Raw genomic sequence first — 108,276 nt, forward strand, 5'->3', positions numbered from 1 at the left:
CAAGTGGTCTTGCGCCACTCCGGATCGGCCTTGATCGGCGACTGCACGCCACTGAACGCGACGTCCTCCGGCAGCACCACCGGCAGTTGGTCTTCCGGCACCGGCACCGCTTCGCACCTGGGACAATAGATCACCGGGATCGGGCAGCCCCAGTAGCGCTGACGGCTGACGCCCCAGTCGCGCAGGCGGAAATTCACCCGGCGCTGGCCACGCTCCTCGGCCTCGAAACGCTTGGCCAGCGCATCCAGCGCCTGCTGGAAATCGAGCCCGTCGTACTCGCCCGAGTTGACCAGGATGCCGCGTTCGGTGAACGCGCACTGCTGCATGATGCGCTGCTCGAAATCCTCGATCACCTGCACCGCCGACTTGGTGTCGTAGGCGTCGGTGTGGCCACCGCCCAGCGCCGCCCCCATCGAGTCCGCGCCGGCGCCGCTGGACAGGTCGTGGCCGATCTCGCGCACCGCGTCGAGCACGCTGCGATCGACCACCACCATCTTGATTGGCAGGCTGTAGCGCTTGGCGAATTCCCAGTCGCGCTGGTCATGCCCGGGCACCGCCATCACCGCGCCGGTGCCGTAGTTCATCAACACGAAGTTCGCCACATACACCGGCAGGCCTTCGCCGGTGATCGGGTGCACCGCGCGCAGGCCGGTGTCCATGCCGCGCTTTTCCTGGGTTTCCAGTTCCGCTTCGGACACCCCGCCCTGGCGCAGGCCGGCGATGAAGTCGGCCAGCAGGGGGCGCGCCAGCGCTGCGTACTGGGCCAGCGGATGCTCGGCGGCGATCGACAAAAAGGTCACCCCCATCAGCGTGTCCGGGCGGGTGGTGAATACCTTGATCGGCTCGACCGGCGCCTGGTCGTCATAGACGTCGAAGCGGATCTCCAGCCCCTCGCTGCGACCGAGCCAGTTGCGCTGCATGGTCTTCACCGCGTCGGGCCAGCCCGGCAGCGTGTCCAGGCCGTCCAGCAATTCCTGCGCGTAGTCGGTGATCTTCAGGAACCACTGCGGGATCTCGCGCTTCTCCACGATGGCGCCGGAGCGCCAGCCGCGGCCGTCGACCACCTGCTCGTTGGCCAGCACGGTCTGGTCGACCGGATCCCAGTTCACCACCGCGTTCTTGCGGTAGGCCATGCCCTTCTTCAGCAGCCGGGTGAACATCAGCTGTTCCCAGCGGTAATAGTCCGGGCGGCAGGTGGCGAACTCGCGGCTCCAGTCGATCGCGTAGCCCAGCGACTTCAGCTGGCTGCGCATGTGATCGATGTTGGCGTAGGTCCATTTCGCCGGCGCGGTGTGGTTCTTGATTGCGGCGTTCTCCGCCGGCAGGCCGAACGCATCCCAACCCATCGGCTGCAGCACGTTCTTGCCCTGCATGCGCTGGTAGCGGCTGATCACGTCGCCGATGGTGTAGTTGCGCACGTGGCCCATGTGCAGCGCACCGGACGGATACGGCAGCATCGACAGGCAGTAGAACTTCGGCCGCGGGTCGTCCTCGCCCACCTCGTACGCGCGCTGCGCCGTCCAGTACTGCTGGGCGGCCGCCTCGACGGCCTGCGGGCGATAACCGCCTTCTTCGTGCTCGGGGGTGGTCGGGGCTTGGGTGTCCTGCATGATCACGATGCCATATGCGGTTGATGCGAGCCGGCAAGGACCGGCTTGAGTGAACTGGTCAGACTAGCCCAGCGCGGCCCGGGCGCCAAGCGGTGAACGCTAGCTCTGCGGGCAAGTGGCTGCCTGTCCCGCGCCCAGCGCGCGGCCGGCCGCCGCGATCTGGGCGGCGATGCGCGCGATGGCGCGCTGATGCCCCTGCACCAGCGCGGGATAGCCCTGCCCCACCGGCTCGCTGACCTGGCTGGTGCACGACAGCGTGGCGGGAGCCGTGCCGTGCAGCAGGCGCACGCTCCAGGCGCCCTCGATCAGCGCCTGCCCGCCCGGCTGCGAATCGAACCGGCGCAGGTCCAGCTTGATCCGCAACATCGGCTTTTCATTGCCCGGCAGGCCGCTGACGTCCTGACTGCGCAGCTCACGCGCCAGGTCGGCCGACAAGGCACTGCGCACCTCGTCGCCCAGCGGTGCGATCCAGCGTTCGCTGCCGAGCACGGCCATGCCCTGCCCGCCCTCGCGCACCACCAGTTGCGGCTGGTCGACCTGGGCCGGAATGCCGACCGGCAGCAGTTCGAACGGCAGCGCGGCCGCATCGGTGGCGGCGGCACCCGCATCCGCCGGCGCCACCAGCGTGTAGTAGTGCAGCGGGGCCGAGGCGCAGGCCGCCAGCAGCAGGCTCGCCGCCAGCGTCACTGAAACCTGCTTTGCGCGACGAATCATGGCTTGCTCCCTTGCACCGGCGGCGCAGCCGGCGTGGTGGTTTTGAGGTCGGCCGGCGCAGCGTCCGGGCGTCGACCGCGGATCAGCGCTTCCGGATGGCCGCCGAGATAGTCGGTCAGCACGCGCAGCGAACGGGCCATGCGCTGCACCTGCTCCAGCGTGGCGCCGAGGTTCTGCTGCAGCGGCGAATCGCCGGCCAGTGCATCGTTCGCCGTGCCCATGGTCTGCTGCACGCCATGCAAGGTGTCCTTGACCGCCGGCAGCGTCTGGCCGTTGACCTGCTTGATCGTGGCATTGAGCCCGGCCAGGGTCTGGTCCAGGTTGTGCCCGATGCTGTCGAACGGAATCTTGTCGAGCTTGTCGACGATCTCGGCCAGCTGCTCCTGCAGCTTGTCGAAACTGCCCGGCACGGTCGGGATGGTCAGCGGTTTCGCGCTCGCGTCGAACGCCACCTTCGGCGTCTTCGGCACGAAGTCCAGCGCCACGTACAGCTGGCCGGTGAGCAGGTTGCCGGTGCGCGCCTGCGCCCGCAGGCCATGTTCGACCAGACGCCCGATCATCTGCGACAAATCCGGATTCTCGCCATTCGCCTTGGCCAACGCCTCCAGCTTGTCATACGCCGCGCCCAGGCGCTGCGGATAGATCAGCGCACCCACCACCACCGGGAAACGCTGCTTCTGTTCGTCGTAATCCAGCCGCACCGACACCACCTTGCCGATGTTGATGCCGAGGAACTCCACCGGCGCATCCACCGCCAGACCACGTACCGATTGCTCGAAGCGCATGCGGATGTAGTGTGGCGTGCCGTCCGGCGGCGCCATCGCGGTGCTCTGGTCGCCGAACAACTTGAAGGCGTCGTCCTCTGCTGCCGGGCTGCTGTCATGCGGTCCGGGCGGATCCTGGAACGCCACGCCGCCGGCCAGCACGGTGGCCAGCGACTGCATGTTGAGGCTCAGCCCGTTCGCGCCCAGCGACACGTCCACGCCGCTGGCATTCCAGAAGCGCGAGGAGTGGGTGACGAACCGGTCGTTCGGACCATCGACGAAAATCTGCAGCGACACGCCCTTGCCGTCCTTGTCCAGCTGGTAGGACACCACCCGGCCGACCTGGATGCGCCGGTAATACACCGGCGAACCGATGTCGAGCGAGCCCAGGTCATCGCTGTGCAGCACGAAGCTGCGACCCGGCGCGCCGTGCGTCACCGGCGGCGGTATCTCCAGCCCCTTGAACTCGTCCTGGTATTTCGTCGAATCACCCACGTCGGCGCCGATGAACGCACCGGACAGCAGGGTACCGATGCCGGACACCCCACCCAGCCCGATCCGCGGACGCACCACCCAGAAGCGCGTACCGCTGGTGGCGAAAGCCTCGGCGCTCTTCTCCAGCGCCACGTTGACCAGCACGTGGCTGCGGTCGCCGCTGAGATGGATCTTGCTGACCCGGCCGATCACCACGTTCTTGTACTTCACCGGGGTCTTGCCGGCTTCCAGTCCCTCGGCGCTCTGCAGGCTGATCACGATATGCGGCCCGGCCTGCAGCCAGTTGCTGACCACCAGCGACAGCCCGATCGCCGCTGCCAGCGCCGGCACCAGCCAGATCAGCGAGGCGTTGAAGCGGCGTCGCCTGACCACCGGCCGCGGCAATGCGCCCTCGTTGGGGAGCTCGTTCGGCTGGCCCGTATCGGCTTGCTTGTCGTCAGTCATCTGAATCCTTGCCGTCCCAGATCAGGCGGGGGTCAAAACTCATCGAGGCGAACATGGTCAGCACCACGGTCAGGCCAAAGAAGATCACGCCGGGCAATGGTTCCACCAGGCTCAACACGCTGAAGCGCACCAGCGCCGTCAGCAGCGCCACCACGAACACGTCCAGCATCGACCAGTAGCCGATCAGCTCGACCAGCCGGTACAGCTTCGCACGCTGCGGCCGTGCCCACGTGCTGCCTTGCTGGCTGCTCAGCAGCAACGTGCCCAGCGCGAGGAACTTCAGCACCGGCACCACGATGCTGGCGGTGAACACGACGACCGCCAGGTACGGCGAGCCGGCGCGCCACAACTCCACCACGCCGCTGATGATGGTGTTGTCGTCCACGTCCTGGAGGCTGGCGGTGCGCATGATCGGCAGCACGTTGGCCGGGACGTACATGAAGAACGCGGCGATCAGCAGTGCCCAGGTGCGCGCGTAGCTGTTCGGCTTGCGTCGATGCAGCGTGGCACCACAGCGCGGGCAGGCCATCGCATCGTCGACGCCGTCGCCGTCCAGCTGCGCGTCGCCGCGCACGTTGCGGCAAACCAGCCCGCATACCGTGCATGCAATCAGGCCCAGCTCGGCGGCGCGCGGCAAGGCACTCATGCGGCCGCCTCCAGATCCTCATCCCACAGCTGGCGCAGGTCCACCCCGGCAAAAATGGTGATCAACAGGGTCAGCGCGGCATAGGCGTAGATGCCCGGGTCGGCACTGACTTCGAAATAGGTATGCGCCTTGACGATCGCCACCAGCGCGCCCATCACGAACACCTCACTCATCGTCCACGGGCCGAGGTGATGCAGGGTCACCATCAGCGGACGGAACCCCGGTGCACGGCGGCCGGCGCGGGCAAACCACAGCAGCCAGCCCAGCATGCTCATTTTCAGCAAGGGGAAGAAGAACAGCGTGGCGGCGACCAGCACCGAGACCACCTGCGCCTGCTCCCGCCACATCGCGATGATCATGCCCCACAGAGTGGTACTGCTGTACTGGCTGCCCAGGCCGAGGGTAACGATCGGCCACATGTTGGCCTGCACGAACACGATCCCGGCGGTCAGGATCAGCGCCAGCATCGCGTTGACGCTGAGCATGTGATGGCGCTCCAGCTCGGCCGCGCACAGCGCGCAGCGCGCCACCTCGCCACGCTCCAGCACGCGCCGACGGTAGACCGTGTCGCAGTGCTCGCAGATCAGCAGCGTTTCCGGTGAATCCTTGTGCATGCGCCCGATGCCTTGCTTCGGCGTGAGAATCCGTGGATTCTCGCAAATCCGACGTGAACGCGCTGGTTGATATGTGGCGTTCGAACCCTGATCTGAATCGACATCCGCCGAGCTGGAGTTTTCCGTGACTGATGCCGCCGCCGTTTCCCATGTCTTCGACGTGGACCAGCAGACCTTCGAGGCCGAGGTGCTGCAGGCCTCGCTGAGCACGCCGATCCTGGTCGACTTCTGGGCCAGCTGGTGCGAGCCGTGCAAGACGCTGGGCCCGATGCTGGAAAAACTCGCCGCCGAATTCAACGGCGCGTTCCGGCTGGGCAAGGTCGACGTGGACAGCCAGCAGGAGCTCGCCGGCATGTTCGGCATCAAGAGCATTCCCACCGTGATGCTGGTCAAGGATGGCCAGGTGCTCGATGGCTTTGCCGGCGCCCTGCCCGAGGGCCAGCTGCGTGAGTTCCTGCTGCGCCACGTGCAGCCGCTGGAAGCACCGGCCGTCGCCGACGCAGCAGCAGCCGAAGCGCCCGCCGAGGCGGTGAACCGACTGCAGCAGGCCATCGCGGCCGAGCCGGACAAAGCAGGGCTGAAGCTGGACCTGGCCGTGGCGCTGCTGCAGAACGGCCAGATCGAGGCTGCCGCGGCCGAGCTGGCCGCGTTGCCGGTGAATCTCGCCACCGACGCCCGCGCGGTGCGTTTGCGCAGCGAACTGGAACTGGTGCACGCGCTGAAGGATGCACCCGCGCTGGCCGAACTGCAGCAGCGCGTGCAGGCCAACCCGGAAGACTGGGAGGCCCACGATCAACTCGGCGTGCGACTGCTGCGGGAAGGCGATGCCGCCGGCGGCCTGGAACAGTTCCTGCTGATCCTGCAGAAAGCGCGCGACTGGAACGAAGGCCAGGGCAAGAAGCGCCTGCTCGCCGCGTTCGCCACCCTGGACGATGCCGAACTGGTCGGCCGCTATCGGCGACGCATGGCGTCGATGTTGTTCTGATCTGTTCGCACTCCCTCCCCTGCTTGCAGGGGAGGGCTGGGGGGTGCTCTTGATCTGAGTCTTTCAAATCAAAAGCACCCCGACACCTGAAGGACTCCCTTCGGTCGCCAACCTCCCCCTGCCTGCCCCTTCGGGACAAGCAGGGGGAGGAGCAAAGCGGCCAACGTCACGCCACAGCCGAATCCGTACGCTACCGTATGCTCATGTAAGATCCCGTCATTACTCCCGCTTTTGACGACTCCCCATGCGCGCCTCCACCTTCCGCCGCCTGCTCAACCTGTGGCCACCGTTCCTGTTCAACGCTATCCGCCTGCAGTCGCTGAGCGACGATTACAGCGAGGCGAAGGTGGTGCTGCGGCTGCGGCTGTGGAACCGCAACTACGTGAAGAGCCAGTTTGGCGGCAACCTGTTCGCCATGGTCGATCCGTTCTGGATGCTGCTGGCGATGCATCAGCTGGGCAACGACTACTACGTGTGGGACAAGGCTGGCACGATCGATTTCGTGGCGCCCGGCTATGAAGACGTCTATGCCCACTTCAAGCTGGAACCGGCCGTGGTCGACGAACTGCGCACAGCGGCAGCTGGCGGCGAGAAGGTATTGCGCTGGTTCGAGACCGAAGTGACTACCGCCTCCGGCAAGCTCATCGCCGTCGTGCGCAAGCAGATCTACGTGCGGCTGAAGCCGAAGGCTCGATAGTCATCGCGGGCGAACTTCCCGGGCGGCAGTTCACTCATCACGCCTGCTCGAAGCGCGCAATCTCGTCCAGCTGCCGCGAGGCGTTGCGCAGGTTGCGTCCGCTCATGTCATCGACGATGCGCTGCAGGAACGGCGAGCGGATCGGTCGCCCGGCTAACCGACGCGCCAGCCACACGCTGATGCCGATGCCGACCAGCCCCACCGCGATGTTGGCCCAGATCCAGCCCGCACCTGCCGCGTACAGATCCACGCCGGTGAAATCCATCACCGCCACCAGCGGCACCAGCAACCACAGGCACCACCACGGCAGGCCCAACGCCAGCGTGCTGTAGACCCGGAACCGCCGCAGTTGCGCCAGCCTGCGCTGCAATACCAGCACGGGCGCGTCGAACAAATGGATTCGCGCCAGCAGGAACCACTGGGTGGCACCCGACCAGATCCCGGCGATGCCGTAAACGTGCAGCAGCAGTCCGATCACCAGCAGATGCGGGGTATGCCGCTGCGCCACCCAGAACGAGGCGACCCAGACCACGAAGGCAGTCCAGCCCGCCACTTCCAGACCCAGCCACCACAGCGTGCGACGCATCGAGGCCCGCGACTTCTCCATGCGCCGGTCGTGAAAGTCCTGGCGCAGCAACTCCTCCATGCCCTGCTGGCGAATCTCCATGCGTGCCCAGGCCTGTTTCAGTTCATCGAGTTCCATGGTCATGCTCCGGTGGTTTCCGCAGCGGTCATCTGGCCGCGCAGTTTCTGTTTGATGCGACTGATCTTGGTCGCCACGTTGGTTTCGCTGAGGCCGAGAATCGCGGCCATTTCGCCGTAGTTGCGGTCCTCCAGGTACAGCACGATCAGCGCGCGATTGAGCGGATCGAGCTGGCCGATGAAGGCGTACAGCGCAGTCAGCCGCTCATCCTGTTCGGCAATCGGCTCGCCGCCTGCCACGGTTTCCAGGTGATGCGTGTCCAGCGACTCGAAACGCCCGGACTCCGACCAACGCTCGCGCCGGGCCTGCGAAATCGCCACATTCAGCGCGATGCGGTACATCCAGGTGGAAAACTTCGCCCGCGTCTCGTCATAGCCGCCGAACGAACGCCACAGTTGCGCGCTGATCTCCTGCACCAGGTCGTCGCGATCGGCCGCCGTGCGGCTGTACAGGCCAGCCACCTTGAAGACGATCCTGCGATGCTCGTGCAGCAGCGACTCGAAGCGTTGCTGATGTTGTCTGGCAGTCATGGACGTCGTTTCCCCTCCGTTCCAGCCATGATTCGCAGGGTACGGAAAAAAATCACGGCAGGCCGTCCGTCGCATGCGACATCGCTGTGTGCAAGCACCAGCTCACGCGCATGGCCGTCGAAGGCCATGGTTCGCCGCCGTGACGCGCGGGGATTTCGCCGGGCTGGCGGCATCCCCCTGTCGGCGATGCACCAGGCGCTCCGTCCTACCGATAGCCGGCCTCAATCAAATCCAACTCGCGCACCAGCTTTCGCGAAGTCTCATCGGAAATCTGGAAATGACGCGCCAAACTGAAGATCTCGTTGCGTTCGGCCTGCAAGGCGGCCAGGCGCAACACGCGTTCGGCCTGATCCGCCTTGCGCAGCTGGCCAGCCTCGCGATCGGAGATGGCCTCGCCAGTCAACCGGCGCTGATAGCTCCCGGTGAGGCGGGCCGCGGCCTGCGTGTAGATCGCGACATCGGCGGCAGCGGCATGTTCCACCAGCTCATGCTGGGCCTTCTCGATCGCGGCGATGGCCCGGGTGGCAGCCACATGGCGCGCATGATCCTCCTCCCGCTGTGTCGCCGGCTCCGCCGGCAACTGCAGCCCCTTCAGCAACGGCGGCAGGGCAATGCTCGCCAGCAGCAAGGTCACCAGGATCACCGAAGCGGCCAGGAACACAACCAACTCACGCGCTGGAAACAGCGTCTGGTCCGGCATCAGCAATGGCAGGGTCAGCACGCCGGCCAGGGTGATCGCACCACGCACGCCGGCCAGCGTGGTCGCCACGATCAATTGCCAATGCGGCTTGTCCACCGACTCGCCGCGTCGGCGCGCCCAGAATCGCGGCAGCCACAGCGACACCCATACCCAACTGAAGCGCAGCGCGATCAGACAGAGATTGATCGCCAGCGCGTAGACCAGCAGCCACCACGGATTGCGGTGGCCACTCTGCTCGACCGAGGCGATCGCCGCCTGCAGGATGCCCGGCAACTGCTCGCCCAGCAGCACGAACACGACACCGTTCAAGGCCAGCTGCACGGTGTTCCACACCGCTGCACGCTGCACCCGCGTGGTGGCCAGCGCGCGACCGCTCAGCTCCACGTAGCTCATCGTGATCCCCGCCGCCACCGCGGCCAGGATGCCTGAGGCGTGCGCATGTTCGGCCAGCAGGTAGGCGCCGAACGGAATCAGCAGGCTGATCAGGATCGGCGTACCGCTTTCCTCGCCGAACTTTCGCGACAGCCAGCGCTGCACGAAGCTGACCGATGCGGTGACCAGCACGCCGATGCCCATGCCCACCACCGCCAGCCACAGGAAGGTCAGCGACGCCGACGCCAGCGAGAACACCCCGGTCACCGCGGCGGCGACGGCGAACTGGAAACAGACCAGGCCGGTCGCGTCGTTGAGCAGCGACTCGCCTTCCAGGATATGCATCAGGCGCTTGGGAATCGACACGCGCGCGGCGATCGAGGACACCGCCACCGGATCGGTCGGCGACACTACCGCGGCCAGCGCAAACGCCACCGCCAGCGGCATGGTCGGGATCATCCAGTGGATCAGAAAGCCGGCGCCGACCACGGTGAACACCACCAGCCCCAGAGCCAGTTCGAGGATCTGCCCGCGATCGCGCAGCAAGCCGTCCTTGGGAATGCGCCAGCCATCGAGAAACAGCAGCGGCGGCAGGAACAGCAGGAAGAACGTCTTCGGTTCCAGCGTCACGCCATGCTTGAGCAAGCCGGCGATGCCGGCGCCCATGCTGATCTGCACCAGCGGCAGCGGCAAGGCCAGCGGCAGTACACGCACCAGGTATCCGCTGGCGACCACTGCCAGCAACATCGCCAGGACCAGTTCAATTGAATTCACGCCGCATTCCCGATAAGCCGCTGTCGTTCCATCGCCGATCGGTGATACCGACCCACAGTGACGATGCCATGGTGCTGTCGCCGCCGACTGCGTATGTCGCAGCGTAACCGCGACCAGCGTAACCGGATCGGAACCGGTTCCCGTGACACCGCTGCCCCGTCCTGCCCGGCTGGATCAGCGCTGCCGGATGCAACCATTTGGCAGTCGCAACGGAGCACGCGCTGCCGAGGCCTGGGAACGAATGGCGCGGGAGTGCGCGCCAACGCCTGCGGCCGGCACGCCTGCGACAGAAGGGCCGATCGTCAGCGCTTTTTCCCGAGCGCCCGCACGACCTGCTGCAGCCACGCCATCGCGTCGAGTTGCTGCCATAGCTCCAGCGTCTCCTGACGATAGATCCACGCCTCCTCGTCGCCGCCCACGGCAATGCCCCGGCGATCCTGCCGCGGCGGCCTGGGCTCGGTCTTGAGCAGCCATGCCGCGGGTTTCGGGTAGGCCGCCACGGCATCGCGCAGCGCGCCCAGCGCCGCGCCGCCCTGACCGGCGGCGAACAGCGCCAGGGCACGGTTGTATTGCATGGCGGCGAAATCGTCGGGGTAGCGCTCGGTGAGTGTCAGCGCCTCGGCAACGCGACCGGTGTGCAGGTAGGCGCGCACCAGCGCGTGGCGAAAGCCCTGGTTGTCGCCGGGATTGAGTTCGCATACCAGCCATTCCAGCCTGGCCATTTGCGCCGCATCGGGCGACTGCCCGGCATCGATGGCGATGCGTTCGCCAAGCAGGTGCAGCGCCGGTCGGTTCTGCAACCAGCCCCACTCGAGCCGCTTGCCCGCGGCGTGATTCGCACGCAGCACTTCGCGCAGCAGCTGCTCGGCGCGATCCAGCACGGATCGCGCGAGGTTCACGGTGAAGACGCCCATGCCCAGCTCGCCGATGGCCGCGACGATGGTGTCGAGCACCTCGAATGCGTTCCACAGCTGCGGCTGCCGGCGCAGTTCGGGCAACCACTGCGCGATGTCGCCGCTGCCGCTCGCGCCGAAGACCAGGGAGTGGCTGTTGCCGCCGGCTTGCTGCTCCCATGCGCGCAGCGACCTGGCCAGGGCCGGTGTCGGCTCGAGCGGCCCGGCATCCTCGCCGGTCGGCTCCAGGGTATAGGCCGAAGCGATCGGTGGCGCCTTCTGCAGCAGCGCCGCCAGCTCGCGCAGTTCGGGCTGGCTGTCGAGCGCCATCTGTTGCATGGCTTGTTCGCCGTGGACGGCGATCTCGCGCATGAAGGCGACCAGGTCTTCCAGCTCCGGATCACGCATGGCGGCCAGGCGATGGGCCCAGAAGCGTGCGCGTTCGCGTGCCTCGGCATGGCGCCCTTCGGACATCAGCAGGGTGACTTCCAGATGCGACAACGAAGGCGATTGCGGGTCGCTGCGCTGTGCCTCGGCGAAGATCCGCCATGCGCCGGCATGGTCGCCGTTGTCGGAGGTCATTGAAGCCTGGCGCTGCAGGGCCGCCGAGCGCAGGCGACGATCCCCCACGGCAATCGCCCGGGCAAGCAGCTGTGCCTTCTTGCGCGGCCGCTGCAGCCTGGTATAGGCATCGAGCAAGGCATCAAACAGGGCTTCCCGACCGGCATGGAAGTCGGCGTCGACGGCGAACCAGGGTTCGAGCAGGGCACAGGCCTCCTTGGCCTGGTTCGCCCCGATCATCTCCATCGCGGCATGGCACACCATGTCCGGCGCAATCCGGCTACCAGCCAGCTCGCTCCAGCGCCGACGCGGCAGGCACTCCAGCAGCACCGGAAGGAAGTTGACCTGCCTCATCGGCAGCTCGTGTTCCAGCGCCAGGCAGCATTTCTTGTATTTCTGCCCCGAGCCGCATGGACAGCCGGCATTGCGTTCGGTGGCAGGCAAGGCGGGCATCCCGTAGCGCAGCGCCGGCTGCGGGGTCTGCCGCCATACCGAGCGCGCCACGGCGAGCGCCATCGGCCAGCTGAAGACGTCGTCGCGCGCGTACATGACTTTCAAGGCATCGACATAACGCGGGTAATCGACGCCGCGGGCGATCATGCCGACGCATTGGTGCCACAGCGCATCGAGCGCGTTCGGAAATTCGGGAGGCAGGTCTGGGGTATCCATGCCGCCATTGTCGCCATTCAGACCGGTTCGTTGCCAGCCATTGACAGGACAGTGGGCCATCCGGTGTCGCGGGGCGCCGCGCGAGCAGCAACAGATCACGGAAAGCCCGTGCCCGGGGCGATACGCCGCGTCTTGAACGTCGCCTTCCTTCGAGCCCGGCTCGCTGCACGTTCTCCTTGCGGGGCATGCAACCGCCAGCCTTTGTATTGCGTATGTATAGGTACCCTTTTGCCCGCCCGAGTTACCCCATGACAAACACGGCCTTGACCATCGGCGCTCCCGGCGCGATCGGCCCGGTGCTGGCCCGGCGGCTCGCCGGCGCGGCCGAGATGATCGGGCACAACCGCGGGGTGAACCCGGTAGCCATCATCGGCGAAGGCCGGGACCGCGCGACGGTGATTGACCCGCTGCGCAAGCGCTGAGGCTGCCATGCACCGCAAACCGCAGCTGCCGAGCAAGACCTGCCCCGCGTGCCAGCGCCCGTTCGCGTGGTGCAAGAAGTGGCAGCGCGTATGGGACCAGGTGCGTTTTTGCAGCGAACGCTGCCGCCGACAGAAGGCCCCGGAGTTCAAACCATGACCTGCCTGCGACTGATCCTGGGCGACCAGTTGAACGCAGGTCACAGCTGGTTCCGCAGCGTGGACGAGCGGGTGGTCTACGTGCTGATGGAAGTGCGCAGCGAAACCGACTACGTGCGCCATCACGCGCAGAAGGTGCTGGGCATCTTTGCCGCCATGCGCAGCCTCGGCGAGGCGCTGGCCAAGGCCGGGCACCGGGTGGAATACCTGCGCATCGGCGACACCCGCAACCGGCACAGCTTCGCCGCCAACCTGCCGTGGCTGATCACGCAGTTCGGCGCCACGCGGCTGGAACGGATGGAAGCGGACGAGTGGCGGGTGGAGCAGGCGCTGCTGGAAGCGTTCGGGGCCAGCGGCCTGCCCAACGCGGTGGTGAGCGCCGAGCACTTTCTGCTGGAGCGCGACGAGGCGGCCAAGCGCTTCGAGAAGAAGGTGCCGCGGATGGAGTTCTTCTACCGCGACCTGCGCCGTCGCCACCAGATCCTGCTGGAACCGGACGGCGAACCGCGCGGCGGGCGCTGGAATTTCGATGCGGAGAACCGCGCCAAGTGGCCGGGCGATCCGCCGGCACCGGCATGGCCGTGGCAGAAGCACGATCTGCGCGCGCTGTGGGAGGAAGTCGAGGCGGCCGGCGTGCAGACGATGGGCGAGCCGTCGGCCGAGGCGTTCGGCTGGCCGCTCACGCGGCGCGAGGCGCAGGCGTGGCTGAAGGATTTCATCGCGCAGCGGCTGGTGCATTTCGGCCAGTTCCAGGACGCGATCAGCGAGCGCTCGAAAACGCTGTTCCACGCCGGGCTGTCGTTCGCGCTGAACCTCAAGATGCTGCATCCGCGCGAGGTGATCGAGGCGGCGGTGGAAGCGTTCGAGCGCGGCGAGGCGGACCTGGCCGCCACCGAGGGCTTCGTGCGACAGATCCTCGGCTGGCGCGAGTACGTGCGCGGCATCTACTGGGCACGCATGCCCGGCTACGCCAAGCTCAATGCGCTCGATGCCACGCGCCCGCTGCCGGCGTGGTACTGGACCGCCGACACGAAGATGGCCTGCCTGCGTGCGGCGATCGGCCAGTCGCTGGCGCTGGGTTACGCGCACCACATCCAGCGGCTGATGCTTACCGGCAACTTCGCCCTGCTCGCCGGCTGCGATCCCGATGAAGTCGATGCCTGGTACCTGGGTATCTATGTGGACGCGTTCGAGTGGGTGGAAATGCCCAACACGCGCGGCATGAGCCAGTTCGCCGACGGCGGCATCGTGGGCAGCAAGCCGTACAGCGGATCGGCGGCCTACGTGAATCGTCAGTCCGACCACTGCAAGGGCTGCCATTACACGCACACAAGGCGCCACGGCGAACGCGCCTGCCCGTTCAACAGCCTGTACTGGCACTTCCACGCGCGGCAACAGCGGACCTTCGGACGCAACCCGCGGCTGGGCATGACGTACCGGAGCTGGGAGAAGATGGACCCCGCCGAACGCACGGCGACGCTGGCGCAGGCGGAGCGGTATCTGGCGCGGATGGATGCGTTGTAGAGCTCGTGACGGGACTGGTGGTATCGGCGATCAGCAAGGGGCGTGTTGATCGCATCCTCATCCCTGCCCCCCGGAAGAAGCTGCCGACAGGCAGACGGGGGCGCAGGCGGGGGAAGTCAAAAGGCCTTGGGAACCGGCTTGCTCCTGCCCCGACCAACCCCGAAACCTCGGGAACGGTCGAAACGGCAATGGCCTAGATCCGTGCCGCCGGATACAACCAGCGCGCGTGGCTTCGCGTGAGCAGCTCCGGCACCGCGGAACTTTCGTTCCACAGCGCGGCGCACTGCCGGCAGCGCATGAGGAAGCTGGGAACAGCCGGATTTGCCGCCAGCCGCTCGAAGCGGTCGTAGGGTGCGTGATAACCGGATTGGCAGTCGCTACAGAGCATGCGGTTCTGGACAAATCATGGAGAGGGCGATTGTGCCCGAGTCGGCGGCACCCAGCGGGCCTCAACCAGAGCATGACGACGGATCGAAAATGAGACGGAAGAAGTTGATCGGTTGCCAGCCTGTTAGTGGATGCTCCGGGTGCGGGCCAGGGTGACCCGCCGCCCTACCCGGGGCCTCTGTGCGGTGGTGAGCCGGGGCGACCGACCCCGCAGCGAAGCGAGAGCTCGTCGCTCTTCCCGAAGAACAAGGAAAGAGCCCGCCAAGCAGGCGGGCTCTTCATCTCAGCAAGGCATTCGATGCCTCACCCCAACAACACCCGATTCAACCTCTGCACGAAGGCCGACGGATCCGGCAACTGCGCACCGGCCGCAATCTCCGCCTGCTCCAGCAACAGCGTGGCCAGATCCCTGGCCTTCGCCTCGTCCGCCTCCGCCTCGACGCGCTTCAGCAACGCGTGCTGCGGATTGATCTCCAGCGTCGGCTTGTTTTCGGGCATGTCGTGGCCCGCTTCGCGCAGCAGGCGGGCGAGGTGCGGCGCCATTTCGTAATCGGCCAGCGCCAGGCACGACGGTGAATCGGTAAGGCGGGCGGAGACGCGTACGTCGCCGACGCGGTCGCCGAGCAGGTCCTTGAGCTTCTTGACCAACGGCTCGGCCTCCTTCGCGGCTTCCTCCTGCTTCTTCTTGTCCGCCTCGTCCAGCGGCAGTTCGCCCTTGGCGACGTTCTGCAGCTTCTTGCCGCTGTATTCGCTCAGGGAGCCGAGCATCCACTCGTCGATGCGGTCGGACATCAGCAGTACTTCGGTGCCCTTGGCCTTGAATGCCTCCAGCTGCGGGCTGCCGATGGCGGCGGCGTAGCTGTCGGCGGTGATGAACCAGATGGTGTCCTGGCCCACCGGCATGCGGCCGATGTAGTCGTCGAACGAGACGGTCTGCGCGCCGCCCTCGCCCTTCGTTGAAGCAAAACGCAGCAGCCTGGCGATGCGCTCGCGGTTGTTGGCGTCTTCGCTGATGCCTTCCTTGAGCGTGTTGCCGAACGCCTTGCAGAAGGTGGCGAACTTTTCCGGCTCGTCTTTCGCCAGCTTCTCGATCAGGTCGAGCACGCGCTTCACGCAGGCGGACTTGATCCGATCGAGCTGCCGGTTCTGCTGCAGGATTTCGCGGCTCACGTTGAGCGGCAGGTCGTCGGCATCGACCACGCCGCGCACAAAGCGCAGGTAGTTCGGCAGCAGCTCCTCGGCCGCGTCCATGATGAAGACGCGCTTGATATAAAGCTTGAGCCCCTTGCGCTCGTCGCGGCCGCCCATCATCAGGTCGAACGGCGGCTGTGACGGCAGGTACAGCAAGGTGGTGAAACTCTGGCTGCCCTCGACGCGGTTGTGCGTCCACGCCAGCGCGTCGTTGAAGTCGTGGCCCAGCGACTTGTAGAAGCTCTGGTAGTCGTCGTCGCTGATCTCCGATTTCGGCTTGGTCCACAGCGCCGAGGCGGCGTTGATGGTTTCGAATTCGTCGGTCGGCTTGCCGTCCTTCTCCACCGGCATGCGGATCGGGAAGGCAACGTGGTCGGAATACCTGGTGATCAGCGAACGGAGCTGCCAGCGCTTGAGGAACTCGTCCTCGTCGGCCTTCAGGTGCAGGATGACGGACGTGCCGCGCTCGGCCTGCTCGACCTGTTCCAGCGAATACTCGCCCTTGCCGTCGCTCTCCCACTTCACGCCGTCGCTCGCCGGCGCATCCGCGCGGCGGGTGATCACGGTGACCTTGTCGGCCACTACGAAGGCGGAATAGAAGCCCACGCCGAACTGACCGATCAGGCGCGCGTCGGCTTTCTGCTCGCCCGACATCGCTTCGAGGAAGCGCCTGGTGCCGGAGCTGGCGATGGTGCCGATGTTGGCTACCACCTCGTCGCGGTTCATGCCGACGCCGTTGTCGCGGATGGTGACGGTGCGCGCGTCCGGATCCCAGCTGACGTCGATGTGCAGCTCGCTGTCGCCGGCGGAAAGTTCCGGCTTGGCGATCGACTCGAAGCGCAGCTTGTCGCAGGCGTCGGAGGCATTGGAGATCAGCTCGCGCAGGAAGATTTCCTTGTGCGAGTACAGCGAGTGCGTGACCAGGTGCAGCACCTGGGCGACTTCGGCTTCGAACTTGCGGGTTTCGGCGGGTGCGTTCATGCGTGGATGTTCCGTTGATGCGTGGACGATGAAGGATGTATCCCTCCCCCTGCTCGCAGGGGGAGGTCAGGAGGGGGTTCGCTTTTGATCTTAGCCTTTAAGACAGGATCAAGAGCGACCCCACCCCGACCCTCCCCTGCTTTGCAGGGGAGGGAGCAATACTGTGGTCAGCCGCCGTTCTGCAGTGCCGCGATGCGCACGTCCAGCGGCGGATGGCTCATGAACAGTTTCTTGAAACCGTCGGCCAGCGGACCGGAGATGCCGAACGCGGCGATGGTGTTCGGCAAGGTGCTTTCGCCGTGGTTGGCCTGCAACCGCTGCAGCGCGGAGATCATCGCACCGCGACCGGCGAATTGCGCACCCGCGGCATCGGCGCGGAATTCGCGCCAGCGCGAGAACGCGGCCACGATCATCGAGGCGAACAGGCCGAACACCAGCTGCAGCACCATCACCACCACGAAGTAGCCGATGCCGCCGCCACCGCGGTTGTCGTCGCGCCCGCCGGACATCCAGCTGTCGACCAGCCGGCCCACGATGCGGGCGGCCAGGATCACCAGCGTGTTCAGCACGCCCTGGATCAGGGTCAGCGTGACCATGTCGCCGTTGGCCACGTGGCCGATCTCGTGGCCGAGCACGGCGGTGACCTGCTCGCGATCCATCTGCTGCAGCAGGCCGGAGCTGACCGCCACCAGCGCGCTGTTCCGCGTCATGCCGGTGGCGAAGGCGTTCATTTCCGGCGCGTCGTAGATCGCCACCTCGGGCATGCCGATGCCGGCGTTCTGCGCGTGGCGGCGCACGGTGTCGACCAGCCAGCGTTCGGTCTCGTTCTGCGGCTGGGCGATCACCCGCGCGCCGGTGGACCACTTGGCGATCATCTTGGACATCGCCAGCGAAATGAAGGCGCCGCCCATGCCGAACACGGCGGCGTAAGCCAGCAGGCCGCCCATGCCGCCGTAGCCGCGGGCGGCCGCCATCTGGTCGATGCCGAACAGGCGGCAGACGATGCTCAGCAGGAGCAGGACGGCAAGGTTGGTGCCGATGAATAACGCAATGCGACGCATGGCTGTCTCTCGTGATGGCAGTCATGAAAGGGACTGGGGTGGCTGATGAATTCGGGGCGGCAGCGGTGGCTTTCAAGGGTTTCGCGCGGCCTCTAAGATGCCCTGATGAGCTACCGCGGCCGCTTCGCCCCCTCGCCCACCGGACACCTGCATTTCGGCTCGCTGGTCGCCGCGGTAGGCAGCTGGCTGTGCGCCCGACATGCCGGTGGACAGTGGCTGGTGCGGGTCGAGGACATCGACCCGCCGCGCGAGGTGGCCGGTTCGGCCGCCAGCATCCTGGCGGCGCTGCCGGCGTTCGGCCTGCTGGCGGATGCACCACCGCTGTTCCAGTCGCTGCGACTGGAGGCGTATGCCGCGGCGCTCGAACCACTGCGCGATGCCGACCTGCTGTTCCCCTGCTGGTGCAGCCGCAGCGAGCTGGCCCGCGGCGACGGGATCCATCGTGATGGCCACTGCGTGGCCACGCCGCAAGCCGGTCAGCCGCCTGCCTGGCGCCTGCGTGTGCCGGACCTCGACATCCGCTTCGAGGACGCGCTGCAAGGTCCGCAGCGGCAGAACCTGCGCGAGGACGTGGGTGACTTCGTGCTGCGCCGGGCCGATGGCCTGTACAGCTACCAGTTGGCCTGCGTGGTGGACGACGCGGCCCAGGGCATTACCGAGGTGGTGCGCGGACTGGACCTGCTCGATTCCACCGCACGGCAGGTCTGGCTGCAGCGCTGCCTGGGACTGCCCACCCCGGCGTATCGCCACCTGCCGCTGGTGCTGGCTGGAGACGGCAGCAAGCTGTCCAAGTCCCATCATGCGTTGCCGATCGATCCCGTCGATCCCCTGCCGGCATTGCGAGCCGCATTGACCTTCCTGCGGCTGTCGGTGCCCGACGCGGCGGCCAGCGCGGAGCAGATGCTGGAACAGGCACTGGCACACTTCGACCCCGCGCATTTGCCGCATTGCAGCGGTCACTCTGTGGTCTGAACGGCTATAACTAGGGCGCGCGTAAACACCAGCAAGCTGCGGCTGAAACATGCGCCGTGCATGCTTCCACGCGAACGGCATTCGCCCCACCCGAACAGGAGATTCAAGGACATGACTCAGCGTACGGCATTGGTCACAGGCGGCACCGGCGGCATCGGCAGCGCGATCGTTCGCCATCTCGCCAGACAGGGACATCGGGTGGCCAGCAACTTCCGTGACCCGGACAAGGCCGAAGCCTGGCGCCAGGCGATGGCCGCCGAGGGCATCGAGGTGTGCCTGGTGGCCGGTGACGTCACCGACCCGGACGCCTGTGCAGCGATGGTGCGCGCGATCGAGGCGAAGTGCGGCCCGGTCGAAATCCTGGTCAACAACGCCGGCATCACCCGCGACACCACCTTCCACAAGATGACTTACCAGCAGTGGACGGACGTGATCAACACCAACCTCAACGCCTGCTTCAACGTCACCCGCGCGGTGATCGACGGCATGCGCGCGCGCAAGTGGGGCCGCATCGTGCAGATCAGCTCGATCAACGGTCAGAAGGGCCAGTACGGCCAGGCCAACTACGCCGCGGCCAAGGCCGGCATGCACGGCTTCACCATCTCGCTGGCGCAGGAGAACGCGAAGTTCGGCATCACCGTCAACACCGTCTCGCCGGGCTATGTGGCCACCGACATGGTGATGGCCGTGCCGGAGGACGTGCGCGCGAAGATCGAGGCGCAGATCCCGATCGGCCGCCTCGGCAGGCCGGACGAGATCGCCCATGCCGTGGCCTTCCTCACCGGCGAGGAAACCTGCTGGATGACCGGCGCCAACCTGGCGATCAACGGCGGGCAGTACATGGGCTGGTGAAAGAGCAGGAGTGAGGGAAGAGGAGTAAGCAACGAGAGAGAGCGGAAGAGCGGCTTGCCGGCCTTCTCTCACTTCTCACTCCTCTCCACTCACTTCTCGCTCTTCCAGGCATTTTTCCAGCACTTTCCCCACCGCCGCAAAGGCGAACGCACCGGTGATGTGCGTGGCGGCACCCAGCCCGCCGCCGCAGGCCAGGTTCATCGAATCGCCACCCGGCGGCCGGGTGCCGCAGACCGTGCCGTCCGGCTGCGGGTATTGCACATTCTGCAGTGAATAGACGGCTGAAACGCCGAAGTAGCGGCTGGCGTTGCGCGGGAAGTTGAAGTCCGCGCGGAGCTTCTTGCGGATCAGGCTGAACATGGCGTCGTGCTCGGTGCGCGACAGGTCGCGCACGCGGATCTGGGTGGGGTCGGTGCGGCCGCCGGCCGAACCCACGCTGATGATCGGCAGCTTGCGCCGACGGCACCAGGCGATGGTTTCCAGCTTCACCCGGAAGGCATCGCAGGCATCCAGCACCACGTCGTAGCCGCGGTCGAGCAGTTCGTCCAGCGTGGCGGTGGTGAGGAAGCGCTCGATCGCTTCCAGCCGGATCGTCGGGTTGATCGCATGCGCGCGCGCCGCCATCACGCCCACCTTGGACTTGCCGTATTGACCATCCAGCGCGTGCAACTGGCGATTGGTGTTGGACACGCAGATCTCGTCGGCGTCGATCAGGGTGAGCCGGCCCACCCCGCTGCGCGCCAGCGCCTCGACCGCCCACGAGCCCACGCCGCCGATGCCGATCACGCAGACATGCGCCTGCGCGAACCGGGCCACGCTGCCGGCGCCATACAGACGCTCCACGCCCGCGAAGCGTTCGTCCTGGAAGTTCGTCTCGCTCATCGCGTGCCGCCGATATCCGGGGTGGTTTGTAGGGCAATCACGGGCAAGCCTCGCTGGTGGCAATCACGCATTTTATCGCGACGGCGACCGGGCTGCGCCGGCGCAGGTTATTCTTCGGCCTCTCTTCACTTCCGGAACCCTGACGATGCGCGTAGCCCTGATGATTCTGCTTGGCCTGGTGATTGGCGTGATCGGCACGGCCAACGTGATGAATGCACTGAGCGCGCGCAACCCGATGCCCAAGGCCGTGATGGAAACCATGGGTTATCACATCGGCGAACTGAAGAACGCGATCAAGGCGAAGCAGTGCGCGCCAGCCAGGGTCCAGCACCACCTGGCCCGGCTGGCGTCCACCGCCAGCGACATCACGCCAGTGTTCGGCATCGGCGAGAAGACTTTTGTAGACGACGCCACGAAATTGCAGGAACAACTGCAGCAGGCGGCGCAAGCTGCACCAGCGACTTGCGAAGCGCTGGCGGCCGCGATCAAGCCGGTGGGCGAAACCTGCAAGAGCTGCCACCAGCAATATCGCTGAGGGATCGAGAGCACCCCACCCCACCCCAGCCCTCCCCTGCGCCCGAAGGAAGTCCCTTGTGGGTCAGAGGGGAGGGAGAAAGTTGTCAGAAGCGGATCTTGCCGCGCAGCATCTGGCCGTACATCACCCAGTCACCCGCCAGGCTGTACAGCGGGTGCTTGAAGGTCGCCGGCCGGTTCTTCTCGAACACGTAGTGGCCGATCCAGGCGAAGCCGTAGCCGAACAGCGGCGCCAGCCACAACCAGCGCGGCTGCCCGCTGACCAGCACCAGCCCGACCACCGCAAGCACCAGGCTGCTGCCGATGAAATGCAGGCGGCGGCAAGTACGGTTGCGGTGCTCGTTCAGGTAGAACGGATAGAAGTCGCTGAAGCTGGTGAAATCGGACATGGAGCCACTCCGCCGTGATGATCCGATTCTGCCACGCAGACAGGTCATGCGCCGCCGGGCGAGGGTGCCCGCTCTAAGAATCCACGCCCGCCTATTCCGGTAGCGGGATGAACTCCTGGTCGTCGCCGGGCACGCTCGGGAAACGCCCATCGCGCCAGTCGGCCTTGGCCTGCTCGATCCGCTCGCGGCTGCTGGCCACGAAGTTCCACCACAAGTGGCGCTCGCCATCCAGTGGCGCACCGCCGAACAGGATCAGCCGGCTCGCTTCGCTTGCGCGCAGCAGGGGCGGCTCGTCGCCCGCCTGCACGGCCATCTGACGAGCACCGATCTCCAGCTCGCCCCAGCGGATCCCACCCTCGATCACATGCACGCCGCGCTCGGCGTGTTCGCTCGGCAAGGCCAGTTCGGCGCCGGCGCGCAGATTAATTTCCAGCATGAACATCGGCGCGAACACCTTCACCGGCGACTGCCGGCCATAAGCGTTGCCGGCGATCAACACGCCCTCGACACCCGGCAGGCTGATACGTGGCAAGGCCTCCCGACCGTGATGATGGAATTCCGGCGCGACCTCGGCATCGGCCTGTGGCAACGCAATCCAGACCTGGATGCCGTGCAACGACTGGCCAGCCTCGCGCGCTTCCGGCGGCGTGCGCTCGGAGTGCGTGATGCCGTGTCCGGAAGTCATCCAGTTCACCTCGCCGGGGCGAATGTCGGCCAGGCTGCCCAGGCTGTCGCGATGACGGATCGTGCCATCAAACAGCCAGGTCACCGTGGCCAGCCCGATATGCGGGTGCGGGCGCACGTCCATGCCCTTGCCGGCGGGAAAGTTCACCGGCCCCATGTGATCGAAGAACACGAACGGCCCGACATGGCGCGCCTGCAGCACCGGCAGCATGCGGCGCACGACAAAGCCGTCGCCGAGATCGTGTTCCCTGGCGTTGGCAATCAACTGGGGACGGCTTTCCATCGTGTTTTCCTTTACCAGGCCCTTTGATATTGCACCGGCGCGGTGATCCTCGCACCCAGTTCCTGCGCGGCACGGCGCGGGAAGTACGGATCGCGCAGGCTCTCGCGGGCGATCAACACCAGGTCTGCCTCGCCGCTGGCAACAATACTGTCGGCCTGCTCCGGCTCGGTGATCAGCCCCACCGCACCGGTGGCGATGGCGGCTTCGCGGCGGATCTGCGCGGCGAACGGCACCTGGTAGCCCGGTCCCAGCGGAATCTTCACGTGCGGCAGCAAGCCGCCGCTGGAAACGTCGATCAGGTCCACGCCCAGCGGCTTCACCTGGCGTGCCAGTTCGACACTCTGCGCGATGTCCCAGCCACCTTCAGCGGCCCAGTCGGTGGCCGAGATGCGCAGCCACAGCGGCAGCTCGGCGGGCCATACCTCGCGCACGGCAGCCACTACTTCACGAGTCAGACGGGTGCGGTTTTCGAAGCTGCCACCGTAACGATCGTCACGCTGGTTGCTCAACGGCGACAGGAACTGGTGCAGCAGATAACCATGCGCCGCATGCACCTCGACCAGCTCGAAACCGGCTTCCAGCGCGCGTTGCGCCGCGGCGCGGAAATCCGCGATCACCGCCTGGAGACCGGCCTCGTCCAGCGCTTGCGGGATGTTCCAGCCGGCATCGAAGGGCAGGGCGGAGGGCGCCACGACAGACCAGTCGCCCTGCCCGGCCGGCACCGGGCCATGCCCGTCCCACGGGCGCAGCGTGCTGGCCTTGCGTCCGGCATGGGCAAGCTGGACGCCGGCGATCGCGCCGTGCTCGCGGATGAAGCGGGTGATTGGCTGCCAGGCATGCAACTGCGCCTGGTTCCACAACCCGGTGTCCTGCGGCGAAATGCGCCCCTGCGCCGATACCGCGGAGGCCTCGGCAATCACCACCGCCGCGCCACCCACCGCGCGACTGCCCAGATGCACCAGATGCCAATCGTTGGGGACGCCATCCGTCGCCGAGTATTCGCACATCGGCGACACCACCAACCGGTTGCGCAAGGTCAGGCCACGTTGCTGGAACGGATCGAACAGGTTCATCGTGAAATCCATCGAATGGGAGACGTCCACATTCGGGCAGCATGGCGTGTAATCAACCCGTCGTGCGCGTTCGCCCGGTGAACAGCGTGTCTTCCGTGGCAAACCATTCGGCCATGCGCGCGGCAATCGGCACCGGCGTCTTCATCCAGCCGAAGTGATCGGCGGGCAGGCCGGCCATGTCTTCGCGACTGATCACCTCGATCTGCCGGATACCCGGGCCCAGCTTGCCCAGCAGCCAGTCCAGCGACGCCGGTGGGCCAAGCCAGTCTTCCTTCAGGCGCAGCGCCAGCACTGGCAATGACAGGGCGGCAAGTTCGGCCTCGAAGTCCTGGTGCATGCCGGTGGCGGCATAGCGCCCACGGCGGCCGCTGCGTGCCCAGTCGTCGATCACCCCGCGCGCCTCGTTGCCACCGAAGCCGATCCGCCGCCCCGGCAGATAGCCAACCAGTCCGGCCAGCAGCGGCGCCAGCGCATAACCCAGGCCGATCAGCCAGCCATGCCGGAAGCGGCGCCAATACGGCGAACCGCTGGCCACCAGCAACAAGCCGGCAAAGGTCGAAGGGTGCAGGCTGGCGTAGAGCATCGCCAGCTGGCCGCCGAGGCTGTGGCCACCGAGCCAGCGGCGCGCAGCAGGCCAGCATGCGGTAACTTCCGCCATGCCGGCGGGAAGGTCATCGCACAGCAGCTGCCGGTAACCCCAGTCGCACTGGCGACCGGCGCGACGATCGCTGGAACCGATGCCGCGCCATTCGTGCAGCACGACTGCGACGCCACGTTCGGCCAGCGCCTGTGCCAGCGGCAGATAGTGGCGCGCCGGAATGCCCATCGCCGGCAGCCAGTACAGCAGCCGGTGCCAGCTGCCGCGCGGCACCACCGCCAGCAGCTCGAAGCGCGCACCATCGGCAGCGATTACCGGGATCACCCGCGGTTCGGCCGCGGCGCTATCGTCAACAGAAGGGTCGGCCATGCCCACAGGCTAACCAATCATCGCGCCGACCACAAAAAAGGGCCGGCTTGCGCCGGCCCTTTCAAACTGATTCCGCCACCGCGATCAAACGGGGGTGACGTCTTCGGCCTGCAGACCCTTCTGGCCGTCGACGACCTTGAAGCTCACTTTCTGGCCTTCCTGCAGGCTCTTGAATCCCGAGCCGGTGATGGCGCGGAAATGCACGAACACATCAGGGCCATTATCGCGGCTGATAAAGCCGAAACCCTTGGCGTCGTTGAACCACTTGACGGTACCTACTTCACGATCCGACATGACTCACTCCGATCCTAATCCAGACGCTGAGACAAACCGGCCCCAACGGGCCGACGGTTTTACTGAGCATGCAGGGTCTGGTGCAACAGTCGGATTCAGGAAATCCCTACCGGGCACTCTTGTCGCCAAGCAGACGCAGCGGCCCAAGCATAACGGATTTTTTGCCGTGAAGTGATTTGTCAAGCGGAGCGGCCGGGGGTTATTTTTGAAGGGAAAACCGGACATCCCTGCCCGATTTCCCTGTCATGACGATCAACCCGTCCGGGGACGCTTTCCCGGCCCTGCAGTCATTGCGTCGGTCCGCCCGGGATAATCCAATAAAGGTCGCGAAAAGTGACGGCCCGTGGTCACCGGCCATTCGAATCGGAAGCGCGGCATCGCCATTCCGTCGCAAGGCTGCTTGGCCGCCAGAAAACTCACCGGAACACCCGTCTGCGAGCAACCACCAGGGAACCCTGCCTCGCGGCGCCGGACGAAATGGCGTTCGGCCAATCAGCCCATCTCCGTCAGCGGCAGAAAATTCAGGTTTTGTTGACTGGCAACGCGCTCTAGTGGGTGGGTCCGGCCGGCTTCGACCCAGCACTGCCACGGGCGAGCCCGCCATCAATAACCCCGAGGAGATCGACGATGCCCAACTTGCCCCACCCGATCCTGGCCGTTGCGCTCGGAGGCCTGCTGCTGGCGGGCTGCGCCCAGCACCCCGCCACCAAGTCAGCCCGGCCAGCCGGAACGACCGGCACGACGTCACCGTCGTCATCCGCGGTGCGGCGCCAGCACACCTCCGGCGCCAGCAGCCCGACCAACCGGCAAGCCGAATCGACGGACAGCACCGGCATCGCCGCCTGCGACGACTACCTGTCGAGCTACCTGGCCTGCCACCGCGCAGCGCAGATCTATCCGCCGGAACAACTGCAGTCGCGTTACGAAGCCATGCGCAGCAGCCTGCTGAAGGATGCGCAGAATCCGGACATTCGTCCGCAGCTCACGGCCCGGTGCAACTCGTTGGCCAGTCAGTTGCGCCAGGTGCTGGACGGAAAGTCATGCGCCCCCGCTCCGGCACCGGCACCGGCCCGAAGCACGCCATGAGTCGGCGCGGTATGCCACCACGTTGAGCCGAAGGCGCGCTAGTCGCCCCGCCATTTCGCGCGCAACTGCCGGGCCAGCGACGCCGGCCGGGTCGTGCCCAGCTTGATCTGCCCGGTGCCGTGCCACTGCGCCGTCTGCTTGATCGCACTGGCCACGGCCCCCACCAGCGCCGGCTCGACCTGGACGTCCGGCTCGAGAAACAGCGCCTTGACCTCGAAGATGCCGGCATCGCGGTGCGCCTTCGCGTCCAGCCGGCCGACCAGCCGACCGCGATGCAGGATCGGCAGCACGAAGTAGCCGTAGCGCCGTTTCGCTGCCGGTGTGTAGCACTCGATGGTGTATTCGAAGTCGAACATCGCCAGCGCGCGGCTGCGGTCCCAGACCAGCGGATCGAACGGCGACAGCAGCGTGGTAAGCGTGGCACGCAGTTTTCCGGCCCGCGCCTTGTCCAGCAGCGCGGCATGCTCGCGGTGAACATAGCCGGGGCTCTTCCAGCCTTCGACCGCTACCTCCAGCAATTCGCCGGTCGCCAGCAACGGCGCCAGCTCGTGATCGCTGACCTTCGGCTTGAGCCGAAAGTAGTCGGCAATCCACGTCGCCGGCGTCACCCCCAGAGCGCGCACGCTTTCAACAATGAAGTGCTGGCGCTGCTGCGCTGCCGAGAAAGCTAATGCCGCATCGAAGGGTGGATCAAGCCGGGCCAGCACCCGCTCGGCCAGATCGTAGACCCGCTGGAACTTTTCGCGCCGCACTACCATCAGCTCGCCCAGCGCGAACCAGGCCTCCAGCCTGCGCTTTTCCGGTTTCCACTCCCACCAGCCCGACTGGGCGGCGGCTTCGCGGCGCGCAAAATCCGCGGCACGCACCGCACCGGAGGCACGGATGCCGGCCAGCAAGGCATCCATGTCGGCCCGGTGTTCACGATGCATGCGTTCGGCGCTGCGCTGCGCCCAATGATGGCCGCGATGATTCTGGCCGCCCCGATGCCAGGCGATATCGGCGGCACTGACGAAGCAGGCCTCATGCGCCCAGCATTCGGCCAGTTGCCCTTGCGCCAGCGCCTCGTCCAGCCAAGCGCTTGTGTAGTTGCCCAGGCGCGAATGCAGGACGAAGTAGGGGCTGCGGGCCACCACGTGGATGGTGTCGATCTGCAGCATGCGCATGCGTTCGATCGCGGCCACCACATCGGCGGGAGTCGCGCGACGACGCGGTCGCTGCAACAGGCCCTGGGCCGCCAGTTGCATGGCCCTGGCTTGCGCGAGCTTCAGCATGTCGGGGCTGGCTGAAGCGTTGCCCAACGGGAAATTCCCTTCACGGCTTCATGACAGAAATCTTGCGTCGGCATTGACAAAGGCCCTGCTAGCTTGCGCCGAGTTGGATCGAAGCGGGCCGCACTCATGAGTGCCCTCATGCCCGTCCTGTGGATCATTCTGGCATGGAGTTCTGATGATGAAATATCGCAAACCGTTATTGACTGCCCTCGCCGCGTCGGCGTTGATGCTCGCCGGCCAGGTGATCGGCCAGGAGGTTCCGGCAACCACGCCGGCCGACCAGACCACGGCCACCATGGCCACGCCGCAGGGCGAACTCACGGTGAAGTCGGGCATGCCCACGCCCCCGCCCGCCGGCCCGGCACCGGCGTTCGAGCAACTCTCCGGCGGCGCCAGATACATCACCGAAGATCAGGCGGCGGCCTATCCGTTGCTGGCCAACGATTTCATTTACGCGGACCACAATCGCGACGGCCGCATCAGCAAGGATGAGTACAAACGCTGGACAGCGCAGCAATAATCCGCGCCCGCGTGCGCACCGGTCGATGCTTCGACCGGTGCGTTTTCGCGCCTGCGCGTTCGTCATCCACCGTCCACGCGGGCTCCGCTAGACTGCGCCACCTCATTCAGGAATTCGCCGCACATGAAGCCATTGACAGCGGTCGCTGCCGTGACCTTGTGTGGATTCTGCCTGGTCGCGCCGCTGCGCGCGCAGAATCCGGACCCTACCGACATCCGCGGCTGCACTGCCATCGAAAGCGATGCGCAGCGGCTGGCCTGCTATGACCACGCGACCGGACGGGTCAATCTTCCGGTGGCGCAGAAGCGTTCCGACGCGAGCACGAGCGCACCGGAGGTCTTCCACCGCGACGACCGGCTGGCTTCTGCCGACAAGCCAGGCAACAGCGAGGTGGCCAAGCCGCTTTCCCTGCTCGACAGCCGCTGGGAGCTGTCGCCGGAGAGCAAGCTCGGCACCTTCAACCTCCGCGGTTACAACCCGGTCTACGTGATGCCGGTGTTCCTCACCAGCAACCAGAACGAGCGGCCGCGCAGCCCCAATGCCGACAATACGGTCACTGGCGCCGGCGAGCAGCTGGAAAACGTCGAGGCGAAATTCCAGCTCAGCCTGAAGGCGAAGGTGTGGCAGGGCGTGTTCGGCGACACGGGCGACCTGTGGGTGGGTTATACCCAGTCATCGCGCTGGCAGGTCTACAACTCCAGGTTGTCGCGACCGTTCCGCGAGACCAACTACGAACCCGAAGCGATGCTGGTCTTCGGCACCCACTACAACCTGTTCGGCTGGAACGGACGTCTGTTGAGCATCGGCGTCAACCATCAGTCGAATGGCCGCGGCGATCCGCTGTCGCGCGGCTGGAACCGGGTGATCGCCAACGTCGGTTTCGAGCGCGATGGCTGGACCGTGATGCTGCGCCCGTGGTGGCGCATTCCGGAGCCGCGCAGCACCGACGACAACCCCGACATCAGCAACTACATGGGCCGCGGCGAAGTGCAGATCGTGCACGAATGGAATGGCCAGGAATTCGGCATGTTGCTGCGGCACTCCCTGCGTGGCGGCAGCCAAAGCCATGGCGCCGCGCGCTTCAGCTGGAGCTTTCCGGTGGCCGGCAACCTGCGCGGCTACATGGAAGTTTTCAAGGGCTACGGCGAAAGCCTGATCGACTACAACCACAACGCCACCTACCTTGGCGTCGGCGTTTCCCTGCTCGACTGGTACTGATCGAAACGCTGGTGGCGGCCTCAGCGCCACCATCGCGTCTTCGAACCGGTGAGGATCTTCAGCATCTGCCCCGAAGCCAGCGGCATGCGTCCCAGCGGTCCCAAGGCGATGTCGCGCAGCCGCGCAAGGCCATCGTGCTCGGACTGGAACAGCGGCGTCAGCCAGCGGCTGAGCTGCTGGTAGACGGCCACATGCGCGCGTCGGCGCCGCGCATAGTCACGCAGGGCAAGATCCAGCGACGGGCTTTCCGCCAGCGTGTCCGCCAGCGTCGCCGCATCGAGCAAGGCCATGTTGACACCCTGCCCGAGCTGCGGGCTCATCGCATGGGCGGCATCGCCGATGAACACCAGTTCCCCCTGCACGGGATGCCGCAACAAGACGTCGCGGTAGCGGGCCCGCCGCAGTTGTTCGGGTGACGCGATGCCGGCCAGCAAGGGCAATGCCTCGGGCCACAGGCTGGCAACCCGCTGCCGCAGCCGCTCCAGCGCGGTCGCGTCGAAGGCGTCCACCTGCGCTCCGGGCAAGCTGAAGAAGAAGGTCAGCCAGCGTCCCGCGCGATCCGCACAGCGTCCCACCGGCAACAGGCCGACCATCTCGCGCGCGCCGGCGTAGCGTTGGTGCAAGGTATCGCCATGCGGCCAGTGTTCGGCGGGCAACAGGCACCACACGGCACCCCAGGGATAGAGCGGATGCCGGCGCACCAGCGCCGGAGTACCCTCGCGCAGTACCGAGTGCGCGCCATCAGCGGCGATGACCAGATCGAACGGACCATGCGTGCGCCCCTCGCTGTCGCTCAGCCGGCCGCCTTCGACGGCGGTGATCCGCACCCCGGTGTGGATCTGCCCGGCATCGGCCCAGGCGTCGCGCAGCACGGTAAACAGGCTGCCGCGAGTCATCCCCAGCCCGAAACAATCCGCCGCGCGATCGGCATAGCGCATGTCCATCACGCGGCGGCCACGCTCGTTGCAACCGTAGAGCCGCTCGATGCGCTGGCCGTGCGCCAAGGCCGGTTCGTGCAGTCCCAGCCGTGCCAGCACAGCCAGGCCGATGGGCTGCAGCAAAAAGCCGGCACCCACCGGCCCCGGCTCGGCGGCCTGCTCGAATACGCTCAGGCGATGTCCCTGGCGCGCCAGAAACAGCGCCGCGGCCTGGCCAGCGGTGCCGTAACCGACAATCGCAATGCGCAAGCCTCCCTGCATACGCTCATTCCCGGTTGACTGCAGCAGCGGAGGCTGCTGCAGTGCTCACTCAGTGGTGATGACCGCCAGCGCCGTGCACGTGGCCATGCTGCAGCTCTTCGGCCGTGGCATCGCGCACGTCGGTCACTTCGATGGCGAAATGCAGGGTCTTGCCGGCCAGCGGATGATTGGCGTCGATGAACACCACGCCATTCTCGACCTTGGTCACGGTGACGTTGATCTGCCCTTCCGGTCCGTTGCCCTGGAACTGCATGCCGGGCTGGATGTCCTCCACGCCCTGGAACGCCTCGCGCGGAACCTCCTGCATCATTTCGGCATGGTGCACGCCGTAGCCTTCTTCCGGCGTCACCTCGGCGTCGAACTTGTCGCCCACCACGCGACCTTCCATCTGCTTTTCGAGACCGGGCACGATGTGACCCTTGCCGTGCAGGTAGGTCAGCGGTTCGCGACCGGCGGAGCTGTCGATGACCTGACCGTCATCGTCGGTCAGCGTGTAATGGAAGGCGGCTACGGAGTTCTGGGCGATCTGCATGGGCTTCTCGGGTTGGGTTCTCGTTCGTCGGCCAGGATGCCGACACCAATCGGACAGTTTAGCAGAGCCCGCGAAGCGCTCCTGCACGGCGCGCGGGGATTGGCGATACTGGCCGCATGAGTCGATCGCCCCTCCGCCATGCGAGCCAGCTCGCGATCCGCCTGCTGTTTTGCGCCGGATGGCTGCTGCTGTGTCTCGACGCGATGGCCACGACACAGGGCGCCGACAGCCGTGCCGAGCTGGCGACACGGATCAACGCGCAGATCAGCCAGCCGCGCTTCGCTGCGGCTCAATGGGGTGTGGCCGTGGTGTCACTGGACAGCGGCCGCAGCCTGTACGCCCATGATGCGGACCGGCTGCTGCAACCGGCCTCCACCGCCAAGCTGTTCACCGCGGCACTCGCGCTGGCCACACTGGGGCCCGACTACCGGATCCCCACGCGCCTGCTGGCCGGCGGCCACCTCGTGCGCGGCCGCCTCAACGGCCCGTTGATCCTGTACGGCATGGGCGACCCCACGCTGGGCACGTCGAGCAGCCCGGATTGGGCGGAACAACTGGCCAGCCAGGCCGCCGCTCGCGGCCTGAAGTTCGTGCAGGGCGACCTGCTCGCCGACGACAGCTACTTCGCCAGCCCGGCGTTCGGCAACGGCTGGGAGGCCGGCGACCTGCAAAGCTGGTTCGCGGTACCCACCTCCGCGCTGAGCGTGCAGGAGAACATCGCCATGCTCGCGGTGAGCCCCACCGTCGCTGGCCAACCTGCGCGACTGGCATTTTCCGACGATGACGCAGGCACCCGGATCGACAACCGGCTGCTGACCACGACCGCGCACACGCCGAGCGACATCAATCTCTACCGCGCGCCGGGAACAGCGGTACTGCATGCCTTCGGCACGATCGCCGCCGATGCGCCGGCACAGCATTTCAGGCTGGCGATGGTCGATCCTGCGCTGGTCGCTGGCGCACGCTTGCGGCAGGCACTGAAGCGGCATGGCATCCGCGTCACCGGCAAGCTGCGCGCGATTCATTGGCCGCAACGCGAGACGGCGCGAATCGCACATCCGGGCCTGCTCGGCGAGGTGCAGTCACCACCGCTGCGGGACATCGTGCAGCGCGGCCTGAAGCGTTCGCAGAACCTGTACATGCAGAACCTGTTGCTGGCCGTGGGCGCAGCACAACCGGTCAGCTCGACGGGCTTTCGCAGCAGCGAAAACCGCGCACTCGATGCCCTGGGGCAACTGCTGCGGCAAATCGGGGTGCCAGCGTCGAGCAGCCTGATCGAGGAAGGCGCCGGGCTTTCACGGCGCGACCTGGTGACGCCGAACGCGATGGTCCGCCTGCTCGGCTACCTGGCCGCCCAGCCTTACGCGGAAATGATGCGCGAGGCGCTGCCACGGGCGGGAGTGGACGGCACCCTGATCAGGCGCATGAAGGGAACCGCGGCCGAAAACAATGTGCAGGCCAAGACCGGCAGCATGAGTCTGGTGCATTGCCTGGCGGGCTACGTCACCACGGCGACCGGCGAGCGACTGGCGTTCGCGATCATGCTGAACAACTACCAGCAGCCGAACGACGCAGCGACCGCCAGCAGCGCGCTGGATGCAATCGCCGAGTTGCTGGCCGGCTACTGCGGCCACGACTGAGCGCGTCCTGTTCAGACCGCGTGCGAGGTCGCTGGGCTGGTCAGCCGGCCAGTCGCTCGAGGGTGTCCTTGCCGATCTTCTGCGGCGTATCGGTGGACGCATAGCGCTTGACCACCTGGCCCGCCGCGTCGACCAGGAACTTGGTGAAGTTCCACTTGATCGATTCGCTGCCAAGAATGCCCTTGCCTTCGCTCTTCAGCCACTTGTAGAGCGGGTCGGCATGCTCGCCATTGACCTCGACCTTGGCGAACATCGGGAAGGTCACGTCGTACTGGGTGCTGCAGAACGTCTTGATCTCCGCCTCGTTGCCGGGTTCCTGATGACCGAACTGGTCACACGGAAAACCGAGCACCACCAGGCCGCGGTCGCGCTGGTCCTGCCACAACGTCTCCAGGCCCTTGTATTGGGGGGTAAAGCCACACTTGGACGCGACGTTCACAATCAACAGGGTCTTGCCGCGCCATTCGGCAAGCGAACGCGGTTTGCCGTCGATATCGTTCACGGTGAAATCGTAGACACTGGTCATGCTGTAGCTCCGCCGGAGGGGTCCAATCCCCCAGACTACGCCAAGCGCGCGGAGATTGCCTGCGTCGGCGCGACCGGACATATCCATATGCCTTATCCGACGTTCCACCATGGACGTATGGACGGCTATTGTCGAGGCCCCGAACAGCCCATACGGATCCTGCCGTGCTGCACGTGATCGCCACCGTTCTTTCGCTGTTGCTGCTGGCCGGGGTGTTCGGCTCCGGTATCGAGGCCAACGATGAAGCCGCAGCAGAGTCGACTGAAAGTATCGACGCCGCGCAAGGCGTCATCGAACCCGAGGCCTGAGCGACGCTTCGCTCCCGCAATCGACGTTCAACCCTGCTCGGCGGGAATGTCGAACACCTGACGCAGGTAGGCCACGTAAGCCGGGTCCTCGCACATGTTCTTGCCGGGCGAGTCGCTCAGCTTGGCCACCGGCTGGCCGTTGCAGCGGATCATCTTGATCACGATGTTGAGCGGCGTCGGACCCACGTCGTTGGTGAGGTTGGTGCCCACGCCGAATGCCAGCCGGCAGCGGCCGCGGAAGTGCTCGTACAGCTGCATCACCTTGGGAATGTCCAGGCCATCGCTGAACACCAGTACCTTGCTGCGGGGATCGACACGGTTTGCGCCGTAATGCGCCAGCACCTTCTCGCCCCAGGCAAACGGATCGCCGGAGTCGTGGCGGGTGCCGTCGAACAGTTTGCAGAAATACATGTCGAAGTCGCGCAGGAAGGCGTCCAGTCCGTAGACGTCGGACAAGGCGATGCCGAGATCGCCACGGTATTCCCTGGCCCATGCTTCCAGTGCCGCCACCTGCGAATCGCGCAGGCGCGGGCCCAGCGCCTGATGCGCCTGCAGGTATTCATGCGCCAGCGTTCCCAGCGGCAACAGGTTGAGCTTGCGCGCCAGCCAGACATTGCTGGTGCCGGCCAGCTGATCGCCCAGCCCGTTGCGCAACGTGGTCACCACCTCTTCCTGCCACACCCGTGAAAAGCGGCGACGGGTTCCGTAATCGGCGATTCTGCACTGGGCGTAATCCGGCGCATTGCGCAGCAAGGCGATCTTCGCCTGCAGGCGCTGCCGCCCCTCGGCGAGGTCGAGACCTTGACTGGTGCGCTGGAAGTACACTTCGTTGACAATGGCCAGCAAGGGCACTTCGAACAGGATGGTGTGCAGCCAGGGGCCGCGAATGCGGATCTCGATCTCGCCGTTGCCGGCTGCCGCCGGCGCGATGTCGACATACTTCTCGTTGAGCTGGAACAACCCGAGGAAATCGACGAAATCGCTCTTGATGAAACGCCAGCCGCGCAGATAGTCCAGCTCGTCAGGAGCGAAACGCAGTTGGCACAGTGAGCGCAGTTCGTCACGGATCTCGTCGATGAACGGCACCAGATTGATGCCCGCCGTGCGGCACTTGAACCGGTATTCCACATCGGCGGCCGGATACTGGTGCAACACCACCTGCATCATGGAAAACTTGTACAGGTCGGTATCGAGCAGCGAATCAATGATCATCAGTTGCCCAAACGCAAACGGGAAGCCTGCATTATCCATGTGGCGACGTCGCTCACGCGACAAACCAGCGCCTCGCGCAAAAAAAACCCCATCATCCAGGGGAGGAATGACGGGGTTTGTCAGGCGGCGTCCAGGGGAGGAAATGCCGGCCCCTCAGCAACACGTTGAGCTGTGCCACTTCCTGTCGCCCTCACGGCGATAACATGGGGTTAGTGTGGACTTGGGCGTGTGAGTTCAATGTGCAGATCCCGATTCGTTCAGCTCCCCGACAGGCTTGCCATCGCGCTCGGTCATGCAGCCGTTGCCAGGGCTTGTGTTCCACGATCTGCAGCTCGCTGCGGGAGTTACTCGTGAAGCTGCTGATGGCCGGCTTGCTGGCCGTGTGCCTGACGCTGCCAGCCACCGCCGCCGAGCTGAAGGTCGATCTCGGCCACGGCCCGACGATCTGGCAAACCGAAACGCTGCTCAGGCGCAGCGATGTGCGCACGATCAGCGTACCGGAGGACGTCGCGTTTCATCGCACCATGCATTATCGCGCGGTGCCGTTGATCGATCTGCTGCGAGGCCTCGACGCCGGTGACCACTTGCAGTTCGTCGCCAGTGACGGCTTTGCCGCCGAGATCCCCGCCACCTTGCTGCTGAACGACAGGGGCAGCAAGGCCTGGCTGGCGATCGAAGACCCGGCACACCCCTGGCCGCCGTTGCCCGGCCATGGCCGTGCCGCGCCGTTCTACATCGTGTGGACGCGGCCGCAGGCCGCCCACGTCGGTCCGGAACAATGGCCCTACCAGCTGGCCGGCATCCGCAAGCTGACCGATCTGGCCAGGAGATTTCCGGCACTGCAGCCGGACCCGGCGCTGGCTGCCAACAGCGCGATTCGGCGAGGCTTCGTCGTGTTCCAGCAGACATGTCTGGCCTGCCACACCCTCAATGGCCAAGGGGATGCCAAGCTCGGGCCGGACCTCAACCTCCCGCATAACCCCACCGAATACCTGCGCGCCGATCTGTTGCGCGCGTTCATCCGCGATCCGCAGTCGCTGCGCCGGTGGCCACAGGCGAAGATGCCCGGCTTCGACAGGAACGCATTGTCCGATGCCGATCTCGATGCCGTGCTGGCCTACTTGCGGCACATGGCCGGGCGCAAGGCGAAGCCTTGATCGGGTAGCGAACGATCAGCTCCGGTCGACGATCCGGCTGATCAGCCCGCCGGCGAACTCGAATTCGGATTCACCCTGCAGCTTGAGTTCGGTGCCAGCGGGCGGGCCATCGGGCACCTCCACCGCGAGCACCCCGCGCCAGGCGATCGTCACCAGCACCGACGCCGGATTGAAGGTCCACGCGATAGCCGTCTGCCTGCGCTCGGCGAACATCGCTGCGCCCTTCCCGGCGAGCTCGCGAAATGCGTCGATGCCGGTGGTCGCGGCACTGACCTGGCCGCCGGAAACATTCTCGAACCGCACCGCCGGCGACAACAGCGCCAGCATGCCGTCCACGTCGAAACAGTTGTACGCATCGAGATAGCGTTCGATCACCCGTTGCTTTTCGTCATGCTGCATCGTGCCACTCCCCCTCCCGGGCGTTCAGTCTGCCGCAGGACATGCGCCGTTGCACAACGCCCGCAACGTGCTGTCGCGTCGTGCCTTCGGTTGCTTCGCCAGTTCGCGCACGCTGGCGTGGAACGCCGACCAGGAGTGCCCGGCGCGCGCGAACAACGCCGCGAAGGCTGGAGTCCACCGCGCATACAGTCCGAATGGAAGCAATCGTGCGTTGTTGATCGGCTGTGCGACCCAGGCGTCATAGCGATGATCGCCCGGCCACTGGCGCTCGCGCCATTGCGCATAGCGGGCGCGGAATGCCGCGATCTCCCGCTGCTTGCCAGCCTCCAGCGTGGATGCCTCGCCAGCACCGGCGTACACGGTCGCCAGGCGGTTTCTGAGCTTCAGCACCAACTGGGTGAACTGCTCCTCCATGGCCTGTGCCTGACCGTCCTGCGGCGCCAGTCCGCGCGCCCGGCGCCATTCGCGAACGCCTTCGTCCTGCACGAAGGACGCATACGATTCGTTGAACGCCGTATCGCCTTTCACATAGATCAGCTGATGCGCCAGTTCATGGAAGATCGTGCCATCCAGTTCGTCGTCATCCCAACGCAGCATGCTCGACAGGATCGGATCGGCGAACCAGCCCAGGGTGGAATACGCCGGCACGCCACCGACCCACACGTCATCGCCCTGTGCGCGCAACCTGGCTGCATCCGATTGCGCTGCGGCCTCGCTGAACCAGCCCCGGTAGGCAACGCAACCGGCAACCGGGAAGCACTGGGGCACCGCTTTCACCGAATATCGCGGCGTGGCGAACACGTTCCACACCACATACGGGCGGTCGAGCGAAACGTAGGAGGTATAGCTGCGATTCCGCGGCAGGCCGAGCTGCCGGGTGGCGAACTGGCGGGCTTCCCCGGCCTGGCGCAGGCGTGCAGCCAATGACGGTGCGGTGGCCGGATCAGTCACTACCTGCTGCAGCGCGCGCCGATGGACCATCAGTTCACCCTGGCCGTGCGCGGCCTGCGCGTAGTAGCGCAGGCTGCTGCAAGCCGAGGTCAGAACACCCAGCACGATGATGGCGAGCAGTCTGGGAGCGAGCCAGGATAAACACCTTGCTGCAAGCATCCCCGGCCGCTGCGCGCCGCCTTCAGGCGTCAATGACGATCATCGTCACGGCCGCGGTGCCCGTGGCTGCCACCCCGACCGCCGCCGTTGTTGTTTCCATGCGAACCCTGTCCAGCTTCATGCGAGCGCTGGTAGCCGCCGCCGTGCGAGCCCCGGTTGTCATTGCCTTGGGGGTAGCCCTGCGAGTTGCCACGATGATCGCCATCGGCGCGCCCCTGCCAGTGGCCCGCATGATCGCGATAGTCCCGTCGATCGTGATCGTGATCGCGGTAGCGCGACCCGGCACCGTAGTAGCTGCTGCTGATCCCCACGCTCACACCCGGTGCATAGCAGCAACCGTAATAGCCGCCACCGTAGTAGCCGCCGTAATAGCCATCGTCGTAGACGGGCGCGACGTAAGTGGCCCGGCTTCCGGCGCCGTAGTAGGTATCGCCGCCGTAGCCCGAACCACGCACGTAGCTGTAGCCCGGATCGTAGTAGCAGCCCGACAACGTCGCGGCAGCGGCGACCAGGATCAGACTGGACAAAAGACGTTTCATGACCGGTCCCACTGTGGAATGACGTCTGCAGATTGAGGCCACCTGCTTGAACGACGGCTAAAGTCGCTGTGCGTAGCCGGCGGTTCAACCGCCGGCCATGTTCCGCCACCGCACGCCCATTCTTCCGCCAGTCGGGCGCTAACTCCTGCCGCGCTTGCCCTGGTCGCCACGCTGGGGGGCCAGCACCCGACCATCGGAACCTTCGCCCGCAATCTCACCGGCCGCCGCCGGCTGCAGATCGGCATGGCTGGCTGCTGGCTGCGTCGGGTTCGCGTCCGGCCAGCTCGGCCCCTGGCGCACCCGTTCGTTCTTTGCCTCCAGCAAGGCCTGGATCTTTGCTACGGCGTCTTCCTGGCTGATGTGGTGGATCGGCTCGTCCACTGCTGGCCGCTTGCGCGCGGCAGGCTGCTTCTTCGCGACGGGCTTGCTGGCGACCGGCTTTCCGGTCACAGGCGTCTTGGCCGCCGCTTTCCGTGCCGCTGGCGCCTTGTTGACTGCGACCTTCTTGACGGCAGCCTTCCTGACCGGGGCCTTTTTCGCCACGGTCTTCTTCGCTGCGGGCCGCTTGGCCGCGGCTTTCCTGACCGCCGTCTTCCCCGCCACGGGCTTCTTCACTGCGGCCTTCTTCCGCACGCTGGTGGCTGCACTGGTCGGCTTGGTCGCCGACTTCCTGGCCGCGACCTTGCTGGCTGTCGCCTTGCGCGGAGCCGTCTTGTTGCCGGCTGCCTTCTTCGCCGCGGGCGTCCTCATGCTCGACTTCCGGGCGGCAGGCTTCTTTGCTGCGGGTTTCTTTGCAGCAGGTTTCTTTGCAACCGTGGTCTTTGCCGCGGACTTCTTCGCAACCGACTTCCTGGTTGTGGCCATGCGCTGGTTCTCCTGCGGTGATCATTGGAGTGGTGGGAACCAGTATGCGCGCCTCGTCCGCAGCCGGCATCAAGCGGTGCGCAAACCGTTCATCCTCGGAAGCTTGGATGCATCAGTGCGTCGATGAAATGCGCCAGCACGCGCGGCTCAACCAGCAAGGTGAACAGCACGCCATAGGCCGCACCCCACAAGTGCGCGCTGTGATTGACGTTGCCCTCGCCACGCCGATCCATGTAGATCGAGTAGCCGGTGTACAGCACCGCGTAGACGATGGCCGGCATCGGAATCACCAACACGATGATGCGCGACCACGGCGCCAGCAGCACGAAGGAGAACAGCACCGCCGATACCGCGCCCGAAGCGCCCAGGCTGCGGTAATTCGGATTGGCGCGGTTCTTCAGGTAGGTGGGCAGGATCGACACCACCAGTCCGCCGATATAGAACAGGGCAAAGCCCAGCGTGCCCAACTGCGCGGTGAAGAAGCTCTCCATCGCCCGGCCAAAGAAGAACAGCGTGATCATGTTGAACAGCAGGTGCCCGAAGTCCGCGTGCACCACGCCGTAGGTTACCAGCCGGTGGTATTCGCGCTGGCGGGTGATTGCCGGCGGCCACAGGATCAGGTCGTTCATCAGGCGGCTGTTGTTGAACGCCATGAACGAGACGATGCAGGTGATGGCGATGATGATCAGGGTAATCAGCATGGACGGTTCCGCGTCGGGCAGCAAAAGCGCACATCTTGGGACCAGCGCCGGACCTTGTCGACTCGCGGCGCGGATCGCCTGACCAGGTGGAGCGGATGTTCCGTGGCGGGCACCGCGGCTTATGCCCGACAGTCACACCGACATGCCCGATCGTCACTGCCGCGAACCGCCCCCGGCGGCTATCATTCAGCGCTTTACGCGGCGCGCCGCTCGACGAACTGGCCTGATGGACCCCATGACCCCGCTCCGCTATCTGCATCTGGATGTCTTCGCCGCCACCGCCGGGGGCGGCAATCACCTGGGCGTGGTGATCGGCGCGGACGCGTGGAGCGACGCGGCGATGCAGCGCTTCGCGCGCTGGACCGCGCTGGTGGAAACCACCTTCCTGTTGCCGCCAGTCGATCCTCAGGCAAGCTACCGCGTGCGCATCTTCACGCCGCACAAGGAAATCCCGTTCGCCGGCCACCCCAGCATCGGCAGCGCCCACGCCGCACTCGAATGCGGACTGACGCAGCCGCACGGCGACCTGCTGTGGCAGGAATGCGGCGCCGGCGTGTTGCCGATCCGGGTGGAAGGTCAGGGCGCCGGTCGCGAACTGTTGCTGCAATCCCCCGGCGAAAGCGTGCTGTCCACCGGCCTGGATGCACACCCGCTGCTGGCCGCCAGCCTGGCAGGGTGCAAGCCCGGCGCGTTGCCGCCGGCACTGGTCGACGGCGGTCGACGCTGGTGGCTGGCCGAAGTGGCCGACGAAGCCAGCCTGCGCGCCTGGCAGCCTGACCACCAGGCGATCCTGGCGCTGGCCGGAGCCAGCGACAGCATGGGACTGTGCGCGTTCGCGCGTGTCGCCGGTGCCGATCGGCGGCTGGTGGTGCGCGCGTTCCCGGCCGGCGTGGGCATCGTCGAAGATCCCGCCTCCGGCGCAGCGAACGGACTGATCGCCGCCTATATCGCCCACGCCGAACCGCACGGACCGCTGGCCAGCGGCTATCAGGTCAGCCAGGGCCGGGAGATCGGTCACGATGCGCGGCTGGTCGTGCGCATCGACGCCGACGCCATCTGGGTGGGCGGCTGCAGTCGCACGGTGATCGACGGCAGCCTGCACTGGACACCCTGACCTCAGCCGCGCTCATCCAGATGGGCGCGGCGTGCCGCCACCAGCGCCAGGGCTGACCAGTCCAGATCCGCATCGCCAGCGGCAAGCGCCTCCAGCATGGCATCGCGCAAGACACCGGCAAACGGCAGCGGCACCCGTGCTGCCTCGCCCGCCGCCTGGGCCAGGCCCACGTCCTTGAATCCCAGCGGCAGCGCAAAGCCGGCCGGCTTGTAGCGTTCCTCGGCGATCAGCTTGCCGTAACCCTGGTAGGCCGGCGCGGCGAACAGCGTGCTGGTCATCACCTCCAGAAAATCCGCGGCACTGACCCCGTAGGCACGGGTCAGCGCGGTGGCCTCGGCCATGCTCTCGATCGCACTGGCCAGCATGAAGTTGCCGGCAATCTTCGCCACGTTGGCGCGCTCTGGCGCCTCACCCATCGGCCACACCTTGCTGCCCATCGCCTGCAGCAGCGACTGCACCTTGTCGATGGCGGAGGGCTTGCCCGCGGCAAGGATATTCAGCTTGGCTGCAGCAGCCATGTCCGGACGGCCGAACACCGGCGCCGCCACGTATTCCAAGCCGCGCTGCGCGTGCGCCTCGGCCAGTTCCCGGGCCAGCGCCACCGAGATGGTGGCGTGGTTCACATGCACCATGCCGCGATCCATCGCATCGAGCAGCGAACCCTCCAGGAAGATCGCGCGCACCGCCTGGTCATTGGCCAGCATGCTGCACAACACGTCACCCTGCGCCGCGCGGTCGGGCGTGCTGGCGACTTTCGCGCCCAGCGAGGCCAGCGGCGCGCAGGCCGCCGCCGAACGATTCCACACCGTGACACTGTGGCCGGCGGCCACCAGGTTGCTGGCCATCGCGCTGCCCATGGCGCCAAGGCCGATGAATCCGACTTTCATGAAACCTTCCTCTTCGTGATCCGGCGTGCAGTCAAGCACGCGTGGCGTTCACGAATCGCGAAGCGCCGCCGCATCACGTTCCGCGCGATGGATGGCTACTGCAGGCCGGGCAACGCGTCCAGACAACGCTGCCGGCACAGGTAGCGCTTGTTCAAGCCGTTGCTGTCGTACAGATAGGCCGCGCCGCCGGCGAAGATCTGGTACTGACGCAGCTGTCCCGACATCTTGATCGAACCCTTGTAGCTGCAAGGCAGGATCACGGCCTGATCATGGAATGTTTCCGGATCGACCTCATCGGCCAGCCGAAAATAGCTGGCCACGTCGGCGGCGGTCAGGCTCAGCGCACTGCACATGTCGCGGTCGGGCCGGGATTGATCGATCTCCGGTGCCAGCGAAACCACCTCGAACGTCGGCTCGCGGTGAACCGGCGCGCACGAGGCCAACAGCATGCCCAGCAGCAGCGCGATGAAAACCTGCGCGGACTGCCTCATGGCTTGGCCCCGGTCAGCAGCGCCTGCAGCAGTTGCGCACCCTCGGACACTTCCTTGCGGGCAATTGCCCCATGGGCGTAGATATCGCTCAGCAGATTGAGCTTGAACTGGGCGACCAGGATGTCCACCAGGTACTTCACCGATTTCAATTGCTCTGCCGTCGGCAGCTCGAACGCCTTGTCCGCCGCCACGAACTTTCCCACCACCTCGATGCCCAGCGAATCGTTGTTCGAGGGATATCTGAGCGGATAGGTCTTGCCCAGCTCATGGCGCGAGAGATTCTTCGCGCGCGTGCCGAAACCCACGCCTTTCTCGTGCAGCAGCGCGGTGATCGTCTTCAATTCCTGCGGATCGCAGTTGTTCTCCGCCTGGCAGCGTGCCACCAGGATGCCGACGTGCCAGCAGACCTGATCGACCCTGGCGGTCTGGTAGATCTTGCCGACCTTGTCGATCAGGAAATGCGCGCCGGTGGTCTTGCCGCCTTCATAGGCGCTCAGCGTGCCGGTTGCCGACGAGGAATCGGTTCGGTGCAGCACGATCGAAGCGACCGAAGCCAGGGTGCCATGCTCGATGGATGAGTAGAGCTTGACCTCCACTTGCGGGTCGATCAGCTTGCCGTTCTCCACCGTGGCCATGGCCTGCTTCCTTTGGATGAAAAGCCTGCGGCCCGACAACGAAGGGGTGCTGCCGGGAGATCCTGTCAGGCGATGCTGCGGCCCTCCACCCGCGGGCGTCAAGTGACCCGTGCCGGCTAGGCCACCCCGCCTGCCGCCTGCCCCGACGCCCACGCCCACTGGAAGTTGTAGCCACCCAGCCAGCCGGTGACATCGACCACTTCCCCGATGAAGTACAGACCTGCCACCAGTTTCGACTGCATCGTGCTGGAGGACAGTCCGTCGGTGTCCACGCCGCCCAGCGTGACCTCGGCGGTGCGATAGCCCTCGGTGCCGCTGGCGGTGATCGGCCAGGCGTTGAGCTGCCCGCCGATCTGCACCAGTTCGGCGTCGCGATACTGGCGCATGGGACGATTCTCAAACCACTGTTCGCACAGGCGCTGGGCGAGACGTTTCGGCAGCTGCTCGCCGAGCGCGGTCTTCAGTTCGGCCAGTGGCCGCGCCGCGCGTTGCTCCAGCAGCCAGTCACCGGCGTCGCGGTCAGCCAGCAGGTCAACACGCAGATCGTCGCCGGGCTGCCAGTACGAGGAAATCTGCAGGATCGACGGGCCGCTGATGCCCCGGTGGGTGAACAACAGCCCGGCGCGAAAGCCCTGCTTGCCCACCCGCGTCTCCACCAGCGGCAGCGCCACGCCGGCGAGATCCTGATAGTGCTCCTGATGCTTGCCGCTCAGGGTCAGTGGCACCAGTCCGGCGCGCGTCGGCAGCACGGCGTGCCCGAACTGGCGCGCCAGTTCGTAGCCGAAGCCGCTGGCGCCCATGCTGGGAATCGACAGGCCGCCACTGGCGACCACCAGCGATTCGGCATGCACCTCGCCCCGCGCGGTATGCACGCTGAAACCCTCGGGCGTCTTGCGCACGCGCTGCACGCCGCAGCTCGCCTCCACCGTGACGCCGGCCGCGGCGCATTCGTCCAGCAACATGCGCACGATCTGCTTCGACGATTCGTCGCAGAACAACTGGCCCAGCTCCTTTTCGTGCCAGGCAATGCGGTGCTTGTCGACCAGCGCAATGAAATCCCATGGCGTGTAGCGCGCCAGCGCCGACTTGGCGAAATGCGGATTGGCCGACAGGTAATTGGCTGGCGTGACGCCCAGGTTGGTGAAATTGCAGCGCCCACCGCCGGACATCAGGATTTTCTTGCCGACCTTGTTGGCGTGATCCACGACCAGCACGCGGCGACCGCGCTGCCCAGCGGCGATCGCGCACATCAGGCCGGCCGCGCCGGCGCCGATGATCAATACGTCCACTTTCACGAATGCCGGTTCCCGCCCGCTGCTGGTCGCGCATTATCGCCCAGCAGCATCGCTTACACTTGTCTGCCCTCTCCGCCGAGCACTTCCATGCCTTCCTTTGACGTGATTTCCGAAGTCGACAAGCACGAGCTCACCAACGCGATCGACCAGGCCAACCGCGAACTGACCACCCGCTTCGACTTCAAGGGCGTGGATGCCAGCTACGTGCTGGACGATTCGGTGATCACCCAGAAGGCGCCCAGCGACTTCCAGCTGCAGCAGATGCTGGACATCCTGCGTGGACGCCTGGCCGCTCGCAAGATCGACGCCCGCGCGCTGGACATCGGCGAGCCGGAAGTGAACCTGGGCGGCGCGCGGCAGAAAATCACCGTCAAGCAGGGCATCGAGCAGCCGGTGGCGAAGAAGCTGGTCGCCGCACTGAAGGCGGCCAAGCTCAAGGTCGAGGCGCAGATCAATGGCGACAAGCTGCGCGTCACCGGCAAGAAGCGCGACGACCTGCAGGAAGCGATGGCGCTGCTGCGCAAGTCCGACGTGGAACTGCCGCTGCAGTTCGACAACTTTCGCGACTGAACGCCGGGTGCGCTGCTACGACTTCGACAGCAGCCGACCACCCATCGCGGCGTTGACCGCCACCACGAACGCCACCGCCGCGGCATGGGTCAGCAGGTCGGTGGCGGCCGAATCGTAGGCGTGGCAGATCTCCAGCAGGCTGGCCGACGCCGCCGCACTGGCCAGCCCGATCAGCACCGCGGTAAGCACCGGCCGCAGCGGACAGGCGCGGCGCAGCAGGATGACCAGCAGTGCCGAGAGCGGTATCGAGAAGCTGACGATGAACAGCAGGCAATCGGCCGATTGATGCACACCGGCCACTGCGGTTCCCGGCGCAATCCAGCTGCGCAGGCAGCCGAGTCCGCTGGCGCCGATCCACAACACCGCCGCCGGCAGCGGCAACCACGCCCACGCCCGGTTCCGCCCCGGCACACCCAGCACAAAGGCCGCCCACGCGGCGCTGATCGCGGTAGACACCGCGCCGATGCCGGCCCAGGCCAGGTCCGGCGTGGACTCCCAGCGCAGCAGCATCGGCGTGGCGCCGTAATGCATCAGCAGCACCACGGCGATCGCCGCCACCGCCAGCAACCAGCCGGCCGTACGCAGCCATGGCGGCAGCAGACGCTGCACTGGCACCAGCTCGGTGCCGAGCAGGTCGATCAGTGCCTCATGCGGTCGCAGCTCGGCCATGGCCTCAGGGTTCTCCGTGGAAACGTTCGCGCAATGCCTTCAGGGCGCGATGCAGGTTGACCTTCAAGGCACCGGGATTGCGCCCGGTCAGTGCCGCCGCTTCGCCGAGCGAGCGTTCGCGCAGACCCAGCTGTTCGACCGCCTCGCGCTGGCCCGGCGGCAGCGCGGCGATCGCCGCGCGCAGACGCCGCGCGCGCTCATCGCTTTCGCTGGCGGAGCTGGCGTCGCCCTCCCCGGCATGGCTGTCGAAGGCGTGCTCGTCGTGTACCTCGCGACTGTCGCGACGACCGCGGCTGCGCAAGGCGTCGATCGCGCGGCGATTGGCGATCGCGGTCAGCCACGCATCGTACGAGCGCGCGGGATCGTAGGTATGGCGCACCCGATGCACCGTCATCAGGGTCTCCTGCACCACGTCATCCAGGTGATCCTGCGCCACCCCCTGGCGGCGCGCGGCGGCGCGGATCAACGCCACGGAATCGGCCAGCAGTTTCTCGTAGGCACGCCGGTCGCCGGCCTGCGCAGCCGCCATCCACGTCGCCCGACGCTGGTCGGGCGACTCGCTGTCGCCTGGCTGGGTGAAGTCGACCGACACGATCCGGCTGGGACCTGTTCGCAAACAAAGTCCGTTATCTAGGCGCATCAGGCCATCGGCAGTCAAGGCTTGCGACATGCATGTTCCATCGTGGGACCCTTGCCAGCCATTCGCCGCATCCATCGCCGGGGTTACCTCGTACCCAGAGGTAACCGGCGATCACCCGACGACGAAAGACCAGACAACCACCCACGGATGCCAACCCCATGCTCGTGTTGATCCTCGCCTACCTCGGCGGCGTACTGACCATCCTCAGCCCCTGCATCCTGCCGGTGCTGCCCTTCGTGTTCGCCCGCGCGGACAAGCCGTTCATGCGCAACGGCTTCCCGATGCTGCTGGGCATGGCCATCACCTTCGCCGGCGTGGCCACTCTGGCCGCGCTGGGCGGCGGCTGGGCGGTGCACGCGAACCAGTACGGCCGGCTCATCGCGCTGGTGGTGCTGGCCTTCCTCGGCCTGACGCTGCTGTCGACGCACCTCGCCGAATGGATCAGCCGGCCGTTCGTGGCCCTGGGCAACCGCCTGTCGCAGCGCTCGGCGGGCGACGGCGATTCGATCTGGGCTGCGGCCGGTCTCGGCGTCGCCACCGGCCTGCTGTGGGCACCGTGCGCGGGACCGATCCTCGGCCTGCTGCTGACCGGCGCGGCGCTTAACGGCGCCAGCGTGCAGACCACCTTGCTGCTGCTCACCTACGCCGCTGGCGCGGCCACCTCGCTGGGCCTGGCGCTGCTGATCGGCGGCAAGGTGTTCGGCCTGATGAAGCGTTCGCTGGGTGCCGGCGAGTGGGTGCGTCGTGCGCTCGGCGTGCTGGTGTTGTGCGGCGTCGCCGCGATCGCGCTGGGACTGGATACCGGCCTGCTCACCCGCGTCTCGCTGGCCAGTACCGGCGGCATCGAACAGAGACTGATCAATTCGGTGCGCCCCGCACCGGCGCCGCAACCGGTGCTGAAGGCCGGCGAACCGCTGCCGGTGGAAGGTCAGCTGCCGTCGCTGACCGGTGCCACGCAGTGGTTCAACAGCCCGCCGCTGACCGCCGAATCGCTGCGCGGCAAGGTGGTGCTGGTCGACTTCTGGACCTACTCCTGCATCAACTGCATCCGCACCCTGCCCTACGTGCGCGGCTGGTACGACAAGTACAAGGACCACGGGCTGGTCATCATCGGCGTGCACGCGCCGGAATTCGCCTTCGAGAAGAATCCCGCCAACGTCATCAGGGCGGTGAAGGATCTGGGTGTGGACTACCCGGTCGCGCTCGACAACGACTACGCGATCTGGAAGGGCTTCAACAACGAATACTGGCCCGCGCACTACTTCATCGACACCCAGGGCCGGATTCGCAGCCACCACTTCGGTGAGGGCAATTACCACCAAAGCGAGGACGTGATCCGCCAGTTGCTGACCGAGGCCGGCCAGAAGAATCTGCCGGGTGGCTACGTCAGCGATGATCATCGTGGCGTCGAGGCGACCGCGTCGAACGACCCCACCCGCTCGCCCGAGACCTACGTCGGCTACGCGCGCGCAATGAACTTCGTCGGTGGCCGGGTGACCCACGACGACAGCCACGACTACCGCGCACCGGGCACGCTGGCGGCGAACCAGTGGTCGCTCGACGGACGCTGGACGGTGCGCGACGAAAGCGCCCAACTTGACCAGGCTGGCGGCGCCATCGTCTATCGCTTTCGCGGCCGTGATCTGCACCTGGTGCTCGGGCCGGCCAGTGACGGCAAGCCGGTCCGCTTCCGCGTCACCATCGACGGCAAGCCGCCCGGCGCCGACCACGGCATGGATACCGATGCCGACGGCAACGGCACGGTCGATAGCCAGCGCCTGTACCAACTGGTGCGCCAGGCCAACGGCAGTGGCGAGCGACTGTTCGAAATCACCTTCCTCGACCCGGGCGTGCAGGCGTTCGCCTTCACCTTCGGCTGATCCTCAACCCACCGTTCCGGAGGTTGCCATGTCACGTCTTGAAGAAACCCTGGCGATGGATCGCCGCCGCTTCCTGCGCGCCTCGCTCGCCGGTGGCGCCGTGCTGCTGGCTGGCGGCGGAATGCTCGCTTCCCGCGTGCGTGCCGCCGCCAGCACGCCCGTCGGCCAACCCGGCAAGGTGCTGCTGGAGATCTTTGACGACCACGGCCGCGACCTGGGTGCGCGCGAAGTACCGCGGCTGGTACTGACCGACGCCCAGTGGCGGCAGCGTCTGCCGCCGGCGTCCTACGACATCATGCGGCGCGAGGGCACCGAGCGCGCCTTCAGTGGCGAGCACGAACGACCCGCCGTGGCCGGCCTGTTCCGCTGCAGGGCGTGCGACACCGCGTTGTACGACGCCGCCGCCGAGTTCGATTCCGGCACCGGCTGGCCCAGCTTCTGGCAGCCGATCGCGCGGCGCAACGTGGTCGAGCAGATCGACCACCTGTTCGGCATGACCCGCACCGCCATCAGCTGCAGGGGCTGTGACAGTCACCTTGGCCACGTGTTCGACGATGGTCCGCAACCCACGGGACTGCGCTACTGCATGAACTCCGTGGCGCTGCGCTTTGTTGCGCGAACGGAAAGTTGAGTCGAATGCGCTGGATCGCACCCGTTCCCGTCACGTAAAGGCGACATCACCCACATGATCGCGTGCCCATGCTCCGGCCGACATCCCGTCCGCTGGAGATCGCGGCATGAACGCCCTGATCCGGTCTGCTCTCGCCGCGCTGACACTCGCCTCGGCTTCACTGGCGTTTCCCGCGCTGGCGCACGCCGCGGAAGGCTACGTCACCGGCAACGTCAACCTGCGCGCCGGCCCGGACAGCAGTTATCCGCACGTCCTGCCACGCCGCCGCGAGCACCAACCAGCCGCCCCGCGCAAACGGGTGGCCATGCTCCACCGGCACGCTCGGACCAGGGCAAATCGAAACCGTCCTCGCACGGCAAGAACGACCATCGCGACCACTGAATAGTCGCGTGATCAGCTGATTCATCGCCGGACGCGGGCGGCAAGCTGCAACCTCCCGCCCGCTTTCCTTTGCGCGGATGGAACAGCGCTGGAGCCCGCGGTTGCCATGCAAGGATCCGATGCTCCGTCACGTCCTTACCACGCCCGCCGTAGCAGTTTCAGCCGAGCCGCAAGCCGGCATCCCGGCTGCGTCATCGGTACTGACTACGGAGGAACACCATGAGAACCGTGATGGAAACTTGTCGTCGACAGATCGACCGACAGAAACAGAAGGGCGGGATCGGCTGGGTGCTGTTGTGGCTGCTCGGCGTGCCGATTCCGGTGCTGATCGTGTTGTTCCTGCTGCGCGGCTGCACATGATGGACTGCCGCGGCAAAGCCCGCGATTGGCGGCAGTACCCCTACCTCATCAGCAACAGGAGCACGCCCTCATGGCACAGCTAGAAGTGGAACACAGCACCATCGTTGAAGTGACCCAGCCATCGTTGCGATGGGGTGCGATCATCGCGGGCTGGCTGGTCGCCGTCGGTATCGCCTTCCTGATGTACGTCGGCGGGCTCGCGATGGGCTTCTCCGCGTTCGCTCCCGATGACACGCAGGCCGTTGCCAGAGGCATCGGCGCTGCCACCAGTGCATGGCTGATCCTGACCTGGGTGGTTTCACTGCTGATCGGCGGCTTGTTCGCCAGCTGGTTCGACGGCAGGGACGACCCCACCACCGGCGTAATGCACGGCATTACCGTCTGGGGGCTCTCGATTGCCGCATCCGGTCTGATGCTGGCGCTGGGCATGGGCAGCGCCATCGGCAGCGGTGCCAGCCTGGCAGCGGCTGGCGGCGGCATGCATCGGTACGGCACGAATTGGGATGGCACGTCTGCGCGCGGCGGGACGTCGATGGCTGACGATGCCAGCGTGCGACTGGAGGCCCAGCTGTCACAGAAGATCCGTGCAGCAGGCAAGGTGGCCGCCACTACTTCTGCGCCTGCCATTTCTGCGCCTGCCATGCAAACCGGCGATGTGCAGGATCAGGCCATGCCGATGCGCGCTCCGCCAGCCCGACCGCTTGATCCGCGCATGACTGCTGCCGTGACCGCCGCGCTGCTGACCGACCACCCTGACACGGCGAAGGCGCTGCTGGCTGCCCGGACGGACATGTCGCAGGCCGATATCGCCTCCACCGTGCAGAGTCTGTCGCCGGAAGTCGACGCAGCAAAATCGCAGATGAAAGCCACCGCCGACAAGGCCGCTCACTACGCCGCGATGGCCATGTGGGTGCTCTTGCTGAGCATCGTGCTGTCGCTGCTGGCAGCCGCGCTGGGCGGTTGGCTGGGTGCGTCCCATGTGCATCGCGTCTATCACCTGCGCCGCTACACCCGCAGCGTCCCGCTGCGTTGAAGCCCGCTCACGCGCTCCATGGCCACCATCCCCGGCCATGGAGCGCGTACCGGTCAGCCGCCTGTTCCAGCGGATTGCGTGCACTGACTCCACCGCACAGCAGGTAGAGCGGCAGGAACAGCGGGCCCAGCACCATGTATTGCCAGACATGCGCCCGCTCATGATCGGCCAGCGAAATCGAGGGCTCCGCGCCTCGACCGGCGCGATGGGCATAGGTGTGGCACGGGGTATCCAGCTGCGGCCCGGTATGCACAATCACAGTGCCCAGGGTCAGGGCGCCGCCCGCGCCCCAGGGCCAATGCCGCACCACCACCGCCATTTCGCGCCGTTGCCAGCGCAGGCGCGCACCGAACGGCATGCCGAGACACGCGATGAAAAGTCCGACTGCGCTGTTCGGCAGCGTCCAGGTCATGCCCAGGACAAGCACGACCACGCTCAGCCAGGGCGGGCGCAACACTGGCGGAACTCCGGACGCATCGCACTGACTTGGATTCACGAAGACCAGCCGCCATCTGATCGGCATGGGCGCATTCAACTGCCCGGAACCCAGAGTTTGCCATGTCTGCACCACTCGCCATCCCGTGCCCGCATTGTGGTGCGCTGAATCGCGTCCCTTCTGACCGCGTCCACGAGCACCCGAACTGCGGGCGCTGCAAGCAGGCCCTGTTCGAAGGCCATCCGGTGGAACTGACCACGTCCAACTTCGATGGGATCACCGGCCGCGGCGACCTGCCAGTGCTGGTGGACTTCTGGGCGCCGTGGTGCGGACCCTGCGTCGGCTTCGCTCCGGTGTTCGTGCAGGCTGCCGGCAAATTCGAACCGCGCCTGCGGCTGGCCAAGCTGGATACCGAGGCGCAACCGCAGGTGGCATCCCGCTACAACATCCGCAGCATCCCCACCTTGATCATGTTCAAGCAGGGCCGCGAAATCGCGCGTCAGTCGGGTGCCCTGAGTGCCGCGCAATTGCAGCAGTTCGTCGACGGGGCACTGGCGCGCGGCTGACCAGCACAAGCCGCCGCACAGCGGCTTGCCCGCCAGCGACTGTTCGATCCGGTCTGCCCGGCGACGCGCCGCGGGATGCAAGTGGCCCATGCCTTTAAGCACACTCCCGCCATCGCGCCGCCGGTTAGTCTTGACGCTTTCGGCCGCGAGGAACAACCGTGCGCAAGTCCCTGCAATCCGTCCTGCTGGCGGCCTTCGTGCTGGCCGCCTCCAACGCCGCCCCTGCCTTCGCCGGCGACACCCACAAGCCGGCGGCGCCGGAGTCGGCCGGCAGCGACGGCTTCCAGTTGCCGCCGCTGCCGGCCGATGCCCACGTGTCGCAGACGACCACGGTTGACGGCAGGTCGCTCAAGTACACGGTCACCGTCGGCTCCTTGCCGGTGCGCGACGAGAAGGGCAAGACCACCGGCGAAGTGGTGTTCACCGCCTACACCATGGCCGGCAAGGACCGGCCGGTGACGTTCGCGCTCAACGGCGGCCCGGGCGCCTCGTCGGTCTACCTCAACCTGGGCGCGATCGGCCCGAAGAAAGTGAACTTCGGTGCCGAGGGCGATTCGCCGTCCGCGACACCGACCCTGCACGACAACCCCGGCACCTGGCTGGACTTCACCGACCTGGTCTTCATCGATCCGATCGGCACCGGCTACAGCCGCGCGCTGGTCGACGACAAGGAAGCGACCAAGCAGTTCTACAGCACCGATGTGGACATCAAGTACCTGTCGCGCATCATGTACGACTGGCTGGTGAAGAACGGGCGCATGGATTCGCGCAAGTATTACGTCGGCGAAAGTTACGGCGGTTTCCGCGGCCCGCGCATCACCGAATACATGCAGACCCAGCTAGGCGTGGCGATGAGCGGGGTGACCTTGATCTCGCCGTATCTCGACCCCGGCGCGTGGAGCGACGACACCGTCTCGCCGCTGCCGTGGATGACCACCCTGCCCTCGATCGCCGCAGCGCACCTGGAGCGCGAAGGCAAGCTCAGTGCGCAGACGATGGCGCCGGTCATTGCGTATACGCGCGGTGAGTACGCCACCACGCTGATGCAGGGTCGTTCCGATCCGGCTGCCACCGAAGCGATGATCCGGAAGGTCACCGAACTGACCGGGCTGGATCCGCTGTTCGTCAAGCGCTCCGGCGGCCGCCTGGAAACACAGGCCTATCTGCGGGAGGTGTACCGCGCCGAGGGCAAGCTGGGCAGCCGCTACGACTCCAACGTCACCGCGTGGGACCCGTTCCCGTATGCACCGCGCCAGCAGACTGGCGACCCGATCCTGAACGGCATCATCGCGCCCACCACCACGGCGATGGTCCACTTCGTCACGCAGACCGTGGGCTGGAAGTTCGAGGGCCGCTACAACGCGCTCAGCTACGACGTGGGTCGTCTGTGGCACGAGGATGACGATGCGCAGGAAGGCTCGGTCAAGCAGCTGCGCCAGGCGGTGGCCAACGACGCCAGCCTGCGCGTGCTGATTGCGCATGGCTGGGACGATCTGTCGTGCCCCTTCATGGTTTCCGTCCTGGCAGTCGACCAGATGCCGGCGATGGGCGATCCGACCCGCGTGCAGGTGAAGGAGTATCCCGGTGGACACATGTTCTACGCGCGGCCGGACAGTCAGGCCGAGCTCACCGCCGACGTGAAGAAGCTTTACGGCGTGAAGTGACGCAAAGTGACGGGCCGGCGCAACGCCGGCCCGTGCTTGTTCAGCGTGCCACCGCGCTCGCGCGCACCAGGTATTGCACGCTGAACATCTGCTGCGAATCCATCCAGGTGCGCATCACGGCCAGGCCGGCCCTGTCCGCCAGCGCCGCGAAATCCTCCAGCGAATACTTGCAGCTGTATTCGACCTGGATCACTTCGTCGGCGCGAAAGCCCACCTTGGTGTTGCCGATCTTCACCTGCTGCTCGCGAGCACTGACGATGTGCGTCTCGATCCGACCGGCCATCGGGTTGTAGCGTGCATGATGGTGGAACGCGCCGAGATCGAAGTCGCTGCCGATCTCGCGATTCAACCGCGCCAGCATGTTCAGGGTGAACTCGGCGGTGACGCCGGCGCGGTCGTTGTAGGCCGCCTCCATTTGCGCCACGTCCTTCTTCAGATCCACGCCAATCAGGATGCCGCCGGCGTCACCCATCTCGTTGCGCATCTTGCGCAGCAGGGTCACCGCATCACGCGCCTCGAAGTTGCCGATGGTGGATCCGGGGAAATACAGCACAGTGCGGCGTGGCGCTCGCGGAGGAATCGGCAGCCGCAGCGGCTTGCTGAAATCCGCGCACAGTGGCTGCAACGGCAGTTGCGGAAACTCCCGGGCAAGTCGCTGCATGCTCTCGCCGAGTGGCGCCGGCGATATCTCGACCGGCACGTAGGAAACCGGCTGGTGCAGCTGATGCAGCAGCATGCGGGTCTTCAGACCACTGCCGCTGCCATATTCGACCAGCCGCACCTCGCTGCCCAGACTGTCGGCGATGTCGGTGGCGTGTTGCTCCATCAGCGCGACTTCGCAGCGGGTCAGGTAATACTCGGGCTGCTCGCAGATCTGCTCGAACAGGGCCGATCCGCGCTCGTCGTAGAACAGCCACGAAGGCAGCCGCTTCGGCTTCAGGCCCAACCCGTGCCGGGCTATCGCCAGCAGGTCATTCAGTGGGGGACGGCGATCGTCGTCGCCGCTGTTGCAAGGTTGTACGCTGCTCATCGGTCCTGTCCCAGTCGCAGCCCGGCAAATTGCCAGCGGGCATGAGGCGGAAAAAAATTACGGTAGGTGGCACGCAGGTGATCGGCTGGGGTGGCGCAAGAGCCGCCCCGCATTACCCACTGGCCACACATGAATTTGCCGTTGTACTCGCCCAGCGAGCCGGGCAGCGGACGAAAGCCCGGATAGCTGACGTAAGGCGAGCAGGTCCACTCCCAGACGTCGCCAAACATCTGCAGGAATCCCTCGCCGGCCGTTGCCGCCTGCGGCTGATGCCGACGCTGATCCTGCAGGTTGCCGGCGATCGGAAGACCTTGCGCCGCCGACTCCCATTCCGCTTCGGTGGGCAAGCGCGCGCCAGCCCAGCGCGCAAACGCGTCAGCCTCGAAATAGCTCAGATGGCAGACCGGCTCATGCGGATCGATGGCACGCATGCCGGCCAGGGTGAATTCGCTGCCCAGGTCGTTCTGCCAGTAGATCGGCTGTTGCCAGCCCTCGCGCTGGACCGTGGCCCAGCCCTCGGACAACCACAACCCGGGTTCGCGATAACCGCCTTCGCGCACGAACGCCAGATATTCGCCATTGGTCACCAGCCGGTTGGCCAGCGCGTGCGGCTGCAACAACGTGCGATGGCGCGGCGTTTCGTTGTCGAAGGCAAAGCCCTCTCCGCGATGACCCGTTTCCACGATGCCTTCGGCCCCGTCGAGAAAGCGCAGCGGCACGGCGACGCCGCGCTCGCCGGATGCCAGGGGCGCGCGGTAGGCCGGGCGCAGGGGATTGCACCAGAAGGCGTGCTTGATGTCGGTGAGCAGCAGTTCCTGATGCTGCTGCTCATGGTGCAGGCCCAATTCGACCAGCGAGGCGAGTTCGGCATCCTGCTGACGCAGCAGCAGCTCGGCAACCGCCTCGTCGACGCGCTGTCGATACTCGCGCACCTGCTCCAGCGATGGCCGCGACAGCAACCCGCGTTGCGGGCGCGCATGCATCGGCCCGACCGACTGGTAGTAGGAGTTGAACAGGTAGCTCCATTCCGGATCGAGCGGTCGATAGGCCGGGTCGCGGCCGAGCACGAATTGTTCGAAGAACCAGGTCGTATGCGCAAGATGCCACTTGCCCGGACTGGCGTCGGGCATCGATTGCAGTTGCAGGTCTTCCGCGCCAAGGTTGGTGCAGAGTTCGAGGGTGCGTTGCCGCACCCCCAGAAATCGGGCGCAGGAATCCGCTCCAGCCAGCGATTGCGCGGTCATCAATGGGTTCCCCTGCGTGCCGCCCTGGCGGCGGCCGGGACAGGCAGGCTGGCGGTCGTGGGAGAGGCGAGCGGCATATTCCCAAGCATGCCGGGTAGACCGTTCACTTCTTGTGACAGGAAGATCACCGATACTTGTCCCGGTTCAACCCATGCCGACAAGCCGGCATGCAGCCGCCGTGATTGCATCACGTTTTGCGTACTCCCGAGAATAGCGAGGCATGGTCCATGAAAATGATCCTCCCCTTCCTGCTGCTGGCCCTCACTTCCGGCATGGGCGCCGCCCACGCCGCCGACCGGAAACCGACGCAGGTGCCGCTGCCTGCAGGCGAGTGCATCGACACCAGCCAGATCAACGAGTGGCACATCGTGGACGCACGCACGGCCATCGTGCGTACCGGCCCGAAGCGATACCTGGTGACCTTGCGCAGCGACTGCCCGCGGCTCGGCACGCCGCCGCCCGGGCTGATCTTCCGCGCCAACCCGTCCAATGCGGTGAACAACCGCGGCCGCATTTGTGGAGAGAATGGCGAGACGGTTCATTCCCGTTACCAGCCACCCTGCGCGATCGAATCGGTCAGCCGGATCGACAAGCAGCGCTTCGACCAGCTCAGCACCAGGGCGACGCGTCATGGCAATGGCGCGGAACGCCCGATCGGCGCGCCAGCACACTGAGCATTCCGGGCCTCCCCCGACAAAAACAAAGGGCCCGGATTATCCGGGCCCTTTGGTTCAAGCATGCTCGATGCGATCAATCGTCGTCGTCGCCGTAACCATCATCGCGGATGTAGCGGGTCTGGTAGGGATCGTCATACACCACCGTGCGGGTCTCCACCACGCGACGACGCACCACCGGGGCGTCCCGATAGACCGGTCCGTCCTGATAGACCACCGTGCGCGGCTCGCGGTAAACCGGTCCGCCGTAATACACCGGCGCCGGATTCAACGCGTTGTCGACCAACCCAATCAGCGCACCGGTGACGATCGCGCCTGCGATCCAGCGACCACCACTCCAGTGACCGCCGCGACGGTAATCACCGTGATAACCGCCATGATAGTCGCCACCGCCGTGGTAGCCGCCGCCGTGGTAGCCATGCCCGTGCGCCGAGGCGCTCAGGGGCATCGCCACCGCCGCTGCCACAGCCAGGCCGATGGCTGCCAGTTTGCCCGCACCGCTGAAACGTCGAGTCATGAGCGTTCTCCGTTGTACGGGGCAAATGCTGGTCGGATCACGCTTAATGTGGACTGAAGGGTTCACTTTTTGATGCGCGCCGTATCCCACGGATTGATTCCCGGATCCGCCTTGCGTCGACGCAGCAGCCAGCAGCCATGGATGTCGGTACGGCGGGCGAAGTCGAACGGAATGCTGGGCGCGCTCCAGTCCTCGATCTCGAAATGCGCTTCCAGCGCCGCGCGATCCAGCTTGAAGCGGCGGAAGTTGTTGGAGAACACGATCACGCCATCGCGGGTCAGCCGCTCGTTGCAGGCTTCCAGCAGCTTCACGTGGTCGCGCTGCACGTCGAAGTCATCGGCACGCTTGGAGTTGGAGAAGGTCGGCGGGTCGACGAAGATCAACCCGTAATGGCCGCGATCGCGCTGCAGGAATTCCAGCGCGTCGAACTGCATCAAGCGATGGCTGGACCCGCTGAAACCGTTCAGCGCCAGATTGCGCGAGGCCCATTCCAGGTAGGTCGCCGACAGGTCGACGCTGGTGGTCTCCAGCGCGCCGCCGGCGGCTGCATGCACGCTGGCGGTGGCGGTATAGGCAAACAGGTTGAGGAAGCATTTCCCGTCGGCCAGCTCGCGCACTTTCGCGCGCACCAGTCGATGATCTAGAAACAGGCCGGTATCGAGATAGTCGGTGAGATTGACCAGCAACTTCAGGCCATCCTCCTCCACCTCGATGAACTCGTTGCGCTGGTCGAGCTGGCCATACTTCGACCCGCCCTTGCCACGCTCGCGGGTCTTCAACGCAATGCGCTCGCGCGGCACGCCAAGAACCTCGCCGGCCACCCGGGCGATTTCGCGCATGCGCAGCCGCGCCACGTCAGCCGGAACGTCGGCCGGCGCGCGGTATTCCTGGATATGCAGGTGATCGTCGCCTTGCGTATCGCCATACACGTCGATGGCGGCCGCGTATTCGGGCAGGTCCTGATCGTAGGCGCGCCAGCAGTGGATGCCCTCGCGGGTGAGCCGCTTGCGCAGGTGCTTGACGTTCTTTTCCAGCCGGTTCTTCAGCATCTGCGCGCCGGCCGACAACGGCTTCGGCTCGCGCGGCGCCTCATCACGCGGTTTCAGATCGAAAGTCAGCAGCACGGTTTCCAGCGCTCCGTTGTACAGCGCGTAGCGCTTCTCCGCATGCAACTGCATCGCCCGACCCAGCTCCACGTCGCCGGCCAGCACGGCGGCACGCCAGCCGTTGAAGCGCGCACGCAAGGCGTCGCCCAAGGCCCGATACAGCTTCGGCATCTCGGCGCGATCGCCAAGGCGTTCGCCGTAGGGCGGGTTGGTGATGAGCAGGCCGTAGTCGATACCCGGTGGGGGCGCGGCGTGCGTCACGTCCTGTTTGTCCAGGGTGAAGAAGCCAGCCACGCCCGCTTCCTGCGCATTGCGTTTGGCCGTCTGCACCATGCGCGGATCGGCGTCGCTGCCGAAGAACACGCTGCGCAGTCCGCGCAGGCCATGCTCGGCGCGCTGCGTCGCCTCGTCCAGCAGGCCACGCCACAACGCGATGTCGTGCTGCTGCCAGCCGAGGAAACCGAAATATTCGCGGCGCAGGCCGGGCGCCACGTCGGCCGCCATCAGTGCGCCTTCGATCAGCAGTGTGCCGGAGCCGCACATCGGATCCAGCAGCGCGCCGCCGGCCGCGTAGACCTCAGGCCAGCGCGCGCGCAGCAGCATCGCCGCGGCCAGGTTTTCCTTCAGCGGCGCCTCGCCCTGCTCTTCGCGCCAGCCGCGCCGGTGCAGCGGCGTGCCGGCCAGATCCAGCGACACGGTGGCGCGATCGCGGCGCAGGCGCAGGTTGATCCGGATGTCCGGCTCGTCGGTGTCGATGCCGGGGCGTGAACCATCGCGCTGGCGAAACTGGTCGACCACCGCGTCCTTGGTGCGCAGGCCGATGAACTGGCTGTGGGTCAACTTGCTCATCGCGGTGCCGGCGTCGACCGCGAAGGTGCCGTGCGCGGCCAGGTGCCGGCTCCAGTCGATATCCTGCACGCCGCGATACAGCGCATCATCGTCGGCGGCGTCGAACTCGGCCAGCGGCAGCAGGATGCGGCTGGCCAGGCGCGACCACAGGCAGGCCCGGTATGCGGTTTCCAGCGTGCCGGAGAAGTGCGCGCCGGCGAGCGCCTCGCGCACGTCGCTGGCGCCGATGGCCACCAGTTCGTCGCGCAACAGGTATTCCATGCCCTTCGGGCAGGTGGCGAAGAACGCACGCGCGGCTGGCGTATTCATGCCGCGGCCTGCTGGTCGAGCAGCCAGCGGAACTGCGCGCTGATCATGTCCATGCTCGAGCCCAGCCGATGGTCGTCATCCAGCACCAGCAGCGGCAGGCGGCGCCGCGCGGCAAATGCGTGGATGCCGGCCAGCGGACAGACCTCGTCGCGCCAGCCGTGGATCAGCACGGTGGGCACCTCCGGCCGCAAGTCCAGTCGGCGGGCGTAACCTGGAATTTCGCCAGGCGTGGCCAACAGCAGCAAGCCGGCCACCGGCACCTCCAGCGAGACCAGCGCGGAGACGAAGGCGCCCATGCTCGAGCCCACCAGCAGCGGCGGTTCGTCCAGCGCTTCGATGGTGGCGCGCAGCCGGGCGATCCGCGGCGCCACCGAACCGGCGTGACCGCGACTGTCGTCGCCACGATAGTCCGGCCGCTGCGTGCGCCAGCCGAGCGCCTCGGCCTGCGCGGCCAGCAGGCTGACCTTGGTCGCGTCGGGGCCGGCATCGGAGCCGTGCGAAAGAATGATCTGGCCGCGCATTGGCGGTCTCCATCGAAAGTGCGGAAAGCAAGGCACGCATGGTAACAGGCGCGGTTTCCACCGCGGCCGCGGCGCATGCCAAACTGGCCGCATGAGCCTGACCATTCACGAGCAGCCACTGCCCTACGTCGATCTGCTGCCCGAGCGCCCCGCCACGGCGGTCGAGCTGGTGGTGATCCACTGCACCGAGCTGCCGGACCTGGCCACCGCGCGCGAATACGGCGAACGCGTGCTGCATCCCGGCGGAACCGGCAACAGCGGGCATTACTACGTCGACCGCGACGGTGCGGTGTACTGCTATGTGCCCGGCACCCGCGTGTCGAACCACGTACGCGGCCACAACCCGAGCTCGATCGGCATCGAGTTGGTGAATCTGGGGCGCTTCCCGCACTGGTGGGATTCACGCCAGCAGCAGATGACCGAGCCGTATGCCGATGCCCAGATCGCCGCGTTGCGTGCCCTGCTGGCGGAACTTCGGCATGCCTTCCCGAACCTGCGGCGGATCGCCGGCCATGAGGAACTGGACACCGCACTGATGCCGGCCAGCGACGACGCCTCGCTGGAAATCCATCGCAAGCTGGATCCAGGCCCGCTGTTTCCGTGGTCCGTCGTGCTCGACGGAAGCGGACTGGAACGCAAGCCCGCGCCGTAGGCCATGTCGTCGGCCGCTATAATCGGGCGTTTCCGCCTGCCGAGCCTGATTCCATGTCACCCAACCACGTCACCGAACTGGTCGAGCTGCTGCAGCTGGAGCGACTGGAAGACAACCTGTTCCGCGGCCAGAGTCGCGACATCGGCACGCGCTTCGTGTTCGGTGGCCAGGTGCTGGGACAGGCGCTGTCGGCCGCGCAGCAAACGGTGGAGCCGGAACGCGAGGCACATTCGTTGCACGCCTACTTCCTGCGCGCCGGCGACATTCGCGCACCGATCGTCTACAGCGTCGAGCGAACCCGCGATGGCGGCAGTTTTTCCTCGCGGCGGGTGGTGGCGATCCAGCACGGTCAGCCGATCCTGAACGGCTCGATCTCGTTCCAGATTCCGGAAACCGGCGTCGAACACCAGACCAGCATGCCCGAGGTGCCGGCGCCGGAAGATATTGCGCCACAACCGCCGCTGCCGCCCGATGAACTGGCGCGACTGCCGGTGAAGCTGCAGCGCTGGCTGGGCATCGATGGTCCATTCGAATTCCGCCAGGTATGGCCGCGCGACGAGATGCATCCGGTGAAGCGCCCACCGATCCAGCACATCTGGTTCCGGTTGACCACGCCGATCGACGACTCGGCGATCCTGCACCGCGCACTGCTGGCGTATGCCTCGGACTTCCACCTGATCGGCACCGCCACCCTGCCGCATGGCATTTCCTACATGACCCACAACGTGCAGATGGCCAGCCTCGACCATGCGCTTTGGTTCCATCGCCCGTTCCGCGTCGACGAATGGCTCCTCTACACGTTCGACAGCCCCACCGCGCAGGGTGGCCGCGGACTGGCCCGCGGGCAGATCTTCACCCGCGACGGTCGACTGGTTGCGTCCACCGCACAGGAAGGGCTGATCCGCGTGCGCGGCGACTGATCGCGTAAACTCCTGCCCATGCGCCAGATCTATACCTCCCCCCGCGAGCAGAACATCGATACCGTGGTCGCCCTGATGGCCGAGCACGGCATCGAGGCCAGCGTGTCCAACCGCTCCAACTACAACCGCTCGAGCTGGCAGCGCTTCAGCTATGCGCAGCGCCAGGACGACCGCAGCAGCTGGCCGCAGGTGTGGATCACCAGCGCCGACGATTACGCCCGTGCCCGCGCACTGCTGCGCGAGATCGGCATCGAACCGGTGATTCGCTATGGCGAGGAGCTGGCCGCTGCGCGCAATCCCACTCCCCTCAACCGGCGTACGCACACCGTAGCCCGGGTGCGTCGCGTCGTGCTGCTGGTGGTGCTCGGCGTGGCGGCGTTGGCCATGCTGCGCGACCTGCACGTATTCTGAGTCGACCAGGTGCGGCGCCGCCAGCAGCGGCATAGAATCGCTCCATGCGCCGATCCGACCAAGTCCGGCTGTTCCAGACCCTGCCCCATGCGTGCGGCTATTACGCCGATCGCACGGCGCAGAACCTGGTGCTGGATCCGGCCGCGCCCCATCTGGACCAGCTCTACGGTCCGGCACTGGAACGCGGCTTTCGCCGCGCCGGTGGCCACCTGTATTACCCCCATTGCGCCAGCTGTCGCGCCTGCACGCCTTGTCGCATCGACGTGGCGAACTTTCAGCCCGATCGCGCCCAGAAGCGCTGCCTGAAGCGCAATGCCGATCTCACCATCGTCGAATGCATTCCCGGCTACAACCGCGAACGCCACGCACTCTATGAGCGCTACCTGCAGCGTCGTCATGCCGGCGGCGGCATGGATGACGCCGAAGCGAGCGATTTCCGACGCTTTCTCACCGCACCGTGGAGCCCGACGCTGTTCATGGAATTGCGCGCCGGGTCGCGCCTGCTCGCCGTCGCCGTCACCGACGTCTGCCTCAACGGCGTGTCCGCGGTCTACACGTTTTACGATCCGGACGACGCCGCGCGCAGCCTGGGCACCTTCGCCATCCTGCAGCAGGTAGCCCTGGCCCGGCGCCGAGCCATCCCGTGGCTGTACCTGGGTTTCTGGATCGATGGCCATCCGAAGATGGACTACAAGCGCCGCTTCAAACCGTTGCAGATACGCACGGCCGAGGGCTGGACCGACATGCCGCAGGGCGGGCATCGCCCGCCGCTGGTTGAGCTGAAGAAGAGTGAGTGATGAGGAGTGAGGAGTGAGAGAAAGCGGGATCGCGCAGATCCGAAGCATTCCCTCACTTCTCACTTCTCACTTCTCTTGGCTCACTTCGCTTGGCTCACTTCTCGCACTACCGGATACGGAAACAATTTCTCCAGCGGGATCGACAGGCCATCGTCACCGACCACCCGGCAATGCCCGCGATTGAGCTGGCGCGGCTCGCTGACGCCGCAGCTGTGCGCGATGATGCCGACCTCGCGCATCACGTTCTTCGCGTAATGGAACACGCGCTCGCTCTTGTCGCTGACCACCAGGCCACGCTGCAGTTTCGGATTCTGCGTGGTGATGCCGGTGGGACAGGTATTGCGGTTGCACTGCAGTGACTGGATGCAGCCCAGCGCCAGCATGAAGCCGCGCGCGGAATTGACGAAGTCCGCGCCGATCGACAAGGCCCAGGCCACGTCGTAGGCGGTGATGCACTTGCCCGAGCAGATCACCTTGACGCGTTCGCGCAGGCCCTTGACGATCAGCATGTCCAGCAGCGCCGGCAACGCCTCGTGCAGCGGCAAGCCGACGCCTTCCATCAGGGTCTGCGGCGCCGCGCCGGTGCCGCCCTCGGAGCCGTCGACGATGATGAAATCCGGCGCACTGTCGATGCCGCGCCGGCGCACTTCGTCGCACAATTCGCCGATCCATTCCACACCGCCCAGAACCGCCTTGAAGCCGACCGGCTTGCCGGTCAGCTCGCGGATATGCGCGATGCTGTCCATCAATTGCGCGACGTTGCCGATGTCGAGGTGGCGATTGGGGCTCTGCGAATCCTCGCCCACCGGAATACCGCGGATCGCGGCGATCTCGGCAGTGACCTTGGCGCCTGGCAACAGGCCACCCATGCCGGGCTTGGCGCCCTGACCCAGCTTGATGCTGACCATCTTCACCTGCGGGTGCGCGCAGATCGCCAGCAGCTTGTCGTCGTCCAGCTTGCCCTCGGGCGTGCGCACGCCGTACTTGGCCGTGCCGATCTCGAAGATGATGTCGCAGCCGCCTTCCAGGTGATACGGCGCCAACCCGCCCTCGCCGGTGTCCATCCAGATGCCGGCCTTGGCCGCGCCAAGCGACAGCGCACGCACCGCCGGTGCCGACAGCGCGCCGAAGCTCATCGCGGAGATATTGAAGAAGGCCGCGTGGCTGTAAGGCTCGCGCGCGTACGGGCCGATCGTGACCGGCACCGGCTCGACGTGATCGGTGCCCAGATCGGGAAACGGCGCGTTGACGAAGAACGGTACGCCTTCGGCACGCAGGTCGCGGCTGGAACCGAATGCATTGGTGTTGTCCGCGTTCTTGGCGGCGCGATACACCCAGGTGCGCTGGGCGCGGTTGAACGGCATTTCCTCGCGATCGCTGGAGTACAGGTACTGGCGGAAGAATTCACCCAGATGCAGGAACCAGTAGCGGAAGTGGCCGATCACCGGGAAGTTGCGCAATACCGCGTTGCCGGTCTGGTTGCGGTCGACCACCCAGGTCACCAGCACCACCATCAGCGCGAGCGCGAAAGCCAGAACGGCCAGCGCGGTGACCAGTTCCACCAACACCACCAGCCAATGTGCGAATCCGCCTGATTCCATGCCGCCTCCCCCCAGTCAGTGGTTCATGCGTGGCCGCGCGCGTGCCCGGCAGCGCGATAGCCAATGTTCCTTGAGAGCCTATCGCATCAGCTGCTCGATCGCCCCGCCATCACAATTCGATGCGCAGTTTCCCGGCCGCACGGACAGCTTTGGCCACGGCCTCGTCCAGCGTCGCCGCGCGTGCCAGCGTCACCGCCATGCGCCGCCGGCCCTTCACCGCAGGCTTGCCGAAAATGCGCAGTTGCGTATCCGCTTCGGCGAGGGCGTCGGCCACGCCGTGGTAGCGCGGCCCCGCACCGTCGCCTTCGACCAGTACCGCACAGGAGGCAGACGGTCCGTACTGGTGGATCACCGGAATCGGCAGGCCCAGAATCACCCGTGCGTGCAAGGCGAATTCGGAAAGTTCCTGGGAGATCAAGGTGACCAGGCCGGTATCGTGCGGTCGCGGACTGACCTCGGAGAAAATCACCTGGTCGCCCTTCACGAAAAACTCCACGCCGAACACGCCCCAACCACCCAGCGCGCCGGTAACCGCCGCCGCCTGCCGTTGCGCCTCGGCCAGTGCGGCCTCGCTCATCGGTTGCGGCTGCCAGGATTCGCGGTAGTCGCCGTCCTCCTGGCGATGGCCGATCGGCGCACAGAAGCTCACGCCATCCACATGCCGCACGGTGAGCAGGGTGATCTCGTAGTCGAAATCGACGAAGCCCTCGACGATCACGCGGCCCTTGCCCGCGCGCCCGCCGGACTGCGCGTAGTCCCACGCGTGCTGCAGCTCGTCGGCGCTGCGCACCACGCTCTGGCCCTTGCCGGACGAACTCATCACCGGCTTGATCACGAACGGATAGCCGATCGCCGCAGCCGCCTCGCGATACTGCGCCTCGTCGTCGCAGAAGCGATACGGCGACGTCGGCAAGGCCAATTCCTCGGCGGCCAGCTTGCGGATGCCTTCGCGATCCATCGTCAGCCACGCCGCGCGGGCGGTCGGAATCACCCGCTGGCCCTCCTGCTCCAGCGCGATCAGGGTCGCGGTGTGGATCGCCTCGATCTCCGGCACCACCAGATCGGGCCTTTCCAGTTCGATCACCGCACGCAGGGCCACGGCGTCGAGCATGTCGATCACATGGCTGCGATGAGCCACCTGCATGGCCGGCGCGTTGGCATAGCGATCCACCGCAATCACCTCCACCGCATAGCGCTGCAGTTCGATCGCCACTTCCTTGCCCAGCTCGCCGGCGCCCAGCAGCAGGACGCGCAACGCACGATCGGAATGGGGGGTGCCGAAGGGCTTCATCGGGTTCTCCGCAGCAGGCAAACCGGCATTGTATGCGGGCCTGATGCGGTCCGAACCCGGAGTTTGGCGGGAGCGCCAGCGTGTACTTGCATTAGATATCATTTTGATATCTAATTTCCGCACCTCAGGGAGACTGCTCATGAACGAACACCAAGGTTTTTCCGTTGCCGGCATCCCGTTCATCGGGTTCTGTCTGGTGCTCGCCGCCATCGGCGCGGCGCTGCTGATATCCGCCATCCATGGTCATCCGGAGGCGCCGCCGCCGTCGCAGGTATTTGCCGGCGTGATCCTGCTGGCGATCGACGGCTTCCTGCTCAAGGGCTTCTTCCAGGTCGCACCGAACGAAGGTCAGGTGCTGCAGCTGTTCGGCAAGTACGCCGGCACCGTGCGCGTCGAGGGTCTGCGCTGGACCAATCCGTTCTTCAGCCGGCAGCGCATCTCGCTGCGCGTGCGCAACTTCGAAAGCGGCAAGCTGAAGGTCAACGACAACGACGGCAATCCGATCGAGATCGGCGCGGTGGTGGTGTGGCAGGTGCTGGATACCGCCGAAGCGGTGTTCTGTGTCGACGACTACGAGAACTACGTGCACATCCAGAGCGAATCGGCGCTGCGGCAGATGGCGCAGAGCTATCCGTATGACGCCCATGACGACGGCAAGCCGTCGCTGCGCAGTCACGGTGACGTGATCAACTCGCACCTGCGTGACGAAATCCAGACCCGCCTGGGCAAGGCCGGCGTGCAGGTGGTCGAGGCACGCATCAGCCATCTCGCCTATGCCCAGGAAATCGCCCAGGCGATGCTGCAGCGGCAGCAGGCCGGCGCGATCATCGCCGCGCGCACGAAGATCGTCGAAGGTGCGGTGAGCATGGTCGAGATGGCGCTGGACCAGCTCAGCCAGCGCGGCGTGGTGCAACTGGACGAGGAACGCAAGGCGGCGATGGTCAGCAATCTGCTGGTGGTGTTGTGCGGAGAGCGCGGCACGCAACCGGTGCTCAACACCGGCACGCTGTACTGACGCGGCCCGATGGCAGCCGAGAAGAAAGCCTATCCACTGCGCATCAGCGCCGCCGTGCTGGACGCGATGCAGCGCTGGTCGGACGACGAGTTGCGCAGCGTCAACGCGCAGATCGAATACGTGCTGCGTGAAGCGCTGCGCAAGAGCGGCCGCCTGAAGCCGGGCAAGAGCGAGCCGGTGACGGACGACGACAGCTGATCGAGGCCGATTTCAGCAGGCCATCCTGCGTTCCATTTCACTGCGTTCCATTTCAAACGGCAACTTTTGCTGATTCTCACCGGAACATTCTCATGTCCAGCATTCCTTCCACATTGCCGATGCGCAGCCCGAACCTGAAACTGGCCCTGCTGTTCGGCCTCGCCGGAGTGTTGACCACACTGGCGCTGTGGCCCTATCTGCTGGTGCTGATGCCGCAAAAACTGGCCGCCTTGCCGTTGCCACTGCCGGCCCTGATCGCAGCGCAAACGGCACAGGCTGGAGTGCTGTGCTGGCTGCTGGCATGGCTGGGACTGTATCTGGGTGCGCCGTACGGCCTCGATGCGCCGTGGCTGCGTGCATGGATCTACCGGCGTCCGCGCGATCCGTCACGGCACGCGCGCTGGTGGCTGGCGGTCGTGCTCGGTGTCCTGGTTGCGCTGGTGGTCACCGGGGTGTGGCTGCTTGGTCCGCGGGAGCCGGCTGCTGCCACCACCGCAACGGGTTGGGCATGGCGGGGATTGCTGGCGTCGTTCTATGGCGGCATCGTGGAAGAGGTGGAATTCCGCCTGTTTCTGGTCGCTGCGCTGGTGTGGCTGCTGGCTCGATGCAACCGGCGTGTGGCACGGCCGTGGATGTTTGTGTTCGCCATCGTGCTGGCCGCGCTGCTGTTCGGCGCCGGCCACCTGCCCGCCGCTTTTGCCAGCGGCATGACCCAGGCGCCGCTGCTGATCGCCCGCATCGTCCTGCTCAACGCGGCGGTCGCCGGCGTGTTCGGCTGGCTGTTCTGGAAGTACGGATTCGAACACGCGATGCTGGCCCACTTCTGCGCCGATCTGGTGCTGCACGTGGCGGTGCCGCTGGCGGGTTTCTAGCCGGCGTCGAGCGCCAGCGCCTTCAGCTCCGGCAATTTGAGCAGGCGCACCTTCGGATGCCTGGCGCCCATCACGAACAGCCACGATCCCTGCTGCACGATCGACTCGATTTCCGGCAGCCCGTCGGCTGCACCCAAGCGCTTCAATGGGCGACCGTCGTTGGCGTCGTAGACCACCAGTTCGCGGGTTGCCGGATCGACCACCAGCAGCCAGTCGTGCGCCGCGTCCTGCCAATGCACCAGCGGATTGACCGGATCGACTGCCGCCAAGTTGTCGCTGGACGACAACCACGACCACGCCAGCCCCAGCGACAGCACCATCAGCAAGGCCAAGCCGGGCCCGCGCAGACGTTGCAGGAAACCGTCCGTCGAGCCGACCGTGCGCGCGTGACGAGGAAGGGCAATCTGGATGCTCATGCCCACACCATGGCGGCCATGCATGACCGCTGGATGACGCCGGCAAGAACTAATCGTTACGCGTGCGCAGCGTCCACCCCAGCGCCAGCCAGCCGGCGACGAAGGCCAGCCCGCCGAACGGCGTGATCGCGCCGCACCAGCGTGGCGCACCCAAGGCGAGCGCATACAGGCTGCCGCTGAACAGGACGATGCCGATGGCAAACGCCCACCGGGCGAAGCGCCCGCTGCGTCCGCGCCCGAGGCCGACGCTCATCGCCAACGCCAGCGCATGCCACACGTGATAGTTCACCGCCGTATGCCACAACTCCGTGGCCGGGGGATCGAGCACGCCGCGCAAGGCATGGGCACCAAAGGCCCCCAGCAGCACCGCACTGGCACCAGCGATGCCAACCAGCAGCGCGCTGCGGATACTGACGGTTTGTCGCATCAGGCGTGTATTCCCCGGCTGGCGAACCCGGCCAACTGGCCAGTGTCGTATCCTTGAACGGTTATCGACGCAAGGATTCTCGCATGAAGTGCCCGCGCCCACCGCGCCTGTTGTTGCTGCTTGGCCTGTTGCTTGGCACCGGCGTACTGCTGGCCGGCTGCCATCGCAGCGAGCCGTTGCCGTTCCGACTGACCAACATCAGCGGCCACATGCCCGACCTGGATTTCAAGCTGACCGATGACAATGGCAAGGCCGTCACCGGCGCGGATTACCGCGGCAAGGTGGTGCTGCTGTACTTCGGTTACACGCACTGCCCCGATGTCTGTCCGCTGACCCTGGCGCAGTTGCACGTGGTGATGCAGCGGCTGGGGCCGCTGGCGGACGATGCACGGATCCTGTTCGTCAGCGTCGATCCGGCACGCGATACACCTGCGGTGATGCATGCCTATGTCGGCGCCTTCGACAAGCACGCGGTCGGCCTGGTCGGCGACGCACACCGTGTCGAGGCACTGAGCAAGCGCTATCGCTCGGCGTTCACCCGCGAGCCGGGCGACGCCGACGGCAATTACGAAGTGAGCCACAGCTCCGCCATCTACGTGTTCGATCGCGACGGCCGCGCGCGCGTGCTGGCCACGCCCTCCGCCTCGCGCGACGACCTCGTCCACGACCTGCATCTGCTGCTGAGCACGGAGACCCATTGATGAAATTTTCCACCTTGTCGCTGTTGCTGGCCAGCTTGCTGCTGGCCGGTGGCGCCCATGCCGCCGACGCCGACCACATCCGTGCCAGCCATGCCTGGATCCGCGTGCTGCCCGGCGCCCTGCCCGCCGGCGCCTATGTCACGCTGGAGAATGACAGCGCGACGCCGATCGCCTTGCGCGGTGCCAGCAGCACGATCTACGCCGAAGTGATGCTGCACTTGAGCTCGACCGCCGGTGGCGTCAGTCGCATGAGCATGGTCGACTCGCTGCAGATCCCGGCACGCGGCAAGGCGGCGCTGGCGCCGGCCGGTTATCACCTGATGCTGATGCAGCCGAATGCACCAGTAAAACCCGGCGACACGGTCAAGCTGAGCTTGAGGTTCGCCGACGGCAGCACGCTGGTCACCGATTTCATCGCACGACCGGCCAATGCACTGGACGCCGGTGACGACCACGCCATGCCGGGCATGGATCACCGGGCGATGCCGCACGCGCACTGAAGGCCGGGCAAGCTCAGTCGGGAATCGCCACCCTGCTGGCGACGGAGCCGCGCGGTGCGGTTCTGCGCGGCGGCTTGCGCGGCAATCGGCCATTGCGCGACAGCCGCAGCCACAGGCGCAACGCCATCAGGCCGCCAATCGATTCCACCAGCGCCGACGGTACCCAGATGATCACGCCACCGATCAGCTGACCGGTCAGCACGTTGAAGGTGAACGCCCGCCCGCAGATTTCGAAGATCGGGTAGAGGTCGGTCTTGGAGAAGGTGACGATCGCACCGGCCAGGATCTGCGGCGTCATGGTGATCGCCGGCGACAGCACGCGCAGACCCGCGGTCATCCGGCCCGGCGGATGCGGACGGTGATCAAGCACCAGTGACCAGTAGGCGAAACCGCTGACCAGCATGCTCCAGTTCATGAAGCGATAGATGCGCCAGTCCAGCATCGCCAGCGTCTGCATCGACGGAATCAGCCAGACCAAGATGAAGGCGATGAACAGCAGCGTGGCCACGGTCGGGTTCCACAGCACGCCAAAGACCAGCCGCCACGGCCAGGAGCGCTGCAATGGACGCAGCAGCCGCACCCGCCAGGCCAGTGGCAGGCCGGCACGCAGCACCGACGCGGGATAGGCCGCGACGATCAGCAGCGGAGCGATGTGATGCAACAGCAATTGCTGCAGCCGGTGCATGAAGAACTCATGCTCGGCGTAGTAATCAAGATACGTGTGCAGTGACAGATAGATGATCGCCATGCCGGACCAGAATGCCAGCTTGCTGGCGAACCGCACAGGCCGCCGGCGACAACCGCGCAGGTACATCACGCCGGTTACCACGAAGCACGTGAGCAGCACCCACGAAAACTCCCACGGCACGATCCATTTCAACAAGGTTGCGCTCACAGCACCGACACTTCTGTCTGCACCGGCGGTGGCCGGCGACCTCCCAGCTTAACCCCGCAAGGCAATGGAGTCAGCCGCGACAGGCCCGGACGCTTGCGGCAGATTGCCGCTTTCACCGGCGACGACGGCTGTAGCGGCCCCGTCGCCAGCCGTACAGCAGACCGAACAGCACCACCAGCCCGGGAATCGCCACGATATTGACGACCTTCACGCGCAGCCCGAGCGCGTCGATCTCCGCATTGAGCTGGTGCTGCACATCGCGCAGCTCCTTGTTGATCGCGAGCTGGCGCTGGCGGAACTGCTCGATCTCGCGCCGCTGTTCGGCGGTGGCGGTGCTGCCATGGCTGCCCTTGGCCGGCTGCAGCTCGTCCAGCCGGCGGCGGGTGTCGGCCAGTTCCTGCTCCAGCTCCTGCTCCTTCTGCAGGAATTTCTGATCAGCCACGTTGCGCAGCGCCTGCACCCGCGTGAACGGTCGCTGCGAGGTGGAACGGCCACGGATCGACAACAACGCCGAGGAGCCGCTGAGGTTGTCCACCAGGTTGGTCACCAGGTCGCCGTTGTTGGCGAAGATCCGCATCATGGTCTGGCCAAGCATCGTTTGTGGCTCGACCCACAGGCGATCGCTGAGCAAGTCGGTATCGGCCACCAGAATCACTTCGGCATTGGCGGCCGAGTGCGCACGATGCCCCGCGACCCCGGCACGCTCCGGAAACGCGCTGTCGAAGGTGCCGTGCAGGCGCGCCGCCAGCACGTAATGGGCATTGTCGGGGGTGTAGTTCTGCAGCAGCGAGGTGGGGTCGCTGCTTGCGTCCAGCACCCGTTGGGTCGGTACCACCTCGGCCTCGGCACTGCTCTGCAGCAGTGGAATCAGTCGCGTATGCGCATCTGCCGCCAGGTCGAAGTAACCCACGGTGGAGACGTTGATGCGTTGCAGGCTGGCGGTCACCGCGTCGTCCCGATTCAATTCCTGCGCGCCGAGATCCAGCATCGCCGGATGATTGAGGCTGCTGCCCGCCAGCTCGATCTGCAGCGCGCGGGCGCGATCGAGCACCACCTTGTGCGGGTCGTAAACCACGCCCCAGGCCTTGAACAGCCGCGGCAGGTCCGACGCGTGATCGGGGAAGGTGATGCTGTCCGGCTCGTACGGCGAGGTGTCCAGCTCGGCATCGGGGTCGACGAACACCACCAGATGCCCGCCACCCAGCACGTACTGGTCGATCGCATACTGCGCGTCGGGCGTCAGTCGCTTCGGATGGATCAGCAGCAGCACCTTGATGCTGTCGTCGACCTTCTGCAACGACGCAGCGTCGATCGTCTTCAGGTCGAACAGCTGGCCCAGTTGCTGCAACACGGTCCATGGCTGCTCGCTCAGCACCGGGTTGCCCTCCACCGGCAACGAACTGATCACGCCGACCCCGGGCTTGCTGGTCTGGTTCAGCTCGTAGACCAGCTTGGCGATGTCGTACTCGAGGAAGGCCTCGCGCGAGGGATCGAAGAATGCGATCGACAGGGTCTTCTCCGGCACCCGATCATCGTTGCTGTCGCTGTCGATGCTGCCGGACATCGCACTGCCGGCGAGGCCGAAGAACACCCGCTCGCCATTGCTGCCGCCATTGGCCGCCGTCAGGCCGCTGCCCTGCGCGCTGGCCTCGTCGTCGGAATACGGCACCGGGTCGATGGTCTGCAGGCGGATACGACCGTGCGAGCGCGCCACCATCTCCTGCAGCATCTCGCGCACGCGCTGCTCGTAACTGCGCAACTGCGGCAGGTCGCGGGTGGCGTGCTCGGAGAAGTACAGCGTCAGGCGCAACGGCCGCTGCAGGCGGTCGACGATTTGCAGGGTGCCGGGCGTCAGCGTGTACAGCTTGTCGGTGGTGAGGTCGACCCGCGAGGCATGCAGCCAGCGGCTGCTGGCCACGATCAAGGGCACGAACAGCAGCACCAGCAGCACCAGTGCGACGTACAGCATGCCGCGGCGGGTCAGGCGCAGCGGCGTGGACAGCAGACGATGGATGCGCGAGTCGGCCATGGCCTCAGCGTGTCCGCTTCAAGTCGAGCAACAGCACGCCGGCGATCAGCCAGCCGAGCGTGCTCAGCGCGAAATACAACAGATCGCGGATGTCCAGCACGCCCCGCGCGATCGCCTCGAAGTGGCGCAGCATCGACAGGTGCGCCACCGCGTTGATCAACTTGCGCGGCAATGCGCCGGAGAAGAAATCCACCACCTGCGGCTGACCGATCAGGATCAGCAGCACGCAGACCAGCGCAGTCAGGATGAACGCCACTACCTGGCTGCGGGTCAGCGCGGACAGGCACGCGCCGATGGCGACGAAACTGCCGGCCATCAGCCAGCTGCCCAGATAACCGGCCAGGATGATGCCGTTGTCGGGCGAGCCCAGGTAATTGACGGTGATCCAGATCGGGAAGGTCAGCGCCAGCGCCAGTCCGATGAACAGCCACGCGGCCAGGAACTTGCCCAGCATGGCCTGCCACAGCGTCAACGGCAGGGTCAGCAGCAATTCCAGCGTGCCGCCCTTGGCTTCCTCGGCCCACATGCGCATGGTGATCGCCGGCACCAGGATCAGGTAGAGCCAGGGATGCATCACGAAGAAGGGCTGCAGGTCGGCCTGGCCGCGCTCGTAGAAGTCGCCGGCATAGAAGGTGAGGATGCCGGTCAGCACCAGGAAGATCACCAGGAACACATACGCCACCGGCGTCACGAAATAGCTGCGCAACTCGCGCCGCAGCACCGCGTTGACCGGACTCATGCGTGGCTCCCGGCCGCGGTACCGGCGGTGGTGATCTGGCGGAACACTTCATCCAGCCGGCCACGCTCGAGCTGGATCTCCGAAACTTCCAGCCCCTGCTCGCGCAACAGCGTTTCCACCGGTTCCAGGATGCGCTCGCCAGGCTTGGGAAACACGGTGATGCGGCCATCCAGCGGATCCACCTCGATCGAGGCCACCTGCGGCAGCCGACCGAGCATCTCCTGCGACATGCCGCTGCCCGGCGCACTGAACGACACCGCGCCGTGATAACGCGAGCGCGCTTCCAGCTCGGCCGGCGTGGCATCGGCCAGCAGCTTGCCGCGGGCGATGATCACCACCCGGTTGCACAATGCATGGACTTCTTCCAGCAGATGAGTGGAGATCAGGATGGTGCGATCGCGCGCCATCACGTCGATCAGCTGGCGCACCGCGTGCTTCTGGTTGGGATCGAGGCCGTCGGTGGGTTCGTCCAGCATCAGCACCGGCGGATCATGCAGGATCGCCTGGGCCAGCCCGACTCGCCGGCGCAAGCCTTTGGACAGCGTATCGATGCACAGCTCCAGCACGTCTTCCAGCTGCAACTGCTGCACCACCGCGTCGAAGCGGCGATGTCCCGTCTCCGCCTTCAACCCGCGCATCCGCACGATGAAATGGAGGAACTCGCGCACGGTCATTTCGCCGTAACTGGGCGCACCCTCGGGCAGGTAACCCAGCGCCCGCTTCGCCTTCAGCGGCTCGCGACTGACGTCATGCCCGCATACCCGTGCGCTACCCGAGGTGGGCACCAGGAAGCCGGCGATCATGCGCATCGCGGTGGACTTGCCGGCACCGTTCGGGCCCAGCAGACCCAGCACCTGACCCGGCTCGACACGAATGCTCAGCGCATCCACGGCGGTGAGGTGGCCATAGCATCGGGTGAGCTGGTCGGTTTCGATCATGTCCGGTGATGGGCTGTGGGGGGTTGCTGCGGAAGCCCGGGAAAACCTGGCCGCGGTGCACCCTGCAATGTAACGCAAGACACGGACGTCAGGCCGGAAAGAAAAAGGCCCTTCCGCGATGGAAGGGCCTTCGTGTATCGCAGCAAGCCGCGCGCGGCGTGATTACTTGCCCGCGCTGGCTGCTTCTGCCGGTGCTGCGGCGGTGCTGGCCGGAGCCGGGGTGGATCCGGCAGCGGCCGGAGCGGCGCTGTCGTCCAGGCTCGGCGGCTGCAGGCCGGCTTCCTGCTCCGGGGTCTTCTCCGGGGCATCGGTGATCGGCAGGTAGACGTCGTACTTGGCGTAGGTGGTGATGTTGCCGCCGGCGTCCTTCACTTCCGGCGTGGCGATCACGTCGTAGGGGCGATTGACCACTTCGTCGTACTTGTAGCCATGGGTCTGCGCATAGGCCTTCAGCATTTCGCGGGTCTGCGGCACACCGGCGAAGGTGCCGTTCCACACGCCCTTGAGTGCGGCACCACCGAATGCCAGTGCGGCGCGCACGTTGCCGTCCACCACCAGGCGGCCGAAGCGGTCGCGGCTGCCCACGGCCACCGCGCTGTCGGCTGCGGCAGCGGCGCTGCTCGCCGCGGCGGGGTCGGCGGAGGTGTCCAGCGACGGCGGCGTGGCCGCGGTGAGCTGCTCGCTCTGGCCATTCACGGTCAGCGTGCTGCTGTCGATCGGGAAGGCCACGTCGAAGGTGTAGGTCTGATCGCCATAGTTGGTGGTGATCAGGATGCGCGAGCCGGTGATGTTCACACCCAGCTTCTTGGCGCTCGCCTGGACTTCGGCGGTTGCCTTGGCCACCGCGTCGTCCAGCCCTTCCAGGCCATCCTTGCGCTGGATCGAGCTCGATACCAGCAGCACCGGGGTGGGCTGGGTCTGCTCGATGTACGGAACCAGCTGGCTGTAGTCGATGTTCGGCACGCCGGCCAGCACGTTCTGCAGGTTGTTCAGGCTGAACTGGATGAAGGAGTCCGGATCGCCATGGATGTACAGGTTGGCGAAGCGGTTGATCAGGTTCCAGCCATAGGACACGTCATACGACCAGGTCACCTGGGTGAGCTGGCCGCGGTTGCCCTGACGCTCCAGATCCAGCGTGAAGTGCTTGTCCAGGCCGCGCCAGTCGTTGTCCAGGTTCCAGATGATGCTGGCAGTCTTGGTGTTGCTGTCGATCTGGTCGAAGTCCGGCGTCGCGCTGGCGATGGTCAGCCCGCCGTTGCCTAGTTTCGCGTCGGTCGAGGTCCAGCTGACCTCGGCGCCCGGGCCAAAGGCCTTGCCGGAAAAGCTGAACTTGACGTTCGGATCGAGCGAGCGCAGTACGGAGTAATCCGGCAGGCGACGGTAATTGTCGAGCACGTCATAGACCTGACGCATGTCCTTGCCGATGACCAGCTGGCGTTCCACATGACCGCTGCCGGGCATGACCACAGCCGCCAGGACACCGAGAACCGCAACGATGACCAGGGCAACAAGAAATTCAAAGACACGCATCATTCCAGAGTTCTCCGAAGCGTCTTTACGCCATACCTAAATAGTGTTGCCCCGGCCTTCCGCGCGGGCCCGCCCTTCGGTGGGGTCCGAGGGCCATGGCAGGGGGTCGGCAAACGCCGAAGCTACGGATGTTACTTGCTCACGGGCTGGAACGCCATCTGCCCGAACGTCCGGTTCGCAGGGCCGAAAACCCGGCAGTCGCGTGCACGCCGGGACACCGCATTCGCACTCCGCTTCAGGGTCAGACAATGCCCATTTCCAGCGCCTTGAGCACGGCGCGGGTGCGATCGCGCACGCCAAGCTTGGAAAGGATGTTGGAAACGTGGTTCTTCACCGTCCCTTCGGCCACCTTGAGCGAATTGGCGATCTCCTTGTTGCTGTAGCCGCCGGAGAGCAGGCGCAGGATCTCGGTTTCGCGCTCGGTCAGCGGATCGGGCTGCTCAAGGCTGGTGAAATTGTTCTGCATCCGTGACACCCCGGCCATCAGCCGCTGGGTCACCATCGGCGCCACCAGCGAACCGCCGGCAGCCACCGTGCGCACCGCCTCGACCAGTTGCTCCAGCGAGACATCCTTGAGCAGGTAGCCGCGCGCGCCGGCCTTGAGGCCCTGCAGCACCAGCTGGTCGTCGTCGAAGGTGGTCAGGATGATGGTGGGCGGCAGCTCGTTGCGCGCAGACAGCGCCTGCAACACTTCCAGCCCGCTCATGTTCGGCATGCGCAGGTCCAGCAGCACCACGTCGGGCTTGATCCGCGGAATGTCCTGCACGGCCTGCGCACCGTCGGCGCACTCGGCCACCACGCGGATATCTTCAGCCAGATCCAGCAGGGAGCGGACGCCCTGGCGAACCAGATTCTGGTCGTCGACGAGACAAACGGAAATCATCGCGGATCCTCGGGAAAACTATGGCATGACGATGGGATGCTGGCAGCTGGCGAAGCGCGACGCTGCCAACACCGACGCACTTTCGCACCCCGGCGCTGACAGCACAGATTACGACACATTGAGCGCCGGTGGCTCAAGCCGGGTCGGCGCGTGCGCCAGCGCGGCGTGTTCCCCCAGCGGCAGCCGCACGGTCAGCGCGAAGCCCTGGCTCGGCCCGCTGTCCAGGGTCAGGCTCCCACCGAACTCGGCCAGGCGCTCGCGCATCCCGGACAGACCATTGCCCGGTTCGACGTTCTCGGCGCCGCGACCGTCGTCGCGTGCATGCAGGCCGATCAGGCTTTCCCCGGCATAGGCGAAATTGAGCCAGAGATTGCGGGCACCGGCATGGCGCGCGGCGTTGGTGATGATTTCCTGCGCGCAGCGCAGCAGCACCTGGGCCCGGCGCGGGTCTTCCACGCTGAAACGCGGCGGCATCACCACGTGCACGTTGAGCCCGGGCACCCCGTCGGTCAGGCTGCGCAGCGCCTGGGTCAGGTCGATCGCATCGTCCTGGCGCAACTCGCTGACCACCTCGCGCACATCGGCCAGCAGCAGCTTGGCGGTGGTCTGTGCCTTGCGCACGTGGGCTCCGGCGGCTTCGTTGGTGAGGTGGCTGGCCACCTCCAGATTGAGGCTCAGCGCGGTCAGGTGATGGCCGATCAGATCATGCAGGTCGCGCGCGATGCGCATGCGCTCGGCGATCCGGCTGGACTCGGCCAGCAGCGCCCGGGTCGCGCGCAATTCGGAGTTGAGCCGGCGCTGCACTTCGCGCTGCTCGGCCTGCTGGCTGGCCACCGTCGAGGTGACGAACACCAGCACCGAAATACCCAGATAGATGCTGGCCTGGAGAAATCCCAGCGCGATGCTGTGGTCGTATTCGGGGAACGTGGCGAAGATCGCCACCAGGCTGAGGTGCTGCAGCACCAGCCAGAACACCGCCAGCCAGAATGGCAGCAGCCACGGCAGCACCAGCGAGGCCACCACCATCAGCATCGCCGACAGGCCGCTGTGGCTGTACCAGCCCACCGCGACCGCCGCCGCGGTCATCAGCGCCAGCCCGAGCAGCTTCAATACCGGATAACGGCGCGAACCGAGGTTGCTGGTCAGCATCCAGTACATCAGGCCGAAGATCAGGTAGCACAGCGTCCACAGCAGCAGCGAGAAATTCGGCCGCTGCAGCTGGGTCAGCCGCTCGGTGGCCCAGTTCGTGATCAGCGGCGTCCCCACCGACAGGAAGGTGAAGAAGCCCGCGTAGCGAAGCAGACGGATATGGTTGAAGAATGGCCAGCGCATGTCACGCATCATTGGCTGCGCGAGCGATTCGCGCAATGCGCGAAAAGTCATGCACCGGCGGGCCGGCCCCGGCCGCGGCCGGACGCCGCTTTACGAAGCTTTTACATGTGCCCTTGCGAGATGTAAGGGTCACCGGCGCATGTCATAATGGGCCATTAAAGCGAGGCGGCTGTGCGGCCTCGTCCCCGAATCCACCCTTGCGGAGCAACGAATGGCCCTTGCCATCCGCGACGTGCGCGAGCACGACCTGGATGCCGTACTGGCGCTCAACAACGCTGCCGGTCGCTCCATCCTCGCCCTCGACGCTGCACAGTTGCGCTATTTCCACGAGCACGCCGAGTACTTCCGCGTGGCCGAAATCGACGGCCAGTTGGCCGGTTTCCTGATTGCCCTGCGCGAAGGGGGCAATTACGAAAGCCCGAACTACCGCTGGTTCGCCGAACATTACCCGCAGTTCCTGTACATCGACCGCATCGTGATCGCGAACGCCTACCGTCGCCACGGACTGGGGCGCGTCTTCTATTGCGACGTGCACAGCTATGCCGAAGTGCGCGTGCCACTGCTGACCTGCGAGGTGTTCCTGGAACCGCGCGACGACGTGGTGGTGCTGTTCCATGGCACCTACGGTTTCCAGGAAGTCGGTCAGCAGCGCATGGGCGACCACGGTCCGCAAGTCAGCCTGCTGGCGCGCGACCTGCCCAGCTACGCCTACGTGCGTGACACCTGGCTGGAACGCGGCGGCCTGCCCGATGTGCCGTGGCTGGCCGAGCGTGACCGCCCGGACCCGATTGAATCCCATCCACGGCGACTCGCCGGGGAGCACCGCGCATGAATGCCAGCATGGATGTCGCCGACGCCTGCGACCTGCGTTTCGGCCAGGTCGGCATTGCCTGCGTGCGCGTGCGCCGCGTCGATGCCGCCGCCCTGTGCGACGAGCTGGAGCGCCGCGTGCGCGCCGCGCCGCAGATGTTTGCCCGCGCCGCCGTGGTGCTCGACCTGAGCCACCTGCTTGAGCTGCCCGATGACGGCACTGTCGACGCGTTGCTCGAAGCGGTGCGCAGCGCCGGCATGCTGCCGGTGGGACTGGCCTACGGCACCGCCGAAACCGAAGCGCTGGCCAAACGCATGGGCCTGCCACTGATCGCCAAGTTCCGCGCCGCCTACGAGCCGGCCCAGGGCGCGCCCGTCGCCGCCGAGCCGGCTCCCCGCGCCGCGCCGGCCCCGGCCGTGCAGCGCGAGCCGATCCTGTCGACCCCGGCCGCCGGCAGCGTGCTCGGCGCACAGCAGCACGTCGGCTCGGTGCGCTCGGGCCAGCAGGTCTATGCGCGCGAACGCGACCTGATCGTCACCGGCGCCGTCGCCAACGGCGCCGAGGTGATTGCCGACGGCAACATCCACATCTACGGCGGCCTGCGTGGTCGCGCCATGGCCGGTGCGCAGGGCGATGAAAAGGCGCGCATCTTCGTCTCCGACTTCCGCGCCGAGCTGGTGGCGATCGCCGGGCAATATCGGGTGTTCGAACAGATTCCTGACGACCTCGAAGGCCAGTCCGTGCAATGCTGGCTCGATGGCGAAAAGCTGATGATCGCCAAGCTGTGATCACCCACAACAAAAACAAACATGCGGAGATGGGCCCTTGACTGCTGAGATTATCGTTGTCACCTCCGGCAAAGGCGGCGTCGGCAAGACGACGACCAGCGCCTCGCTCGCCACCGGCCTGGCGATGGCCGGCAAGAAAGTCGCCGTGATCGACTTCGACGTCGGCCTGCGCAACCTCGACCTGATCATGGGTTGCGAGCGGCGCGTGGTGTACGACTTCGTCAACGTGGTGCATGGCGAGGCCACGCTGAAACAGTCGTTGATCAAGGACAAGCGCTACGAAAACCTGTTCGTGCTGGCGGCCAGCCAGACCCGCGACAAGGATGCGCTGACCCAGGAAGGCGTGGAGAAGGTGCTCGATGGCCTGTCCGAAATGGAATTTGACTACGTCGTCTGCGATTCGCCGGCGGGCATCGAGAAAGGCGCCCATCTGGCGATGTATTTCGCCGATCACGCCGTCGTCGTGGTCAACCCGGAAGTCTCCTCGGTGCGCGACTCCGACCGCATCCTCGGCCTGCTCGCCAGCAAGACCCGGCGCGCCGAAAAAGGCGAGACGCCGATCACCCAGCACCTGCTGCTGACCCGTTACAACCCGGCCCGCGTCGCCATCGGCGAAATGCTCAGCGTGAAGGACGTCGAGGAAATCCTCGGCATCCAGGTGGTGGGCGTGATCCCGGAATCGGAGAACGTGCTGACCGCCTCCAACAACGGCATCCCGGTCATCGTCGACGCCAATTCACTGGCCGGCCAGGCCTACGGCGACACGGTCGCCCGCATCCTCGGTGAGGAGCGTCCGCTGCGCTTCATCGACGTGCCCAGGAAGGGCTTTCTCCAGCGCGTGTTCGGAGGTTGATCACGATGGGTATTCTCGATTTCCTGAAGCGCAAGCCCGAAGCCACGGCCAACGTGGCGCGCGAGCGCCTGCGCATCATCGTGGCGCAGGAGCGCTCCACCCGCGGCGCGCCGGACTACCTGCCGATGATGCGCAATGAATTGCTCGAGGTGATCAAGAAATACGTCCACGTCGATCTCGATGCGATCAACATCAACTTCGAGCGCGACAGCGGCCACGAAATCCTCGAGCTCTCGGTGACCCTGCCCGACGGCAAGCTGCCCGCCAAGGGCGAAGCGCAGACCGGCTGAGCCATCCGTTGCACTCAAGCCGGGCGGCCGCAGGTCGCCCGGCTCTTTCTTCCAGGCCGAACCATCGCGCCCGCCGCGCCCACCCATGCATCCCGCCAACCACTCATCCGCCAGCGACCCGGCCAGCCGCGTGATGCGCGTGGGCCAGATCGGCTTCGCGCTGCCGGCGGCCCTGCTCGCCCGCTTCGACCTCCAGCTTGAACGCGTGGCCGACGGCGTGCCGATTCCCGGCAGCTTCTGGGGCGACGACGAGGCCGGCATCATCGGCACCACCGTCTATGCGCGTGACGACACCCCGGTGCATTCGCTGCTGCACGAGGCCGGCCACCTGATCGTGCTGCCGCCGGAGCGGCGCGCGCAGGTGCATACCGACGCCACCGATTCGATCGAGGAAGAAGACGCCACCTGCTACCTGCAGATCGTGCTGGCCGACGAACTCCCCGGGGTCGGCCGCGCGCGCCTGATGGCCGACATGGATGCGTGGGGCTATTCGTTCCGGCTCGGCTCGACCCGCGCCTGGTTCGAGCACGATGCCGACAACGCGCGCAGCTTCCTGAGCGCCCGCCAGCTGCCGCACTGAAGCCGCTTCGCGCAACACTCAGTCGGCGTGCCAGTCGCCGTCGCTGCCCTTGCTGTATTTCTTCTTCACCGCCGCCCACGCCACCTTGTGCGCGACTTCCTCGCGCGACTCGCCGCCGCGGCGTTCGTCCTTGTTGGCGTACTCGTGCCAGGCGCTGTTGAAGGCCTCCTTGTAGATCTCCTGCGCGTGCTTTGGCACGTGGTCACGCACGCTATCGGGCAGTTCGCTGATCGTTCGGTACGGCATGGCAATGCTCCGAATTCAACACGCGCACCAGCGTGCGGCTTCGGCAGTCCAGCGAACGTCAATTCCGTGTTCGCATCGCGCGAATGCCCGCCGGTCAATCCGGCACGAACAGTCGCTGGGCATCGGCATAACTGAAGTCCGCCGTCAAACCATCGAAGCGGCCGCTCTCAAGCATCACGCGCACGGCCCGGTCCACCGCTCCCAGCGCCAGCGTGGCCAGCCGGGTCGCGGTGCTGACGCGGGCCACGCCAAGCCGGGCCAGCTCGGCCAGATCAGGCATGCCCGCACCGGCGGCCACATTGATCGGTGCGTCCAACGCCTGTGCCAGCGCCGCCAGGATCGCCCGGTCGCCCAGGCCGATCGGATAGATGCAGTCGGCACCCGCGGCCAGATAGGCCTTGCCGCGCTGCACGGCATCGTCAAGGCGACCCGCCGGATCGATGGCCTCAGGCTGCAGCCAGTGATCGACGCGGGCGTTGATCACGATCGGCACGCCACTGGCGTCGGCCGCCTCGCGGGCGGCGCGCACCCGCGCGACGGCCTCGGCGACGGGACGCAGTGGCCCATGTCCGGCTGCGCCATCCTCGATATTGATGCCCACCGCACCGGCAGCGATAACCGCCTGCACGGTGCCGGCCACTGCCTGCGGCGTGTCGCCATAGCCGGTCTCGATATCCACCGTCAGCGGCAACTCGACCACGCGCGTCATCCGCGCGATCGCCGCCAGCACCTCCGCCAGCGGCGCCTGTTCGCCGTCGGCATGGCCCAGCGACCAGGCCATGCCGCCACTGGTGGTGGCGATCGCGGCGAAGCCGCGCTGCGCGAACAGTCGTGCGCTGCCGGCATCCCAGGCGTTGGGCAGCAGCAACACCGGGTTGCCGCCGTGGCGACCGCGCCCATGCATCGCGCGGAAGGCGCGCGCCCGATCAACCTGAATCTGGTGTTCCATCGGCGTTGTCCGTGGCGAAATCCGGGATCAGCGCCAGAGCTTACCCGGCACTGGCCGCGCGTGGTGACCCAGCTTAGAGTCAGCCAAGGCAACCCTCGCGCATCGCGCTGGAGGACACCATGACCATCCGCCGGCTGGTGCTGTTGTTCGACGGTACCTGGAACAAGCCCGAGTCCAACACCAATGTGGAACGGCTGCGCCGGCTGATCGCACCCGCCGACGCCGCCGGCCATATGCAGCTGGTGAACTACATTCCCGGCGTGGGGGTGACACGCGGCCTGACCCATCTGCTGGGTGGTGCGTTCGGCTATGGACTTTCCGGCAACGTGATCGACGGCTATCGCTGGCTGTGCGAGCACTGGCAGCCCGGCGACCAGCTCTACCTGTTCGGTTTCAGCCGTGGTGCCTATACCGCGCGCAGCCTCGGCGGCCTGATCCGCAAATGTGGCCTGCTCCGCTGCGGCAACGACGAGAGCGTGGCGAAGGCCGACGTTGCCGCCGCCTACGATTTCTATCGCGACGCCGCCAGCAAGCCGGACGATCCGCTGGCGGTGGAGTTTCGCGCCGATCATTCGGTCGAGATCGACGTCCACTTCATCGGTGTGTGGGACACCGTCGGCTCGCTTGGCATCCCCGATACCGCCTCGTGGTTTCCCTATGCCCGCGCCCGCTACCAGTTCCACGACACCGAACTGAGCAAGATCGTCAAATACGCTTACCAGGCACTGGCGCTGGACGAGCACCGCGGCGACTTCGCGCCGACCGTGTGGACGCGCAATCCATTCACAGTGAAGCCCGGCGAGTCGCTGACCACCAAGAAGAACGAACAGATCGAGATCGAGCAGCGCTGGTTCATCGGTTCGCACGCGGATGTCGGTGGCGGAAATGACCGCGACGGCGCCGGCCGCCAACCCGATCCGCTGCCCGACCTGCCGCTGGCCTGGCTGCAGCGCAAGGCCATCGATGCCGGCCTGGCCTGCAACCGCTTGCTGATTCCCGCCGCCGATGCGAACACCGGCGTACCGCGCAATTCCTACCGGGAATTCATGAGCGGCCTGTACAAGGAATTCAAATCGCCGATCGACCGCCTGCTCGGCACCGGTGTCAACGAGAAGGTCGACGATTCGGTCTGGCAACGCTGGCTCGCCGATGGCAGTTACCGCTCGCCGTCGCTGGTACGCGCGCTGGCCAACGCCACCGTGCTGATGTCAGCCGAAGCGGTGGCGCCGCACGCGGGTACGCCGGTGGCCTGACGCGTTCAACGCGGCTCGACGATCTCGGCCGCCATCACCGCAGCCGCATCGGCCCCGCTCACCGGCAGCCGCGCGCGGGTCACCCCGTGATACCAGCCCCACGCCAGCGCACCGACCAGGGTCAGCAAGGACGCTCCCAGCGCCAGGTGCAGCATGCTCACCGAAAACAGCGGCGACATCACGCCAGCGACGAATCCGCACAGCAGCAGGCTGGCAAACGCCTGCACCGAAGAGATGCCGCCGCGATGGTGCGGAAAACGATCCAGCAGCAACAAGGTGAGGGTCGGGAACGCCAGCTGCACGCCGATGCCATGCAGGATCAGCGGCAGCATCGACCACGGCAACCGCGGCTGCGGAAACACCCACGCCAGCAGCAGGTGCAGCGCGCAGGCCAGCAGCATCGAGGCATAGCCCAGGCTCACAGTGCGCTTGGCGCTGCAGCGTTCGGCCATCCGCCCGGACAGCCAGGCACCGCCGATCAACCCGGTCACCACCGGCACGAGCAGCCACGGAAAACCCTGCGCGGAAAGATGCAGCAGCTCGCGCACGATGCGCGGTGCCGATGAAATGTAGAGAAACAATCCAGCGAAATTCACCGAACTGGAAACCAGCAGCGGCCAGAACGAGCGGTCCCGCGCGAACGCCATGTAACCGGCCAGCAACGGCCGCGGCGCGAAGCGCGAGCGTCGTTGCGGCGGATGGGTTTCCTCCAGCAGGAGGATCAACGATATCGCCAGCATCACGGTGAAGCCGGCCAGCAGCCAGAAGATGCCGTGCCAGCCGCCCAGCGGCAGCAGCAGCGCACCGATCATCGGCGCGACCACCGGGGCCACGCCGAAAATCATCATCACCTGCGACATCAATCGCTGCGCCGCCGGCCCTTCCAGGCTGTCGCGAATCACCGCCCGCCCCACCACCAGGCCGGCGCCGGCGCACATGCCCTGCAGAGCGCGGCAGGTCAGCAGCATGGCGAACGAGGTGGACGACGCCGCGCCGATCGAGGCCAGCGCATACACCAGCATGCCGCTGACGATCACCGGCTTGCGTCCGATCGCATCGGAGATCGCGCCGTGGAACAGGCTCATCACCGCATAGGTCAGCAGGTATACGCTGATCAACTGCTGCAGGGCGATGTCGTCGACCTGGAAGCGCGCACCGATCAGCGGAAACGCGGGAAACACCGCGTCGATCGAGAACGGGCCGATCATCGACAGCCCGGCCAGCAGCCACGGCAGGCTGCGTCGCACATTGTGCTGGGCTGGAGTCATGACGGGATACTGGTCGCGATGGGTTGCGAATTATAGGGGCGGCGCTTGACGGCGGGGCGGCCGGATCGACTAGGATGCGGCGTGGGAGATGGCATGCCTCCCGTTCCGGAACGCTGCGGCAAACCGGGACAAACCGCTTCTCGCGATCCCTGCGTTGAAGTTGATGATGCCTGCTCCCCCGGTTCCCGGCGGCGCAGGCATGCCTGCCACCGCGGCAACCGGACACATCCCTTGTCAGGAGACGCGCTCGTGGGTTTTACCGGATTCATGGCCATCGGCATCGGCGGCGCCATCGGCTGCTGGCTGCGCTGGGGACTGGGCGTCCTGCTCAATCCCCTGTTCCCCACCCTGCCGCTGGGCACTCTGGCGGCGAACCTCGCCGGGGGCCTGCTGATGGGCTGCGTGATGGGTCTGTTCGATCACTTCCAGACGCTGTCGCCGGCGCTGCGATTGTTCGTGTTCACCGGCTTCCTCGGCGGGCTCACCACCTTCTCCACCTTCTCGGCCGAGTCGGCCACCCTGCTGCTGCGTCAGCAATACCTGTGGTTCAGTGGCCACGTCGCCGCGCATGTGCTCGGCGCGCTGTCGATGACCGTGCTGGGCATCGCCCTCACCCGCAGCCTGCTGCGCCATTGATCGAGGAATGAGCATGAACCCGCCGAACGTGCAGCAGGGCGTGCAGCTGACTTTCTACTGCCATTCGCGCAGCAAGCACGACGGCATGCTGCTGTGGGAATGGCTGCTGGAACAGGCCAGGCAACGTGGCCTCGGCGGCGGCTCGGTGTTCCGCGCCATCGCCGGCTTCGGCCGGCATGGCGTGCTGCACGAGGAACAGTTCTTCGAACTGGCCGACGACCTGCCGATCAAGATCGAGTTCCTGCTGCGCGAAGATCAGGTCGAGAGCTTGCTGCAGCTGGTGCGCGAAGCCGCCGTCGACGCCAGGTATGCGCGCTGGCCGGCAAGCTTCGAAGTGCTCGGCAAGCATTGATCCGAACGACCCACTCGCCGCGAGGCAAGGCCATGAGCCAGGACGACTTGAAGCATCGCGCCAGCCAGCTGCTCGAGCAGGCCGGCATCCACATCGACGGCAGTGCACCGATTGACCTGCGCGTGCACGACGACCGCCTGTACCCGCGCGTGTTCGCGCACGGTTCGCTGGGCCTGGGCGAAGCCTACATGGAGGGCTGGTGGGACGCCGACGACCTGCCCGGCCTGTGCACGCGCCTGCTGACCGCCGGGCTGGACCAGGAACTGAAGACGCTGGACACCCTGCTCGCCCACCTCAAGGCGCGCTTCATCAACCTGCAGCGCGGTGAACGCGCCTTCGAGATCGGCAAGGCGCATTACGACCTGGGCAACGACTTGTTCCGCGCCATGCTGGGCAAGCATCTGGTGTACTCCTGCGGCTACTGGGCCAAGGCTGACAACCTCGACGATGCGCAGGCCGCCAAGCTCGACCTGGTCTGCCGCAAGCTGCAATTGAAAACCGGCCAGCGCGTGCTCGACATCGGCTGCGGCTGGGGCGAGGCGCTGAAATATGCGGCCGAACGCTACGGCGTCGAAGGCGTCGGCATCACCGTCTCGCAGGAACAGGCCGAGTACGCGCGCGAACTCTGCGCCGGCTTGCCAATCGAGATCCGCCTGCAGGATTACCGCGAAATCAACGACAAATTCGATGCCGTGTTTTCCATCGGCATGTTCGAGCATGTCGGCGGCAAGAACTACCGCACCTATTTCGAAACCGTGCGTCGCTGCCTGAAGGACGACGGCCTCTCGCTGCTGCATTGCATTGGCAGCAACAGCGCACCGGCGCAGACCGATCCATGGATCGAGAAATACATCTTCCCCAACTCGATGATTCCCGCCGCCAGCCAGGTCACCGCCGCGCTGGAAGACCTGTTCGTGGTCGAGGACTGGCACAACTTCGGCGCCGACTACGACCGCACGCTGACCGCCTGGCGCGCCAATGTCGAAGCGGCGTGGTCAACCCTGCCGGCAAGCTACGACGAACGCTTCCGGCGCATGTGGCGCTACTACCTGGCCGTCTCCGCCGCGGTGTTCCGCAGCCGCCGCGACCAGCTGTGGCAGATCACGCTGAGCCCGAACGGCATACCCGGCGGCTATCGCGTGCCGCGCTGAAGCCGCGCAGGCGGCCCGGCGCTTGCCGCAGCCCAGGCGTCGACGCATAGTCCGCACTGGTCCTGCACTTGGGGAGTACCGATGAAGCGCTGCATCGCCACCTTGCTGGCCAGCCTCGCGCTGGCCGTCTCCGCCGCCACGGCCACCGGTGCCACACCCGGCAGCGCCACGAACGGCGCCAGCTACTTCGACCACCGCGGCCACGACGACGTGCTCGGCGGCGGCGTGAAGATGATCCCGATCACCACGCCCAAAGGTACCTTCCACGTCTGGACCAAGCGCGTGGGCAACAATCCCAAGCTGAAGGTGTTGCTGCTGCACGGCGGCCCCGGCGCCACCCACGAATACTTCGAAGCGTTTGACAGCTACTTCCCCGGTGCCGGCATCGAGTACTACTACTACGACCAGCTCGGCTCGGCCTACAGCGACCAGCCCACCGCCGACAAGGGCGCGGATGATTCGCTGTGGACTATCGACCGCTACGTCGACGAAGTGGAACAGGTACGCGTGGCACTGCACCTGGACAAGAGCAATTTCTGCCTGCTCGGCCATTCGTGGGGCGGCGTGCTCGCCATCGAGTACGCGCTGAAATACCAGCAGAACCTGAAGTGCCTGGTCATTTCCAACATGGTCGATTCCATCCCGGCCTACAACGTCTACGCCAAGACCGTGCTGATGCCGGCGATGGATCAGCAGCAACTGGCCGAAGTGCAGCAACTGGAAGCCGAACACCGCACGAGCGACCCGCGCTACATGGCCATCCTCGGCCCCATGCACTACGAACAGCACGTGCTGCGCATGCCCCAGGCGCAATGGCCCGAACCCGTCACCCGTTCGTTTGGCCACATGAACGAACACATCTACACCCTGATGCAGGGCCCCAGCGAACTGGGCGCCAGCGGCCGCCTGCTGAACTGGGACCGCAGCAAGGACCTGCACCGCATCACCGTGCCCACCCTGGTCATCGGCGCGCAATACGACACGATGGACCCGAAGTACATGGCCGGCATGGCGAAGAAACTGCCGCACGGGCAGTTCCTGCTATGCCCCAAAGGAAGCCACATGGCGATGTATGACGACCAGCAAACCTACTTCCAGGGACTGATCGGCTTCCTGCGGAAAGTGGAAGCCGAGTGAGGCAAAGCATGAATCCCTGCACGGCGGGATCAGGTTGCGGAATCAGGTTGCGCAGGAGAAGCCAAGACATTGGTTTGCAATGCAACGGCCGAAAAATATGACGCCAGGAACTCGGGACAGGCTGCAGGATTTGACTACACCACGAAGGGCATTTTTAGTGGTATCACGAGCTCATTAATCGGCTTGGTTGGCGGCCTTCTAGCTGCCATGACTGCTGCCTCGCTCCCTCGATATGGAGATACTGACATGCCACTCGTATTCGTCAAATTCAAAGACGAAAAACCTGTCGATATCAACGCGGGACCGAATGACACCATCGTTGGAGTCGTAGCGATTGCCTACGCTCGACTATACCCGAGCAGCATCCCGCCGACGGATAAGGAACTTGAAGTAGTCCTTGATGGCAAGCCGATCAACAACCTCTCCGTTACTGTCGGTGATCTCAATCTTCAGACCGGCAAGATGCTTGTCGCAGAAATTCTTTCCGCAAGGACTCCCGACATCGACGATGGAAGTCTTGATGCGTTCAAGAAATTCTTGAGAATTTCCGCCGGAGAACTGGGAAATGGCGAGGTCGTATTTATCAGCGTCGCCTGTTTTGACAATAATCACGGCAAGGAGTCTATCGAGCGACAGCAATGCCCGCCACGCTTGCTCAGTTATTGCCTGGAGAACAAGATTGACTTGAACATCGTATTGGTCGATCCGGCATTTGCCGATCCTTCGCTAAAATATAGTCAAATTTACGATTATCCTGGGTGGCGGCTACTCTCGAATGAGGATCACGGAAAAATTCGTCAATACGCCTATACGCCTGCCGTTTCAGCCAGGGCTTGCGATGTCTGGTTGACGGTGTTTTCGGCACCTATTCCTGAATTCCGCATGGACCTGGGGGGCGGTGGAAAAATACTTGGTGGAATCATGATTCCTTCCGTGTTTGCCTCACTCGAAAATTCAACAACAGCCAGATCCTGCCTCATTTGCGGTTGTTTCGCGTTCGAACCATTGGACGCCAGTCAATATTTCACCATGGGGTCGAGGGAAGTCATTGAAGGCGCCGGATTTAGCTTCAATTCATAGCGCGAGGCAAGCAACGTGGTCAGGCTCAGTTACCAACCAAGAACAAGCAGACCTGACGCGTTCTGGCGGAGGTCTCTTACAGCCTCGTCAGGCGACACAGCAACCAGCGGTACATTCCGATGAGCCAAGAACAGCATCCACCATCGCTGCACGGTTCCTGCCACTGCGGCCTGGTGCGCCTCACGCTGCCGGCAGCACCCGACACGGCGACCAGTTGCAACTGTTCGCTATGCCGGCGCACAGGGGGAATATGGGCCTACTACGAACTTGGCTCGGTCTCCATCCAGGGCCATCCGGAGAATACGGAAAGCTACGTGTGGGGCGACCGAACGCTGAGGAATGTTCGGTGCAGGAACTGCGGTATCGTCACCCATTGGGAGCCCATTGAACCCGTACCCTCCGCTCGCCACGGAGTGAACCTGCGGAATTTCGAACCCGCGCTTCTGGAGTCGGTCGTCATCAGGCGCTTCGATGGTGCAGACACCTGGAAATTCCTGGATTGAGGGCTTGCCGTTGGGGTCGACCCCGTTTGGAAGCAAGGGACGGAGGAAGTGATCGACCCGCATTCTTGAACCGTCATCGTCCATGCCCCAGCAACTTCTTCCCAGCCCAGCCAACGGAAGCCGACCATGAACCAGCCAGCCCCGTCCTCCGACTACCTCCTGCTCTCCCGCGGCCAATGGGACAAGGACGCCTCGCCGGAACAGATCCAGGGCGCGATCGACCGGTTCTATGCGTGGTACGACCGGCTGGTCGGCGAAGGCAGGATCGGGCCCGGGCATCGGCTGGCGCGCGCGGGCAAGGTGGTGTCGCGGCAGGCGAGCACGGACGGCCCGTTTGCCGAGGCCAAGGAAGTGGTCGGTGGTTACTGGTTCATCCGCGCGGACAGCCTGGAGGAAGCGGCGCGCATCGCGGCGGAGAACCCGTGCCTGGCTTATGGCCTGGTCTGCGAGGTGCGGCCGCTCGACCTGGCGCGCGCCAGCGCGTATGCCTTGACCAACGAAACCCCGACCTGATCCTGTGCTGCCGGCGCGGAGTCGTCGCCCCGCTCTCCGGTACAGACACGCACGGTCCACTTGAACCGAAACACCACCCACTCTCCCGGGGAACCGAAATGGATAGCCCGAACAAGTATTGGTTTCCCGCCAAACGGTACGGCTGGGGTTGGGGTCTGCCGGTGCGGTGGCAGGGCTGGGTTTGCCTTGGCGTCTATGCGGCATGTGTGGCGCTCGTCCTGCGCTTCCTGCCGCCAGCGACCGATCCGCTGGTGTTCGCGATCAGTCAGGCGTTGCTTGCCCTCGGTCTGATCACCGTATGCTGGCTGAAGGGCGAACCACCGCGTTGGCGTTCGGGCGACTGACCGGCACGGGCCATCGCGGTCAAGCCGGAGTACCGGATTGAACTGCATTGCGCTTGCCGCAACACTGCCGGCATGAAACACCTGCTCGCCCGCATCTCGCTGTGCCTGTTTCTGCTGCTGCCCGCGGCCGTCATCGCCCATCCCGCGCTGTGGGTGGTGAAGGATGCCGACACCACGATCTACCTGTTCGGCACCGTGCATCTGATGCCGAAGGATGCCGGCTGGCATGACCCGGCGCTGGATCGGGCGCTGGCGGACAGCCAGACGCTCTACGTCGAGCTGACCGACGACAACCCGGCGAACATGGTCGCGCTGGTGCCGCGCTACGGGATGGATGCGACGCGCCCGTTGTCCAGCCAGCTCAGCCTGTCGCAGGCGCATCGACTGAGCCTGCTGGCGAACAGGCTCGGCGTGCCCGGCGGCATGCAGACGCTGAACGTGATGCGCCCGTGGCTGGCCGCGCTGACGCTGACGGTGACGCCGCTGCTGAAGGCCGGGCTCGACCCGGAGCATGGCGTGGACAAGCAGTTGAAGGCGCAGATGACTGCCACCGGCAAGAACGTGCTGGGACTGGAAACCGCCGAACAGCAGATCCGCTTCCTTGCCGACCTGCCCCGCGCGATCGAACTGGCGCTGCTGCGCTCGACCATGCGCGACGCGGACAAGGGTGCGTTCCGCCTCACCGAACTGATCGACGCCTGGAAGGCCGGCGACGTGGACACCATCGCCCGCCTCGGCAACGACGACATGCGCCAGCACGAGCCGAAGCTGTATCAGCTGCTGCTGGTACAACGCAACCAGGCCTGGGCGACCAAGGTCGCCGCGATGCTGCAGCAGCCGGGCACCGTTTTCATTGCCGTGGGCGCCGCCCACCTGGCCGGACCGGACAGCGTGCAGGCGCAGCTGAGGAAATTGGGGATCGAGGCTGTGCGGCAGTAGCCGGAGCGCGCGGAGAGCATCGCCCGCCAGCGGGCTCCTACAAGAAGCGGGCGCTTTCTGGCACCATCGACCGGTTATCCGCGCGCCGCGCACCACTTTCCAAGATCCAACCCATGAACCTGCAAGCCAATTACGAACAGATCCCGCTGAAGGAATACGCCGAGCGGGCCTATCTCGACTACTCGATGTACGTGGTGCTGGACCGTGCGCTGCCGTTCGTCGGCGACGGACTGAAGCCGGTGCAGCGGCGCATCATCTACGCGATGAGCGAGCTTGGCCTGAATGCCACCGCCAAGCCGAAGAAGTCCGCGCGCACCATCGGCGACGTGATCGGCAAGTTCCATCCGCATGGCGACAGCTCCAGCTACGAAGCGATGGTGCTGATGGCGCAATCGTTCTCGTACCGCTATCCGCTGGTCGAGGGCCAGGGCAATTTCGGCTCGCCGGACGACCCGAAGAGCTTCGCGGCGATGCGCTACACCGAGTCGAAACTCAGCCCGATCGCCGAGGCGCTGCTGGGCGAGCTGACCCAGGGCACGGTCGACTGGGTGCCGAACTTCGACGGCACGCTGGAAGAGCCGAGCTGGCTGCCGGCGCGCGTGCCGCATGTGCTGTTGAACGGTTCGATGGGCATTGCGGTGGGCATGGCCACCGACATCCCGCCGCACAACCTGCGCGAGCTGGCCACCGCGTGCATTCGCCTGCTGGATGAGCCGGACGCCACGGTTGCCGAGTTGTGCGAGCACGTGCTCGGCCCGGACTACCCGACCGAGGCGGAGATCATCACCCCGCGCGCCGACCTGCTGGCGATGTACCAGACCGGCGGCGGCTCGGTGCGTGCCCGCGCGGTGTACCAGCGCGAAGAGGGCAACATCGTGATCACCGCGCTGCCGCACCAGGTCAGCCCGTCGAAGATCCTCGAGCAGATCGCCGCGCAGATGCGCGCGAAGAAACTGCCGATGATCGAGGACCTGCGCGACGAATCCGATCACGAGAATCCGATCCGGCTGGTGATCGTGCCACGCTCCAACCGCGTCGACGCGGACGAGACCATGCAGCACCTGTTCGCCACCACCGACATGGAGAAGAGCTTCCGCGTCAACCTCAACATGATCGGCCTGGATGGCCGGCCGCAGGTGAAGGACCTCAAGCGCATCCTCACCGAGTGGCTGAGCTTCCGCACCAGCACCGTCACCCGGCGCCTGGAACATCGTCTGGGCAAGGTCGACCGCCGCCTGCATTTGCTGGAAGGCCTGCACACCGCTTACCTCAACCTCGATGAAGTGATCCGCATCGTGCGCAGCGAGGACGAGCCCAAGCCGGTGCTGATGGCGCGCTTCCGGCTCAGCGAGGAGCAGACCGACTACATCCTCGAAACCCGGCTGCGCCAGCTGGCCCGGCTGGAGGAAATGAAGATCAACGCCGAGCGCGATCAGCTCGAAGAGGAACGCGCACGCATCAACGTGCTGCTGAAATCGCCGGCCAAGCTGAAGACCCTGATCAAGGAAGAGCTGCGCGCGGATGCGGCCAAGTTCGGCGATGATCGCCGCTCGCCGCTGGTGCAGCGCGAAGTCGCCCAGGCACTGGACGAAAGTGCGCTGGTGGCCAGCGAACCGGTCACCGTGGTGCTCAGCCAGAAGGGCTGGGCCCGCGCGGCCAAGGGCCACGACATCGACGCCGACGGCCTGAACTACCGCGAGGGCGACGGCCTGCTCGCCGCGGTGAAGGCACGCACCACGCAGCAGATCGCCTTCATCGATTCCACCGGGCGCGCCTATTCCACGCCGGCACACACGCTGCCTTCGGCACGCGGCAATGGCGAGCCGCTCACCGGCCGCTTCAGCCCGCCCGCGGGGGCCAGCTTCGACGCACTGATCGCCGGCGACAACGACAACCGGCTGGTGCTCGCCAGCGACTTCGGCTACGGCTTCGTCACCCGGTTCGAGGCGCTGACCGGCCGCAACAAGGCCGGCAAGCAGATCATCTCGCTCAGCGACAAGGCGAAGGTGCTGGCGCCACAGCTCAGCGCCGACCCGGCGCGCGACCGCATCGTGGTGGTCACCACCGAAGGCCACCTGCTGATGTTCTCGGTGGCCGAACTGCCGGAACTCGACAAGGGCAAGGGCAACAAGCTGATCGAGATTCCGAAGAAGCAGCTGGCCGAAGGCGAACGCGTGGCCGGTGTGGCCGTGGTCAGCGAGGGCAAGGGCGAAGTCACGATGTACGCCGGGGCGCGCAAGCTGACCCTGAGGTGGTCCGACCTGGTCGAATACGGCGGCACCCGCGCCACCCGCGGCAACCTGCTGCCGCGCGGCCTGCGCCGGGTCGAGCGGATCGAGACCACCGGCTGAACCCATCGCGATGCATTCCATGCGTGATGGCTCCTCCTGCGCAGGGTGGACCATGCCCGCCGCTCCTGACCGCGACGCATCGTCGAAGAGTGGCGGACATGGCCCGCCCCATGCAGCCGATGATGTGGAGCGGCTTCAGGAACTTGTCGATGCCCGGCGGTTCCAAACGGGGATGTGCACGGCAACGCGGCCCCGCGCGTTGAACAGGTGACTACCCGGAGTTCGCATGACCATCCAACGCATCCTGCCTGCCCTGTTTGCCGTCGTGCTTGCCACCACGGCATGGGCGCAGACACCCGCCAAACCGCTCAACCTCAAGCTGGCACCTGCCGACGTTCCCGCGGCCAGCAGCACCGCGGCTCCGGCCAAGGCCAGCAGCGCACCGGGCATCTACTACGGTGATACCAGCGGACGCATGGGCCATACCGAAGTGGCCAGCGACGCCACAGCGGACTGCGACGATTACAGCTACAACCGGCCACAGGTACATGGCAGCGTCGGCGTGGGCGTGGTCGGCGGCAGCCATTTCAGCGGCAACTATCAAACCGGCACGGTCAACCTGAGCAAGGCCTTCGGCAGCTGCGACCACCCCGCTGGCGGCGTCAGCATCTCGATCGGCGCCGGCACCGGCAATTTCCACGGTCGCGACGGTCACTGAACCGGCCGGACATCCAGCGTTGCGGGCTTCGCTGCCGGTTTCATGCAAGAGCGCAGCCTTCGACACGACTGGCCGCGCAGCCAGGCCGGAAATGCGCTGAACCGCACAAACACGGCGTCCTGAAGTCGCCGTCTTTGGCATTGACGCCGCCTGCAAGGCAAACTGTGCGTCGGTCCAGACGATACGCGGTACGCGCAGATGCACGGCGAATACAAGATGCCCGGCGGCAAGCTGGTGGTGATCGACCTTGACCTGCATGGCGCGCGCCTGGCCAACGTGCAGCTCAGCGGCGACTTCTTCCTGGAGCCCGACGGCGCGCTGGACCTGATCGACCGCGCACTGGAGGGCCAGTCCGTCGACGCGACGGAAACGGAACTCGCCCTCGCCGTTGCCCGCTCGCTCGACAACGACGTGATGATGTACGGCATTTCGCCGGAGGCGATCGCGGTGGCGGTTCGCCGCGCCTTGCACACGGAGTCCGAAGCATGATGCGCACCGACTGGCGCGACCACGACTGGCAGCTGATCCACACCGCGCCGCAATCGCCCACCCTGCACATGGCGCTGGACGACGTATTGACCCACGAGGTCGGCGCCGGTCGGCGCCGACCGACCCTGCGGGTGTGGGAATGGGCGTCGCCGGCGGTGGTGATCGGCCGCTTCCAGTCGCTGCGCAACGAAGTGGATGGTGAAGCAGCGCAACGCCACGGCATCGAGGTGGTGCGCCGGGTCTCCGGCGGCGGCGCGATGTTCATCGAGCCGGGCAACACCATCACCTACTCGATCTACGCGCCGCAGTCGCTGGTCAAGGGGTTGTCGTTCCAGGAAGCTTATGCCTTCCTCGACGAATGGGTGCTGGCGGCGCTCGGTGAGCTGGGCATCAAGGCCTGGTACCAGCCACTCAACGACATCACCTCCACCGTCGGCAAGATCGCCGGCGCCGCCCAGGTGCACCGCGGCGGCGCGGTGCTGCACCATGTGACGATGGCCTACGACATCGATGCCACGAAGATGCTGCAGGTACTGCGGATCGGCCGCGAGAAACTGTCCGACAAGGGCACCCAGAGCGCAGCCAAGCGGGTCGACCCGCTGCGCAGCCAGACCGGTCTGCCGCGCGAGGCGGTGATCGAGCGCATGATCGCCACCTTCCGCCGCCTGCACGGCCTCGGCGACGACACGCTGCGCGCCGACGAACTGGCGCAGGCCGAAGCGCTGGCGCTGAGCAAATTCAGCAGCCCGGCCTGGATCGCCGACGTCGCCTGATCGCGCGTCGCCGGCGTTTTTTGCAGGCACCGTACCCCTCCCATTCGTCACTTGTCGACGCCTGCCGATCGCAGGAGGATCGAACTTCCGTTCGCGCTGACAAGGAGACGTAGATGCGTGCTTCACGACTATCCGTACTGGTCGCCGGGCTGTGCCTGGCGTTCGCCGCGCACGCGGCCGACACCGATACCTGGAAGCTGCCGGTCGCGGTGAAGAAACTCGACAACGGTCTCACCGTGGTGGTTTCCGAGGACCACAGCTCGCCCACCGTCGGCATCAGCATGGTCTACCACGTCGGCATGCGGCTGGAACCGCAGAACCGCACCGGCTTCGCCCACCTGTTCGAACACCTGATGTTCGAAGGCACGCCCGACGCGCCCAAGGGCAGCTTCGAGCGCGTGATCCAGGGCGGCGGCGGCGTGTTCAACGGCTCCACCCGCGCCGACTACACCAACTACATCGCCTCCGCGCCGTCGTCCGCGCTGGCGCCGATCCTGTGGATGGAAGCGGACCGCATGAAGTCGCTCGACTTCAGCGCGAAGAACCTCGCCAACCAGCAGAACGTGGTGAAGGAGGAGATCCGCGTCAACGTGAAGAACCAGCCCTATGGTCTGTTCTTCTGGACCGATTTGAACAAGCTCGCGTTCGACAAGTGGGCCAACAACCACGACGGCTACGGCTCGTTCAAGGACCTGGATCACGCCAGCATCGCCGACGTGAAGACCTTCCATGACACGTTCTACCAGCCAGCCAACGCGGTGCTCGGCATCGCCGGCGACGTCACTCCGGAGCAGGCCTTCGCGCTGGCGCAGAAATATTTCGGCAGCCTGCCCGCCCGCGCGTTGCCGCCGCGGCCGGACGTCAGCGAACCGCTGAACACCAAGTCGCGCCATGCCGAGCAGACCGATGCACTGGCCAAGGTGCCGGCACTGGCGATCGGCTGGAAGATGCCGGCGCGCGGCAGCAAGGACCAGATCCCGATGATGGTGCTGTCGCAACTGCTGGTCGGCGACGATGCGTCGCGTTTCTACCAGGGCCTGGTCAAGGGCCGCGAGTTGCTGCTGAACATCAACGGTGGCATGAACTTCCCGCTCGGCGACGGCAGCGACTACGCCGGCCCGACCCTGCTGGGTCTGTTCGCGCTGTACAAGCCCAACGCCACGCCGGACCAGGTGCTGGCCGCGATCAATCAGGAGATCGGCAAGGTCGCCAGCGACGGCGTCGACGACGCCACCCTGGCGCGGGTGAAGACCAAGATGCTGTCGGACTGGTACGGCGGGCTGGAATCCTTCCTCGGCCGCGCCGACACGCTGGCCAAGCTGCAGACGCTGTGGGGCGACGCCAACGTCGCCAACCGGATGCCCGGCTGGATCGAGGCGGTGAGCTCCGACGACATCAGGCGCGTCGCCCGCACCTATCTCACCGATGCCAACCGCAGCGTGATCGTGCGTCGCCCGGTCGCCGCGCCCGCTCCCGCCGCCAAGACATCCGCCAAGGCATCCGCCAAGTGAGGACCGCCATGAAGACGAACATTGCATTCAAGACGCTCGCCATCGCACTCGGCCTGGCCCTGGCCGGTATCGCCCAGGCCGCCACGCCGCTGCCGAAGGACCTGCCCGCCTACGGCCCCGCCAAGCCGCTGCCGACCCCGCAGATCGCCCAGCGCACCCTGCCCAACGGACTCACCGTATGGGTGGTGCCACGCGACGGCCTGCCCAAGATCGACGTGGCGCTGTCGGTGCTCGGCGGCACCGCTGCCGACGCCGCGGCCACGCCGGCGCTGTCGCGGATGATGGCGGGCCTGCTCAACGAAGGCACCGCCACTCGCAGCTCGCGCGACATCGCCGAGGCGCTGCAGGCGATTGGTGGCAACTACAGCGCCAGCGCGAGCGACGACTCGGTCAACATCCGCGCCAGCGGCTTGTCCTCGCATGCGTCGACACTGCTGGAACTGGTTGCCGACACCGCCCTGCACCCGAGCTTTCCGGCGAACGAGGTGGTGCTGGCCAAGGCCAACGCGCTGCAGTCGCTTAAGTTGCAGGAGTCCGATCCGGACTGGCAGGCACAACGCGCCTTCGGCCACGCCGCCTACGGCGACCATCCGTACTCGCGCGACTCGCTCAACGAGGCCAGCGTGCAGGCGGCCTCGCCCGATTCGCTGAAGGCACTGCACGATGCGCGCTTCCGGCCGGATCGCGCCCTGCTGGTGATCGTCGGGCGGATCGGCGCGGACGAGGCGTTCAAGCTTGCCGAGCAACAGTTCGGCGGCTGGAAGGCCAGCGGCACGGCGCTGGCTGATACCGCGCCGGCCCCGCGCACCGCCGCACCGCAACGGTTGCTCGTGCCGCGTGCCGGCGCGGTGCAGAGCAATATCCGCTATGGCCGCCCCGCCGTGCCCGCCAGCGATCCCGACTACATCCCGCTGACCGTGGCCAACACCATCCTCGGCGGCGGCTTCACCAGCCGCATCACCCAGGACATCCGCGAGGACAAAGGCTACTCGTACAGTCCATGGTCGCGGTTCAGCGCCAACCGCGTCGGCGGCAGCGCGCTGGCCAGCGTCGACGTGCGCAACGAAGTCACCGGCGCCACCCTGGCCGAGTTGACCAAGCTGTACGACGGCATGGCCAGCCAGCCGGCCAGCACCGAGGAACTCACCGGCGCCAAACGTCTGGTCGGCGGCATCTACCTGCTGCGCAACCAGATCCAGGGCGCACTGACCGCCACCCTGGCGAACTACTGGGTCGACGGCCTGCCGCCGAGTTTCCTCGGCAGCTATGTCGCCGAAGCCAACAAGGTGACGACGGAACAGGTGCAGGCGATGGGGCGCAAGTACTTCGCCGCGAAGGACCAGAGCATCGTGATCGTGGGCGACCCCAAGGCGATCGACGCACAACTGAAACCGTACGGCACGTTCACCGTGTTCAAGCCTTGAGCGAGCGGTGCCGCGGCGCAATCGCCGCGGCACCGGCATTACGGCAGCGGCAGGACGTGCTTCCCGCGGATCACCGCGGCGACCAGGGGGATGATCTGCACCGCGTCGCTCAACGAGCGTACGACCACGACTGCATGCGCCCGTCCTTGTATGGCATCACGCCATGGAACGGGCGCGGGTCGGCATCAAACACCAGCGGCAGGAAGTGGCGATCGCCCTCCCACATCGGCAGGGTCAGCAGCCGCTCCAACGCGACCCACTCCAGCGTGCCCTCGACGTTGTGCATGAACGGCGTGCCGCGGTAGCTCTCGATCATGAAGATGAAGCCCAGCCAATCCTCGCCGTGCTTGCCGAAGCCGGGCCAGTTCAGCGTGCCACGCAGGCGCATCGACTCGCACTCGATGCCGGCCTCTTCGCGGATCTCCCGGCGCATGCACGCGGCGACATCCTCGCCGGGCTCCATCTTGCCGCCCAGTCCGTTGTACTTGCCCAGGTGCTGGTCATCCAGCCGCGCGTTGCGATGGATCATCAGCACTTCGCTGCGATCGGGCGACAGCACGTAACCGAGGGTTGCCACTATCGGGGTATAGGGCATGGGCGGACACCGGCAAAAATCCGAGTTTAGCGGCTGACGATCTGCCGCGCAGGTATCTCACCGGGCTTGCACCCGCGCGACAGGGCGGCGACCATCGGCACATGCCATTTTTTCCCCCGCGTCCGCCCCGCTCCGCCTGCGTCCGTCGACTGCTGCAACTGTGGCTGCCGCTGGCGTTGCTGCTCGTTGCACCGGGATGCACACCCACGGCGCAAGCCCTGGACAGCGGCGAGATCGCCTTCGAAGGGCAGAACTACCGGGTCGTGCATGTCGACCTCAAGCGCGACACGCTGTCCTTGCACTGGCGCGACCCTGCCAGCGGCCAGCCTTTCGGCAGCATCGAGACGTTGCGCCAGTGGAGCGAGGCACGTGGCCAGCGGTTGTTGTTCGCTGCCAATGCCGGCATCTACGACCACAAGTTCGCCCCGCTCGGGCTGTACGTGGAGAACGGCAAGACCGTGGTGCCGCTGAACCTGGCGCATGGCAACCCGGCATCGGGCAATTTCTCGCTGCTGCCCAACGGCGTGTTCGTGGTGTATCCCGACGGCCGCGCGGCGGTGCGCACCAGCGCCGCGTTCAAGGCCGACGACAAACGCGCGCAATGGGCCACCCAATCCGGCCCGATGCTGCTGATCGACGGCAAGCTCAACGAGCAGTTCATCGATGATTCGTCCAGCCTGAAATGGCGCAGCGGTGTCTGCGCAAAAACGCCGACCGAGGTGGTGTTTGCCGTGAGCGAAGCACCAGTGAACTTCCATGTGTTTGGACGTCTGTTCCGCGACAAGCTCGGCTGTCGCGATGCACTGTATCTCGACGGCAGCATTTCGCAGCTGTATGTCGACGGACAGGGCTACGCCGGTGCGCCGGCGTTCCTGGTCAAACCCTACGCGGGCATCTTTGCCGTGTTCGCCAGGCCATGAGGCTGCGTAGCCGGCAAATCCTGCGCATTCTGCTGCTGACCCTGTCGGTACTTTTGCTGGTGGTGCTCGCAGCTGGCTGGTACCTGTTCAGCGGCAGCCAGGCCCGGCTCGACGGCACGCGCCAGACAGCCGGCCTGAGTGCTCCGACCAGCATCGCCCGCGACGCGCTGGGCACGATCACCATCGAGGGCAAGAAGCGTACCGACATCAGCTATGCGCTTGGCTACGTCCATGCACAGGAACGCTTCTTCGAAATGGATCTCATGCGTCGCATGCCGGCGGGCGAATTGTCCGCGCTGGTCGGCCCGGCCGCGCTGAAGCTCGATCTCAACCATCGTCGTCATCGCCTGCGCGCCGTGGCCGCGGCAGCCTACGCGCAGATGGAACCGCAACAGCGGCACGAACTCGACCGCTACCGTGATGGCGTAAACGCCGGCTTGGCCGACCTGCGCGTGCGACCGTGGGAATACCTGCTGCTGGGCAGCCGGCCGCAACCGTGGCGTTCGGAAGACAGCGCGCTGGTGATCGCCGCCATGTACCTGGACTTGAACGGCGACGGCCGCAACGAACGCGAACTGCATTTGGCCCAGATCCGCGCGGTCTTGCCCGCTCCGCTGGCGGATTTCCTGCTGGCGCCCGATCCGGACTGGGAGGCGCCGCTGAGCGGTCAGCTGTCGCGTTCACCGGTGATTCCCGGCGCGCAGGTGTTCGACCTGCGCCAGCTCGCGCCGGCTGCCGCTTCGCCGGCCGCGCTCGCCGCCGCGCTGGTGCCGGCACTGGATGCGCCGCGGCCGGGCAGCAACAACTTCGCCGTTGCCGGCAAGCTCACCGGCAACGGCGCGGCGATGCTGGCGAACGACATGCACCTGGGCCTGCGCGTGCCGAACATCTGGTTCCGCACCCGCCTGCGCTATCCCGATGCCAGCGCACCGAACGGCCAGCGCGACGTCAACGGCGTCAGCCTGCCCGGCACGCCGGCGATCATCGTCGGCTCCAACGGCCAGATCGCCTGGGGCTTCACCAACAGCTACGGTGACTGGCTGGACTGGGTACGCGTGCTGCGCGACCCGGCCGATCCGACCCGCTACAAGGTGCCGGACGGCTGGGCCTCGATCGACACCCACGACGAACACATCCGGGTGAAGGGCCAGCCCGACACGATTCTGAAAGTCGAAGATACCCGCTGGGGTCCGATCATGGGCCGCGACATCGACGGCACGCCGCTGGCGCTGGCGTGGATTGCCGACCGGCCACGCGCGTACAACGTCGAGCTGATGCAACTGGAGCAAGCCGGCAGCGTGAGCAAGACACTGGAGCTGGCCCCCACGCTGGGCATGCCGCCGCAAAACCTGCTGGTTGCCGACAGCGCCGGCAACATCGGCTGGACCCTCGCCGGCAACAGCGTTCCGCTGCGTGCAGGCATCGATCCGCTGCGGCCATCGGACTGGTCGAAACCCGGCAGCGGCTGGCAGGGCTGGGCATCGCCCGCGCGCTATCCGCGCATCGAAAATCCGCTCGACGGAAGATTGTGGACGGCGAACAACCGCACGGTCGATGGCGCAGCCCTGACCCTGCTCGGCAACGGCGGCCACGATCTTGGAGCGCGTGCGCAGCAGATCCGCGACGACCTGCGCAGCCGCGCCGGCTTCACTCCCGGCAACCTGCTCGACATCCAGATGGACAACCGCGCGGTGTTCCTCACCCGCTGGCAGCAACTGCTGCAGCAAACGCTGGCCGGCAACCGCGAGCCGGCGCTGCAGCAGCTGCGTGAGCTCACGGCCTCATGGCGCGGCCGCGCCGCTGTCGACAGTGTCGACTACCGGCTGGTGCGCGCGTTCCGCAACAAGGTCGGCGAAGCCGTGCTGGCACCGTTCGCCGCCCGCGTGAAACAGCGGTACGCGGATTTCAGCTGGCCCGGCGAGAACAGCGCCGAGGCTGCCGTGTGGGCGTTGATCCAGGCGCGGCCGCCGCACCTGCTCGATCCGGAATATCCCGACTGGCACGCCCTGCTCGTCGCCGCCGCGAAACAGGTTGCCGGCGAACTCGGCCGGCAACCCGGCGGCCTCGCCGCGCGCCGTTGGGGCGAGCGTAACCGCACCGCTATCCGCCACCCGCTCTCCGCCGCGCTGCCGCACTGGCTGGGCCGCCACCTCGACATGCCCGACCAGCCCTTGCCCGGCGACAACAACATGCCGCACGTCGCCGCACCCGGCTTCGGTGCCTCCGAACACCTGGACGTATCCCCTGGCCACGAGGCCGACGGCGTCCTCAACATGCCCGGCGGCCAGAGCGATCACCCGTTGTCGCCCTATTTCGGTGCGGGACACCAGGACTGGGTTGCCGGACGACCGACACCGTTGTTGCCTGGCGACAGCCAACACACGCTGATCCTGCAGCCGGCATCGGGTCAGGCGCCGACAGCAGCTAGCTCGCGCGGTGCAGCAACGGATTGATGCCATCGCGCAGGCGCCGGACGATGGCGCTGCCGCGGGTGCGAATGGTGAGGTGCGGGTCGCCGTGTCCGGCCAGCTCGATCACTGCCAGCATGCGCTGCAACGGCAGCCACGTACGCCACCATTGCAGCAACACCAGCAGCATCGCGCACAGCCCGAAGCCGGCCACACCAGCCAGCCACGGCAAGGCCGCACGGTTGACCGGGAGGCCTTCCTGATCGGGACCGATCGCCACCAGCGCCGCACGCCCACCGGACGCCTTCAATGGCGTCACCCAGGCATCGGTCGCATGCTGACCATCCGTCAGCTGCAGCGTTTCGCCCTTGTTGCCGGACACCGCCAGCACACCGGCAAGCTGCGCAGACAACGCCGACCCGGTCCAGCCCAGGCCGGTGGATGGCGGCAGCGCGGCGCCGGGCGCGGGCGCCATCAGCAAGGCCACGTCAGTGTGCGCGATGCGACTGATCGCGATGGCAAACGCATCATCCACGCGGCTGGCGGCAAGCAACAGGCCCTGCAAGGCACCACCACGCAACAACGGGCTGATCGATACCCAGTACAGCTGGCCGTGGTCCACCCACATGCCCTGCTGCGCCTGGAGGTGGCTGATGGTGGCGGCGACCAGCGGGTCACGCTGGATGCTGGCCGGCTCCTTCAGCAGGACCCCCGATGCGGCAACCTTCCGACCTTGCGGGTCAAGCACCATGGCGATGTCGTAGCCGTGGCGGCGATCCTTCAGCAGGTCGCTGATCGAAGCACTGTCGACCGCGCCACCCAGTTGCGGGGTGGGAATCAGCGATTGCGCCACGTAGTCGACAAAGGCGGGGTCCTGGGCCAGCAGGTTGGCGCGCAACTGCAGTTCGGAGAGTCGATTTGCCTCGAGTTCGCGTTCGACCGTGGCTGCCACGCGCAGTCGATCCCGCGACTGCTCGCGCGTGACGTGTTGCACCTGCCAGACGACGCCGGCTGCTGCTGCCACGACCAGCAGCGCCACCGTGGCCGTGCCCAGCAACAGAAACCGACTGGCCGGTTTCATCGCGTGCCACCGGCGTTGAGTGCCGTGGTCAGCCGCGGCCGCATCGCGACGATCTGCTGGTTCACTGCACCAGTCACCGGCAGGCTGAGCTTCTGGCTGACCGGTTGCGCGCGCGGGTTCCAGAAGTGCAGCGTGCCCGGACCCGCCGGCAATCCGCCCAGGGTGAAGTTGCCGTCGGCGCCCACCTTGGCCATGTGGGCGGAGGGCACCACCAGGACGTCCAGCTCCATCGAATGATGGACGTTGCAGCTGACCAGCACGATGCCGGCACGACCGAACGCATGATCGGCCTTCTCGCCGGAGCCCTGATAGCCCAGGTCGAAGGCCGCGCCGGGCGTCACCGAGAATACGTTGTGGCGCACATCGTCAAGATTGACAAAGGTGACCGTGCTGCCCAGCGGCACGGCCAGCGCCTCGGGACTGAAGTCGCGGTTGTGCGTATACACCGTGTAGCGACCCGGCCTGGCGCGGCTGCCGCCCTTGTCCGGCACGAAGTAGACCACGGTGTCGGCTTGCTCGCCGGCCGCGATCTGCTGACCTCGTGCCGCGGTCAGCTCCACGTGACCGCTTAGCTGCAGTGTGGCCGGGGCTGTCACCGTCGCCGGACCAGCCTTCCTTGCCGAAGCGATCTTCGGCGTGGAGTGAACTGCTGCCGCCGGGTGCGGCGCTACCGAAACCGGCGCCTGCTTCGGCGACGCGGCCACAGGCACCGGCGCCTCGGCAGGCGGCGCCGGCTTCGCTGCTGGCGCCACCTTCGGCATCGCTTTCATGGGCGGCGTTGGCGCTGTGGGTGCGACGATCGGCGCGATGGAGCGCGGATGCGGTGGTGCCATGCTGCATGCGCCGAGCAACAGCAGCACGCCGGTCAAAGTCATGCGATACGTGTACATGCGACCCCCTGAGGTCAGTCAATTGATCTGCGCCATCCGAAAAATCCGGATGGCGTCCTGCGCAGGCACGGCGTGGCGTGCGGCACCGTCCCGAAGAACGGCTATCTGGTGATCACGGCCGGATGCATCGGCGCCAGCTTCGCCAGCAGCTTGTTCTGCGCGCGGAACGGCACGTTGCTCTTGTCCATCGCGGTCTGCAGGTCTTCGACCAGCGCATTGAATGCCGCACGGTTGATGCCGAGGTTGCGATGCACCTTCTCCATGTCCTTGCCGGTGTACGTGCACGGTCCATCGAGAATCACGCAGAACTGGTCGACCAGTTCGGCCTTGATGTGCTCGCGATCGGTATCGGCGAAGTACGGACGCGTGCGCGGATCCGCCATCAGGTTGTCCATGAAGTCATTCATCAGCGTGACCAGCCCCGGCTTGCCGCCGAACTGGTCGAACACCGGCTTCAGTGCGGGATCGCGCGGAGCGCTGGCGGCCATCGCCGCGGACTGTTGCGGCATGGCTGTGCCGTCCTGCGCCCATGCGGCCTGACTTAGCAGGACAGCAGCGGCAAGCGTGGCGATTTTCAGGTGGTGCTTGAACATGGGTGTACTCCCAGTGGGGCTGAGGTGGCAATCAGGAAGGCGCACAGTCGCTCAGAAGCCGACCTGCACCGACGCATACACGCCGCGTTGCCGATCCTTGATGACGATGTTGCCGAGGTCGGCGTAGGCAAGGGTCAGCGAGACATGCTTGTTGGGTGCCCAGGCGACGAAGGCGTCGTACCAGTCGTCTTCCCTGGCGAGCCCGAGGTTGTCCGGCTTCTGCCGGTACTCCGCGCCAATCGCCCAGTGACGGCTCAACAAATAGGCCACCGAGGCCTCGAACTCCGGCTTGTAGGCGTTGTTGCGGTCACCACCAAAGCCGAGAATCCCGATCTGGTTGGCCTTGGTGAAACGCACCGTGCCATTGACCAGCAGGCTCTGGGCGAGGAACAGCTTGGTCGCGGTGATGTAGTAGTCCGTGCCTTGCGAGCGTTTCGCACCGACGAACTTGACCACGCCGTCCTGGTTGTTCTTCTTGTACTGCGCGCCGATCGACAGCTGCGGCAGCCAGCTGTCCTGGTCGAGCACGACATCGCCAAGCAGGCGCACCTTCACGCCGACAATGTCCTGCCTGAAGGTGAAGCCCTCGCCCAGCCCCAACGCCGCGCCGACCTTCTCGGTATTGAAGCGCTGCTGCGCGAACGACAGCTCGACCCGGTTGTACAGGCCCACCATCGCGCCAGCCGCATCCACGTGGTAGTCCGGCAGGTTCACGCGCGTGTAGAAGGCGTTGGCGCCGATCTCGTCGCGCGTGCCATAGCCACCGATCACCGCCCATGGCGTGAGACCACCGCCCGCCGAGCCTTCCAGTTGGGACACGCCGCCAGTCAGCAGCAGCTTGTTGCTCGTCGTTGGCCCACCGGCATCGCTGCCGGTGGCCGTGGCGACGGCCGATACCATGCAGCCGCCCAGGGCCAGCCCGATCAGCCCGGCGATCCGCGTCTTGCCATTGCTACGCATTGAAACTCCCCTCGCAGACGGCGCGATATGCACCAGTGGGAAGAGCTACGAGCCATGTTGAAAAAAAGATGCAAATCATCTTCTTCAGCCTTGCGGCCAATCTCCGGCCTCGATTTCGACTTGAAGGCATCCATTCCGTCCGCTGTCACGTACGCACAACGCGGCCGCCCGCAAGCCAACCGGAGGCACGCCTCTTCACACGGCTGAACCGGGCCGGCCACCCTGCCCGGCGCCACCCGGCCCGGCGCAGCACCATGACTACAGGATGGTTCGAACATGATTGCCAGCAGCCCCGCCGAACGAGACGAGCTGAATCAGCTGTTGCAGCAATCCGGTCGCAACGACCAGAAGGCATTCGCCGAGTTGTACAGACGCACCTCTTCCAAGCTGTTCGGCGTGTGCCTGCGCATGCTGCGCGATCGCGGCGAAGCGGAAGAGGTGCTGCAGGAAACCTATGCCACGGTGTGGCGGCGCGCCTCCAGCTTCGATGCCGGCAAGGCCAGCGCGATCACCTGGCTGGTGACGCTGTCGCGCAACAAGGCGATCGACCGCCTGCGCCAGCATCGCGAGGAGCTGATGGACGATCCGTCACGTCTGGACGAAATCGTCGATGAGCAAGCTACCCCCGCCGCCGATGCCCAGACCAGCCAGGAGTACCGGCAGCTTCAGCACTGCCTGGATGAGCTGGAACCGCAACAGCAAAGTTCGGTGCGTGAAGCCTTTTTCAGCGGCGCTACGTATAACGAATTGGCGACACGCTGCAAGGTGCCGCTCGGAACCATGAAAAGCTGGATTCGCCGCAGCCTGATGCAGCTCCGCACGTGCCTGGACTCATGAACAAGCCCACCGACGACAACAACCACAACCTGCGCTACGCCGAATACGTGCTTGGCGTGCTGGATGCCGACACACGCGCCGAAGTGGCGCGCGAAATGCTGGTTTCCGACGAAGCCGCCACTGCGGTGGCGCTGTGGCAGCGCCGGCTGATCCCGCTGGCCGACAGCGTGACCGAGGTTGCGCCAGCCCCTTACGTGTGGGCACGCATCCGGGACGCGCTGCAGCTGGATGCACCGATCCGGGCGCGGGCGCCCGGAAGGCTGTGGAACAACCTGCCGCTCTGGCATTGGCTCGGCATCGGTGCCAGCGCCATCGCCGTCGTCTTGCTCGTGGTGATGGCATTGCCACGCACGCCGCCGACACCCATCGCGGCCACGGTCGCCTACATGGCCGCGACCATCCAGCAGGACAACGGCAGCACCGGCTGGACCGCCACCGTGGATCCGCAGCACGCGCGCATGGTGGTAGTGCCGGCAACGCCGGTGGCTTTCGCGCAAGGCCGCGCAGCCGAGCTGTGGTTGATTCCGGCCGGTGGCAAACCGATTTCCGTCGGCATGATCGCGCGCAACCGCCCCACCAGCTTCACCCTCGATCCGGCGCTGGTGGCGCGCCTCGGGCCGACTGCCACCCTCGCCGTTTCGGTGGAGCCGACTGGAGGTTCGCCCACCGGCCAGCCGACCGGTCCGGTGATTGCCAAGGGGGCGATCAGTGCTGCGCCGGATGCCGGCGGCAAGGTGACCATCCGCGCCAGCACGCCACCGGATCGAACCATGGCCTGAACGGAAAGCCATGGCGGATCCTTGCCATGAAGCTGTCGGCGTGATCAGCGAAAAGGGCTTCTGCAGCACGCGATACACCGGCGCCTGCAGCGCCGACGGCAGCGGCGATGGCGCGTAACCGGTGATCAGGATCACCTTCCGTTCCGGACGCCGCGTCTTGCCGATCCGCCTGCAGGCAGCCGTCGCAGGCCGGCAAAGCCGGCAGGACGCGGCGATCAGACGGCAGCCAGCAGCCGCTGGCAGATGGCACGGTACAGCGCTGGCAACCGCTCCAGTTCCGCCATATCCACGCACTCATCCACCTGGTGGATGGTGGCATTGACCGGGCCGAGCTCGACGACCTCGGCGCCCAGCGGGGCGATGAAGCGACCGTCGGAGGTACCGCCGCCGGTGCTCTGTTCGGGGTCGATGCCGCACAGGTCGCGGCAGACAGCCACGACGGTTTCGCGCAGCGCGCCGCCAGGCGGGGTGAGGAACGGTTCGCCGGAGAGGTTCCAGTCGAGCGTGAAGTCGAGGCCGTGCCGATGCAGGATTGCCTCGGTGCGCGCGCGAAGGTCGTCGGCACGGCTGGCCGTGCAGTAGCGGAAGTTGATCTGGGCGGTGAGTTCACCGGGGATCACGTTGTTCGCGCCGGTGCCGGCATTGAGGTTGGAGAACTGGAACGAGGTGGGCGGGAAGTCGCCGTTGCCCTCGTCCCAGCGCTCGGCGGCCAGCTCGGCCAGCGCAGGGGCGAAGGCATGGATCGGATTGAGCGCCTTTTCGGGATACGCCACGTGACCTTGCACGCCGCGCACCACGAGCATGCCGGAGAGCGAGCCGCGGCGGCCCACGCGGATCAGGTCACCGAGTCTCTCCCTGGCAGACGGCTCGCCCACCACGCACCAGTCGATCCGCTCGCCGCACGCGCGAAAGTGCTCGACCACCCGACGCACACCATCGAGATTGGTCGGCCCTTCCTCGTCGCTGGTCAGCAGCAGGGCCAGGCGACCGCGATGATCCGCATGCGCCGCCACGAACTGCTCCAGCGCCACGACCATCGCCGCCACCGAACCCTTCATGTCGGCCGCGCCACGGCCGTATAGACGTCCATGGCGGACGGTCGGCTCGAACGGCGGACTTTGCCATGAGGCTTCCGGGCCGGTGGGCACCACGTCGGTGTGACCTAGGAAAGCCAGCGTCGGGCCAGCGCCGCCGTGGGTGGCCCACAAGTTGTCCACCTCGCCGTAACGCAGGTGCTCGATGCGGAAGCCCGCCCGCGCCAGCCGTTCGCCGATCAGTGGCAGGCAACCGGCATCGTGCGGCGTCAGCGAACGACGGCGGATCAGGTCACAGGTGAGCTCGAAAACGTCGGACATGGCTACTCGCGAAACGCGATACTGGGGCGATGGCAAAGCATACCAAGCGTGCCTGCCCGGTCGTTCAAACCGTCAGCACCACGCCCAGCCGCCGGCCCACGCCATGGGGAATTGCCGCCGCCACTGCGGTGAAGCGGCGTGTGCGGTGATTGCTCATTGCGGTGCCAGCCTCAATCGTCGAGCTCGTCGTCGCGCTGACCGAGAT

118 protein-coding genes (2 of these 118 cut by a window edge) are annotated in these 108,276 nt (G+C 66.1%); 58 read left to right on the plus strand and 60 right to left on the minus strand.

The annotated features are described in order from the left end of the window. The 5 genes from leuS to ACQGNJ_RS11900 form a co-directional block, all read right to left on the minus strand. Positions 1–1,610: the 5' portion of a leucine--tRNA ligase gene (gene leuS / locus ACQGNJ_RS11880; protein ID WP_426689458.1), read on the minus strand. It extends 1,156 nt beyond the left edge of the window; 1,610 of the gene's 2,766 nt are visible here — the first part of the coding sequence; the start codon lies at positions 1,608–1,610; its stop codon lies beyond the left edge, outside the window. 99 nt (positions 1,611–1,709) lie between these two features. Next, the gene (locus tag ACQGNJ_RS11885; protein WP_426689459.1) at positions 1,710–2,324 is read right to left on the minus strand and encodes a PqiC family protein; all 615 of its coding nucleotides are present in this window, start codon (positions 2,322–2,324) and stop codon (positions 1,710–1,712) included. Next, on the minus strand, positions 2,321–4,027 hold the full coding sequence (locus tag ACQGNJ_RS11890; RefSeq protein ID WP_426689460.1) for a PqiB family protein: 1,707 nt from the start codon (positions 4,025–4,027) through the stop codon (positions 2,321–2,323). Before ACQGNJ_RS11890 ends, ACQGNJ_RS11885 begins: the two co-directional genes overlap by 4 nt. Beyond that, positions 4,020–4,673 (minus strand): paraquat-inducible protein A, encoded by a 654-nt coding sequence (locus ACQGNJ_RS11895; RefSeq protein ID WP_426689461.1) that lies wholly within the window; start codon positions 4,671–4,673, stop codon positions 4,020–4,022. The genes ACQGNJ_RS11890 and ACQGNJ_RS11895 overlap by 8 nt, the downstream gene beginning before the upstream one ends. After that, on the minus strand, positions 4,670–5,287 hold the full coding sequence (locus ACQGNJ_RS11900) for a paraquat-inducible protein A (protein WP_426689462.1): 618 nt from the start codon (positions 5,285–5,287) through the stop codon (positions 4,670–4,672). The genes ACQGNJ_RS11895 and ACQGNJ_RS11900 overlap by 4 nt, the downstream gene beginning before the upstream one ends. Positions 5,288–5,411: 124 nt before the next feature. Between ACQGNJ_RS11900 and trxA the strand changes: the two genes are divergently transcribed. Beyond that, on the plus strand, positions 5,412–6,272 hold the full coding sequence (gene trxA / locus ACQGNJ_RS11905) for a thioredoxin (RefSeq protein WP_426689463.1): 861 nt from the start codon (positions 5,412–5,414) through the stop codon (positions 6,270–6,272). A 244-nt stretch (positions 6,273–6,516) separates the two neighbouring features. Beyond that, a complete protein-coding gene (locus ACQGNJ_RS11910) occupies positions 6,517–6,969 on the plus strand; it encodes a DUF4442 domain-containing protein (protein WP_426689464.1) in 453 nt (150 codons plus the stop codon). Between the two features lie 37 nt (positions 6,970–7,006). Here ACQGNJ_RS11910 and ACQGNJ_RS11915 read toward each other — a convergent pair whose 3' ends face one another. The 4 genes from ACQGNJ_RS11915 to ACQGNJ_RS11930 form a co-directional block, all read right to left on the minus strand. Beyond that, a complete protein-coding gene (locus ACQGNJ_RS11915; protein WP_426689465.1) occupies positions 7,007–7,672 on the minus strand; it encodes a hypothetical protein in 666 nt (221 codons plus the stop codon). Positions 7,673–7,674: 2 nt separating this feature from the next. After that, a complete protein-coding gene (locus ACQGNJ_RS11920) occupies positions 7,675–8,202 on the minus strand; it encodes an RNA polymerase sigma factor (protein ID WP_426689466.1) in 528 nt (175 codons plus the stop codon). A 205-nt stretch (positions 8,203–8,407) separates the two neighbouring features. Next, a complete protein-coding gene (locus ACQGNJ_RS11925) occupies positions 8,408–10,048 on the minus strand; it encodes a Na+/H+ antiporter (protein ID WP_426689467.1) in 1,641 nt (546 codons plus the stop codon). 302 nt (positions 10,049–10,350) lie between these two features. After that, a complete protein-coding gene (locus tag ACQGNJ_RS11930; RefSeq protein ID WP_426689468.1) occupies positions 10,351–12,171 on the minus strand; it encodes an SEC-C metal-binding domain-containing protein in 1,821 nt (606 codons plus the stop codon). A gap of 248 nt (positions 12,172–12,419) precedes the next feature. Here ACQGNJ_RS11930 and ACQGNJ_RS11935 point away from each other — a divergent pair, with 248 nt between their 5' ends. From ACQGNJ_RS11935 to ACQGNJ_RS11945, 3 genes are read left to right on the plus strand one after another with little or no spacing between them, the layout of a single operon-like run. Next, on the plus strand, positions 12,420–12,593 hold the full coding sequence (locus ACQGNJ_RS11935) for a hypothetical protein (RefSeq protein WP_426689469.1): 174 nt from the start codon (positions 12,420–12,422) through the stop codon (positions 12,591–12,593). 7 nt (positions 12,594–12,600) lie between these two features. Continuing rightward, positions 12,601–12,750 carry a DUF2256 domain-containing protein gene (locus ACQGNJ_RS11940; RefSeq protein WP_426689470.1) on the plus strand — a complete coding sequence of 50 codons (150 nt, stop codon included), beginning with the start codon at positions 12,601–12,603 and terminating at the stop codon, positions 12,748–12,750. Further along, entirely contained in the window at positions 12,747–14,273 is a 1,527-nt protein-coding gene (locus ACQGNJ_RS11945; protein WP_426689471.1) for a cryptochrome/photolyase family protein, read from the plus strand. The genes ACQGNJ_RS11940 and ACQGNJ_RS11945 overlap by 4 nt, the downstream gene beginning before the upstream one ends. Positions 14,274–14,963: 690 nt before the next feature. On the opposite strand, the gene htpG is transcribed toward ACQGNJ_RS11945, so the two are convergent. Then, positions 14,964–16,832 carry a molecular chaperone HtpG gene (gene htpG, locus ACQGNJ_RS11950; RefSeq protein WP_426689472.1) on the minus strand — a complete coding sequence of 623 codons (1,869 nt, stop codon included), beginning with the start codon at positions 16,830–16,832 and terminating at the stop codon, positions 14,964–14,966. 167 nt (positions 16,833–16,999) lie between these two features. Next, positions 17,000–17,893 (minus strand): protease HtpX, encoded by an 894-nt coding sequence (gene htpX, locus ACQGNJ_RS11955; RefSeq protein WP_426689473.1) that lies wholly within the window; start codon positions 17,891–17,893, stop codon positions 17,000–17,002. Positions 17,894–17,998: 105 nt separating this feature from the next. Between htpX and gluQRS the strand changes: the two genes are divergently transcribed. Next, positions 17,999–18,865 carry a tRNA glutamyl-Q(34) synthetase GluQRS gene (gluQRS, locus tag ACQGNJ_RS11960; protein ID WP_426689474.1) on the plus strand — a complete coding sequence of 289 codons (867 nt, stop codon included), beginning with the start codon at positions 17,999–18,001 and terminating at the stop codon, positions 18,863–18,865. A gap of 111 nt (positions 18,866–18,976) precedes the next feature. Further along, positions 18,977–19,717 (plus strand): beta-ketoacyl-ACP reductase, encoded by a 741-nt coding sequence (phbB, locus tag ACQGNJ_RS11965; protein ID WP_426689475.1) that lies wholly within the window; start codon positions 18,977–18,979, stop codon positions 19,715–19,717. Positions 19,718–19,792: 75 nt separating this feature from the next. Here the strand turns inward: phbB and ACQGNJ_RS11970 are convergent, their stop codons facing one another. Further along, positions 19,793–20,599: a tRNA threonylcarbamoyladenosine dehydratase gene (locus ACQGNJ_RS11970; protein WP_426689476.1), complete on the minus strand. Its 807-nt coding sequence runs from the start codon at positions 20,597–20,599 to the stop codon at positions 19,793–19,795. Positions 20,600–20,744: 145 nt separating this feature from the next. Here ACQGNJ_RS11970 and ACQGNJ_RS11975 point away from each other — a divergent pair, with 145 nt between their 5' ends. After that, the gene (locus ACQGNJ_RS11975; protein ID WP_426689477.1) at positions 20,745–21,134 is read left to right on the plus strand and encodes a cytochrome c; all 390 of its coding nucleotides are present in this window, start codon (positions 20,745–20,747) and stop codon (positions 21,132–21,134) included. An 85-nt stretch (positions 21,135–21,219) separates the two neighbouring features. Here the strand turns inward: ACQGNJ_RS11975 and ACQGNJ_RS11980 are convergent, their stop codons facing one another. From ACQGNJ_RS11980 to ACQGNJ_RS12000, 5 genes are all read right to left on the minus strand, one after another. Beyond that, the gene (locus ACQGNJ_RS11980) at positions 21,220–21,522 is read right to left on the minus strand and encodes an Mpo1-like protein (RefSeq protein ID WP_426689478.1); all 303 of its coding nucleotides are present in this window, start codon (positions 21,520–21,522) and stop codon (positions 21,220–21,222) included. Between the two features lie 91 nt (positions 21,523–21,613). Further along, a complete protein-coding gene (locus ACQGNJ_RS11985; protein WP_426689479.1) occupies positions 21,614–22,489 on the minus strand; it encodes a pirin family protein in 876 nt (291 codons plus the stop codon). An 11-nt stretch (positions 22,490–22,500) separates the two neighbouring features. Next, positions 22,501–23,562: an NADH:flavin oxidoreductase/NADH oxidase gene (locus ACQGNJ_RS11990; protein ID WP_426689480.1), complete on the minus strand. Its 1,062-nt coding sequence runs from the start codon at positions 23,560–23,562 to the stop codon at positions 22,501–22,503. Between the two features lie 52 nt (positions 23,563–23,614). Then, on the minus strand, positions 23,615–24,529 hold the full coding sequence (locus ACQGNJ_RS11995; RefSeq protein ID WP_426689481.1) for an alpha/beta hydrolase family protein: 915 nt from the start codon (positions 24,527–24,529) through the stop codon (positions 23,615–23,617). 84 nt (positions 24,530–24,613) lie between these two features. Then, positions 24,614–24,823 (minus strand): cold-shock protein, encoded by a 210-nt coding sequence (locus ACQGNJ_RS12000; protein WP_072761891.1) that lies wholly within the window; start codon positions 24,821–24,823, stop codon positions 24,614–24,616. 627 nt (positions 24,824–25,450) lie between these two features. On the opposite strand from ACQGNJ_RS12000, the gene ACQGNJ_RS12005 reads away from it, so the two are divergent. Beyond that, positions 25,451–25,909, plus strand: coding sequence for a hypothetical protein (locus tag ACQGNJ_RS12005; protein ID WP_426689482.1), 459 nt, complete (start codon positions 25,451–25,453; stop codon positions 25,907–25,909). Between the two features lie 38 nt (positions 25,910–25,947). Here ACQGNJ_RS12005 and ACQGNJ_RS12010 read toward each other — a convergent pair whose 3' ends face one another. Beyond that, on the minus strand, positions 25,948–27,180 hold the full coding sequence (locus tag ACQGNJ_RS12010; protein ID WP_426689625.1) for a winged helix-turn-helix domain-containing protein: 1,233 nt from the start codon (positions 27,178–27,180) through the stop codon (positions 25,948–25,950). A gap of 178 nt (positions 27,181–27,358) precedes the next feature. Between ACQGNJ_RS12010 and ACQGNJ_RS12015 the strand changes: the two genes are divergently transcribed. Together ACQGNJ_RS12015 and ACQGNJ_RS12020 are read left to right on the plus strand one after the other, a co-directional pair. Next, positions 27,359–27,700 carry an EF-hand domain-containing protein gene (locus ACQGNJ_RS12015; RefSeq protein WP_426689483.1) on the plus strand — a complete coding sequence of 114 codons (342 nt, stop codon included), beginning with the start codon at positions 27,359–27,361 and terminating at the stop codon, positions 27,698–27,700. Positions 27,701–27,823: 123 nt separating this feature from the next. Then, positions 27,824–28,918 carry a phospholipase A gene (locus tag ACQGNJ_RS12020; RefSeq protein ID WP_426689484.1) on the plus strand — a complete coding sequence of 365 codons (1,095 nt, stop codon included), beginning with the start codon at positions 27,824–27,826 and terminating at the stop codon, positions 28,916–28,918. A gap of 20 nt (positions 28,919–28,938) precedes the next feature. On the opposite strand, the gene ACQGNJ_RS12025 is transcribed toward ACQGNJ_RS12020, so the two are convergent. Both ACQGNJ_RS12025 and ACQGNJ_RS12030 read right to left on the minus strand, forming a co-directional pair. Then, positions 28,939–30,105: an FAD-dependent oxidoreductase gene (locus ACQGNJ_RS12025; RefSeq protein ID WP_426689485.1), complete on the minus strand. Its 1,167-nt coding sequence runs from the start codon at positions 30,103–30,105 to the stop codon at positions 28,939–28,941. A 61-nt stretch (positions 30,106–30,166) separates the two neighbouring features. Continuing rightward, positions 30,167–30,649: an FKBP-type peptidyl-prolyl cis-trans isomerase gene (locus ACQGNJ_RS12030; RefSeq protein ID WP_426689486.1), complete on the minus strand. Its 483-nt coding sequence runs from the start codon at positions 30,647–30,649 to the stop codon at positions 30,167–30,169. A 116-nt stretch (positions 30,650–30,765) separates the two neighbouring features. Here ACQGNJ_RS12030 and dacB point away from each other — a divergent pair, with 116 nt between their 5' ends. After that, positions 30,766–32,289, plus strand: a complete 1,524-nt coding sequence (gene dacB / locus ACQGNJ_RS12035; RefSeq protein WP_426689487.1) for a D-alanyl-D-alanine carboxypeptidase/D-alanyl-D-alanine endopeptidase — start codon at positions 30,766–30,768, stop codon at positions 32,287–32,289. Positions 32,290–32,329: 40 nt separating this feature from the next. On the opposite strand, the gene ACQGNJ_RS12040 is transcribed toward dacB, so the two are convergent. Further along, entirely contained in the window at positions 32,330–32,815 is a 486-nt protein-coding gene (locus tag ACQGNJ_RS12040) for a glutathione peroxidase (RefSeq protein ID WP_426689488.1), read from the minus strand. Between the two features lie 164 nt (positions 32,816–32,979). On the opposite strand from ACQGNJ_RS12040, the gene ACQGNJ_RS12045 reads away from it, so the two are divergent. Next, positions 32,980–33,123, plus strand: coding sequence for a hypothetical protein (locus ACQGNJ_RS12045; protein ID WP_426689489.1), 144 nt, complete (start codon positions 32,980–32,982; stop codon positions 33,121–33,123). Positions 33,124–33,150: 27 nt separating this feature from the next. Here ACQGNJ_RS12045 and pncB read toward each other — a convergent pair whose 3' ends face one another. After that, positions 33,151–34,335 (minus strand): nicotinate phosphoribosyltransferase, encoded by a 1,185-nt coding sequence (gene pncB, locus ACQGNJ_RS12050; protein ID WP_426689490.1) that lies wholly within the window; start codon positions 34,333–34,335, stop codon positions 33,151–33,153. A gap of 362 nt (positions 34,336–34,697) precedes the next feature. Here pncB and ACQGNJ_RS12055 point away from each other — a divergent pair, with 362 nt between their 5' ends. Then, the gene (locus ACQGNJ_RS12055) at positions 34,698–35,492 is read left to right on the plus strand and encodes a cytochrome c (RefSeq protein WP_426689626.1); all 795 of its coding nucleotides are present in this window, start codon (positions 34,698–34,700) and stop codon (positions 35,490–35,492) included. 15 nt (positions 35,493–35,507) lie between these two features. Here ACQGNJ_RS12055 and ACQGNJ_RS12060 read toward each other — a convergent pair whose 3' ends face one another. The 5 genes from ACQGNJ_RS12060 to ACQGNJ_RS12080 all read right to left on the minus strand — a co-directional run bounded on the left by ACQGNJ_RS12060 (position 35,508) and on the right by ACQGNJ_RS12080 (position 39,105). Continuing rightward, the gene (locus tag ACQGNJ_RS12060; protein ID WP_426689491.1) at positions 35,508–35,891 is read right to left on the minus strand and encodes a nuclear transport factor 2 family protein; all 384 of its coding nucleotides are present in this window, start codon (positions 35,889–35,891) and stop codon (positions 35,508–35,510) included. A 24-nt stretch (positions 35,892–35,915) separates the two neighbouring features. Then, positions 35,916–36,944, minus strand: a complete 1,029-nt coding sequence (locus ACQGNJ_RS12065; protein ID WP_426689627.1) for an aminopeptidase — start codon at positions 36,942–36,944, stop codon at positions 35,916–35,918. Positions 36,945–37,030: 86 nt separating this feature from the next. Further along, positions 37,031–37,540 (minus strand): LptM family lipoprotein, encoded by a 510-nt coding sequence (locus tag ACQGNJ_RS12070; RefSeq protein WP_426689492.1) that lies wholly within the window; start codon positions 37,538–37,540, stop codon positions 37,031–37,033. A 138-nt stretch (positions 37,541–37,678) separates the two neighbouring features. After that, complete coding sequence (locus tag ACQGNJ_RS12075; RefSeq protein ID WP_426689493.1) at positions 37,679–38,404, minus strand: histone H1-like repetitive region-containing protein; 726 nt, start codon at positions 38,402–38,404, stop codon at positions 37,679–37,681. Positions 38,405–38,493: 89 nt separating this feature from the next. Further along, entirely contained in the window at positions 38,494–39,105 is a 612-nt protein-coding gene (locus ACQGNJ_RS12080) for a rhomboid family intramembrane serine protease (protein ID WP_426689494.1), read from the minus strand. A gap of 235 nt (positions 39,106–39,340) precedes the next feature. Here ACQGNJ_RS12080 and ACQGNJ_RS12085 point away from each other — a divergent pair, with 235 nt between their 5' ends. Further along, positions 39,341–40,219: a PhzF family phenazine biosynthesis protein gene (locus ACQGNJ_RS12085; protein ID WP_426689495.1), complete on the plus strand. Its 879-nt coding sequence runs from the start codon at positions 39,341–39,343 to the stop codon at positions 40,217–40,219. A 2-nt stretch (positions 40,220–40,221) separates the two neighbouring features. Here ACQGNJ_RS12085 and ACQGNJ_RS12090 read toward each other — a convergent pair whose 3' ends face one another. The 4 genes from ACQGNJ_RS12090 to ACQGNJ_RS12105 all read right to left on the minus strand — a co-directional run bounded on the left by ACQGNJ_RS12090 (position 40,222) and on the right by ACQGNJ_RS12105 (position 43,527). After that, entirely contained in the window at positions 40,222–41,106 is an 885-nt protein-coding gene (locus ACQGNJ_RS12090; RefSeq protein ID WP_426689496.1) for an NAD(P)-dependent oxidoreductase, read from the minus strand. Positions 41,107–41,201: 95 nt separating this feature from the next. Beyond that, positions 41,202–41,597 carry a hypothetical protein gene (locus tag ACQGNJ_RS12095; RefSeq protein WP_426689497.1) on the minus strand — a complete coding sequence of 132 codons (396 nt, stop codon included), beginning with the start codon at positions 41,595–41,597 and terminating at the stop codon, positions 41,202–41,204. Further along, positions 41,594–42,232 (minus strand): peptidoglycan recognition protein family protein, encoded by a 639-nt coding sequence (locus ACQGNJ_RS12100; RefSeq protein ID WP_426689498.1) that lies wholly within the window; start codon positions 42,230–42,232, stop codon positions 41,594–41,596. The genes ACQGNJ_RS12095 and ACQGNJ_RS12100 overlap by 4 nt, the downstream gene beginning before the upstream one ends. Positions 42,233–42,348: 116 nt before the next feature. Continuing rightward, the gene (locus tag ACQGNJ_RS12105) at positions 42,349–43,527 is read right to left on the minus strand and encodes a BaiN/RdsA family NAD(P)/FAD-dependent oxidoreductase (RefSeq protein ID WP_426689499.1); all 1,179 of its coding nucleotides are present in this window, start codon (positions 43,525–43,527) and stop codon (positions 42,349–42,351) included. An 87-nt stretch (positions 43,528–43,614) separates the two neighbouring features. Here ACQGNJ_RS12105 and ACQGNJ_RS12110 point away from each other — a divergent pair, with 87 nt between their 5' ends. Then, the gene (locus ACQGNJ_RS12110; RefSeq protein ID WP_426689500.1) at positions 43,615–44,097 is read left to right on the plus strand and encodes a YajQ family cyclic di-GMP-binding protein; all 483 of its coding nucleotides are present in this window, start codon (positions 43,615–43,617) and stop codon (positions 44,095–44,097) included. A gap of 15 nt (positions 44,098–44,112) precedes the next feature. Here ACQGNJ_RS12110 and ACQGNJ_RS12115 read toward each other — a convergent pair whose 3' ends face one another. Beyond that, complete coding sequence (locus ACQGNJ_RS12115) at positions 44,113–44,766, minus strand: NrsF family protein (protein ID WP_426689501.1); 654 nt, start codon at positions 44,764–44,766, stop codon at positions 44,113–44,115. A 4-nt stretch (positions 44,767–44,770) separates the two neighbouring features. Then, positions 44,771–45,436: a sigma-70 family RNA polymerase sigma factor gene (locus ACQGNJ_RS12120; RefSeq protein WP_426689502.1), complete on the minus strand. Its 666-nt coding sequence runs from the start codon at positions 45,434–45,436 to the stop codon at positions 44,771–44,773. A 128-nt stretch (positions 45,437–45,564) separates the two neighbouring features. On the opposite strand from ACQGNJ_RS12120, the gene ACQGNJ_RS12125 reads away from it, so the two are divergent. The 5 genes from ACQGNJ_RS12125 (at position 45,565) to ACQGNJ_RS12145 (ending at position 49,691) form a co-directional block, all read left to right on the plus strand. Next, a complete protein-coding gene (locus tag ACQGNJ_RS12125; protein ID WP_426689503.1) occupies positions 45,565–47,286 on the plus strand; it encodes a cytochrome c biogenesis protein DipZ in 1,722 nt (573 codons plus the stop codon). 28 nt (positions 47,287–47,314) lie between these two features. Beyond that, positions 47,315–47,917 carry a peptide-methionine (R)-S-oxide reductase MsrB gene (msrB, locus tag ACQGNJ_RS12130; RefSeq protein ID WP_426689504.1) on the plus strand — a complete coding sequence of 201 codons (603 nt, stop codon included), beginning with the start codon at positions 47,315–47,317 and terminating at the stop codon, positions 47,915–47,917. A gap of 106 nt (positions 47,918–48,023) precedes the next feature. Next, positions 48,024–48,302 (plus strand): SH3 domain-containing protein, encoded by a 279-nt coding sequence (locus ACQGNJ_RS12135; RefSeq protein ID WP_426689505.1) that lies wholly within the window; start codon positions 48,024–48,026, stop codon positions 48,300–48,302. Positions 48,303–48,517: 215 nt separating this feature from the next. Beyond that, positions 48,518–48,658, plus strand: a complete 141-nt coding sequence (locus ACQGNJ_RS12140) for a hypothetical protein (protein ID WP_426689506.1) — start codon at positions 48,518–48,520, stop codon at positions 48,656–48,658. 70 nt (positions 48,659–48,728) lie between these two features. Further along, the gene (locus tag ACQGNJ_RS12145; RefSeq protein WP_426689507.1) at positions 48,729–49,691 is read left to right on the plus strand and encodes a RodZ family helix-turn-helix domain-containing protein; all 963 of its coding nucleotides are present in this window, start codon (positions 48,729–48,731) and stop codon (positions 49,689–49,691) included. Positions 49,692–49,698: 7 nt separating this feature from the next. Here ACQGNJ_RS12145 and ACQGNJ_RS12150 read toward each other — a convergent pair whose 3' ends face one another. Then, positions 49,699–50,103 carry a hypothetical protein gene (locus tag ACQGNJ_RS12150; RefSeq protein ID WP_426689628.1) on the minus strand — a complete coding sequence of 135 codons (405 nt, stop codon included), beginning with the start codon at positions 50,101–50,103 and terminating at the stop codon, positions 49,699–49,701. A gap of 146 nt (positions 50,104–50,249) precedes the next feature. Between ACQGNJ_RS12150 and trxC the strand changes: the two genes are divergently transcribed. Together trxC and ACQGNJ_RS12160 are read left to right on the plus strand one after the other, a co-directional pair. Then, positions 50,250–50,693, plus strand: a complete 444-nt coding sequence (gene trxC, locus ACQGNJ_RS12155) for a thioredoxin TrxC (RefSeq protein WP_426689508.1) — start codon at positions 50,250–50,252, stop codon at positions 50,691–50,693. 158 nt (positions 50,694–50,851) lie between these two features. Continuing rightward, positions 50,852–52,357, plus strand: a complete 1,506-nt coding sequence (locus ACQGNJ_RS12160; RefSeq protein WP_426689509.1) for a S10 family peptidase — start codon at positions 50,852–50,854, stop codon at positions 52,355–52,357. Positions 52,358–52,397: 40 nt separating this feature from the next. Here ACQGNJ_RS12160 and egtD read toward each other — a convergent pair whose 3' ends face one another. Together egtD and egtB are read right to left on the minus strand one after the other, a co-directional pair. Beyond that, positions 52,398–53,387 carry an L-histidine N(alpha)-methyltransferase gene (egtD, locus tag ACQGNJ_RS12165; RefSeq protein ID WP_426689510.1) on the minus strand — a complete coding sequence of 330 codons (990 nt, stop codon included), beginning with the start codon at positions 53,385–53,387 and terminating at the stop codon, positions 52,398–52,400. Further along, a complete protein-coding gene (gene egtB, locus ACQGNJ_RS12170; RefSeq protein WP_426689511.1) occupies positions 53,384–54,631 on the minus strand; it encodes an ergothioneine biosynthesis protein EgtB in 1,248 nt (415 codons plus the stop codon). Before egtB ends, egtD begins: the two co-directional genes overlap by 4 nt. 227 nt (positions 54,632–54,858) lie before the next feature. Between egtB and ACQGNJ_RS12175 the strand changes: the two genes are divergently transcribed. Beyond that, on the plus strand, positions 54,859–55,305 hold the full coding sequence (locus tag ACQGNJ_RS12175) for a DUF6491 family protein (RefSeq protein WP_426689512.1): 447 nt from the start codon (positions 54,859–54,861) through the stop codon (positions 55,303–55,305). Positions 55,306–55,381: 76 nt separating this feature from the next. On the opposite strand, the gene ACQGNJ_RS12180 is transcribed toward ACQGNJ_RS12175, so the two are convergent. From ACQGNJ_RS12180 to ACQGNJ_RS12190, 3 genes are all read right to left on the minus strand, one after another. Continuing rightward, positions 55,382–55,822 (minus strand): hypothetical protein, encoded by a 441-nt coding sequence (locus tag ACQGNJ_RS12180; protein ID WP_426689513.1) that lies wholly within the window; start codon positions 55,820–55,822, stop codon positions 55,382–55,384. Between the two features lie 62 nt (positions 55,823–55,884). Next, positions 55,885–58,086 (minus strand): bifunctional 23S rRNA (guanine(2069)-N(7))-methyltransferase RlmK/23S rRNA (guanine(2445)-N(2))-methyltransferase RlmL, encoded by a 2,202-nt coding sequence (gene rlmKL, locus ACQGNJ_RS12185; RefSeq protein ID WP_426689514.1) that lies wholly within the window; start codon positions 58,084–58,086, stop codon positions 55,885–55,887. Next, a complete protein-coding gene (locus ACQGNJ_RS12190) occupies positions 58,083–58,607 on the minus strand; it encodes an alpha/beta fold hydrolase (protein WP_426689515.1) in 525 nt (174 codons plus the stop codon). The genes rlmKL and ACQGNJ_RS12190 overlap by 4 nt, the downstream gene beginning before the upstream one ends. Positions 58,608–58,698: 91 nt before the next feature. Between ACQGNJ_RS12190 and ACQGNJ_RS12195 the strand changes: the two genes are divergently transcribed. The 4 genes from ACQGNJ_RS12195 to ACQGNJ_RS12210 are packed head-to-tail and all read left to right on the plus strand — an operon-like array spanning position 58,699 to position 61,387. Further along, positions 58,699–59,259 carry an N-acetylmuramoyl-L-alanine amidase gene (locus ACQGNJ_RS12195; RefSeq protein WP_426689516.1) on the plus strand — a complete coding sequence of 187 codons (561 nt, stop codon included), beginning with the start codon at positions 58,699–58,701 and terminating at the stop codon, positions 59,257–59,259. Positions 59,260–59,312: 53 nt separating this feature from the next. Then, positions 59,313–60,179, plus strand: coding sequence for an acyl-CoA thioesterase (locus tag ACQGNJ_RS12200; RefSeq protein WP_426689517.1), 867 nt, complete (start codon positions 59,313–59,315; stop codon positions 60,177–60,179). 18 nt (positions 60,180–60,197) lie between these two features. Then, positions 60,198–60,590, plus strand: a complete 393-nt coding sequence (locus ACQGNJ_RS12205; RefSeq protein ID WP_426689518.1) for a hypothetical protein — start codon at positions 60,198–60,200, stop codon at positions 60,588–60,590. A gap of 44 nt (positions 60,591–60,634) precedes the next feature. Then, positions 60,635–61,387 (plus strand): arginyltransferase, encoded by a 753-nt coding sequence (locus tag ACQGNJ_RS12210; RefSeq protein ID WP_426689519.1) that lies wholly within the window; start codon positions 60,635–60,637, stop codon positions 61,385–61,387. An 80-nt stretch (positions 61,388–61,467) separates the two neighbouring features. Here ACQGNJ_RS12210 and ACQGNJ_RS12215 read toward each other — a convergent pair whose 3' ends face one another. Then, a complete protein-coding gene (locus ACQGNJ_RS12215; RefSeq protein ID WP_426689520.1) occupies positions 61,468–62,988 on the minus strand; it encodes an FMN-binding glutamate synthase family protein in 1,521 nt (506 codons plus the stop codon). A gap of 109 nt (positions 62,989–63,097) precedes the next feature. Next, positions 63,098–64,279, minus strand: coding sequence for a formate-dependent phosphoribosylglycinamide formyltransferase (gene purT, locus ACQGNJ_RS12220; protein ID WP_426689521.1), 1,182 nt, complete (start codon positions 64,277–64,279; stop codon positions 63,098–63,100). A 139-nt stretch (positions 64,280–64,418) separates the two neighbouring features. On the opposite strand from purT, the gene ACQGNJ_RS12225 reads away from it, so the two are divergent. From ACQGNJ_RS12225 to ACQGNJ_RS12235, 3 genes are all read left to right on the plus strand, one after another. Further along, complete coding sequence (locus tag ACQGNJ_RS12225; protein WP_426689522.1) at positions 64,419–65,294, plus strand: SPFH domain-containing protein; 876 nt, start codon at positions 64,419–64,421, stop codon at positions 65,292–65,294. 9 nt (positions 65,295–65,303) lie between these two features. Further along, complete coding sequence (locus tag ACQGNJ_RS12230) at positions 65,304–65,492, plus strand: type II toxin-antitoxin system antitoxin (RefSeq protein WP_426689523.1); 189 nt, start codon at positions 65,304–65,306, stop codon at positions 65,490–65,492. Positions 65,493–65,584: 92 nt separating this feature from the next. Beyond that, positions 65,585–66,364 (plus strand): CPBP family intramembrane glutamic endopeptidase, encoded by a 780-nt coding sequence (locus tag ACQGNJ_RS12235; RefSeq protein ID WP_426689524.1) that lies wholly within the window; start codon positions 65,585–65,587, stop codon positions 66,362–66,364. On the opposite strand, the gene ACQGNJ_RS12240 is transcribed toward ACQGNJ_RS12235, so the two are convergent. Next, complete coding sequence (locus tag ACQGNJ_RS12240; protein WP_426689525.1) at positions 66,361–66,780, minus strand: hypothetical protein; 420 nt, start codon at positions 66,778–66,780, stop codon at positions 66,361–66,363. The two genes, ACQGNJ_RS12235 and ACQGNJ_RS12240, sit on opposite strands and share 4 nt — an antisense overlap. A 49-nt stretch (positions 66,781–66,829) precedes the next feature. Next, positions 66,830–67,207, minus strand: coding sequence for a DUF423 domain-containing protein (locus tag ACQGNJ_RS12245; protein ID WP_426689526.1), 378 nt, complete (start codon positions 67,205–67,207; stop codon positions 66,830–66,832). 83 nt (positions 67,208–67,290) lie between these two features. Between ACQGNJ_RS12245 and ACQGNJ_RS12250 the strand changes: the two genes are divergently transcribed. Then, positions 67,291–67,908 carry an SCO family protein gene (locus tag ACQGNJ_RS12250; RefSeq protein WP_426689527.1) on the plus strand — a complete coding sequence of 206 codons (618 nt, stop codon included), beginning with the start codon at positions 67,291–67,293 and terminating at the stop codon, positions 67,906–67,908. Further along, positions 67,908–68,408: a copper chaperone PCu(A)C gene (locus ACQGNJ_RS12255; protein ID WP_426689528.1), complete on the plus strand. Its 501-nt coding sequence runs from the start codon at positions 67,908–67,910 to the stop codon at positions 68,406–68,408. The genes ACQGNJ_RS12250 and ACQGNJ_RS12255 overlap by 1 nt, the downstream gene beginning before the upstream one ends. A gap of 13 nt (positions 68,409–68,421) precedes the next feature. Here ACQGNJ_RS12255 and ACQGNJ_RS12260 read toward each other — a convergent pair whose 3' ends face one another. The 7 genes from ACQGNJ_RS12260 to ACQGNJ_RS12290 all read right to left on the minus strand — a co-directional run bounded on the left by ACQGNJ_RS12260 (position 68,422) and on the right by ACQGNJ_RS12290 (position 76,754). Beyond that, positions 68,422–69,303 (minus strand): cytochrome c oxidase assembly protein, encoded by an 882-nt coding sequence (locus ACQGNJ_RS12260; protein ID WP_426689529.1) that lies wholly within the window; start codon positions 69,301–69,303, stop codon positions 68,422–68,424. A gap of 112 nt (positions 69,304–69,415) precedes the next feature. Beyond that, positions 69,416–71,332 carry a GldG family protein gene (locus ACQGNJ_RS12265; protein WP_426689530.1) on the minus strand — a complete coding sequence of 639 codons (1,917 nt, stop codon included), beginning with the start codon at positions 71,330–71,332 and terminating at the stop codon, positions 69,416–69,418. 4 nt (positions 71,333–71,336) lie between these two features. Next, entirely contained in the window at positions 71,337–72,071 is a 735-nt protein-coding gene (locus ACQGNJ_RS12270; protein WP_426689531.1) for an ABC transporter permease subunit, read from the minus strand. Further along, entirely contained in the window at positions 72,068–73,009 is a 942-nt protein-coding gene (locus ACQGNJ_RS12275; protein ID WP_426689532.1) for an ABC transporter ATP-binding protein, read from the minus strand. Before ACQGNJ_RS12275 ends, ACQGNJ_RS12270 begins: the two co-directional genes overlap by 4 nt. Positions 73,010–73,171: 162 nt before the next feature. Beyond that, the gene (locus ACQGNJ_RS12280) at positions 73,172–74,542 is read right to left on the minus strand and encodes an SRPBCC family protein (RefSeq protein ID WP_426689533.1); all 1,371 of its coding nucleotides are present in this window, start codon (positions 74,540–74,542) and stop codon (positions 73,172–73,174) included. Between the two features lie 238 nt (positions 74,543–74,780). After that, the gene (locus tag ACQGNJ_RS12285) at positions 74,781–75,422 is read right to left on the minus strand and encodes a response regulator (protein WP_007806385.1); all 642 of its coding nucleotides are present in this window, start codon (positions 75,420–75,422) and stop codon (positions 74,781–74,783) included. 108 nt (positions 75,423–75,530) lie between these two features. Continuing rightward, positions 75,531–76,754, minus strand: coding sequence for a sensor histidine kinase (locus ACQGNJ_RS12290; RefSeq protein WP_426689534.1), 1,224 nt, complete (start codon positions 76,752–76,754; stop codon positions 75,531–75,533). A gap of 211 nt (positions 76,755–76,965) precedes the next feature. Here ACQGNJ_RS12290 and ACQGNJ_RS12295 point away from each other — a divergent pair, with 211 nt between their 5' ends. The 5 genes from ACQGNJ_RS12295 (at position 76,966) to ACQGNJ_RS12315 (ending at position 80,076) form a co-directional block, all read left to right on the plus strand. Next, positions 76,966–77,586 carry a GNAT family N-acetyltransferase gene (locus ACQGNJ_RS12295; protein WP_426689535.1) on the plus strand — a complete coding sequence of 207 codons (621 nt, stop codon included), beginning with the start codon at positions 76,966–76,968 and terminating at the stop codon, positions 77,584–77,586. Further along, positions 77,583–78,353 (plus strand): septum site-determining protein MinC, encoded by a 771-nt coding sequence (gene minC / locus ACQGNJ_RS12300; protein ID WP_133949519.1) that lies wholly within the window; start codon positions 77,583–77,585, stop codon positions 78,351–78,353. The genes ACQGNJ_RS12295 and minC overlap by 4 nt, the downstream gene beginning before the upstream one ends. A 37-nt stretch (positions 78,354–78,390) precedes the next feature. After that, positions 78,391–79,206, plus strand: a complete 816-nt coding sequence (minD, locus tag ACQGNJ_RS12305) for a septum site-determining protein MinD (protein ID WP_426689536.1) — start codon at positions 78,391–78,393, stop codon at positions 79,204–79,206. A gap of 5 nt (positions 79,207–79,211) precedes the next feature. After that, positions 79,212–79,496, plus strand: a complete 285-nt coding sequence (minE, locus tag ACQGNJ_RS12310; protein ID WP_426689537.1) for a cell division topological specificity factor MinE — start codon at positions 79,212–79,214, stop codon at positions 79,494–79,496. Positions 79,497–79,629: 133 nt separating this feature from the next. Beyond that, positions 79,630–80,076 carry a hypothetical protein gene (locus ACQGNJ_RS12315; RefSeq protein WP_426689629.1) on the plus strand — a complete coding sequence of 149 codons (447 nt, stop codon included), beginning with the start codon at positions 79,630–79,632 and terminating at the stop codon, positions 80,074–80,076. Positions 80,077–80,094: 18 nt separating this feature from the next. Here ACQGNJ_RS12315 and chaB read toward each other — a convergent pair whose 3' ends face one another. Together chaB and ACQGNJ_RS12325 are read right to left on the minus strand one after the other, a co-directional pair. Further along, on the minus strand, positions 80,095–80,322 hold the full coding sequence (chaB, locus tag ACQGNJ_RS12320) for a putative cation transport regulator ChaB (RefSeq protein ID WP_426689538.1): 228 nt from the start codon (positions 80,320–80,322) through the stop codon (positions 80,095–80,097). A gap of 94 nt (positions 80,323–80,416) precedes the next feature. After that, positions 80,417–81,271, minus strand: coding sequence for an isocitrate lyase/PEP mutase family protein (locus tag ACQGNJ_RS12325; protein WP_426689539.1), 855 nt, complete (start codon positions 81,269–81,271; stop codon positions 80,417–80,419). 119 nt (positions 81,272–81,390) lie between these two features. On the opposite strand from ACQGNJ_RS12325, the gene ACQGNJ_RS12330 reads away from it, so the two are divergent. Further along, a complete protein-coding gene (locus tag ACQGNJ_RS12330) occupies positions 81,391–82,524 on the plus strand; it encodes a DUF2235 domain-containing protein (RefSeq protein ID WP_426689540.1) in 1,134 nt (377 codons plus the stop codon). Positions 82,525–82,529: 5 nt separating this feature from the next. Here ACQGNJ_RS12330 and ACQGNJ_RS12335 read toward each other — a convergent pair whose 3' ends face one another. Further along, on the minus strand, positions 82,530–83,792 hold the full coding sequence (locus ACQGNJ_RS12335; protein ID WP_426689541.1) for a multidrug effflux MFS transporter: 1,263 nt from the start codon (positions 83,790–83,792) through the stop codon (positions 82,530–82,532). A 249-nt stretch (positions 83,793–84,041) separates the two neighbouring features. Here ACQGNJ_RS12335 and crcB point away from each other — a divergent pair, with 249 nt between their 5' ends. The 15 genes from crcB to ACQGNJ_RS12405 all read left to right on the plus strand — a co-directional run bounded on the left by crcB (position 84,042) and on the right by ACQGNJ_RS12405 (position 97,653). Beyond that, positions 84,042–84,428: a fluoride efflux transporter CrcB gene (gene crcB, locus ACQGNJ_RS12340; RefSeq protein WP_426689542.1), complete on the plus strand. Its 387-nt coding sequence runs from the start codon at positions 84,042–84,044 to the stop codon at positions 84,426–84,428. A gap of 13 nt (positions 84,429–84,441) precedes the next feature. Continuing rightward, positions 84,442–84,780, plus strand: a complete 339-nt coding sequence (locus tag ACQGNJ_RS12345) for a DUF190 domain-containing protein (RefSeq protein ID WP_426689543.1) — start codon at positions 84,442–84,444, stop codon at positions 84,778–84,780. 32 nt (positions 84,781–84,812) lie between these two features. After that, complete coding sequence (gene cfa / locus ACQGNJ_RS12350) at positions 84,813–85,931, plus strand: cyclopropane fatty acyl phospholipid synthase (RefSeq protein WP_426689544.1); 1,119 nt, start codon at positions 84,813–84,815, stop codon at positions 85,929–85,931. An 81-nt stretch (positions 85,932–86,012) separates the two neighbouring features. Next, entirely contained in the window at positions 86,013–87,068 is a 1,056-nt protein-coding gene (locus ACQGNJ_RS12355) for a proline iminopeptidase-family hydrolase (protein WP_426689545.1), read from the plus strand. Positions 87,069–87,314: 246 nt separating this feature from the next. Continuing rightward, the gene (locus tag ACQGNJ_RS12360; protein ID WP_426689546.1) at positions 87,315–88,148 is read left to right on the plus strand and encodes a hypothetical protein; all 834 of its coding nucleotides are present in this window, start codon (positions 87,315–87,317) and stop codon (positions 88,146–88,148) included. A 119-nt stretch (positions 88,149–88,267) separates the two neighbouring features. Continuing rightward, entirely contained in the window at positions 88,268–88,651 is a 384-nt protein-coding gene (locus ACQGNJ_RS18240) for a GFA family protein (protein ID WP_483433121.1), read from the plus strand. Positions 88,652–88,777: 126 nt separating this feature from the next. After that, the gene (locus ACQGNJ_RS12365) at positions 88,778–89,164 is read left to right on the plus strand and encodes a YciI family protein (protein WP_426689547.1); all 387 of its coding nucleotides are present in this window, start codon (positions 88,778–88,780) and stop codon (positions 89,162–89,164) included. A gap of 98 nt (positions 89,165–89,262) precedes the next feature. Then, the gene (locus ACQGNJ_RS12370) at positions 89,263–89,508 is read left to right on the plus strand and encodes a hypothetical protein (RefSeq protein ID WP_426689548.1); all 246 of its coding nucleotides are present in this window, start codon (positions 89,263–89,265) and stop codon (positions 89,506–89,508) included. A 72-nt stretch (positions 89,509–89,580) separates the two neighbouring features. Beyond that, positions 89,581–90,447 carry a TraB/GumN family protein gene (locus ACQGNJ_RS12375; protein ID WP_426689549.1) on the plus strand — a complete coding sequence of 289 codons (867 nt, stop codon included), beginning with the start codon at positions 89,581–89,583 and terminating at the stop codon, positions 90,445–90,447. Between the two features lie 113 nt (positions 90,448–90,560). Then, positions 90,561–92,798 carry a DNA topoisomerase IV subunit A gene (gene parC / locus ACQGNJ_RS12380; protein WP_426689550.1) on the plus strand — a complete coding sequence of 746 codons (2,238 nt, stop codon included), beginning with the start codon at positions 90,561–90,563 and terminating at the stop codon, positions 92,796–92,798. A 226-nt stretch (positions 92,799–93,024) separates the two neighbouring features. Beyond that, entirely contained in the window at positions 93,025–93,456 is a 432-nt protein-coding gene (locus tag ACQGNJ_RS12385) for a hypothetical protein (RefSeq protein WP_426689551.1), read from the plus strand. A gap of 198 nt (positions 93,457–93,654) precedes the next feature. Continuing rightward, positions 93,655–93,945, plus strand: a complete 291-nt coding sequence (lplB, locus tag ACQGNJ_RS12390; protein ID WP_426689552.1) for a lipoate-protein ligase small subunit — start codon at positions 93,655–93,657, stop codon at positions 93,943–93,945. After that, positions 93,942–94,718: a lipoate--protein ligase family protein gene (locus tag ACQGNJ_RS12395; protein WP_426689553.1), complete on the plus strand. Its 777-nt coding sequence runs from the start codon at positions 93,942–93,944 to the stop codon at positions 94,716–94,718. Before lplB ends, ACQGNJ_RS12395 begins: the two co-directional genes overlap by 4 nt. 113 nt (positions 94,719–94,831) lie before the next feature. Further along, positions 94,832–96,229 (plus strand): M16 family metallopeptidase, encoded by a 1,398-nt coding sequence (locus tag ACQGNJ_RS12400; protein ID WP_426689554.1) that lies wholly within the window; start codon positions 94,832–94,834, stop codon positions 96,227–96,229. 8 nt (positions 96,230–96,237) lie between these two features. After that, positions 96,238–97,653, plus strand: a complete 1,416-nt coding sequence (locus ACQGNJ_RS12405; protein ID WP_426689555.1) for a M16 family metallopeptidase — start codon at positions 96,238–96,240, stop codon at positions 97,651–97,653. 109 nt (positions 97,654–97,762) lie between these two features. Here ACQGNJ_RS12405 and ACQGNJ_RS12410 read toward each other — a convergent pair whose 3' ends face one another. Beyond that, positions 97,763–98,248 carry an NUDIX hydrolase gene (locus ACQGNJ_RS12410; RefSeq protein ID WP_426689556.1) on the minus strand — a complete coding sequence of 162 codons (486 nt, stop codon included), beginning with the start codon at positions 98,246–98,248 and terminating at the stop codon, positions 97,763–97,765. A gap of 101 nt (positions 98,249–98,349) precedes the next feature. On the opposite strand from ACQGNJ_RS12410, the gene ACQGNJ_RS12415 reads away from it, so the two are divergent. After that, positions 98,350–99,168 (plus strand): phosphodiester glycosidase family protein, encoded by an 819-nt coding sequence (locus tag ACQGNJ_RS12415; protein ID WP_426689557.1) that lies wholly within the window; start codon positions 98,350–98,352, stop codon positions 99,166–99,168. Beyond that, positions 99,165–101,621 carry a penicillin acylase family protein gene (locus tag ACQGNJ_RS12420; RefSeq protein WP_426689558.1) on the plus strand — a complete coding sequence of 819 codons (2,457 nt, stop codon included), beginning with the start codon at positions 99,165–99,167 and terminating at the stop codon, positions 101,619–101,621. The genes ACQGNJ_RS12415 and ACQGNJ_RS12420 overlap by 4 nt, the downstream gene beginning before the upstream one ends. Here ACQGNJ_RS12420 and ACQGNJ_RS12425 read toward each other — a convergent pair. The 4 genes from ACQGNJ_RS12425 to ACQGNJ_RS12440 all read right to left on the minus strand — a co-directional run bounded on the left by ACQGNJ_RS12425 (position 101,593) and on the right by ACQGNJ_RS12440 (position 105,100). Beyond that, complete coding sequence (locus tag ACQGNJ_RS12425; protein ID WP_426689559.1) at positions 101,593–102,657, minus strand: hypothetical protein; 1,065 nt, start codon at positions 102,655–102,657, stop codon at positions 101,593–101,595. The genes ACQGNJ_RS12420 and ACQGNJ_RS12425 overlap by 29 nt on opposite strands. Further along, complete coding sequence (locus tag ACQGNJ_RS12430; RefSeq protein ID WP_426689560.1) at positions 102,654–103,547, minus strand: cupredoxin domain-containing protein; 894 nt, start codon at positions 103,545–103,547, stop codon at positions 102,654–102,656. The genes ACQGNJ_RS12425 and ACQGNJ_RS12430 overlap by 4 nt, the downstream gene beginning before the upstream one ends. A 101-nt stretch (positions 103,548–103,648) precedes the next feature. After that, a complete protein-coding gene (locus ACQGNJ_RS12435; protein ID WP_426689561.1) occupies positions 103,649–104,140 on the minus strand; it encodes a group I truncated hemoglobin in 492 nt (163 codons plus the stop codon). A gap of 51 nt (positions 104,141–104,191) precedes the next feature. Beyond that, on the minus strand, positions 104,192–105,100 hold the full coding sequence (locus ACQGNJ_RS12440) for a DUF3034 family protein (RefSeq protein ID WP_426689562.1): 909 nt from the start codon (positions 105,098–105,100) through the stop codon (positions 104,192–104,194). 276 nt (positions 105,101–105,376) lie between these two features. Here ACQGNJ_RS12440 and ACQGNJ_RS12445 point away from each other — a divergent pair, with 276 nt between their 5' ends. Both ACQGNJ_RS12445 and ACQGNJ_RS12450 read left to right on the plus strand, forming a co-directional pair. Continuing rightward, positions 105,377–105,937, plus strand: coding sequence for a sigma-70 family RNA polymerase sigma factor (locus ACQGNJ_RS12445; RefSeq protein WP_426689563.1), 561 nt, complete (start codon positions 105,377–105,379; stop codon positions 105,935–105,937). Beyond that, positions 105,934–106,716, plus strand: a complete 783-nt coding sequence (locus ACQGNJ_RS12450; RefSeq protein WP_426689564.1) for an anti-sigma factor — start codon at positions 105,934–105,936, stop codon at positions 106,714–106,716. Before ACQGNJ_RS12445 ends, ACQGNJ_RS12450 begins: the two co-directional genes overlap by 4 nt. 215 nt (positions 106,717–106,931) lie before the next feature. On the opposite strand, the gene dapE is transcribed toward ACQGNJ_RS12450, so the two are convergent. Both dapE and ACQGNJ_RS12460 read right to left on the minus strand, forming a co-directional pair. Beyond that, positions 106,932–108,071, minus strand: a complete 1,140-nt coding sequence (dapE, locus tag ACQGNJ_RS12455; RefSeq protein WP_426689565.1) for a succinyl-diaminopimelate desuccinylase — start codon at positions 108,069–108,071, stop codon at positions 106,932–106,934. A 170-nt stretch (positions 108,072–108,241) separates the two neighbouring features. Further along, positions 108,242–108,276, minus strand: the 3' end of a protein-coding gene (locus tag ACQGNJ_RS12460; RefSeq protein WP_426689566.1) for a DUF2165 family protein. 457 nt of this gene lie beyond the right edge of the window; the window shows 35 of its 492 coding nt (coding positions 458–492); its start codon lies off the right edge, out of view; the stop codon is at positions 108,242–108,244.

It is taken from the genome of Rhodanobacter ginsengiterrae, from assembly GCF_050026815.1.
GTDB lineage: Bacteria > Pseudomonadota > Gammaproteobacteria > Xanthomonadales > Rhodanobacteraceae > Rhodanobacter > Rhodanobacter ginsengiterrae.

Coding starts and splice junctions, on each gene's coding strand:
- ACQGNJ_RS11885 (WP_426689459.1), bottom strand. CDS start 2,324: ATGATTCGTCGCGCAAAGCAGGTTTCAGTGACGCTGGCGGCGAGCCTG.
- ACQGNJ_RS11890 (WP_426689460.1), bottom strand. CDS start 4,027: ATGACTGACGACAAGCAAGCCGATACGGGCCAGCCGAACGAGCTCCCC.
- ACQGNJ_RS11895 (WP_426689461.1), bottom strand. CDS start 4,673: ATGAGTGCCTTGCCGCGCGCCGCCGAGCTGGGCCTGATTGCATGCACG.
- ACQGNJ_RS11900 (WP_426689462.1), bottom strand. CDS start 5,287: ATGCACAAGGATTCACCGGAAACGCTGCTGATCTGCGAGCACTGCGAC.
- ACQGNJ_RS11910 (WP_426689464.1), top strand. CDS start 6,517: ATGCGCGCCTCCACCTTCCGCCGCCTGCTCAACCTGTGGCCACCGTTC.
- ACQGNJ_RS11915 (WP_426689465.1), bottom strand. CDS start 7,672: ATGGAACTCGATGAACTGAAACAGGCCTGGGCACGCATGGAGATTCGC.
- ACQGNJ_RS11920 (WP_426689466.1), bottom strand. CDS start 8,202: ATGACTGCCAGACAACATCAGCAACGCTTCGAGTCGCTGCTGCACGAG.
- ACQGNJ_RS11930 (WP_426689468.1), bottom strand. CDS start 12,171: ATGGATACCCCAGACCTGCCTCCCGAATTTCCGAACGCGCTCGATGCG.
- ACQGNJ_RS11935 (WP_426689469.1), top strand. CDS start 12,420: ATGACAAACACGGCCTTGACCATCGGCGCTCCCGGCGCGATCGGCCCG.
- ACQGNJ_RS11940 (WP_426689470.1), top strand. CDS start 12,601: ATGCACCGCAAACCGCAGCTGCCGAGCAAGACCTGCCCCGCGTGCCAG.
- ACQGNJ_RS11945 (WP_426689471.1), top strand. CDS start 12,747: ATGACCTGCCTGCGACTGATCCTGGGCGACCAGTTGAACGCAGGTCAC.
- htpG (WP_426689472.1), bottom strand. CDS start 16,832: ATGAACGCACCCGCCGAAACCCGCAAGTTCGAAGCCGAAGTCGCCCAG.
- htpX (WP_426689473.1), bottom strand. CDS start 17,893: ATGCGTCGCATTGCGTTATTCATCGGCACCAACCTTGCCGTCCTGCTC.
- gluQRS (WP_426689474.1), top strand. CDS start 17,999: ATGAGCTACCGCGGCCGCTTCGCCCCCTCGCCCACCGGACACCTGCAT.
- phbB (WP_426689475.1), top strand. CDS start 18,977: ATGACTCAGCGTACGGCATTGGTCACAGGCGGCACCGGCGGCATCGGC.
- ACQGNJ_RS11970 (WP_426689476.1), bottom strand. CDS start 20,599: ATGAGCGAGACGAACTTCCAGGACGAACGCTTCGCGGGCGTGGAGCGT.
- ACQGNJ_RS11975 (WP_426689477.1), top strand. CDS start 20,745: ATGCGCGTAGCCCTGATGATTCTGCTTGGCCTGGTGATTGGCGTGATC.
- ACQGNJ_RS11980 (WP_426689478.1), bottom strand. CDS start 21,522: ATGTCCGATTTCACCAGCTTCAGCGACTTCTATCCGTTCTACCTGAAC.
- ACQGNJ_RS11985 (WP_426689479.1), bottom strand. CDS start 22,489: ATGGAAAGCCGTCCCCAGTTGATTGCCAACGCCAGGGAACACGATCTC.
- ACQGNJ_RS11990 (WP_426689480.1), bottom strand. CDS start 23,562: ATGAACCTGTTCGATCCGTTCCAGCAACGTGGCCTGACCTTGCGCAAC.
- ACQGNJ_RS11995 (WP_426689481.1), bottom strand. CDS start 24,529: ATGGCCGACCCTTCTGTTGACGATAGCGCCGCGGCCGAACCGCGGGTG.
- ACQGNJ_RS12000 (WP_072761891.1), bottom strand. CDS start 24,823: ATGTCGGATCGTGAAGTAGGTACCGTCAAGTGGTTCAACGACGCCAAG.
- ACQGNJ_RS12005 (WP_426689482.1), top strand. CDS start 25,451: ATGCCCAACTTGCCCCACCCGATCCTGGCCGTTGCGCTCGGAGGCCTG.
- ACQGNJ_RS12010 (WP_426689625.1), bottom strand. CDS start 27,180: ATGCTGAAGCTCGCGCAAGCCAGGGCCATGCAACTGGCGGCCCAGGGC.
- ACQGNJ_RS12015 (WP_426689483.1), top strand. CDS start 27,359: ATGAAATATCGCAAACCGTTATTGACTGCCCTCGCCGCGTCGGCGTTG.
- ACQGNJ_RS12020 (WP_426689484.1), top strand. CDS start 27,824: ATGAAGCCATTGACAGCGGTCGCTGCCGTGACCTTGTGTGGATTCTGC.
- ACQGNJ_RS12030 (WP_426689486.1), bottom strand. CDS start 30,649: ATGCAGATCGCCCAGAACTCCGTAGCCGCCTTCCATTACACGCTGACC.
- dacB (WP_426689487.1), top strand. CDS start 30,766: ATGAGTCGATCGCCCCTCCGCCATGCGAGCCAGCTCGCGATCCGCCTG.
- ACQGNJ_RS12040 (WP_426689488.1), bottom strand. CDS start 32,815: ATGACCAGTGTCTACGATTTCACCGTGAACGATATCGACGGCAAACCG.
- pncB (WP_426689490.1), bottom strand. CDS start 34,335: ATGATCATTGATTCGCTGCTCGATACCGACCTGTACAAGTTTTCCATG.
- ACQGNJ_RS12055 (WP_426689626.1), top strand. CDS start 34,698: ATGGCCGGCTTGCTGGCCGTGTGCCTGACGCTGCCAGCCACCGCCGCC.
- ACQGNJ_RS12060 (WP_426689491.1), bottom strand. CDS start 35,891: ATGCAGCATGACGAAAAGCAACGGGTGATCGAACGCTATCTCGATGCG.
- ACQGNJ_RS12070 (WP_426689492.1), bottom strand. CDS start 37,540: ATGAAACGTCTTTTGTCCAGTCTGATCCTGGTCGCCGCTGCCGCGACG.
- ACQGNJ_RS12075 (WP_426689493.1), bottom strand. CDS start 38,404: ATGGCCACAACCAGGAAGTCGGTTGCGAAGAAGTCCGCGGCAAAGACC.
- ACQGNJ_RS12080 (WP_426689494.1), bottom strand. CDS start 39,105: ATGCTGATTACCCTGATCATCATCGCCATCACCTGCATCGTCTCGTTC.
- ACQGNJ_RS12085 (WP_426689495.1), top strand. CDS start 39,341: ATGACCCCGCTCCGCTATCTGCATCTGGATGTCTTCGCCGCCACCGCC.
- ACQGNJ_RS12090 (WP_426689496.1), bottom strand. CDS start 41,106: ATGAAAGTCGGATTCATCGGCCTTGGCGCCATGGGCAGCGCGATGGCC.
- ACQGNJ_RS12095 (WP_426689497.1), bottom strand. CDS start 41,597: ATGAGGCAGTCCGCGCAGGTTTTCATCGCGCTGCTGCTGGGCATGCTG.
- ACQGNJ_RS12100 (WP_426689498.1), bottom strand. CDS start 42,232: ATGGCCACGGTGGAGAACGGCAAGCTGATCGACCCGCAAGTGGAGGTC.
- ACQGNJ_RS12110 (WP_426689500.1), top strand. CDS start 43,615: ATGCCTTCCTTTGACGTGATTTCCGAAGTCGACAAGCACGAGCTCACC.
- ACQGNJ_RS12115 (WP_426689501.1), bottom strand. CDS start 44,766: ATGGCCGAGCTGCGACCGCATGAGGCACTGATCGACCTGCTCGGCACC.
- ACQGNJ_RS12120 (WP_426689502.1), bottom strand. CDS start 45,436: ATGTCGCAAGCCTTGACTGCCGATGGCCTGATGCGCCTAGATAACGGA.
- ACQGNJ_RS12125 (WP_426689503.1), top strand. CDS start 45,565: ATGCTCGTGTTGATCCTCGCCTACCTCGGCGGCGTACTGACCATCCTC.
- msrB (WP_426689504.1), top strand. CDS start 47,315: ATGTCACGTCTTGAAGAAACCCTGGCGATGGATCGCCGCCGCTTCCTG.
- ACQGNJ_RS12135 (WP_426689505.1), top strand. CDS start 48,024: ATGAACGCCCTGATCCGGTCTGCTCTCGCCGCGCTGACACTCGCCTCG.
- ACQGNJ_RS12140 (WP_426689506.1), top strand. CDS start 48,518: ATGAGAACCGTGATGGAAACTTGTCGTCGACAGATCGACCGACAGAAA.
- ACQGNJ_RS12145 (WP_426689507.1), top strand. CDS start 48,729: ATGGCACAGCTAGAAGTGGAACACAGCACCATCGTTGAAGTGACCCAG.
- ACQGNJ_RS12150 (WP_426689628.1), bottom strand. CDS start 50,103: ATGACCTGGACGCTGCCGAACAGCGCAGTCGGACTTTTCATCGCGTGT.
- trxC (WP_426689508.1), top strand. CDS start 50,250: ATGTCTGCACCACTCGCCATCCCGTGCCCGCATTGTGGTGCGCTGAAT.
- egtD (WP_426689510.1), bottom strand. CDS start 53,387: ATGAGCAGCGTACAACCTTGCAACAGCGGCGACGACGATCGCCGTCCC.
- egtB (WP_426689511.1), bottom strand. CDS start 54,631: ATGACCGCGCAATCGCTGGCTGGAGCGGATTCCTGCGCCCGATTTCTG.
- ACQGNJ_RS12175 (WP_426689512.1), top strand. CDS start 54,859: ATGAAAATGATCCTCCCCTTCCTGCTGCTGGCCCTCACTTCCGGCATG.
- ACQGNJ_RS12180 (WP_426689513.1), bottom strand. CDS start 55,822: ATGACTCGACGTTTCAGCGGTGCGGGCAAACTGGCAGCCATCGGCCTG.
- rlmKL (WP_426689514.1), bottom strand. CDS start 58,086: ATGAATACGCCAGCCGCGCGTGCGTTCTTCGCCACCTGCCCGAAGGGC.
- ACQGNJ_RS12190 (WP_426689515.1), bottom strand. CDS start 58,607: ATGCGCGGCCAGATCATTCTTTCGCACGGCTCCGATGCCGGCCCCGAC.
- ACQGNJ_RS12195 (WP_426689516.1), top strand. CDS start 58,699: ATGAGCCTGACCATTCACGAGCAGCCACTGCCCTACGTCGATCTGCTG.
- ACQGNJ_RS12200 (WP_426689517.1), top strand. CDS start 59,313: ATGTCACCCAACCACGTCACCGAACTGGTCGAGCTGCTGCAGCTGGAG.
- ACQGNJ_RS12205 (WP_426689518.1), top strand. CDS start 60,198: ATGCGCCAGATCTATACCTCCCCCCGCGAGCAGAACATCGATACCGTG.
- ACQGNJ_RS12210 (WP_426689519.1), top strand. CDS start 60,635: ATGCGCCGATCCGACCAAGTCCGGCTGTTCCAGACCCTGCCCCATGCG.
- ACQGNJ_RS12215 (WP_426689520.1), bottom strand. CDS start 62,988: ATGGAATCAGGCGGATTCGCACATTGGCTGGTGGTGTTGGTGGAACTG.
- purT (WP_426689521.1), bottom strand. CDS start 64,279: ATGAAGCCCTTCGGCACCCCCCATTCCGATCGTGCGTTGCGCGTCCTG.
- ACQGNJ_RS12225 (WP_426689522.1), top strand. CDS start 64,419: ATGAACGAACACCAAGGTTTTTCCGTTGCCGGCATCCCGTTCATCGGG.
- ACQGNJ_RS12230 (WP_426689523.1), top strand. CDS start 65,304: ATGGCAGCCGAGAAGAAAGCCTATCCACTGCGCATCAGCGCCGCCGTG.
- ACQGNJ_RS12235 (WP_426689524.1), top strand. CDS start 65,585: ATGTCCAGCATTCCTTCCACATTGCCGATGCGCAGCCCGAACCTGAAA.
- ACQGNJ_RS12240 (WP_426689525.1), bottom strand. CDS start 66,780: ATGAGCATCCAGATTGCCCTTCCTCGTCACGCGCGCACGGTCGGCTCG.
- ACQGNJ_RS12245 (WP_426689526.1), bottom strand. CDS start 67,207: ATGCGACAAACCGTCAGTATCCGCAGCGCGCTGCTGGTTGGCATCGCT.
- ACQGNJ_RS12250 (WP_426689527.1), top strand. CDS start 67,291: ATGAAGTGCCCGCGCCCACCGCGCCTGTTGTTGCTGCTTGGCCTGTTG.
- ACQGNJ_RS12255 (WP_426689528.1), top strand. CDS start 67,908: ATGAAATTTTCCACCTTGTCGCTGTTGCTGGCCAGCTTGCTGCTGGCC.
- ACQGNJ_RS12265 (WP_426689530.1), bottom strand. CDS start 71,332: ATGGCCGACTCGCGCATCCATCGTCTGCTGTCCACGCCGCTGCGCCTG.
- ACQGNJ_RS12270 (WP_426689531.1), bottom strand. CDS start 72,071: ATGAGTCCGGTCAACGCGGTGCTGCGGCGCGAGTTGCGCAGCTATTTC.
- ACQGNJ_RS12275 (WP_426689532.1), bottom strand. CDS start 73,009: ATGATCGAAACCGACCAGCTCACCCGATGCTATGGCCACCTCACCGCC.
- ACQGNJ_RS12280 (WP_426689533.1), bottom strand. CDS start 74,542: ATGATGCGTGTCTTTGAATTTCTTGTTGCCCTGGTCATCGTTGCGGTT.
- ACQGNJ_RS12285 (WP_007806385.1), bottom strand. CDS start 75,422: ATGATTTCCGTTTGTCTCGTCGACGACCAGAATCTGGTTCGCCAGGGC.
- ACQGNJ_RS12290 (WP_426689534.1), bottom strand. CDS start 76,754: ATGCGCTGGCCATTCTTCAACCATATCCGTCTGCTTCGCTACGCGGGC.
- ACQGNJ_RS12295 (WP_426689535.1), top strand. CDS start 76,966: ATGGCCCTTGCCATCCGCGACGTGCGCGAGCACGACCTGGATGCCGTA.
- minC (WP_133949519.1), top strand. CDS start 77,583: ATGAATGCCAGCATGGATGTCGCCGACGCCTGCGACCTGCGTTTCGGC.
- minE (WP_426689537.1), top strand. CDS start 79,212: ATGGGTATTCTCGATTTCCTGAAGCGCAAGCCCGAAGCCACGGCCAAC.
- ACQGNJ_RS12315 (WP_426689629.1), top strand. CDS start 79,630: ATGCGCGTGGGCCAGATCGGCTTCGCGCTGCCGGCGGCCCTGCTCGCC.
- chaB (WP_426689538.1), bottom strand. CDS start 80,322: ATGCCGTACCGAACGATCAGCGAACTGCCCGATAGCGTGCGTGACCAC.
- ACQGNJ_RS12325 (WP_426689539.1), bottom strand. CDS start 81,271: ATGGAACACCAGATTCAGGTTGATCGGGCGCGCGCCTTCCGCGCGATG.
- ACQGNJ_RS12330 (WP_426689540.1), top strand. CDS start 81,391: ATGACCATCCGCCGGCTGGTGCTGTTGTTCGACGGTACCTGGAACAAG.
- ACQGNJ_RS12335 (WP_426689541.1), bottom strand. CDS start 83,792: ATGACTCCAGCCCAGCACAATGTGCGACGCAGCCTGCCGTGGCTGCTG.
- ACQGNJ_RS12345 (WP_426689543.1), top strand. CDS start 84,442: ATGAACCCGCCGAACGTGCAGCAGGGCGTGCAGCTGACTTTCTACTGC.
- cfa (WP_426689544.1), top strand. CDS start 84,813: ATGAGCCAGGACGACTTGAAGCATCGCGCCAGCCAGCTGCTCGAGCAG.
- ACQGNJ_RS12355 (WP_426689545.1), top strand. CDS start 86,013: ATGAAGCGCTGCATCGCCACCTTGCTGGCCAGCCTCGCGCTGGCCGTC.
- ACQGNJ_RS12360 (WP_426689546.1), top strand. CDS start 87,315: ATGCCACTCGTATTCGTCAAATTCAAAGACGAAAAACCTGTCGATATC.
- ACQGNJ_RS18240 (WP_483433121.1), top strand. CDS start 88,268: ATGAGCCAAGAACAGCATCCACCATCGCTGCACGGTTCCTGCCACTGC.
- ACQGNJ_RS12365 (WP_426689547.1), top strand. CDS start 88,778: ATGAACCAGCCAGCCCCGTCCTCCGACTACCTCCTGCTCTCCCGCGGC.
- ACQGNJ_RS12370 (WP_426689548.1), top strand. CDS start 89,263: ATGGATAGCCCGAACAAGTATTGGTTTCCCGCCAAACGGTACGGCTGG.
- ACQGNJ_RS12375 (WP_426689549.1), top strand. CDS start 89,581: ATGAAACACCTGCTCGCCCGCATCTCGCTGTGCCTGTTTCTGCTGCTG.
- parC (WP_426689550.1), top strand. CDS start 90,561: ATGAACCTGCAAGCCAATTACGAACAGATCCCGCTGAAGGAATACGCC.
- ACQGNJ_RS12385 (WP_426689551.1), top strand. CDS start 93,025: ATGACCATCCAACGCATCCTGCCTGCCCTGTTTGCCGTCGTGCTTGCC.
- lplB (WP_426689552.1), top strand. CDS start 93,655: ATGCACGGCGAATACAAGATGCCCGGCGGCAAGCTGGTGGTGATCGAC.
- ACQGNJ_RS12395 (WP_426689553.1), top strand. CDS start 93,942: ATGATGCGCACCGACTGGCGCGACCACGACTGGCAGCTGATCCACACC.
- ACQGNJ_RS12400 (WP_426689554.1), top strand. CDS start 94,832: ATGCGTGCTTCACGACTATCCGTACTGGTCGCCGGGCTGTGCCTGGCG.
- ACQGNJ_RS12405 (WP_426689555.1), top strand. CDS start 96,238: ATGAAGACGAACATTGCATTCAAGACGCTCGCCATCGCACTCGGCCTG.
- ACQGNJ_RS12410 (WP_426689556.1), bottom strand. CDS start 98,248: ATGCCCTATACCCCGATAGTGGCAACCCTCGGTTACGTGCTGTCGCCC.
- ACQGNJ_RS12415 (WP_426689557.1), top strand. CDS start 98,350: ATGCCATTTTTTCCCCCGCGTCCGCCCCGCTCCGCCTGCGTCCGTCGA.
- ACQGNJ_RS12420 (WP_426689558.1), top strand. CDS start 99,165: ATGAGGCTGCGTAGCCGGCAAATCCTGCGCATTCTGCTGCTGACCCTG.
- ACQGNJ_RS12425 (WP_426689559.1), bottom strand. CDS start 102,657: ATGAAACCGGCCAGTCGGTTTCTGTTGCTGGGCACGGCCACGGTGGCG.
- ACQGNJ_RS12430 (WP_426689560.1), bottom strand. CDS start 103,547: ATGTACACGTATCGCATGACTTTGACCGGCGTGCTGCTGTTGCTCGGC.
- ACQGNJ_RS12435 (WP_426689561.1), bottom strand. CDS start 104,140: ATGTTCAAGCACCACCTGAAAATCGCCACGCTTGCCGCTGCTGTCCTG.
- ACQGNJ_RS12440 (WP_426689562.1), bottom strand. CDS start 105,100: ATGCGTAGCAATGGCAAGACGCGGATCGCCGGGCTGATCGGGCTGGCC.
- ACQGNJ_RS12445 (WP_426689563.1), top strand. CDS start 105,377: ATGATTGCCAGCAGCCCCGCCGAACGAGACGAGCTGAATCAGCTGTTG.
- ACQGNJ_RS12450 (WP_426689564.1), top strand. CDS start 105,934: ATGAACAAGCCCACCGACGACAACAACCACAACCTGCGCTACGCCGAA.
- dapE (WP_426689565.1), bottom strand. CDS start 108,071: ATGTCCGACGTTTTCGAGCTCACCTGTGACCTGATCCGCCGTCGTTCG.